We start from the raw sequence: 115,343 nt of genomic DNA, 5'->3' as shown, positions 1-115,343 counted from the left end.
TTGCCGTTGCCATTGCTACCGCCGGTGCCAGCGCCACCGTTGCCACCCCTCTGGTTGTTCTCGAAACCGACGTTGATTCCGCCGCCGACGTCGCCGCCCGCACCTCCGGTGCCGTTGCCGCCGGTGTTGTTGTTGCCGTTGCCATTGCTACCGCCGGTGCCATTGCCACCGTTGCCGCCCTGCTGGCTGTTTTCGAAACCGATGTTGATCGGAACATCGAACGGGAACGCCGCGGCAGCGGACGCGGCGCCCGCCCCGAGCATCAGCATCGGCACCGCGGCGGCACCGACGACGAGCGCCCGCAGGCGGGACTTGCCGGACGTGGCGGACTTGGTGGACTTGGTGGTGTTCGACATGGTGAGTTCCTTACCGGTGTGAGTGGGTGGGTGGAGCTTTCGATGCCGTCAACGATGCCCGGCCCCATAGGGGTCACTCATCCCCATCAGGGTGCGCATCACCCCACCCCGCCGACTCTCCGAAATTGCACTCCCCCAGCGTATTACCGCACCCAATAGTTCAGGGTGCGGTACACCCCACCCTGAAGGGGACGCGCCCGAACATCGGCGTGAACCAGTGTTCAAGGAGAACACACCCCCTCCACCGCACGATCTTCAGGAGAATCCCATGACCCAGGGCGAACCGACCACACCGCACACCCGCCTTCGAACGTCGGATGGGCCGTCGCCGCCGTGGTGTTCTTCTGGCCGCTGCATTCGCCGCGTTCGGCAACGCACTGAAAGTGTTCCCCCGCTGGTACAGCGGCGACCTCGACGGCGCGCGCGCCGCATCAAAGAGGGCCAGAACCCTCGGCATCGTCGCTCTGAGCATCGGCGTCCTCTCCACCGCCTGGTGCCTGTCCTCCGCCTTCACCTGACCGAACCGGAACCACACACAGACTCGCAGAGGCCCGGGGGTGGTCACAGTCACCCCCAGGGTGGCTAACGCCGACAGCCCCCACCCACCACGATAGAAGGAGGCCGGAAACAACCGACACCCGTCACCACCCCACCCCCGACCGCGATCGCGAGAAAGCACGCCCCATGACGACGAACACCTTTACCCACCCAACGCACCGCCCTGACCGCGCACCGTGACCAACTCTCCCGAGCTCAGCGGATCGCGGTGCCCGCCCCGCTCCTCGCCCTGGCCGTCCTGTGGTGGTTCTTCCCCGCAGTCCTCACCCCGTGGCTCCCCCTCGCCAGCGCGGTGTGTCTCTCCCTCGGTATCGCCGCAGCCATCGTCATCGAGCAGATGCTCGACACCACCGCGCAGATCCTGGCCCAGATGCCCACCACCGCGCCTGTCCCAACCACCCCGCACCACAAGGACGACTCCCAGTGACAGACCCGACGCTGACCTACACCGACCACGAACACACCCATCAGATGCCGCTGACCCCAGACCGCTCCCCCATCACCGTCGGCCGCTCCGCCGATGCCGACCTGTCACTACAGACCGACCCGGACATCTCCCGCCTCCACGCCACACTCGAACGCATCGGCATCTACTGGACCATCATCGACGAAAGCCTCTCCCGCAACGGAACCTTCGTCAACGGCACACGGATATGGGGACGCCACACCCTGCACCCCGGAGATGTCATTCAGATCGGTTCCAGCACCCTCAGCTACCACGGTGAGCCCCCGACGGACTGCGGCATCACCAACATCGGCAACACCGCCGACCGCCCCCTCGACCTCACCCCCGCCCAGCACGCCGTCCTCACCGAACTGTGCCGACCGTTCCACGACGGCACCGACCACCCCATCCCCGCATCGAACCAACACATCGCCGACGCCCTGCAAGTGAGCATCGAAACCGTCAAAACACACCTGCACGCCCTCTACACCAAATTCCACCTCGACGACCTCCCTCCACACCACAAACGCGCTCAACTCGCCGCCCGCGCCCTCACCCACAGAATCCCCACCCCACACACCTCCTGACACGTGTCACTGTCGTCATCCGGCCGGTCGTCGGCGCCACGATCACCACCGCCGAGTACCTCGCCATCGAACAGGGGTACTTCGTCAAACCGAAGGGCTTCCGGGAACTCGGTGCCTAAGGGCCTTGGATCATCGACGGTCTCGACCCGGAGGGGCGCGAGGTGATCCTGCACGTGATCCCGGCCGTCCCACGTTTCATACTTCTCCGCACCTTCGGCTGGGGCTATCGCCGCAAGACCGCCCGGCTGTGGCGTCACGGGCCCGCGACCGCCGTGCCGTTGCTGAGCCTGGCACGATGGAGGACAACCTGCCAGGACGGGGCAACGATCGCTCCCGCCACTCCCAGACAACAAGTTGAGTAAAGGTATGCCAAGGGCCGCAAAGGTTTTGAGCACGCGGCCGGGGACCTCACGAACGCCATCTTTATGGAAGATGCGTCCACCACCGCGGAACAAAGCGGCGCGGATCCATGCACGGCTGCTGTCTCCCGGCATTCCATGATGCGCTTGACCTCGCCGAACCTGTACCGCTGAATATCGAACCGGATCCCGGTGAATCCCGTCTATGCCAGGCTCCCAGCTCGGTGTCCGCCGAACAGCAGCGCCGCCTCTCCCACCTCCTCGACGGCAACCACCTCGACCGCGCCGCCTCACCTGGCTAGGTCGCGGATGGCCCACCCTCTTCGACCAACTCGCCGACACCCTCCCGAACATCCGACAACCGAGCTGAGCGGCTCCCACCGTCCCCGCGATGGATTGTGGCCCCGACAGAGAAGATGGTCAGGACATGTCGCCGTGGACTGTCGAGAACCCGCGCGCGGCTTCGTCCCCGGAGTGAATCGGCCAGAATAGGCCGTACCGTACGAAGGAGAACATGATGGCCAAGTACCTGCTGCTCAAGCACTACCGCGGCGCGCCGGCATCGCTCAACGACGTGCCCATGGACCAGTGGACGCCGGAGGAGATCTCGGCCCACGTGCAGTACATGAACGACTTCGCCGCCCGGCTCGAGGGCACCGGCGAGTTCGTCGACAGTCAGGCACTCTCCCCGGAGGGCACGTTCGTCCGCTACGACGGCGAGGGGCGACCACCGGTCACCGACGGCCCGTTCGCCGAGACCAAGGACCTGATCGCCGGCTGGATGGTGATCGACGTCGACAGCCACGAGCGGGCGCTCGAACTGGCCGGCGAACTGTCCGCGGCCCCGGGCGCGGATGGGAAACCGATCCACGAGTGGCTCGAGCTGCGCCCGTTCCTGGCCGCCTCTCCGACCGTGACGGAGTGTGGATTTCACCGCGGGTGATGACATGCCCCCCCCGATCGTCCGATCGCAGTGCCGGGGCCGCTCGAACAAGGCCGACTGCCTAGTTCGTGAGCAAGAGCGGGCGAGAGGCGGCGACACTGCGGATGCACAAGATGAGCCGGAGGCGTTCACCCCGGGGTTGGCGCCTCCGGTCTTTTGCACGGAGCTCCGCCGCCACGGGTAGTTTCAGCTCGCGGCGAGAGTGCACCGAATCGACATCGGTGCGGGGCGCTCGACTCAGAAGGGACGGCGGAGTCTGCTGTCGGTTATCCGGACAAGCGGTTCCACGACGCCGATTTCACCGCACCACCCACGCCCTGCTCAGCCATCCCTTGATCGTCCCGACTTGAGAGCCATGGCCTGATCAGAAGCCTGTCCGTGCCGAAGGGCACGTGACCCGTCACAGATATGCCGCTGGGTGGTTCCACCCGGGCCGGTGCCGCCCTGACCCTTGCACCCGAAGGAGCGCGAAGGCCCATGACCATGGTGGCAGACACCGTTGATGCCGTCATCGGCGGCGACACACCGCGACACACACGCACTGGAGATGACCACACCGAACGGCGCAACTTCTCCGACGCCCTCGTGTGGATCGCCGAGCACGCCCCCGGCCCCCGTGTCGTGGTCGGACTCGAAGGCACCCGCAGATACGGAATCGACCTGGCTCGCGTGTTGACCGGTGCCGGACTGACCATCGTCGAGGTCGAGTGTCCCCGTCGGCAGACACGGCGCCGCGGCAAGTCCGACCCGGAGATCCGACGCTCACTCGAGCGCTACACCGCCCGCGAGCTCTTCCGCACCCTGAACGCCGCTGTCGCCCATTGACAAACAGAGAACCGTCCTCCCAGGGAGCCACCAACTCGACTTGGGCGTTAGAGCACGCGATGACCGCTGCCTACGACATCGACCTGCGCCCGATCTTGACCGGTCGCCTCACCGACGCCAGCCCTGACCTGCTGCGGAGTTTGTTGTCCACGTTCATCGACGCACTGATGGGCGCGCGAGGCCGACACCCTGTGCGGCGCCCGCTACGGCGAACGCTCTTCAGCGATCGCACCAACAGCCGCAACGGGTGCCGACACCGCGACTTCGCTCCCCCAAGCTCTTCGTGCAGGGCGGTACCCCCACCCGCGCCGGCACTCTCGACGTCGCCGTCCCCAAGCCGCCTCCGGCTCGCACTTCCCGGACTTGTTGCTGCAGCGCAGCAAGCGTGCCGAGCGGGCGCTGACTCGGTGGTGGCCAAGGACCTCGACGCCCAGTAGAACTCGGTGCTATCGGGCGTCGAGGCCGCCGTCGGCAAGAATTGTCTGTCCGGTGATGAAGCTCGCTCCGTCGCTCGTCAAATAGCTCAGTAGTGCCGCGATCTCTTCGGGCTGTCCCGCGCGTCCGAGCAGATTGGATGCGACTTCTCCGCGAACGGTCTCCGACCACGTTTCGGCCATGTCCGTCATGACGAACCCCGGCGCCACCGCGTTGACGGTGACCGCTGGTGCCAGCGCTTTGGCGAACGACGCAGTGACGTTCTCGAGGGCTGCCTTGGCCGCCGAGTAGCCGGTCACTTCGGGGCTTGCCAAATTGTCGCGTCCGCGGATGGACGACACGGTGACGATTCGTCCGCGTCCGAGGGCTGTCATCCCCGGTGCGACGGCGCGGATGAAGTTCACCGGCGCCAAGACGTTGGACCGGTACTCGTCTATCCAACGCTCGGTGTCGCCGGTGAGTGCATTCGTCGGTAGCACGGCTCCGATGGTGCAGATCAGCGCATCGATCTCGTAGCCCTGTTCAGTGATCTGCTGGACGGTTCGGTTCACCGCAGTTTCATCCTGCCCGTCGCAGGTGAAGGCGAGCGTGCCGAGTTCGGCTGCGAGTTGTTTCAGTTTCTCCGTTTCTGTCCGGCCGTGGAGTACCACGCGTGAGCCTGCAGCAGCTTCCAGTCGTGCTGCTGCTTCACCGATTCCGCGGGAGGAGCCCGCTATCAGGACCGTTCGTGTCATCGTCTGCCCCTCCATGATGGGTTGTTCAGAAGGCTCGATGTTTCGCCGACGGAGTACCCCGCTGTCGTGCCCAGCGTCGTTTCCGGAAGTCCGATCTCGACGTGCGATGCGGCGATCCTGAAGTCGCAATGAAGAGCCAGTTCCAGCCCGCCGCCGTACGCGCTGCCGCTCAACACCGCAACGGTGGTCTGCGGTAACGCCGCGAGGGACGCGGACGCCCGCTGTCCGGCTCGGGTCCACGCGCCACGGACGACTTCGGGGCCCGTCTGCCGGAAGTGGATCAGATTCGCGACGGGCCCGTTGATCTCGAGACGTATCCCGCCTGAATGGTCGTTCACTGCCTGGTCCGCTGCAGGCTGGTCCACCGGCGTTCGGTCAACAGGTGGATGTTGGCCCGGCCGCCGAGGTCGTCACCAAGTCCGGACGCCGCCCTACCACCGAACGGTACGTGCGACTCGTGCATGGCGGACACATCGTTGACGTGCACCATTCCGGTGCGAATCCGGTCGGCCACCGACCAGGCGTGGTCGAGGTCGCGGCCGAACACCGATGCGGTCAATCCGAATCGGGTGCCGTTGACGATGTCGAGTGCTTCCTCGACCGACTCGACGACGGTGATCGGCGCGACCGGCGCGAATACCTCTTCGTCGTGTAGCGGCATCCCCGGACGCACCGCGCGCACGACCGTCGGGCGCATCAGTGTGCCGGTCGCGGTGCCTCCCTCGACGACGTGCGCGCCCATCTCGACGCTGCGGGCGATCATGTCCTGCGCCTTGCCTACCTGCCGTGTCGACACCATGGGCCCGAGATCGACCTGTCCTGCATTCGGATCACCGACGGTCAGTGCCGCGGCGTGCGCGGCCAGTCTCGTCGTGTACTCGTCCGCGACAGCCGACAGCACGATGTGCCGGCCGGTCGCGATGCACACCTGGCCTTGGTGCCCGAACGAGGCTTCGGCGCCGCATCGTGCGGCCAATTCGACATCGGCATCTGCCAGTATGACGGTGGCATTGTTGCCACCGAGTTCGAGTGCCACCCGTTTGAGGCTCGGCGCGGCCGCGACGTTGATACGGCGCCCGGTCTCCCCGGAGCCGGTGAAGTGAATCATGTCGACCGCGGGGTGGGTCACCAGCGCCTGCCCGGCCGGTCCGCCGGTCAGTATCTCCACGACCCCGGCAGGGAGCCCCGCCTCGTCGAGTAGTTCACCGATCATCAGCCCGCCGCTGAACGGAGTTTCCGGAGCGGGTTTGAGTGCCACGGTGTTACCCAAGGCGATGGCGGGGGCGAGGACGCGCAGCGCGATGTGCAGTGGTGCATTCCAGGCCGTGATCAGCCCGACGACACCGACCGGCCGCCGTTCGACGATGTTCATGCGGCCGCGTTGCCCGGATGGGATCACCTCACCGAGCGCTGTGGTCGCGAGCTCCGCCGCTTGGTAGAACTCGAGGATGCTGGCACCGATCTCGCCCTCGGCCTTGGCCGTGGTGGCTCCGCCTTCACGCACCAGCATGCGCGCGAATCGATCTGTGTCGCGCTGGAGAAGCGTGGCGGCGCGGCGCAGGATCGCTGCTCGTTCGGTTGCCGGCACGGCGACCCAGTCCGGTTGGGTTCGGCCCAGTTCGGCGACGGCGCGATCGACGTCGACGGCGGACGAGACTGGTGCGGATCCGATGATCTCGCCGGTTGCCTTGTCCCGGACGTCGATTTCGGCGGTGGTGGTGGTCATGCGTTCACCTCGGTCTTCGTCCAGTCCGCTCGTGCTGCGGCACGGCCGAGCATGAGGGCGTGGATTTCGCTGGTTCCGTCGATGATCTGGATGATCTTTGCGTCGCGCATCAGGCGTTGGACCGGATAGTGCAGGTGCACTCCGTAGCCGCCGTGCAACTGAACTGCCTCGATGGTGTGGCGCATCGCGGCGTCGCTAGCGAACATCTTCGCGGCCGAGATCAGGTGCGCGTTCCCGCCCCCTCCGCGGGCGAACGAGTCGACACCGTCCCGGAGTAGCCCGCGTGCGGCGAGGTAGTCCGCGTGCATGTGTCCGAGTTTTTCCTGCACGATCTGCTGGTCGGCCAATGTGCGCCCAAATGCTTCCCGGTTGCGGACGTATTCGCTCGTTTCGCGCAGGGCGGCGCGCATGAATCCGACGCCGTAGCATCCCGCGTCGAGACGGGCGAGGTTGAGGCCTTCGAGCATGCCACGGAAGCCGTCGACGTTCAGTCGCCACGCGGCGGGGACGAGGCAGTTGTCGAAATACACGTTGGCCATGGGCATTCCGCGGAATCCGGACATCGGCTCGTCCTGTCCGACGGTCACGCCGGGTGTGTCGAGCGGCACGACGAATGCGGCTGTGGCCGCGTCGCGATCCTTCGAATCCAGCTTGGTCAGGACGATGCAGAAGTCGGCCTGCGGCGATTGGGTGATCCAGGCCTTCTCGCCGGTGATCGAGAACGTGTCGGCGTCGATCGTCGTCGCGACGGTCTTGCCTGCGCGGATGTCGGTGCCAGCGTGCGGTTCGCTGAGCGCGAAGCTGCCGCGAGCGGATCCGTCAATCAGGCCCGGAAGCCATCTGCGTCGCACGTCGTCCGGTGCGTAGGTCGCCAGGAGGTATCCGTGCAGCCGTGCAATGGAGATCCCCAGCGCGACGGCACCCGAGTACGACGCCACCAGTTCGGTGGTCTCGTGGGCCAGCGACAACATCGCGGTATCGACTTTCCCGTCGTCGTCGAAGATCAGGCCCTGCAGACCGATGTCTGCGGCCTGGGTCAGCAGGTCGGGAAAGAACTCCGCGGTTTCGTCGATGCTCTGTGCCCGGGGTGCGATCTTGGTGCGGCAGAAGTCGGCGACCACCTCGAGGAGTTCCTGGGAGGTGTCGTCGAGTCGCGGGTTCGGTGTCATGCGTCCACCCCGTTGTCTGCCCATTCGTAACGGATGACGCCGCGCAGGTTCTTCCCCGCCAGCAGGTCGTCATAGGCCTCGTTGATCTCCTCAAGCCGGTATTCCTTGGTGACGAGCCCGTCCAGGTCGATTTGCCCGGAATCCCACAACCGCAGCATGGCGGGGATGTCGTTGCGAGGGTTGCAGCCACCGTTCAGGGATCCGGTGAGCGTCTTCTGCCACAGCACGAACTCGGACGGGTTGATCGGGATGTCCGGCTGGTCGTGGCGGGTCAGTCCCACAACGGTCGCCACTCCGCCCTTGCGGACCGAGCGCACCGCCGCGCCGATAGTCTCGGGGGTGGCGATCGCCTCGAACGACCGGTCGACACCGACGCCCCAGGTGAGTTCGGTCGCGAACTCCACCGGATCGGTGACGGTCGGGTTGACGGTGTGTGTTGCACCGAAAAGCTTGGACTGTTCCAACTTCCAGTCGTTGATGTCGCACGCGATGATGCGTTTCGCGCCCGCAATCTTGGCGCCCTGCACGATGTTCATCCCGATGCCGCCGACGCCATAGACCATGACGTCGTCACCAGGCCGGACGCCGCCGCGATAGATCGCGGTCCCGACTCCAGTGGTGACGCCGCACGCCACCAGACATGCTCGTTCCAGCCGGTAGTGCGGCTCGACCTTCACGACGGACTGTCCCGGTACGACGGTCCATTCACTGAAGGTGGAGACGAGGCAGAACTGGCCGAGGCCGGTGCCTTCGTCGTCGTGGAAACGGTGGGTTCCGTCGATCTGCGGACCCTGCACGGTGTACGCGCCGAGGTCGCAGAGGTTGGTTTGTCCGTCGGTGCACCACCGGCACGTGCCGCAGGACGGAAGGTATGACATGACGACGTGATCACCCGGTTTGACGTGGCTCACAGCAGAGCCGACCTTCTCGACGACACCGGCGCCCTCGTGCCCGAAAATCATGGGCAGCTGGGCGATCTGGTCGCCGGTCACGTGGTGCATGTCCGAATGGCAGATTCCCGAGGCGACCAGGTGCACGAGTACCTCGGTGGCGGAGGGGTCGTCGAGTTCGACTTCTTTCACGTCGAATTTCGTGTTCAGGCCGTAGGTCACGGCGGCGCGTGTACGCATGTCAGTTCTCCTCGCTGGTGGTGCCGGCATCGGCCGGCGCTGGGTGTGCGCTTGCTCGTGCCTCCCGAAACAGGGAGGGATCCATGTGTCCGACGGATTCGGAGATCTTGGGCCGGAAATCCATCAGTGCCACGATCTGCTCGGTCGTCCAGCCCGGTGCCACCTCGATCAGGACGGGGCCGTCGTCGCCGAGTGCGAAGACCGCACGTTCGGTGACGTAGAGGACCTCTTGACCGCGTTCGCGGGCCAGCCGGGCGTTGAACGTGATCTGCCTTACTTGCTGGACGAACTTGTGGTGTGTGCCTTCGCTGGTGACCTGCAGGGCCGATCCGGTCAGGTCCGTGCGCAGACCGCCGGCGGTGAGGGAACCGCAGAAGACCACCTTCTTGGCGGCCTGCGAAATGTTGATGAAGCCGCCGGCACCGAAGATCCGGCCGTCCACGAGTGAACTGTTGACGTTGCCTTCCATATCGACTTCGGCGAATCCGAGGCAGGTGACGTCAAGGCCGCCGCCGTCGTAGAAATCGAACTGGGAGGCATGCTCGATGACCGCCTCGGGATTCATCGTCACTCCGAAGATGACCCCGCGTTCGGGCACTCCACCGACCATGCCCTGTTCGACGGTCAGGGTCATCTCGGCCAGTCGGCCCTCTTCCAGGGCCGCGTTGGCGACCCCGTCGGCCATCCCGACACCGAGATTCACCACTGCCCCGTAGGGGATTTCGTCGAGCGCGCGGCGGGCGACCACCTTGCGTTCGCTGAGCGGCATCGCCGGGGAGCGCCCGAACGGCACGTACACCTCGCCTGAAAACGCGGGGTCGTAGTGGTTGATCGCGGTCTGCCATTGGTCTTCGTCGACGACGACCATGTCGATGAGATGGCCGGGGACGACCACACTTTTCGGATTCAGCGTGTGCGCGGCGGCCACCCGCTTGACCTGGGCGATAACGATGCCTCCGCTGTTGCGGACCGCCATCGCCGCGGCGAGCACTCCGAGCTTGGCGGTCTCGTGTTCGAGTGTGAGGTTGCCGTGCTCGTCCGCCGTGGTGCCGCGAATCAGGGCGACGTCGAACGACGGGCTGGGATAGTAGAGGTATTCCTCGTCCTCGAGTTCGAGGACCTTCACCAGATCCGCGGTCGTCGCGTCGTTCAGTTTTCCGCCGCCGTGCCGCGGATCGATGAAGGTCCCCAGCCCGACCTTGGTGACCAGGCCCGGCCTGTGCGCTGCGCTCTCCCGAAGCAGCTGTGCCAGTACACCTTGCGGCAGATTGTAGGCCTCGATCTCGCCGTCGTGCGCCATGGTCGACAGAGTGGGCGTCATCGCCCAGTGTCCGGCGACCGCAGTCTTGACCAGACCGGGGATCGCCATCATGTCCATCCCGGCGCCGTTGCGATCACCGATACCACTGCAGAAGTACACGGACAGTTCCGACGGTGCCGCGGTGTGCCGGTATCGCTCGGCGACGGCCGCGATCAGCGCCGACGGCTCGATGACCCCGCCTCCGGACGCTTCGACCAGCACACGCGCGCGGTCGGGGACTCGGTCGACCGCCTCGCGTGCGGTGAGAAATTCGGGTGCGATCTTTCCGCTGGTTCTCATGGCATTACTCCTCCCCCGTTGACGTGAATGGTTTGGCCGGTCACGAAGCTGGCGTCCGTGCCCGCGACCCAGGAGACCGCCGTGGCCACCTCGTCGGCGGTGCCGAAGCGCTTCATCACCTGCTGCTGTGTCTTCTGCTCGACCCATTCGGGGGTCGCGTGCGCTGCGGTCATCGGTGTCTCGATCGGTCCCGGGGCCACGCAATTGACCCGGACTTCGGGGCCGAGTTGTCGTGCGAGGGCCCGGGTCAGCCCGGACACTCCGGCCTTCGAGGCTGCGTACGCGGCGCAGTTGATGCCTCCGGTGTAGCCGAGTTGGCTTCCGATGGTGACGATGGCCCCACCGGTTCTGCGGAGCTCGTCCATGGCCGCGATCGCGCACAGAGGAAAGTCCCGGTCAGGTTCACCGACAGTGTGTGGTTCCACGTTGCGAGGTCCAGGTCGTCGATCGCCCGTTGGCGGCATGTCACGGCACCGCCCAACCCGCCCTCCGCGCCGGTCACGACGGCGACCGGCGCGCTCATGTGATCGCACCTTGAAAGGCGAGTCGCATAACCGACTCCTCGGTGGCATCCGCCCGCGAGAGCTCGCCTACTGTTCGTCTGCCGCGCATGACCACAATGCGGTCCGAGGCGCCGAGAAGTTCGGGAAGCACGGAAGACACCATGATGATCGCGATGCCGTTGTCTGCCAGTTCGCGGATGAGTCTGTGCACTTCGGCTTTCGCACCGACATCGATGCCGCGGGTCGGTTCGTCGAGCAGCAGGACGCGTGGGTTGGTGGCCAGTACCTTCGCGAGCGCGACCTTCTGCTGGTTGCCGCCGGACAGGGCGCCGACCGGCAGCGAGGTGCTCGCCGCCTTGATGCGGAGTTCTCGGAAGAACTTGTCGACGATCTTGGTGCCGCGTCTGCGCCGCAGCCACGGTCCGCTGCTCATCTGCGCGAGACTGGCCAGCTCGATGTTGGAGCTGATCGGCAGGCCGAGGTGGAGGCCCTGGTCCTTGCGGTCCTCGGGGACGAGTCCGATCCCGCACTCGATCGCTTCGTGCGGATGGGAGGCGGTGTATTCGGTGCCGTCGAGCATCATCGTGCCCGCCGTGATTCGTGTTGCACCGAAGATCGCTTGCAGCACCTCGGTGCGTCCGCTGCCGACCAGTCCGCCGATGCCGAGGATTTCTCCCGGCGCGACGTGCAGGGATGCCGCTCGCACTCCGGGTGCTTCGATCCCGGTGACGGTCAGGATCGGATCGGCGGACGACGGAGGTGCGCTGGTGTGCCCGTGATACAGTGCGCCGAGATCGCGGCCGATCATGTGCTTGATCAGGGAGTCTTCGGTGAACTCGGCGGTCGGTGCGGTGATGATGTGCCGGCCGTCTCGCAGCACGGTGATGGTGTCGGAGTATTCGAGTACTTCCGGCAGGTCGTGACTGATCAGGACCACGGCGGTGCCGGCATCTCGTAGCTCGCGGAGCAGTCCGAGGAGCCGACGAGAGTCGTCGTGCGGAAGCGACGAGGTCGGCTCGTCGAAGAATACGACCCGTGCGTCGAGAGCGATGGTGCGGGCTATCTCGACGAGCTGTTGTTCGGCGATAGACAACCGGCCGGCGTCCTGACGGGGATCGATCGAGAGACCGACCCGGGCGAGGTAGCGCGAGGCGTCGATCGACAGGGCCTTTCGATCCACGAATCCCCAGCGCGACGGTTCGGCACCGACCAGAACGTTCTCGGCCACCGACACCGAACCGATCACCGACAGTTCTTGGTGCACGATCGCGATTCCGTGTTCGGCGGCGTGCGCCGGGCTCTTGATCGACACCGGATTGCCGTCGAGGAGGATGTCGCCGTCGTCCGGTGTCGCGAAACCGGACAGGATCTTCGACAGCGTCGATTTGCCAGCGCCGTTCTCCCCGATCAGGGCGTGGATCTTTCCGGGCTCGAGTGCGATCGATACATCCTCGAGCGCCGAGACACCCGCGTAACGCTTCGAAATTCCGCGTGCTTCGAGGAGTCCGGTCCGGACGGCGGTGTCGACGGTCATTCGCCCGGCTCCCCTCGGGTGACTCGGTCGAGCATCACGGCGGCAACGACGACGGCGCCGGTGACGATCTGCTGCCAGTAGAACGGGACGTTCATCAGGGTGAGACCGTTACCGAGAACCGCGATGACCAGCGCGCCGAGGAACGTGCCGGCCAGTCTGCCGCGCCCCCCGAATAGGCTTGTACCGCCGACGACGACCGCGGCGATGACATCAAGTTCGAAACCGACGCTTCCTGCCGGTTGCCCGGAGGACAGCTTCGCGCTGAGTATCAGGGATGCCACGCCGGCACAGAATCCTGCGAACACGAAGGCGAACAACAGAACTCGCGAGACCCGGATCCCGGACAGGCGTGCGGCTTCCTTGTTGCCGCCGACCGCGTAGATCCGCCTGCCGATCTTCAGCCGGTGAAGGATCACGTACCCGACGGCGAAGGTGACGCCCATGATGATGACCGGCACAGGAACCGGCCCGACCTTGCCGATGCCGATCTGCGTGAATGCGGAGTTGTTGATCGAGATGGGGTAACTGTCGGTGATCAGCAGGGCTATTCCGCGCAGAGCCGTCAGGGTCGCGAGCGTGGCGATGAATGCGGGGACCTTCGCTACCGTCACGAGAATCCCGTTGAGCAATCCGCAGCCGATCGCGGCGACCAGGGTGATCGCAACGGCCGCGCCCGCTGCCATGCCGGTCGACAACGTTGCGTGCTGGAGATACAGCGCGGCGACGCTGCCTGTCAGGGCAACGATCGATCCGACCGAAAGGTCGATTCCGGCAACGAGAATCACGACGGTGGCACCGACTGCCGCGATCGCGGTGATGGACACTTGCTGCAGAACGTTGGTCAGGTTGTTGGCTGTGATGAAGTTCGGCGCCTGGACCGAGAAGAAGGCAACGAGGAGGATCAGGGCAACGACGGGGCCGAGCTGGGCGAGTTGCTTGACCGCGTTGCCGTCGAGGATGCGTGCCCGCGGGGTGTCGACGGGTGCCGACGGTGGCTTCGACGGGCTTGGCACGGATGTTGTGGTTGTCATGAGGACTCCCGAGTTCAGAAAGCGGGTTGCGTGGTTGCGGTGTCGTCCTTGGTCACCAGATCCTCATCCAAGACCTTGAACTGCGGAACTTCCTCGCCGCGAAGGTACTTGACGATCTCCTCGACGAGGATGCCGGCGGTGGGCTTGTGAATGACGGTGGCGAGCGTCTGTCCGCTGTCGATCGCGGTGAACATGTCGGTCTCGCCGTCGGCGCCGACGACGTCGACTCCAGTTCGTCCGCTGGACTGCAGTGCGGCGACTGCGCCGAGTGCCGCCTCGTCGTTCGCGCCGAACACCAGGTCGACGTCGGGGTTCGCGGCGAGCATGTTCTGGGCGGCCTTCTCGGAATCAGCGCGGCGGTAGTTGCCGGGCTGCTCGGCGACGATGTCGAACGTGCATGCCCGCAGCAGGGGAAGCATGAACGCTCCGACCCGGGCATCGCTCGACGCATCCCCGGGGATTCCGGAGACAACGGCTACCTTGATGTCTTGTTGTCCCGCATAGTGTTCGACGACCCATTCGCCGAGTTGGCGACCTTCAGTGGCGTAGGGTGCCAGCACCTGGGACGCCGGCTTCACTCCCAGCATGCCCTTCTGTGTGAAGAAGTACGGCACCCCGGCCGTGGAGGCCTGCGACAGGACGGCGTTGAGTCCTTCGGTGTTCGCGGGCATCATCATCAGCGCATCCGTGCCCTGCGCGACGGCGGTCTGGATGTCGTTGAACTGCTGGTTGACGTCGTCATTGGCGCTGATGACGTTGATCTCGACGCCGAGGTCGCGGGCAGTCTCCTCGGCGAGTTGCTTCTGCTTGACGAGGAAGGGGTGGCTGAGTCCTTCGATCGAGAACGTGATCTTGATCGGGTCGTCGGCGCGCTTCGGCTCGGGGTTGGTGTTGGTTCCCTTGTCCGAGTTCGCGGCAGCGATTCCGTACAGGTTGCCGGCGAGCTTCTTCTGGATGTCTGCGATCTGGTCGTGGTTCTTGGCGCATCCGCCGTCGTCGATGACGACGTCGGCAACCGAAGCCTCGACAGCGGTGGCGTTGTTGTCGACGCTCGAGCTGCACGCGGTTCCGGCAACGAGTATCGCGGCGCAGGCAAGCGCGGGAATCAGAGCACGGGATTGCTTCATGGGGTTCCTTCTGGCGGAGGTGCCTACTCGGGGCATGTTTGTTCGACCGCTGTGTTTGCAGCGGTGGAGGTGGCAAGTACGTTGTGCGGTAGAGCTACTCGGTGCTAGTCGATGGGGAGGAGCGTGTCGGCGCCAATGGAGGGGCGTCTGATTCGGGAGAGTTCGGCGGTAAGTTTCGAGGCGGTGTCCAGCACGAGATCGGCGAATCGCGAGCGAAGGTCGGATTCGGTGACACGGAAGATCGGGCCACCCACACAGATCGCCGCGGCCACGGCGCCGGTCGCATCGAACACGGGAGCCGCGATGGAGCGCACTCCGAGCTCACGCTCTTCGAGGCTGAGTGCGAATCCGTCGCGTCGAACGTCCTGCATCACTCGATGCAGTTCTTCCGTGTCGGTGATAGTCGAGTCGGTGTATCGGGTCAGGTCCAGTTGGTCGATGATCCGATCGCCGACTCCCGACGGCAGAAACGCGAGGATCACCTTGCCCTGACTGGTGGCGTGCAGCGGAATCTGTTGCCCCGGTTCGCCGTACATTTGCACGGAATGCGACGAAGCCATACAGACGAGGTAGGTCAACCGCAGGCCGCGTCGAACCGACATGAACACCGTCTCCGTCGTGGCGTCACGCAGCTGCGCAAGCAATGGCCTACCCAGTTCCTCGAGCGCGTAGCGATCTACGCCCTCACCCGCAAGAACCTGAATCTGCGGACCCGGCGAGTACTTACCCGACGCACCGTCTTGGACAGCGAACCCGCGCTCGCGAAGAACACGCAGCAGTCGGTGCGCGGTAGGGACCGTCAGATCGGTTGCCTTTGCGATGTCTCCTGCCGTGATTCCTTCGGGGTGGAGGGATACTCGAGTCAGGACGTCGAGAAGTCGATACGCACTCTGCGCTCCGGGCGTTTCCATATTGTGGACCTCAATCCATAGTGTGGAGTGGGGTAAATGTAATCCACATCACTAACGCCAGTCAAGGGTTGAACCCCACAACAATGCCCAGTGCAGAAGGATGCGTCCGAATAGGTACGAGCGTTGGATGTGTTCGGAGGCAGGACATTTGAGGCTCAAAGTACGACGAGGAGCCCCAGCGGGCGCACACGCCCGCTCGGGCTCCTCGTCCTGGAAGCTCGCAGCAATCGCTGCGACACGATCAGTCGACCGACGCCGACTTCTTGAACGCAACGACGGCCTGACCAGAAATGACGGCCGTACCCGTGTCGACGTCGGTGATCTCCAGGTCGAAATGCGCTCGGCCTGTCCGCCGATCAGTCTCAACGCAGGTCACGGTGGCGTCGACCACCGAGTTGACGAACGTCGGCGCGTGGAGTTCGAACGTATAGCTCTTCGAGACTCCGCCGGGAGCGACGAGCGATGTCAGCGCCGACTGGACATAGCCGGCGACCAACATCCCATGCGCGACCCGTTTTCCGAACGGCGTCGATGCGGCATACTGCGCGTCGACGTGGATCGGATTGCGGTCGTCCGACAGGTCGGCGTAGGCATCCACCGCACCCGCATCGACCACGAACCGTCGAGTCGCAGTATCCCCCACCGTCAATGATGCAATCGTGACGATCTCTGCAGTCACGACGCCCGGCCCGTCTCGGTGATGACGAGAACCTCGGCATCGGCGCAGACCTGAACACTTCTCATTGTTTGCATAGTGGCTCCCGTGAATCCTGCGGGGTGTCGACATTGCGCCACGCTGAGCGGAACGCCGAACCGCCGCGCCAACGAGCGGGACAGATTGCTCCCGGCCTGGGCCCACTCTTGTCGCGGGCGCCCGAACTCACCGTAGAGGGCAGTGGGGACAACGTCAAGAAATCGCTTACCGCACGTGGCCAACCGCGCCACGTAGCCACCACCGGGCGACGGCCGTGGATCCGCGCCCTCACGGCCGAGCTGCAGCCCGACCCGCACGGAAGCCGGAAGTAGGTGTTTTGGATCGATCCAGTCCTGTTTCCGCAGATGACCGGCCAGATGACCGATCGACATCCGGAAGGTACTGCGAACTGCGAGAACTAGCGCTTGGATCGATCCAGGTTCTCGTGTATGTTCTGTATCGCAGGTCACACTGGACGAGAGAAAGGGTCGAGGTCATGGGGCGAGTCACACTCTCCGACGTCAGCCGCCACGCCGGCGTGTCCCGATCGACGGCGTCTCTTGTCCTCAACGACAGCCCGAGCGTCGCGCCGGAGACCACACGCCGTGTACGTGAGGCGATGAAGGCACTCGGATACGTCTACAACCGGCACGCCGCGATGCTTCGCAATCCTCGGTCGATGACCCTCGGCCTCGTAGTCACCGAGGTGCAGAACCCCTACTTCGCCGAACTCGCCATGACCCTCGAAGACGTCGCCGACCGCGCCAACTACGCCGTCTTCATCGGCTACAGCCGCGACGACCCCACCCGCCAGCGGCGTCTACTCGACCGGCTCGTCGAACGCAGCATCGATGGATTGATCCTGCTCCCCGCGGGCGACACCCAGGCCTCGGACATCGACGACCTGCTCGCGGCGAGCGGCATCCCGCTTGTACTCCTGGCCCGACACTTCGACCTCCGCCACGACTACGTCGGCGCCGACAACGTCGAAGCCGGACGACTGCTCGGCCACCACCTGCGTTCGATGGGTGCACGGACCGTGGCCATGGTCGGCGGCCCCCAGCACACCTCGGCACGCCGCGAGCGCGAGCAGGGCTTTCTGGCCGCCATCGCCGGATCCGACATGACCATGTACCCCACCGACGGACTGTTCGGGGAGGCGACCCCGGACGGCGGCGCCGACGCCACCCGCCGCCTGCTCGACCGCGGCGAGATCCCGGACGCGATCGTGGCCTACAGCGACATCGTTGCCGTCGGCGTCTACGCCGAACTGACCCGACGCGGCCTCGAGCCCGGCCGCGACATCGCTGTCGGCGGCTTCGACGACATCGCCGGTTCCGCTCACCGCACGCCGCCGCTGACCACCGTCGCCACCTTCCCCACCAAGATCGGGGAGAAGTGCGGCGAACTGATCCTCGAACGCCTCGGCCAACCTCAGACGCCGGACGGCGCTACTGCCGCCACTCCGTACAGTCACCAGCTTGTCGAGCCTGCGCTTCGAGTGCGCGCCTCCACCGCCGCCTGGCGTCCTCGCCGCGGGTAGGCACACCTCACTCCGGATACCGCCCTACCAACCGCCTCGACATGACCAAAAAGTAAGCGCTTTCACAGCTAGGAGCCAGATGATGCACACCCCCCGCGTACTCACCGCCCGCCAGGCTGCCGACCTCGTCGAGGACGGCGACATCGTCACCGTCAGTTCCTCATCGGGACTGGGCTGCCCAGACGCGGTGCTCGCCGGCCTCGGACAGCGGTACGTAGAGACGCAGTCACCGACGAACCTGACCAGCGTGCACCCGATCGCGGCCGGTGACATGTGGGGTATCAAGGGCATCGACCACCTGACGCACAATGGGATGCTCGCACGCGTGATCGCCGGCTCCTACCCATCCGGACCCTCGTCGGCGGAGCCGCCCCGAATCTGGCAGATGATCGAGAACAACGAGGTCGAGGCATACAACTTCCCCTCTGGTGTGCTGTTCCAATTGCACCGCGCGGCCGCCGCCAAGCAGCCCGGCGTGCTGACCAAGGTCGGCCTCGACACCTTCGTCGACCCCCGGATCAGCGCCGGCCGGATGAACACCATCACCCCGGACGCCTTCGTCCGCGTCCACGAACTCGACGGTCAGGAGTGGCTGTTCTACGACGCACTCGTCCCGAATGTCGCGATCATCCGCGCCACCACCGCCGACACCCACGGCAACCTCACCTTCGAGGAGGAGCCGTCCCCGCTCGGCGCCCTCGACCTCGCCTACGCAGCCCACAACAACGGCGGCATCGTCATCGCCCAGGTCAAGTACCTGGCCGAGGGCGGAAGCCTGAGCCCGCAGGCGGTGCAGGTGCCGGGCATCCTCGTCGACACCCTCGTGCTCGCGCCGGATCAGCTGCAGACCACCCAAACCCCGTACGACCCAGCCATCTCCGGTGAGCTGCGCCGCCCGCTGAGCACTCTCGAACCGGTGCCGTTCACCCTCGAGAAGATCATGGCCCGCCGCGCCGCAACCGAGCTGCAGTCCGGCGAGATCGCCAATCTCGGCTTCGGCGTCTCGGCCCTGGTTCCCCACGTCCTGGTCGAGGAGGGGCTCGCCGACGCGGTGTCCTGGGTGATCGAGCAGGGTCCGGTCGGCGGTGTTCCACTGTTGGACTTCGTCTTCGGGGTTGCACAGAACCCGGACGCGATCATGCAGAGCTCGGACCAGTTCACTCTGCTGCAGGGCGGCGGCTTCGAGCACACCCTGCTCTCCTTCCTCGAAATCGATCGACACGGCAACGTCAACGTGCACAGCCTCCCCAAGCGCCGGCACGTCACCGCCGGCGTCGGCGGGTTCGCCGACATCACCTCCGCTGCACCGTCGATCGTGTTCGTCGGCTCCTTCACCGCCGGCCGCCGCGACATCGCCATCGAGGACGGCGCCCTGCATATCCGGGCCGACGGACCACACACCAAGTTCGTCGAGGAGGTCGACTCCCCCACGTTCTCCGGCACACGCGCACTCGCCAACGGCCAGAAGGTCCTCTACGTCACCGAACGGGCCGTCCTCGAACTGCGGCCCGAGGGACTGACCGTCATCGAGATCGCGCCCGGCGTGGACCTGCAGCGCGACATTCTCGACAAGTCCGAGTTCGATCTGCTCGTCGACCCGAACCTGAAGACCATGGCGCCGGAGCTGTTCTCCCCGCGCGCGCAGGGCCTGACCCTCGCCCCACTGCCCGCGCACCCGCGCGTGCAGGCACTGCAGAGCTGACCACACTTACCGAGGAACTTTCCATGAACACCACTGAGATCCACCAGAACGTCGGCCGCATCAACGTGAGCTGGAACCGTGCCGGCCGGGTCGCGACCATCTTGATCGACCGACCGCGCAAACTCAACGCCCTCACCCTCGAGCTGCTCGACAACCTCTACACTGAACTGCGGGCCATCGAGAACTCCGACGCCCAGGTGGTGTTGTTGAAAACCGCCGGAGACAAGGCGTTCTGTGTCGGCGCCGACATCACCCAGTTCGCGCAGTTCACCCCCGCCCAGATGTGGAAACGCTGGATCACCGAAGGCCACCGGGTGTTCAACTTTCTCGCCCAGTTGCGCCAACCGACGATCGCGGTCGTCGACGGGATCGCCGTCGGCGGCGGACTCGAACTCGCCCTCGCCTGCGACCTGCGAGTCGGCGCCACCACCGCCCGCCTCGGACTCCCCGAAACCAGCCTCGGAACCATTCCCGGGTGGGGTGGCACCGAGCGTCTCACGCACGTAGTCGGGGCCGCGCGGGCCAAGGAAATGATCTTTACCCGCCGCCAACTCGACGCCGAGACGGCGCTGACATGGGGGCTGTTGACCGCGGTCTCCGACCGTGACAGTCTCGCCACCGACGTCGGGGTGATCGTCGACCGGATCCTCGAAGGTGCCCCCGCCGCTGTGCAGGTGAGCAAGCAGCTCGTCGACGCGGCCGCCGTCGGCGCCCCGTCCGTGATCCTCGAGGCCCTTGGCAGTGGGTTCACCGCGTCGACCGATGATTTCGCAGTCGGGGTCGCCGCCTTCCAGAACAAGACCACCCCCGTCTTCACCAACTCGTAAGCCCCTCAGTCCTTCTCGCTACTCAGCAGATCCCTCGACCGGATTGGCACACTATGACCCTCAATCCACACTCACCGTCCACGGCTGGTCCCGAAGCCCACACGGATATCCCGGTGGTCACCACGAAAGACCTACGCAAGGCAGCGTGGGGCGCATCCGTGGGAAGCGCCCTCGAGTATTACGACTTCGCCCTGTACAGCCTGGCGTCCGCGCTGGTGTTCGGGCCGCTGTTCTTCCCGAGTGAGAACGCCTCGACCGGGCTGGTCCTGAGTTTCGCGACGTACTTCATCGGCTTCGCCGTTCGCCCCCTCGGCGGGGTGTTCTTCGGACGGCTCGGTGACCGGCTGGGCCGCAAGTTCGTGCTGATGGCCACCATCATCATGATGGGCGTCGCCAGCACCTGTATCGGTCTGCTGCCGACCTACCACGGTAGCGAAGGCGACTGGTACTCCGGCGGCGTGGGCATGCTCGCCCCGATCCTGCTGATCCTTCTACGCATCGTCCAGGGTCTCGGCGCCGGCGCGGAGATGGCCGGCGCTTCGATCCTGATGACCGAGTACTCCCCGCCGAACAAGCGCGGCTTCTACGCGTCGCTGCCGTTCCTCGGTGTGCAGGTCGGCACCGTTACCGCGGCCCTGGTCTACTTCCTCGTCTACCGCGGCCACAGCGAGATCACCGACACCTGGCTGTGGCGGGTGCCGTTCCTGGCGAGCGTCGTCATCCTCGGCGTCGCGATGTACCTGCGGGTCAACCTGAAGGAGTCGCCGACCTTCGAGAAACTCGAGGTCCGCGATCAGATCGACGAGCGGCCGCTGCACAACCTGCTCGCCCACTCCCGCCCGTCTCTGTTGCGGGGCATCGGCCTTCGCCTCGCCGAGAACGGCTCGTCCTCGATGTACCAGGCTCTGGCGGTCGCCTACGTCACCAGCGCCGCGGTCGGCATCAAGGGACCGATCGGTGCCCTCTCGCTGGTGTTCGCCGCGTCCCTCGGCGCGATCGTGATCCCGATCGCCGGCAAGCTCTCCGACCGGTTCGGCCGGGTCAGGACCTACCGCGCCTTCGCCTACTTCCAGTTGGTGTCCGCGTTCCCGATCTGGTGGGCACTGAGCCAGGGCAGCGTGGTGCTGACCATCGTCGTCATCTCATTGGCGCTCGGGATCGGGACTTGGGGAATGTTCGGCTCGCAGAGCGCATTCATGTGCGAGCTGTTCGGCTCCCGACAGCGCTACCTCGGCGTGTCGGTGGCCCGTGAAATTTCCGCGGTGCTCTCCGGCGGTATCGCACCGCTGATCGGCGCCTGGATCATCGCGATGGTCGTCGCCACTGACGGCGGCCCGGACGTCCCCGGCGCCGGACTGGGGTCATGGGTGTTCATCGCCGGATACCTGTGCATCCTGACGCTCATCACCATCGGCACCACGTACATCACCCCCGACCCGATCAACCGCGACCTGGACGACCCACGCGACGCCATTGCCGCCGACCGCAGCTGAATCAGCGAGAAGCGACCTCAATCGCGGAGGACCGATACCCACCGAACCGAGGGGCTTCTCCCTGCCCGACGTGTCGGCCGTGACGCCGGAGCTGTCCGACATCCCGTAACCGTCTATATGCGTCGCGCGCATGAGTTATAGGCAAATCGTTCACTGGACCGCAATGGTTGCGGGTGCTTAACGTGACCTGACCCACATAAGCGCTTATGAACGATTCCTCATCGCACGCGTACGTATGACGTCGCGATGCCGTCCAGCGGAGGCCCAGATGACAGTGCCGACTCGAGTACCGAACACAACGGGAAACAAGGTTCCTCCCACCGTGGACAAGGAGCGTTTACCCAGCCGCACAAGGACACAAGCCATCGGCCTCCTCGTCGGCGGCATCGGGTTCGTCGCCCTACTCGTGATCCCGACGGGGTTGAGTGGACCCCAGCAACGGCTGGCAGCGATCTTGATTCTGGCCGTGGCGTTTTGGATCACCGAGGCGCTCCCGCTGGCGGTGACGTCGCTCCTCGCGATCGGACTCGCTGCAACACTCGGTATCGCGGACAGTCCCGATGGCGGCAACGGGAGTGATCTCGTTTTCTCCTCGTTCTCCTCCTCGGTCATCTTTCTGCTGATCGGAGGTTTCCTTTTCGCCAAGGCGATCAACGTGCACGGCCTCGATGCCCGGTTCGCGCTGCGTGTGCTTACCCTGCCGGGGGTCGCGAAGTCTTCCTATCGCGTGATCGTGGCCTTCGGGTTCATCGCCTTGGTGATCTCCGCATTCGTATCGAACTCGGCGACGGCGACGATGCTGTTGCCGATCGGGTTGGGTCTGATCCGCACGCTCAACCCCATCATGTCCCCAGGGGATACTGATTCATCCGCGCCCAGGCAGACCCGATTTGCGACCGCTCTCATGCTGATGATCGCGTATGCAGCGGCGGTTGGCGGCATGTTGACGCCCATCGGAAGCCCAGCCAATCTCGTCGGCATCGGTTACATCGAAAAGCTCACGGGCAGCTCCATCGGCTTCCTGCAGTGGACAGCGGCAACAGCCCCCATCGTCGCAATCATGTTCGTCATCTTGTGCGTCGTCATCATCTCGATGAATCGCCCGGAATGCCGCGCTCTGCCCGACCTCGACTACCTGCGTCACGAGCGTGCGCAACTCGGCCGACTCTCGACAGGTGAGCGCAGCACGCTGTTCGCCTTCTGCCTGGTGTGTGCGGGATGGTTGACCCCGAGCGTTGTCTCGCTGACGTTCGGCGTCGACTCCTCGATCGCGACCTTCGTTGCCGGCCACCTCGACGACGGCGCGGTAGCAGTGATTGCGGCGACCCTGCTGTTCGTTCTGCCCGGGAGCAAAACCGGCGCGAGGGTTTTGAACTGGGAACAGGCGGTGCGAATCGACTGGGGAGTGATTGTCCTGGTCGGCGCAGGCATCGTACTCGGCGGTCTGTTGTCCTCGACCGGTCTCGCGGATCTCGTCGGTGAGACACTCAGCCAGAATCTAGGCTTTCCGAGCCTGTTCGTGATCACTCTCTTCGCTGTCGCAATGGCGATCCTGCTGTCCGAGACCACGAGCAATACTGCGGCTGTGGCAATAGTCGTGCCCATCGTCGTGCCCATCGCGATGGCGGCCGGCATCAATCCGGTAATTCCTGCTGTTGCCAGCGTCTTCGGCGGATCGTTCGGATTCATGCTTCCGATCGCCCAGATTCCCAACGCAATTGTGTACGGCTCCGGTTTCGTTCCGATCAAACGGATGCTTCGTACCGGCTCGGTGTTCGACCTGGTCGGTTGCATCCTGATCGCTATCGGTGTCGTCCTCTGGCTTCCGCATCTCGGCCTGGGCTGACTGCCGGACACCGGCCCCGTGGAGCTTCAACTCCGCGGGGTCTCCGCCATGGAAATGACATGCTCGAGGAAAGCGTGCGCAGCGGCAGGCATATAGCGGCTGGTAACTCGTGCAACCCCGACGACGCGGCTGGCGTCGACATCGCTGATCGGTACCTCTATGGGCAACCCGACCTGATGTGTGTCGGGAGAGGGAGGGAGAACGGCGACACCGAGGCCGGCTGCCACCAGGCCGCGGACGGTGGGCACGTCGGCAGCTTCGAACACGATTGTCGGGGTGACACCGACTTCCTCGAAGAGCTCATCGGTGATCTGCCGAATTCCGAAGCCGCGCTTCAGCGTAACTACCGGAACCTCTGCGAGGTCGGCCAGTTGCACAGTGTCCGCAGTGGCCAGTCGATGGTCTTCGGGAACAGCCAAGATCATCGGCTCCTTCCACAGTGGTACCCATTCCACACCAGGCACTTGCGGGTCGGGAGCTGTCAGACAGAGGTCCACCGAGCCGTCCTGAAGCATCCCGACAACGGACCCTGCCCCGCCCTGTGACAGCTGGAAGCGCACATTCGCATGAGTCCGCCGGAACTCTCGAAGCAGGCGAGGGACCAGGATCGGTCCGACAGAGGGTATGAACGCCATCGTCACGATCCCGCGATTCGGATCCACGGCGTCGGTGATCTCCGACCATCCTGTATCGAGCGCTTTGAAGGCTTCCTCCACGCGGGCCCGGAAGATCTCGCCGTACCGGTTCAGTCGTACCGTTCGTCCGACACGATCGAACAGCGGAACTCCCAGTTCGTCTTCCAAACGTCCGATGGCACGGCTCAGCGCCGATTGCGACATGAATCTATTCTCGGCGGCTTGCCCGAAGTGCCCGAACCGCGCTGCAGCGGAAAATGCCTCCAGATCACGCAGTTCCATACAGGCAACGCCCACAATCAATGTGTGTCATGCATCGAGTTTACGGGCATTGATCACCTCGGCGCACCTATCCGTGACAACTTCGGGTCACGCTTCTGGTCGGAGCTGAGGGTGTCGCAGCGTCAGATCGTGCAGATATTGCGGTCCCGTGCGGCGAGCGACGTCGACGAAGCCTGCGACGAGAGGCGACTGTTGGCCGGCGCGCCAGGCAAGCGATAGCGGGCGGTGCGGGAGCGGGTCGTGGAGTGGAACGAACCGGACTCCCTGGCGGCTGAGATTGATGAACGATGTAGGCAGCAACGCCACCCCCGCACCGGAGGCAACGAGCGCCAGAATGGTTTGAATGCGCGGAGATTCCTCGACGACGGGTGGCTGGATCCTGTGTTGCCGGAACAGCTCGACCACATCGGCGAAGGTGGTCGGCGCTGCGGCCCGCGTCCACAGGATGATGGGTTCATCGGCCAGTATCCCGGGGTCTATTCTCCCGCGGTCAGCGAGAGGGTCGTCATCGCACACGACGGCCGCGAGCGGGTCGTCGATCAGCGTCTCCACAGTCAGCGTCGGTTCGTCCACGGGCCCACGTAGGAAACCGACGTCGAGTCGATGTTCGGTGAGCTGAACGATCTGATCCGCTGTACCCAGTTCCGCGAGTTCGAGTTTGACGTCCGGGTACGCACGACGGTGGGCACGCATCACATACGACAACACCCCATCGACGGCAGCTTGCAGGGCGCCGATATGCAGATGCCCCAGGTGCCCGGTGGCGGCCCGCCGTGCTGCGGCGAAGGCTCGTTCCCCGTGCACGAGCGAGAGGCGAGCCTCCTCGAACAGGGCATGACCGGCATCGGTGAGTTCGATCGGCCGCCGTGAACGATCGATGAGCTCGACCCCCAGCTGGTGCTCGAGCTTACGGATCTGCTGACTCAGCGGCGGTTGCGCCATATGCAGCCGTTCGGCTGCGCGTCCGAAGTGACGTTCCTCGGCGACCGTGACGAAATAGCGGAGTAATCGCATCTCCGGATCATTCATATACACAGAATATAATAGGTGACCAAACATGTCTTGGACTGTGATGGTGTAGCGGACTTACGGTTGGCCTAGGTAATTCAGATCTACCCAGGAGGACAACCGAAATGACTGCCGTACAACCCCGCATCGACCACAACGACCTGGTCGAGCATTACTTCAACCAGCCGTGGAGCGACGGACTGCCAGTCGTTCCCCCAACACCAGAGCGAGTCGCGGCCGTGGTCGAGGCACTCGGCGGCAATCCCCAAACCCTCGAGGCACGAATCCCGCCGCGATGGGGCAGCCTGACCCGCGAACTCCTCGCAGTCAACATGGTGATGGCCGGCTGCAAGCCGGAATATGCACCCGTCGTGCGCGCCGCAGTACTCTCCCTGGCGGACACCCGCTTCAACCTCAACGGAATCCAGGCCACCACCCATGTCGTCTCGCCGCTGATCGTCGTCAACGGTCCGATCGCTCGCGAGATCGGCATGAACTCCGGGGGGAATCTTTTCGGCTCCGGCAACCGAGCGAACGCGACCATAGGCCGGGCAGTGCGACTGATCATGCTCAGCGTCGGCGGGGGCATCCCCGGTGAACTCGACAAGAGCACCCTCGGCCATCCGGGCAAGTACACCTTCTGCATCGCCGAGAACGAAGAAGCCAGCCCCTGGGCTCCCTACCACGTCGAACACGGCTACGCCCCGGAGGACAGCACGGTGCTCGTCATCGGCGCCGAAGCCCCCCACAGCGTGACCAACCACATCTCCGATGACCCGCAGGGCATCTTGGACTCCATCGCCTCGGCCATGAGCACGATCGGTCACAACAACGCCGTGCTCGGCGGCTCCTGCACCGTCGTCCTCGGCATCGAACACGCACGCACGATCGCATCCTTCGGATGGACCCGCGACGACATCCGCCGGTACCTCTGGCTCAACGGAACCAATGACTGGGACAAGGTCAGCTACGGCAACCGCTACGCCCCTCCCGGCGGAACCACCTACAACCGCAACCTGCCGAAGTGGTATCCGCGCCAGTCCGGCCGACAGGTGCCGATCGTGTTTACGCCCGACGACATCCATCTGTTCATCGCGGGCGGCGCGGCCGGTCGATTCTCGGCCTTCCTGCCCGGATGGAGCACGGCGACAACGCCGGTGCTACGAGCCGTCCACGACGACACCGTGCCGACAGGCGACCCCGGCGGCCTCGAATGCTCGGACGGCTCCTGCCGCCTGTAGCTCCCCCGACCGCTCACAACACAAGATCTGACAGCGAGGAAAGAACGATGAACGATGGTATTTACGACCCCCGAGGTGTTGTCGAGGTGGAGGCCTCTCCCCTGGCAACCCGGCCGAACAGCGCAGATGGCCTTCGTCTGGCAGTGCTGAGCAACACGAAGTGGAATGCTGCCAAACTCCTGCGTGCCACCGTGCGGGCACTCGAGCAACGGGGCGTGACGTTCGCTTCCGTCGAGTATTACGACAAGGAGCACTTCTCCTCAGACGCAAGTGCTGAAGTAATCAACCGGATTGCCGCCGAAAACGACATTGCGCTGACTGCAATCGGCGACTGCGGTTCCTGCTGCTCCGCGTGTGTCACCGACGGTGTTCGCCTCGAACAGGCCGGACTGCCCACGGCGGTCATCGTGACCACCGAGTTCGAGCACGAAGCCCGCCTACAGCGCGACGCACGTGGAATGGCGGACCTCGAGCCCGTCGTGATCACCCACCCGATCAGCAGCCTGACTCTCGAGCAGCTCGAAGGCCGCGCCGCCGAAGTCGCTCCTCAGGCCCTCGATATCTGGTTGACAGGAACGCCCACCCGGGCCACGCGGACCGCGACGACGTCCTCCGTCTAGCAAGGCCGCGGTGGGGTGCCCAGCAGCCAGGCACCCCACCGCATCTCGAAATCCCACGGCGCTGCACCCGCCCCGGGACCGGCGGACCTCGGTCTGTCAGCCCGAAGGCATGGGTGGCGCTGTCACTACCGGCAGCGAGCACGTACGCACCGATCCAAGGAGACGACATGACCAACCCTCCGCTCTCTCGCCTACTGGTAGCGGACTTCTCGCGAGTCCTCGCGGGCCCGTTCTGCACGATGACACTGGGCGACCTGGGCGCCGAAATCATCAAGGTCGAACGCCCCGAAGGGGACGACACCCGGGCCTGGGGTCCCCCGTTCGTCGACGATCAGAGCACCTACTACCTCGGCGTCAACCGGAACAAACGCAGCATCGTGCTCGATCTCCGCGACCCGGACGATCTCGAGGTCGCCAGGACCCTCGCCGAGCACGCAGATGTTCTCGTGGAGAACTTCCGACCCGGCACCATGGCGGGGTTCGGATTGGACGAAACCACTATTCGCCAGGCCAACCCCGAATTGGTGTACTGCAGCATCTCAGCGTTCGGTGCCGGAGCCGGCCGCGAACTCGCCGGCTACGACCTCCTCGTGCAAGCACTCGGCGGGCTGATGAGCATCACAGGACCCGATCAGAACTCACCGACGAAAGCCGGCGTCGCTCTCGTCGACGTGCTGGCCGGCCTCTTCGCCACGGTCGGAATATTATCCGCGCTCCACGAACGCGAAAGGTCCGGAGTGGGCCAGCGCGTGGAAGTGAACCTCATGTCGGCACTGCTGAGCGCATTGGCGAATCAGTCTTCGGGATACGTTCTGGCGGAAAAGATTCCCCACGCCCTCGGCAACGGGCATCCCAGCATCGCCCCCTACGACACATATGCCACCGGCGGAGGCGCTCTCGTACTCGCTGTGGGCACGGACCGACAGTTCAGCGACCTCTGCTCCACTCTGGATTTCCCTCAATTGGCTCGAGACGATCGCTTCACCACCAACGAACTTCGAGTCCGGAATCGACAAGCTCTACGCGAAAGCCTAGAACGAGCGTTGGCACCGCACCCAGCGCACCATTGGACTAAAGCATTGACAGCACGCGGGGTGCCCGCCGGCGCGGTCAACGACATCGCGGATGCCTTCCATCTCGCCACCGAACTCGGCCTCGAACCCGTCACAAACACCGCCGACGGCGACACCCGACTCGGACGCCAAGTAGCCAACCCCATCAGCCTGTCGGCCACACCGGTCACGTACCGAACCCGGGCACCGCACCTGGGCGAACACAGCACCGACATCCGAAGCTGGCTCGAAGAACTCGAATCCCGCCGCGAAACCGCATGACGAAGGACCACTCATGACCACCACCGAAGACCTGATGCAGACCACTCCCCCGCCGCTGAACGCCCACGACTTCCTGAACATCGACGCCTCGCTGTCCGATGAAGAACGACTCATCCGCGACACCGTCCGCGGATTCGTCCGCCGCGACCTGCTCCACCGACTTCCCGACGCCTACGACAACGCATACCTGCCCGACGACTTCCCCCGAGCTGCAGGAGAACTGGGTCTGCTAGGCATGCACCTGCGGGGCTACGGCTGCCCCGGAACCAGCGCGGTCGCCTACGGGCTCGCCTGCCTGGAACTCGAAGCCGGCGACAGCGGCCTGCGTAGCTTCGTCTCCGTCCAGGGATCACTCGCGATGTTCGCGATCTGGCGCTACGGCAGCGAGGAACAGAAGCAGACGTGGCTACCGGCGATGTCGGAAGGCAAAGCAATCGGATGCTTCGGACTCACCGAACCCGATGCCGGCAGCGACCCGTCCGGGATGCGCACCACCGCCCGCTTCGAAGACGGACAATGGGTACTCAACGGCAGCAAGATGTGGATCACCAACGGCGGCAAAGCCCACGTCGCCGTCGTGTGGGCGAAGACCCCCGACGGTATCCGCGGCTTCGTGGTCCCTCGCCACACCCCCGGCTTCTCCACCCGCGACATCAAACACAAAATGTCGCTGCGCGCATCCACCACCTCGGAACTCGTCTTCGAGGACTGCAGGCTCCCCACCAGCGCCGCACTCCCCCAGGCCACCAGCCTGCGTGCCCCCCTCTCGTGCCTGACCGAAGCCCGATACGGGATCATCTGGGGAGCAGTCGGCGCAGCGAGGGCCTGCTACGAAGCGGCGCTCGACTACTCCACCACGCGCACCCAATTCGGCCGGCCCATCGCCGGTTTCCAGCTCACCCAGCGCAAACTCGTCGAGATGCTCACCGAGGTCAACACCTCACTCATGCTGGCACTCCACCTCGGCCGACTCAAGGACGCCGGACAACTCCACCCCCAGCAGGTCAGCTTCGGCAAACTGCACAACGTGCAGAGCGCCCTCGACGTGGCCCGCAGCGCCCGCACCATCCTGGCAGCCAACGGCATCACCCTCGAATACCCGGTGATGCGGCACATGGCCAACCTCGAATCCGTCCTGACCTACGAAGGAACCGGCGAAATCCACACCCTCATCGTCGGCCACGCCATCACCGGCGTTGCCGCCTTTCACTGACTCGGAGCAACCATGAACTCCCCACGCGACGTCATCATCATCGGCGGCGGGCCCGCCGGTTACACCGCCGCCATCTACACCGCCCGCGCAAACCTGCACCCGCTGGTCTTCGAGGGCACCCAATACGGCGGCGCACTCATGCAAACGACCGAGGTCGAGAACTTTCCCGGCTTCGTGGAAGGAATTCAGGGACCGGAGCTGATGGACACCTTGCGCAAGCAAGCCGAACGCTATGGTGCGGAGCTGATCGCCAGGGACGTCTCCACCGTCGACCTGGGTGACGAGATCAAGCGCGTCTCCACCGATGATCGTCAGTACACGGCCAAAACCGTTGTCCTGGCGATGGGATCGGCCTACCGCGCCCTCGGGATGCCCAACGAGAAACGTCTGTCCGGGCACGGAGTGTCCTGGTGCGCCACCTGTGACGGCTTCTTCTTCCGCGATCAGCACATCGCAGTGATCGGCGGCGGAGACTCCGCGCTGGAAGAAGCGATGTTCCTGACCCGGTTTGCGGCCAGCGTGACCGTGATTCACCGCCGGGACACACTGAAGGCCTCGAAGATCATGCAGGAACGCGCGTTCGCAAACTCCAAGATCCGGTTCCTGTGGAACAGCGTCGCCGAGGACGTGATCGGCGTCGAGCAGGTTGCCGGACTCGTGGTGCGTGACACGGCCACCGATCAACTTTCGACGTTGCGCGTGACCGGGGTGTTCATCGCGATCGGGCACGATCCGCGCAACGAGCTCGTGCATGGACAAGTCGCACTCGACGATGCCGGATACGTCCTGACCGAAGGACGAACCTCGCGGACGCCGGTGTCCGGTGTGTTCGCGTGCGGCGACCTCGTCGATCACACCTACCGGCAGGCGATCACTGCGGCCGGCAGTGGCTGCAGTGCAGCACTAGACGTCGAACGGTATCTGGCAGCTGCCGGATCTCACTAGGGGGAATTTCGTATGAAGATCTTCGAGGCGTGTGCAGATTCCCTTCTCGGGCACGGCGTCGATGTGATGTTCGGGCTCATGGGTGACGCGAACATGCTGTATGTCGCGAACTACCGTGAGCGTGGAGGCCAGTTTGTCGCCGTCGTGCATGAGAGCAGCGCGGTCGCTATGGCGGACAGCTGGTCTCGGAGCACCGGACGGGTCGGCGTCGCCACGGTCACTCATGGCCCCGGACTGTCCAACACCATGACGTCATTGATGGAAGCAGTCCGCAGCCGCAGCCAAGTCCTACTCCTGACCGGGGACACACCGGCGGAACCGACCCACTTTCAACGGATGGACATCAGTTCCTTCGCACAGGCAGCGGGAGCGGGATACGAGAAGGTGCATCGGCGGGAAACCCTCGGTCGTGACCTCAATCGAGCGTTCCAACGGGTGGTCGCCGAACGCAGACCGGTCGTACTGAACATTCCGGTCGACTTGATGCTCGAAGACGCGGGCTACCAATCTCCGGTCTCCCCCGCGATACACTCCTCGCCCTCGGTTCCGGCAATCGACGACCTCGATGCCGCGCTCGGCCTTGTCGCGAGCGCCAAACGCCCGATCGTCCTCGCCGGCTACGGCGCCGTGTTGTCGCGGGCCGACGAAGCACTGCGCGCTCTCGCCGAGACACTGGCCGCCCCGGTCGCGACGTCTGTGCTGGCCAAGGACATGTTCCGTGGGCACCCCAGCAACCTCGGAATCTGCGGCAGCCTCTCCCACAGCGTGGCCGCCGCAGCCATCGCCGAATCGGATCTGATCATCGCGTTCGGCGCGAGCTTGAACGTCTACACCACCTTCCACGGCGAACTTCTGGCCGACAAACATGTCGTCCAGGTCGACATCGATCCAGGCCGCTTCGGCTGGTACCTACCCGCCAGCGAATACATCGCCGGCGACGCCGCCGTGGTCGCCGACGCGATCCGGGAAGCTCTCGACGCGATAGACCACACACCCTCACACCCGGGATGGCTGCAGTCGGTGCAGCAGAACCTGGTCGACTATTGCGCTGAGGCCGAGTACAAGGACCACACAGCGGTCGACACGGTCGATGTGCGAACTGCCTGCCTCAGACTCGACGACGTGCTGCCGTCCGACCGAACGATGGTCAGCGATATCGGCCGCTTCACGAACGCTGTCTGGCCACGCATCGAGGTGCCCGACGCGCGGCGTTTCACCACCATGGGAGGCTTCGGCGCAATCGGACTCGGTCTCGCCGGCGCAATCGGTGCCGCGATCGCGCGTCCCGACGAGTTGACCATCGCCGTCGTCGGCGACGGAGGATTCATGATGCACCTGGCCGAACTCACAACCGCGGTCCGACTCCGGTTGCCCGTCCTGGTCCTCGTCTTCAACGACAACGCCTACGGTGCCGAGCACACCAAACTTCAACGCTACGGTGCCGATCCGGACCATTCCCTCAATATGTGGCCAGAATTCGGGCCCATCGCCGAAGCGATCGGCGCTGGATCGATGTCCGTTCGGAAGATCGAGGAGCTCGACGAACTCCGGCACATCACCCACGATCTCCGAGGACCATACGTGGTCGACATCAAGCTCGACCCCGAGGTCGACATCCTCGCCTGACCAACCGGATTCGACGTGATCCGTACAGTCTTTCAACCCAAGGAGCCACCCATGTCCGACGCCCACACGGTCACCGTGACCGACGACACCTTCACCAGGATTGTCCTGAACAGCACGATGCCAGTACTGGTCGATTTCTGGGCGCCGTGGTGCGGGCCGTGCAAGAAGATCGCCCCAGTACTCGACGAGATCGCTTCCGAGCACTCCGACAGACTCACCGTCGCGAAACTCGATGTCGACGCAAACCCCGACTCGACCAAGCACTTCCGCATCATGTCGATTCCGACCATGGTCCTCTTCCACGACGGCGAGGTCGTCAAACAGATAGTGGGCACCAAGGACAAAGCCGCGATCCTCGAAGACCTTGCCGACGTCCTCTCGTAGCATCACCGGCATCGGCACACCATGGCCGTCGCCGCCGCTAGTCGACGCCAGTGTCGTACTTCTCTCGGTTGGCGAGCACCTCGTCCATGTGCGCCTCCGCCCACCCCTTGATGCCGCGCATGACGGCGTGGAGCGAGATCCCGAGGTCGGTCAGCTCGTAGGTGACCGTGACAGGCACGGTCGGCGTCACCGTGCGGGTGAGCAGGCCGTCGCGTTCGAGGGAGCGCAGCGTCTGGGTGAGCATCTTCTGGCTGACTCCGGCCAGCCGCCGGGACAGCTCCGAGTAGCGCATCCGCCGCGGCTCGCCGACGCAGTCCTGGCCTGAGTGTGGTCCGTCGCCGCCCAGCGCGGCGAGAACCAGCGTCACCCACTTGTCGGAGATCCGGTCGAGGAGCCGGCGGCTGGGACAGGTCGCCAGGAACGCCTCGTACTCCACCTTCGCCTGCGCCCGCTCCTGGGCTGCCGTGGTTGTCGACATCGACCGCTCCTTCCTGCGCGGTGACATACGCACCTTGAAGTGCCTACTTCCCATTGGAGAGTAACCCCTCCATCGTGGTGGGTACAGCACAAACACCGGCCCACAGGAGGCGAACATGTCCACCACCTTCCGCACCGCGATCGTCCGCACCCCAGGCGGTCCCGACTCCATCGAGATCATCGACGTCCCCGTCCTCGAGCCCGGCCCGGGCGAGGTCCGGGTCGAGATCGCAGCGGCCGCGGTCAACCCCGTCGACCTGGCGCTTGCCGCCGGGGTGTTCCACCGGCTCGGGCTGATCGACCAGCCCGACCACACCGGCCTGGGCTGGGACTTCGCCGGCACCGTCACGGCGGCCGGTCCGGACGTCGACCTCCCGGTCGGCAGCCGCGTCGCGGGGCTGGTCGCCGGGTTCGACCGCGACTTCGGGACGTACGCCGAGCAGCTGATTGTCCCGGCGGGCGACACCGCACCCGTGCCGGAGGGACTCGACCTGGCCACCGCAGCCACGGTTCCGCTCAACGGCCTGGCCGCAGACCAGCTGGTCGACCTACTCGGCGACGGCGGAGGCCGGAGCCTGCTGGTGACCGGCGCCGCCGGAGCGGTCGGGGCCAACGTCGTCACGCTCGCCCAGGACCGCGGCTGGCGGGTCACCGGACTCGCCCGGGCCGAAGACGAGAAATTCGTGCGCGGCCTCGGCGCCGACTTCACCACAGAGGCGGCGCGCGCCTGGGACGCGGTAGCCGACGGTGCCGCACTCCAGGAGCAGGGCCTCACGCTGGTCCGCGACGGCGGCCTCTTCGTCGGCGTGCAGCCGGGCGCGGCGCCGGCAAGCGAACGCGGCGTCACCGTCCGGGAGCTGGTGGCGCAGCCCGACGGTGCCCGGCTCGCCCAGCTCCTCGACTCCACTGCGAGCGGCTACCTGCCGGCACGCGTGCACGCCGTCGTACCGCTCGACCAGGTCGCCGCCGCCCACCGCGCGGTCGCACAGGGCGGCGTTCGCGGAAAGTACGTCCTTCGGCCGGTCCTCGACTCGGGCACGCATCGGCAGTGACCGTGAAATCGACTGAGGCATCCCGGTCGTTCCGAATTCGATGCGAACGGAAAGGACACCGGCAGATCTGACCCCGCGGCTCGACGATCCAGCCGTCTACTCCGCTGCGAGATCGACCTTGAATGCTCCCTCGTCGACGTCTGAGGCAACGCAGGTCACGATGCCGTCCCGAGGGAATCGAGCCGTCGCAGCTCGACATCGGACAGGATCAGGTCGGCCGCGGCGACGTTGAGGCGTAGGTGTTCGACGCTGGTCGTCCCGGGGAGCGGGACCACCGGTACACCGTGCGCCTGCTGCCGATGATGCACCCAGGCCAGTGCGACCTGTCCGGCCGTGGCGCCGTGGGTGCCGCCGATCTCGTCCACGGCGGCATGCAGGCCGCTCGCTCGCTGCTCGTCGGCTGCGCTCGGAGTCTGGTGCAGGAGTCCATGACTGGTCGGTGAGTGTGCCACCACCACTGTGCCGAGGTCCGCGATGACGGGTAGCAGTTGATGCTCGATGGCGCGGTGGTCCAGCGACCACTGCTCTTGGAGCGCGGCGATCGGGTGGACGGCGTGTGCGCGGCGCAGGTCGTCCGCCCTCACATTGGACAGGCCGAGGTAGCGCACCTTTCCCTGGCCGACCAGTTCTGCCATGGCGCCGACGGTCTCCTCGATCGAGGTCGTCTCACTGCGATGGTGCAGGTAGTACAGGTCGATCATGTCGACGCCGAGCCGTTGCAGGCTCGCCTCGCACGCCTGCCGCACGTATGACGGATCGGCGCGCACGTCGAATCCGCCGGCGACCTGATCCCGCCACACGAGGCCGAATTTGCTGGCCAGCAGCACCTCATCCCGCCGGCCCCGGATCGTCCGGCCGATCAGCTCCTCATTCTGGTACGCGTCGGCGGTGTCCACCATCGTGATGCCCGCATCAAGCGCGGCATGAACCACGGCCACCGGGTCGCGATCCGGGCCACCGGCGCTGTCGTCGCGCAACCTCATCGCTCCGAATCCCTGGCGTCCGAAGGCATCCCGATCCACGGCTGCACGCGCTGTTCTGTCATCTGGTGTCATGACCGATACGCTAGATCCTCAACCAGCGTTCAGATCAACCCATGGGTAATACGCAGCCCTGATGATCGTGGGCAAACGAGCGTCACGCCGCGCGAGTCGGTTCGAGGTCGATAGCGCGGGGGACGTGGGGCGACTCACGAGACCGAGCCCACGCCGTGGCTACCGACCGCGTAGTCCGATCGGGTTGCCGTCGGCGTCGGCGAGCACGCAAATCCGCGTCTCGGATGCGACTTGGCGCGGGGCGCTGCGCTCGGTCGCACCAGCGGCGAGCAGGGTTTCGCGGGTCGCGTCGAGATCCTCGACGTCGGCGAAAGCAACAGGTCCGGCGTTCTCGCCACTCGGATTCAAGGCGACTTCGAAGCCGTCCACGTTGTACCCGACGTAGTACGACTCGTCGGTGTGCGGTGCGCCGAGCAGCGCGGTGTAGACCGCCTTGGCGGCGTCCAGGTCGGATACCGGGACCACCAGGCTGCGGATTGTGGGACTCATCTTCGTCTCCCTCGGGGTACGCGGTCATCGACGACCGCTTCGTCGGCGATACGGACCACGTTATCCGCACCGCAGGGGCCGGCGCTTCTCGAATCCTGACCGAGCTGTATGGGTTTGGTCCGTCGTAGCGGATCGACGCACACAGGTTCCAGACCCGGACTCCCGGTGGGTTCGTCGTCCTCAGACTTCCTTGTTTGTACCCTGTGTGCCTTCACTTGGGTGGAGCACCTCGTCCTTCGGCGGCACCGAGCCGGCTCGCACCTGCATTCGGCGGCCGTGCTTTACGGACGCCGTGTCACCAATGGGCACACTGACGACGCCGGGCGGCCCTGGCCCCCGTCGCAGTGGAGTGCGCCCGTCACGGGCTGATCCGATTCACGGCCGATGGTGGACCCGCGAACCCCGCCTTTCAAGGTGCTCACTGAGGTTCTGAGCTCCGAGGCGAAGAGGTGGGGCCGACCCGGTCTGGTTACACGCGCGCGGCACGGCTGACCCTCGAACTCGGGGACTATCCTGGAGCAACACCCACGTCGAGCAGTCGAGCAGTGTCTGCGAGGGATCGACGTCTGGTATCGATGTCCGGGAGTGAGGCGGCCGCCGATGGCCGAGTTCGATCCACCGACCACTCAGCGTGCCCCCGGTCGCGCGATCACCACGGAGCTGGCCGCGGCCGGATTCGAGGACGCCCGGGAAATCGGGCGGGGCGGGTTCGGCGTCGTCTACCGGTGCCGTCAACCTGCCCTGGACCGCACCGTCGCGGTGAAAGTGCTCACCGAGGACTTCGACACCGACAACCTCGAACGGTTTCTGCGTGAGCAACGCGCGATGGGGCAGCTGTCCGGGCACCCGCACATCGTCAACATCCACCAGGTCGGCGCCACCTCTTCGGGTCGCCCCTACATCGTGATGCGATATCACGCGTGCGATTCGCTCGACGCCCGCATTCGCAGACTGGGGCCGATCGAGTGGCCCGAGGCGTTGCGACTCGGGATCAAACTGGCAGGTGCCCTCGAGACTGCACACCGTCTCGGCATCATCCATCGCGACGTCAAGCCGGCGAACATCCTGCTCACCGAGTACAGAGAACCCCAGCTCACCGACTTCGGCATCGCCCGCATCGCCGGCGGCTTCGAGACCTCCACCAGGTCCGTTCTCGGGTCGCCGGCCTTCACCGCCCCCGAGGTCCTCTCGGGTGGGCCGCCAACTCCGAGCTCGGACGTCTACGGCCTCGCGGCTACTCTGTTCTGCGCGATCACCGGCCACGCCGCGTTCGAGCGACGCAGCGGTGAGCGGGTTTTTGCCCAATTCCTGCGGGTCACCACCGAACCCATCCCTGATTTCGGAGCGGAGGGTATCCCGCAGGACGTGTGCGACGTCGTCGACCGCGCCATGTCCGGAGACCCGCGGATGCGCCCGACGACCGCCGCCGAGTTCGGGTACGAGCTGCAGGAGTGCCAGCGTCGAATGGGCCTGTCCGTCGATCACATGGCGCTTCCGGTCGAACTGAGCGAGGACGGACAGAATCCACTGGGCGGGACGCTTGGCGTCGTGTCGGGGAGCTCCCGCCCGTTGAAGAGTCCCGTCCGTCGGCGCACGCCGACAACGATCCCGCCGCCCACTGCCGCGGCCAAGTTCCGTCCACCGACGCCCACCCGTCTGCTGGTTGCCCGGGCTCGGCTCATCGACGTCCTACGCGCGGGCCGGTCGCGACGACTGACCGTGATTCATGCACCGGCGGGATTCGGTAAGAGCACGCTCGCCGCCCAGTGGCGGGATGTCCTCACCGAGGACGGCGTGGCGGTGGCATGGCTCGGTGTCGATCATGATGACGACAACGTCGTGTGGTTTCTCGCGCACCTGGTCGAGGCGATCCGGAAGATCAGCCCGGCCCTCGGGGATGGTCTCGGTGAGGCGCTCGAGCAACGCGGCGATGCGGCCGCACAGTACGTCATGGTCAGCCTGATCAACGAGGTCCACGACAGCGGGCAGCGTGTGGCCGTGGTCCTCGACGACTGGCACCGGGTCACCAGTGCCGAGACGATCACAGCGATGGAGTTTCTTCTCGACCACGGCTGCCACCACCTGCCGATCATCGTCACCAGCCGCACCCGCACCGGCCTGCCCCTGAGCCGGATGAGAGTGTGTGACGAGCTCGTCGAAATCGATTCGGCTGCCCTGCGTTTCGATGCCGCGGAGTCGAATTCGTTTCTCGTCGATCTCGGAGGGCTGACGCTCGACCGCGGCGATGTCGACGCATTGACGCGCTCGACAGACGGATGGGTGGCCGCCCTGCAACTCGCTTCCTTGTCGCTGCGCGGATGCGACGACCCAACGCAGCTGATCAGTCATCTGTCGGGGCGCCATCACGCCATCGGTGAGTTCCTGGCCGAGAACGTGCTCGAGACCCTCGAACCGAGACTGCTCGAATTCCTCATGGCCACCTCGATCACCGGACGCATCTGCGGCAGCCTCGCGTCGTCACTCGCGCGCGTCGAGCGTGGGCAGGCGATGCTCGAAGACGTCGAGAGCCGAGATCTGTTTCTGCGCCGCCTCGACGACGACGGCGACTGGTTCCGGTACCACCACCTCTTCGCCGAATACCTGCGCAGAAGACTCGAGCGTGATCAACCCGAGCGGATCGGCGAGCTCCACGCCGCGGCATCGCGGTGGTTCGCCGATCGTCAATTGCTCAGTGAGGCCGTCAATCATGCCCTCGCTGCAGGAGACGAGAAAGGGGCAGTCGATATGGTCGAGCATGACGGAACGGTTCTGCTCGAGCACGCGAAAATGTCCACCCTGCTCGGTCTGGTGGCGAAACTTCCCCCGAGGCTCGTCGTCTCCAGCGCCCGTCTCCAGCTCACGTTGGCGTGGGCCCACTGTGAACTCCAGCGTGTCCGGCCCGCACAGGCGGCACTGGACCGCGTCTATTCCCTCCTCGAACGTGACGCGACGGCCGGGGCCGAAGTCGCCGATCTGCGGGTCGAGGCCGACGTCGTTCAGGGTGACATCACAATATTCTCGGACCGGATCGACGGCGTCGACGAGCTGATGGCGGAATGCCTGTCGCGACCGGAGACCCTGCCCCCATCGGTCGTCTCCGCCGCGGCCGACATCGCAACCTTCGCCGAGGTCTACCGATTCGACTTCGACGCGGCACGCCGTATGCAGGACTGGGCATCGACGTACCACGAGCGAACCAGTGGACCGTACAGCGGGGCGTGGGGCTATTGCTACTACGGCATCGCCGCCAATGAACAGCTCGATGTCGTTGCGGCCGAACACCACTTCCGGAAGGCGATGCGGCTCGCGGTCAAGTCCGGGGGACGTCACTCACACGCTGCACGTCTCGCCAGCGCCCTGCTCGGCGAACTGCTCTACGAACGTGGCGACCTCGCCACCGCCGAACGGCTATTGAACGAGAGCCGAGAACTCGGATACGACGTCTGCGTGGATTTCATGCTCGCCCCCTGTGTCGTCGGAGCGCACATCATGGCGCTGCGAGGAGACCGCGACGGGGCGGCAAACCGGCTGGACGAAGGCGCCGAGGCCGCCGAATCCCGGTCGCTGCCGCGATTTCGGGCCAGGATCGACAACGAACGGGTCATGCTGGGCCTCCCTCTCGAACCAGGTCGCGCCGCCGAGTTCGCCGAGCGGCGTCACCCGGTCGACGGATTGGACGAGATCACCGCGCAGCTCGAGGATGCCACCGCCATCACCCTTCTCCTCGGTCGACGATCGGCGGAGACGACCGCGGCCGCCTGCACCTGGGCCGGGGAATGGGTGCACAGGATCGAAGGCCGGGGACGGCACCGAGCACTACTGCAAGCGAATCGACTGCTCGTCGGCTGCCTCGCGGCCGCAGGCCGAAACGACGAGGCGAAGCAGGTGCTGGCATCGATCGCGGCGCAGTGCGCGGAACGCGACATGATCCGGTACCTCCTCGACGGAGGACCGTATGTCATGTCGACCCTGCGCGCCCTCCGCGACGATCAACTGCACGGGCTGTGGCGGCCGGAGTGGACGACGGTCCCGACCGCCTTTCTCGAAGCGCTGTCAGCAACCACGGGCGCCACCCCCATCTGAGGGCGTCGATCCGCGACCAGACGGTGTCGAATCGACGGCCGCGGGGTTCCTAGGGCGTCGATCGTCTCAGATGGAGGCGGGAGCCGATGACTGTGTACGCAGCCAGCGGGCGGCGTGGTGGCGGTAACTGTCGATGCCCTTGTAGGTGGCGATTTCGGCGGGAAGTTCGGTGATGATGTCGGCGAGTTGCTCGGCCCACGCGGGAATGGTGGCGATGTCCGACAGGGGCGCCAGGTAGGTGTGGATGTTGAAGACGAGCGCTCCGGTGAGGGGCAGTCGGATGAGGTGTTCGAGTTCGATCCGCAGTTGCACGCGTCCGTAGTCTCCGTCGGCGACGAGCTTCGGAATGTCGTCTTCCCATTCGGGCCGGGTTTCGAGGCTGGTGTCGCGGTGCGGTGAACCAACGGCGGAGAAAGTCCAGTTGGCGCGGCGGAAGATGCGGTCCGTGGTGAGATGGCGCATGAACTGCTGCGCACGGCTGGTGATGCCGCCGCTCGTCAGCCCAGGTACGGGGCGGTGAATTTCGTTGAAGTTCATACCGACATCGAACTTGATCGACCAGTCGGCAGCGAAGGTGACGATGGCCGCGTCGAACCAAAGTTGGTCGTGGCGCTCGGTGAGCAGGAGAATGTCGTCAGGCACCTGGCAGCCGATGAAGGTCAGCGGGTCCTCCGGCAGCGTGACCAGATCACCCATTTCGAAGTGTTGGTCGATGTCAAGCAACGTGTTGCGCCAGTGGTAGCGGTTGCCCTGCCCGGTCAGCTGCATGGTTTCCGGGTGGGAGTCGGCCATCTGCCGCATGAGGTAGAGCATGACGTCCCAGCAGGCGGGCATCATGTGCGGCAAAATCTGCACTCGCCCTGGGTCTTTCGCCAGGATCTCCCGTTTGAGCTGCATCATCGGCACGTATTCGAGTCCGAGGTCGACGACGTGTCGGCCCCAGCCCCCGGCGAGGGTGGGGGTATACCGGGGTGCAGGCTCGACATTGACCGCGTAGCGGAAGGTTTCGTCCCCTGCCGGGAAAGGCCAGGGCAGACAGGTCAGGTCGCTTGTGAGCAGTTCGGTCATGGTATTTCGCTCCAGAGTCGGGCCGGAATGGCGGTGCAGGGTGATTCCCAGTCGGTCGTCAGGCAACCGATGCCAGATACATCGCACGATGCGAGGAGGTGTGCGGGCGCACGAGGAGGTCGCGGGCGCAGCCCGAGCACTCAATGGTGTGGTCTGGGCGCGCGGTGGCCCGGGTGGCGGTGTCGCAGTGCGGGCAGAAGACGTTGATCACGTCCACGTGTGAGATGTGGATGAACAACTCGCACGGCAGAATTCCCGCCTCGCGCGCTACCGCAACAGCCTGCATCACCTCGTACTCCGCCCCGGCGATCATGATGCGGACCCCGACTGTGCTGGTGTCGATCAGGTGGGCGACACCCGCACCGTCGGGGAGGCTGTGCAACGCCACTGCCCGGTGCGCGGAGTCGAGATCCCGCGCCCACTTTTCGACCTTGGCGGTGGCACTGGGGGCATCACCGATCGCGATCAGGAGGTACTGGCGGCCGGATAGGTCCATGCTGGCCGCGGTAATGCCGACCTGCGCGGTGGCGATGTCGGAGTCGTCGATGCTTGTCATGACATTTCCCTCTGAGAGTCGTTGAGGAACAGGCCCGGTGGTTTGGTGTTCGAGGTGGTCAGCCGGTGACGCCGCCGTGTACACGAAGCCATGCCATTCCCGGGCGGCATTGCCGGTACTGTTCGCGGGGAAGCGCGGATGGGGAGTGCATGAGGTCTTCGGTTGCGGTGTCTGATGCCGTGGAGGTCACAGGTCCAGCTCCAGATCCGCGCCAGCGGCCCGGGACACACACGGCATCATCACGTCACCCGTGGACTTCTCCTCATCGGTGAGATAGAGGTCGCGGTGCTCGATCCGTCCGCCGCGCACCGGGAGCTTGCATTCCCCGCACACGCCCTGCCGGCACAGGTTCGGCACGTCGAAGCCGTTGTCCAGCAGCGCGTCGAGCAAGCTGGTGTCGGGTCCGACAGTCACGGCGGTACCGGTGCGGCCCAGGGTCGCGGTGAAGGGTTCACCCCCAGCGGAGATGCCGGAGGAGAACGGCTCTGAGTGCACACGCTGGAGTGGCCAGCCCTCGGCGAGCGCAGCTTCGGTGACGGCGTCGATCATTTGCGCCGGTCCGCAGGTGTAGAGGTGGGTGCCGATCGGCTGCCGGGTCAAAGTCGGTGTCACGTGGTCCCAGAACTGTTCCGGGGTTTCCACCATCGTCAACCGGTCCCCGCATAGTTCGATCAGGTCCTCGACGTGTGCGCCGAAGCCGGAGCGGAAGGAATAGATCACCTCGAACGAGCGACGCCACTGCACTCCCGCACGCACGTGCGACAGGATCGGGGTGACCCCGATGCCGCCGGCGACGAGGACGTGGTGGCGTGCGTTCGGAATGGGAGCGAACGCACTGCGCGGGCGGGACGTGGTCACCTGGTCGCCGACGGCGAGGTTGTGCACCCACCGCGACCCGCCGGCGCCGGCCCGGTCCAGTCGAACAGAGATCGAGTAGTGGTCCGGTTCGATCGCCGGGCCTGTCAGGGAGTAGGAATTGCGTGTTCCCGGCTTCCAGGTGACCGCGATGTGACTGCCCGGGGTGAACGACGGCAACGTTCCGCCCCCGACTGGCGCCAGGACGACCTGACGGATGTCCTCGCAGAGCATCGAAGTGTCGGCAACTTCGACGGAAAGGTCGCTCTCTACTACGGCGCTGGTTGTCGCGGTCTCGACTGCTTCGGTCACGTCAGGTCCTCCGAATCTGCTCGATAGCCATGATTGGCATGGTGACGGCGGGAGTGGTGGTAGACGATAAGGGTGCTCGGGAACCGCCACAACGGAATTCGCCTTCGAACGCGGCGGCGGTAGTGACAGTGTGACAGTGCGCGCTGAACATCCGACGTCACGGCAGCACCCACCGCCACCACCGGGTAGAGGACGCCGTGGTCACTGCCATCGCCGATTACGGCGCGAAGGAGCGGTGACCGACGTAGTAGGCCAACGCACCGTCAGGGGTGGTGAATCGGATCCGCGATCCCTTCGGGAAGAAGATCGCGTCCTTCGCCTTGGCGACCTCCGTCTGTCCGGTGTCGAGATTCTCGAGAACGAACTCGCCCTCGAGCACAACCTTCATTTCGTCGTACTCGTAGAGGTAATCGAGGGGATTGTCCGTGCGCCGGAGTTCGAAGTAGCCTGCCGACATCTCGGACCCGTCCGGGTTTGCGTACACGTCGTCGATGAAGCCTTCGGTGCCCGGGTACTCCGCAACCGGCATCTGCGGCAGAGACTTCCAGAAATCTGCGGTGACGCGGAACGGTGCGACGGTCCGTCCGATCGCACTGGAATCGACAACGGTCATTGGGGTCCTCCTGGGGATGGGTTTGTGCAATCGCTACGTCGATCACCATGCGATGAAACTGAAGATAATGGCAGGAAACCATGCCGTGGGTTACGTGCTCGTAAACGCGCGTGACAAGGAGGTTTATTTGCAAGAAGCACGCATGCCCGCTCTCATCGTGCGCGCCGCCCGCGCGGCCGGACTGCCGCCGCCGATCGACAGCGTGGTCGCACAACTCGACGACGACGGCCTCCTCACGGCCGAAGCCGAACATTCGTGGGGCCTCGGATTCGTCGGGATGTCGGAGATCCACCCCGCCCAGCTGCAGGCGATCCACCGGGTTTTCACCCCCTCTCCCGACCAACTCGACTGGGCGCGGCGTGTCTTACTCGTTCGAAGCAGCAGGGCACGCCGCACTGCGCATGCCGGATGAGACTTCGTCGACGCCCCGGTCGCAGCCCGGGCCACGGACCTGTTGCGCCGCAACCAGCGGATAGCCGATTCAAGCGGGCATGCGGGAGCGGCGGTGATTAGGCCGATTTCCCCGATACCTGAAGGCATCACCGATCGTCCCGGCGCCCTTCACCGCACGCGATCCTGACCAGCACTTTTCCTGCGAGAAGAACGAGACGGGTGCTGCATGATGCCCCGATTGAGCCATCATGGCTTGCGCTGGTGCCATCTTGGTGCCATATTGGTGCCATGGACTTGACCTCGTACGTGAGCAACCATGGACGCGAGTTCGCCACACACGCCGAAGCCGGCGGCGACGACGCGCCCTGCACGTTGGTCGAGCACCTGACCGGGTCACTCGAGTCGGGGATCCGGACGACCCAGCGCGTCAAACAGACGACGCGGCGCCTCACCCGCCGGGTGCGGTAGCCGCACCGCCTCCCACCACACCGCGTCCCCGACCTGCGGGGATGTCTCGCCCACCCATCAGAAGGGGACAGTCATGCCCAATTTCGATACACCCGAACCGATTTCCGTCACGCTCGAGCTCGGCGTCGGCAATGTGCGGGTCACCGCGAGCGACCGCACCGACACCACCGTCGATGTCCGCCCGAGCGACGAATCCGATGAGTCGGACGTGTACGCCGCCCAGCGGGTCCGCGTCGACTACGCGAACGGCGTGCTCCAGGTCTCGGGGCCCAAAGCGCGCGTTTTCGACTTCTCCCACAAGACCAGGTCGGTGGAGGTGTCCATCAACCTACCCAGCGGTTCGCAGGTGTCCGGCGAGGTACAGGTGGGAGACCTCAGCGGCACCGGCCGACTCGGGGAGTGCAGGTTCAAGACCTCCGCCGGGAACGTCCGGCTCGAGCGGAGCGGTCCCCTGCGTGTGGACACCGCGGCCGGTCACGTCACCGCGGACGGCGTCGCGGGCAACGCCGAGATCCACACCGGCTCCGGGAGGGTCCGCATCGGAGCGACCGAGGGCTCCGTGGCCGTCAAGAACTCCAACGGCGACACCATGATCGACGCGGCCACCGGCAACGTCCGGGTGCGCTCGACGAACGGCGACATCTCCGTCGACCGGGCCGGCGCGGGGGTCGAGGCGAAGACGTCCAACGGCAGCATCCGCCTCGGCGAGGTGGCCCGTGGCTCGGTCGAGCTCGGGACTGCGATGGGCGACCTGGAGATCGGCATCGCCGAGGGCGCCGCCGCACGGCTGCAGGTGAACAGCAAGTTCGGGCAGGTGCACAACCTGCTGGACGACACCGCCCGGCCCGAGGCGTCCGACGAGACCGTCGAGGTGCGCGCACACACCTCGTTCGGCGGCATCACGATCCGCCGTTCCTGATCCCCTTCTGGCCCTGGAGAAAGGGAAACCATGACCACCGAGCAATCTCAGCCGGCGACTGCAGTGACCAGGTTGCGCAAGTCTTTCGGCGACCCCGGGTTCGAGACCCAACCGATGCATCTCGACGTGAACCAGGACCGCTGCATCGGCGCCGGCATGTGCGTACTGACCGCTCCCGAGGTATTCGACCAGAACACCGAGGACGGCCGGGTGCTTCTGCTCGATCCCACACCACCACCCCCGCAACACACGTCAGTCCGCCAAGCCGCCCACACCTGCCCCGCCGCGGCAATCACGATCCTCGACCGGTAACCGCCATCAGACACCACTCACGCTGACACCACCGGCCGTCCGGTATCCCGCACGACACCCGGGGAACCCGATTACCGCCACGAAAGGAATTCCGATGAGTCGAACGATTCCCACCCAGCACGGCCTCCCCATGGATCGCGATGCGGGCCCCTTCGACCCGCCCCGACAGATCACCCGGCTGCGCGAAGCTCGCCCCGTCAGTCCCATGATCTTCCCCGACGGTCACGAGGGCTGGCTCGTCACTGGTTACGACGCGGTCCGCCGGCTCATGGCCGACACCCGACTCAGCTCCCGCCAGGACATCGGCATTCTCCACGTGCCCTACGAGACCCCGGGCATGCCCGCAGCCACCGAACCGTCCCCGCAAATCCCGGGCCTGTTCATCGCCATGGACCCGCCGGACCACACCCGGCTGCGGCGCAAACTCACCGGCGCCTTCACCGTCAAACGCATGAAGCAGCTCGAAGACCACATCACCGACATCGCCGAGCGGCAACTGGACGAGATGGCGCGCCTGACCCCGCCGGTCGACCTGGTCAAGGAGTTCGCGCTGCCGGTGCCCTCGCTGGTGATCTGCGAACTGCTCGGTGTCCCCTACGCAGACCGCGAGAACTTCCAGGTCAACTCCGCCAAGTTCCTGGTCAAGGACCAGCCGCTCGACGAGAAGATGGCCGCGTACATTGCACTGACCACGTACCTTTCCGACCTCGTCACCAGCAAACGCGCCGCCCCCGGCGAAGACATACTCTCCGACCTGGCCCGCCATGACGACCTCACCATCGAGGAGCTGACCGGTGCCGCCTTCCTGCTGCTACTCGCGGGCCACGAGACCACCGCCAACATGCTGGCACTGGGCACCTTCGCGCTTCTGGAGCACCCGGAGCAACTAGCCGAACTGCGCGCCGACCCGGACCTGCTACCCGATGCCGTCGAAGAACTCCTGCGCTACCTGGCCGTTGCCGACATCTTCTATCGCTACGCCACGGAAGACATCGAACTCGGCGGCGAAACAATCCGCAAGGGATCGACCGTCGTCGTCTCACTGCTGGCCGCCAACCGCGACCCCCAGCGCTTCGACGACCCCGACACACTCGACATCCGTCGCAAGGCCCGCGGTCACCTGTCCTTCGGTCACGGCGTCCACCAATGCCTCGGCCAGCAACTGGCCCGCATCGAGATGCGCGCCGGTTTCGCCGGACTGCTACGCCGCTTCCCCACTCTCGAACTCGCCATCCCCGCCGACGATGTGAAACTAAGAACCGATATGAACATCTATGGCGTCCACGAACTACCGGTCACCTGGATGGAAACGGCCCGGTAACTCGCCAGGTCATCGTCGAGAGGTGGGCGAAGCCGGCATGCGGCGACCGCGCCAGATGGAGGCGGCCTGCCGGTGGACCGACACCACGCCGCGCTTGGCTACCGCCCGCCATACCTGGGCGACCGTCGGTAGTGTCGAAACATGGGCAAGCCCACGGTCCCGAGCGGCACGGTGCATGGAGTGCCAACAGATCTACGACAGGCATTGGTCGATAACGGCCCGGCACTGGCCGCGTGGAACGACATCACACCCCTGGCACGCAATGAGTGGATCTGCTGGGTCGAGGATGCCGAGCTCGATGAGACGAGACGGCGTCGGATCAAGAGGACGCATACCGAACTGGCTGAGGGCAAGCGCCGCCCATGCTGCTGGCCTGGTTGTCGTCACCGGGAAAAGACCGGCAAGTAGGCGTTCTTCGTGCTCGCGGTATGGGGGTCGATCTGTATTGCGGTACTCCTCAGGCTTCCGGGATTTCGAGGCCGAATGTCTCGCGGGTGATGTCGTCAGGTTCCGGTCCGCCGCGCACCCCGGTGTCGAGAGCGTCGATCGCAGTGAGCTGATCGGCGGTGAGCTCGAAGTCGAAGACGTCGAAGTTCTCGGTGATACGCGACGGGGTGACCGATTTCGGAATCACCTGGCGGCCCTGCTGCAGGTGCCACCTCAGCATCGTCTGGGCCGGCGTCTTCCCGTGTGCCGCTGCGATGTTCTTGATGGTGGGATCGTCGAGTGTGGAGCCGTGGGAGCCGTGGCGGTAGAAGGTGATGCCACCGATCGGAGACCACGCTTGGGACACGGTCCCTCGTGCGGCGTTGGCCGCGAGCACGTCGGATTGACGGAAGTACGGATGTACCTCGATTTGGTTGACCGCCGGCACCACCGATGTTTCGTCCCGCAGTCGCGCGAGGTGGCCGGACATGAAGTTGCTGACACCGATGGCGCGCACGCGGCCGTCCGCGAGCAGCGTCTCGAGCGCCTTGTAGGCCTCGACGGTGAGGGTGAACTCGCCGGGCAGAGCCTGGTGCAGTATCAGCAGGTCGATCTGATCGATTCCGAGTTTGCGTGCGCTCTTGTCGAAGGCATGCAGCGTCGCGTCGTAGCCGTAGTCGGTGATCCAGATCTTGGTCTCGATGAAGATGTCCGAGCGATCGATGCCCGAACGGCGTATGGCTTCACCGACCTCGCGTTCGTTCTGATAGGCAGCGGCGGTGTCGATGTGCCGGTATCCGGTCTCCAGTGCCGCCTCGACCGCAGCAACAGTGTCATCGGGCGGGGTCTGGTACACCCCGAAACCCAGTGCCGGCATCGTGATTTCGTTGTTCAAAGTCAATTCGGGGATGGTCATGCTTCAACCTTAGGATCGGTCAGCACGCGCGGGGAGTGACGCACTGAGCAGTTGTCATGCCGCGGATCTCGTGCGGCGGGTGTATGCGGAGCCAACCCGCAATGCGGCGCGCACCAGGATCATCGGCGCGGTCGTGGCCCGACCGGAAACAGCGGTTGTCACGGCCGGACCGCGACCTTGAGCGCGTCGCGGGCATCCATCGCGGCATAGCCCTGCGGCGTCTGAGCAAGTCCGACGGTCCGGTCGAACACCTTCCCCGGCTGCACGATGCCGTCCAGGACTGCCGGAAGCAGCTGCTCGATATACGCGCGCACCGGCGCCGGACCACCGGTCAGGGTGACGTTCGGCCCGAACAGGCTCCCGAACCCGACCGGCGCGTCCTCGTACTGGGGCACCCCCACACGACTGATCGTTCCGCCCGCGCGGACGACGCCCACAGCCTGATCGTAGGCGGGCCGGTGACCGACCGCCTCGAGGACGATCGCGCTGCCCAGGCCGCCGGTCAGCTCACGAACCTTCGCGATTCCCTCCTCACCACGCTCGGCAACCACATCGGTCGCACCGAACTCGCGACCGAGATCGGTGCGCACCTGGTGCCGCCCCATCAACACGATCTGCTCGGCACCGAGCTGGCGAGCCGACAGCACCGCCATCAACCCGACCGCCCCGTCACCGATCACGGTCACCACACTGCCCTCGCCGACGCCGCCGCGGATCGCGGCATGCCAGCCGGTGCCGTACACATCCGACAACGTCAACAAGGAGTCGAGCAGCGCATCGTCGGCGTCCTCGCCCACCGGCACCTTTACCAACGTGCCGTCGGCCAGCGGCACCCGGACCGCCTCGGCCTGACCACCCGCCGTACCCAGCGAGACGTCATTCCAGAACCCGCCACGCACACACGAGGTCTGCAGACCCGCAGCGCAGAACGCGCACGTGCCACACGACACCGCGAACGGCGCAATGACGAAGTCACCGACACGCAACGTCCTCACATCCGAACCGGTTGCTTCGACGACACCGATGAACTCGTGCCCCATCGATCTGCCCGCAGGATCGACCTCCATGGAGTGATAGGGATGCAGGTCGCTGCCACACACGCAGGCCCGCACGATCCGAACCAGAGCGTCGGTGGACGACTGGATGGTGTGATCAGGAACATCGATGACACGGACATCGCCCGCGCCGAACATGTACGTCGCTTTCATGCCACCCAGTTGACCTCCATTCCGGCCGCCCGGGGAGTCACGGACGTTCCGGGTACTGCCAGTACCTCCCACATCCGGCGATCCCTGCCTACCGTGGACTCATGAGCTCGACCGGCCTGCGCACCGAAATCCGCGAGTTCCTCAGCACGCGGCGCGCACGCATCACCCCTGAGCAGAGCGGACTACCCGTGTACGGCGGTAACCGCCGCGTCAAAGGCCTGCGCCGCGAAGAGGTCGCCATGCTCGCCGGTGTCTCGGTCGACTACTACGTCCGCATGGAACGCGGCAACCTCGCCGGCGCCTCCGACAGCGTCCTCGACGGCCTCGTCGTCGCCCTGCAACTCGACGACGCCGAACGCGACCACCTCTTCGCCCTCGCCCGGCAAGCACAGGCAAGCACCACCCGCCGCCCCCGCACTCCACCGGTGACCGTGCGTCCGGCAATCCAGCAAGTACTCGATGCCATCACGGACGCACCGGCCTGGGTCCGCAACGGCCGCCACGACATCATCGCGATGAACGACCTCGCGCGCGCCCTCTACTCCCCCGTGCTCGCCGACCCCCGCCGCCCCGCCAACACCACCCGATTCGTCTACCTCCACCCCCAGGCAGCCGCAGACTTCTTCGTCGACTACGACACCATCGCCAGGGACGCAGCCGCCATGCTCCGACTCGAAGCAGGCCGCAACCCCCACGACAAAGCACTCATCGCACTGGTCGGGGAACTGTCCACCCAAAGCGAACTATTTCGCCAACGCTGGGCATCACAAGACGTCCGCTTCCACCGCAGCGGCCGAAAGCGCCTGCACCACCCCGCCGTCGGCCAACTCGACCTCGACTTCGAAGCACTCGAACTGCCTTCCGAACCCGGCCTGCAACTCAACATCTATACCGCAGCCGCCGGCACACCCACCGCCGACGCCCTCACGCTCCTCGCTTCCTGGGCCGCTAGTCAGGAACGACTCGGCACCGAACACGACGCTCCCAGCAGACCGCACTGAACCCTGTGCACAGGCGATCGGTGGGCCGCCACCCGTGCGCCAACGGCAGCAGCCACCGGATCATGACCCGATTCAGGAGAGTCAGAGTTGGAGGCCGGCGTGCCGGTTGGTGTCTTTGTAGAGCAGATAGCGGAAGCGACTCGGCCCGCCCGCGTAGCACGCCTGGGGACAGAAGGCACGCAACCACAGGAAGTCGCCCGCCTGCACTTCGACCCAATCCTTGTTGAGCAGATACACCGCCTTGCCCTCGAGGATGTACAGGCCGTGTTCCATGACATGCGTCTCGGGGAACGGGATCGCACCTCCCGGTTCGAAGGACACGATGTTGACGTGCATGTCGTGGCGGATGTCGTTCGGATCGACGAACCGCTGGGTCTTCCACGCCCCGTTCGTGTCGGGCATCTCGACGCCCACGACATCGCGCTCCCGGGTCACGAAGGACTCGGGCACCTCGATGCCGTCGACCTGCTGATAGGTCTTGCGGATCCAATGGAACGTCGCGGTGGCCGGACCGTGGTTGTGCAGGGTCCACCGGGCGCCGGGAGCGAGAAATGCGTAGCCGCCCGCATCCAGCGCATGCTCGACCCCGTCGAGTGTGAGAGTCAGCGCACCGTCGACAACGAACACCACCGCCTCGGCGCCCGGATCAGCATCGGGACGGTCACTACCGCCACCAGACGAGACCTCGACGATGTACTGCGAGAAGGTCTCCGCGAATCCGGACAACGGCCGCGCCAGCACCCACGCCCTGGTTCCGTTCCAGTGTGGCAGCAGACTGGCGGTGATATCGCTCATCGTGCGACGCGGCAGGACCGCGTAGGACTCCGTGAAGACCGCGCGGTCGGTGGTCAGGTCGGTTTGCGGCGGCAGGCCGCCTCGCGGAACGAAGTAGTTCATGCTGTCCTTGTCGGGTTGTCGGGATAGGGGCGGCGGCATGCCGGCGTGGTGTCGATTTTCCGCCTGTGGTCCAGTGTCCTATGGGTACATAGCTGATCACATGTGGGTGACAGGACCGCCCCGGGCGTCCCCTGCTCGATTACTGGAACTTCGCCTCGGAGATTGATCCCGTCGAGAGTGCCGATCCCACCCGGCAAGCCGGCGAACCCGAAGCACCTCGATCCGGCATTGTCGACCAGATGGCCGGCCCGCGTCTGGCGTACCGTAGAGCGGTGCGCTACGAGGTAGGTGAGTCCGATACCGCGACCGCATTGGGCAGTGGTGACGTTCCGGTACTGGCGACCCCACGGCTGATTGCGTGGATGGAGGCGGCCACCATCGCCTGCGCCGCACCGTTCATCGGGGCGGGCCAGACGACGGTCGGGACCGCTGTCCGAATCGAGCACCTCGGCCCCACGCCGGTCGGCGCCGGCGTCGAGATCGCTGCCGAGCCCCCAGCCGCCGCTGTCGGCCATCGGCTCACCTTCACCGTGCGAGCGATCGACAGCTCGGGGAAGGTTGTCGCGTCGGGTGAGATCGACCGGGCGATCGTCGACCGCGACCGGTTCCTCGATGCGTCGTCCCCCGGGGACGACAACCGCTGATCGAACAACCAATCGCGCCGCGCTGAAGACCGTCGATTCACTATGGTGACGATCTGGCCATGCTGTGTCCGGTCAGCTCGGGCCCTTTCGTCCCACGAGATGAAAGACACGACTGAGTTGACGGTAGGGGTCTCGTCGGCTGGCCTCGAGTTCGACTGCGGCCGCCGCCGCCACCTGCTTCGAATCGCTGGGATCCAACTCGGCTCCACTGAAATCGAGCCAATCGACAAACAGCCACACCCCGTACCAGCGTAGGGGTTCCACGCCGCGGCTCCGCAGGAGCTCGCTGAGTTCCTCCACCGTGTCGGCTCGAGTAGGCACTCCCAGCACCCCGACCTCTCCCCTGGTGTCGAACGATGCCAGAGCGTCGTCCCATCGCCTTTCCAAGGCCGGGCGCACAGCCATCGCCTTCGCGTTGCCCGCCTTGATCGAGACGACGCCGCCGGCAGCAGTACACCGGCACAGCTGTTCGACCAATGGCTCCGGCCGCTCCAGGTATCCGAGCACGCCATGACACAAGACGGCGGCGAAGCGTTGACCGTTCACCGCCTCGTCGGCGTTCTCACCGTCGGCCTCCACGAGCGTCACCCGTCGCTGCGCCTCATCAGGCAACTGCTGGAGTCGCTGTCGAGCTTTGTCGAGCATCGCCGACGACGGGTCGAGCAGCGTCACGTCGTAACCGGCGTGGGCCAGCGGGAACGATTGATGACCTGCGCCGCCGCCGACGTCGAGCACAGACGCTGGAGGCGCCGGCAAATGCTCCAGCAGCTGCTGGTGCAGCACATAGGTGCGCACGCGTCCCTTCACCGAGGCATACGCCTCATCGGCAAATTGGTCAGCCAAACCGGCCCAAGAGTCATCGCCCACCACACCAAGATAATGCCGCGTCTTGTGCCCCAATCCGTAACCGGCCGTGCCCGGTCGACTTCTGCACCGGATCCCGCCGCACACCTGTCGACGGCACGGAGGCTGCCGGGGTGGACGGTTCGTCGATCCGCTCGAGACCTTCCACTGAATCTGCGCGATCCGAACGATTCCCATTCCGTCACCGTTCGGTGACAGTGTTCGCATGGATCCACGTCGGCGTGTAGCTGCACCTCGATAGTGGTGAGCGCCGCAGAGAGAGCCGCGTCGGCCCGCGCCACGGCCACCGACCAGAACGGAAGACGACACCCATGACCGCTAGCCCCTTCGATCTCACCTACACCGCTGCCGAGGACCGCTACGAGAAGGTCCCGTACCACCGCACCGGAAACTCCGGTCTCGATCTGCCTGCCTTCTCGTTCGGCCTGTGGCAGAAGTTCGGTAGCGACTACGCTTTTGCGACGCAGCGGGAAATCATCCTCCATGCGTTCGACCTGGGCATTACCCACTTCGACAACGCCGACCGCTACGGTCCACCGCATCGCGCAGCCCAGAAGAACTTCGGCGCCGTGCTCGCCAAAGACCTCGCGGCTTACCGGGACGAGCTCATCCTGTCGACCAAGGCAGGCAACCCGATCGGTCCGAGCCCGTATCTCAGGGGCGGCTCGCGCAAATCGATTCTCGCCTCGCTCGACCACAGTCTGCGCGACCTCGGCACCGACTACGTCGATATCTTCTACCATCACAGCCCCGACCTCAGCACGCCGCTGGAAGAGTCCGTCGGTGCGCTGGTCAGCGCGGTGGAGCAGGGCAAAGCGCTCTACGTCGGCATCTCCAACTACCTGCCCGATCGCACCCACGAAGCCGCCGAACTACTGCGCCAGGCCGGCGTTCCGCTGCTCATTCACCAGGCGCGCTACTCGATCTACGACCGTCGCCTCGAACAAAACGGATTGCTGGACACCGCCCGCCAGGACGGATTCGGGCTGATCGTGTATTCACCCCTGGCGCAGGGTCTGCTGACCGACAAGTACCTCGAAACGATTCCCGAGCGCGCACGAGCACAGAACAGCACGTTCCTGACGCCGGATGTAATCGACGAGACCTACCGGCAGCGCACCGCCGAGCTCAACAAGATCGCCGAGGCACGCGGCCAATCCCTCGCACAACTCGCGCTGCAGTGGGTACTGCGGCGGCCGGAGGTCACCTCGGCGCTGATCGGAGCGAGTTCGACCGAGCAACTCGACCACAACATCGCGGCCCTGAACTTTCCGGCGCTCACCGACGAAGAACTCGCGCTCATCGAGGAACACGGAGTGCACGGGACCGGACTCGGACTCTGACCGCCGAGAACATTCCGGCGTGCTTCGTCCGCCGGGATTCGTTGTGCAACAGAGCCACCAGCCGATGACAACCAGTCACCCGCTCGCGCGGCAGCGCGGGCGGGTGACTGTCACCGTTTGTTCAAAGCTGTTGCGGGAAGCACAAGTAGCGGTCCCCCGGCTCATTCGCGCAGCAACGGCAGAAGCTGATTGCCCTGACGCTCGATCTCCGGCAGATACGGGGTGTCGGAGAGCACGAAGTGGGTGATGCCCAGATCCTGGTACTTGCGCAGCGACTTCGCGACGTCCTCCGGGGAGCCGACGAGCCAGGTGGTGCCGGCGCCGCCGCCACCGACCTTTCCGGGTGCGGTGTACAGGTTGTCGTCGAGCACGTCGCCACGGGTAGCGAGGTCGAGGAGTCGCTGCTGTCCCACGACTGTCGGGCGATGCGGGTTCTGCGGCGGCGCACCCTGGTTCTTCGCCATCTCCACTACCTTCGCCTCTGCCTCGGCCCATGCCTGCTCGGGCGTGTCCCGGACGAAGGTGGTGATCCGCAGGCCGAACTCGAGCGGCGCATGCTCTCGGCCGAGTTCCTCACTCAGTGACCGCAACCGCTCGATGCGCTCCTGCACACCCACGAGCGGCTCTCCCCAGAAGAGCTGCACATCGGCCTCGGTCGCCGCAACATGCTCGGCAGCTTCGGACGCGCCACCGAAGTAGAGCTTCGGGTGGAGCCGACCTCCGTGTGGCGAGATCCGGGGCAGCACTGTGGAATCGGTGACCTGGAAATGCTCACCCCGGTAGGTGACATTCTCCTCCGTCCACAGCTTGCGGACGAGCTGGAGGAACTCCTTGGTGCGGGCGTAACGGTGAGCCTGGTCGCTCTCGTGTTCGCCGTACGCTCCGAGGTTGTCCTTTCCCGACACGATGTTGATCCGGACCCGGCCACCGGTCAGGTGGTCGAGAGTAGCGACGGCGGAGGCGAAGTGAGCCGGTCGCCAGTAGCCGGGTCGGATCGCGATGAGCGGCTCGAACGTCGCCGTCCTGGCCGCAAGGGCGGCGGCGACGGTGAGTGTGTCGGGCCTACCCCAACCGGTGCCGATCAATGCCCCTTTCCAGCCGTGTTCCTCGAGGGCCTTCGCCTGCGCCGTGAGGGTGTCCAGGCTGTTGTGGTCGACCGTGACGGCGTCGCCGCGGTGTCCCGGGGTGACCTGATTCGGGATGTACCAGAGGAATTCGAGACTCATGGGGTGGTGATTCCTGTTCGATGGTGGTGATGACCAGGACGAAGAGCGCCGACCGCGCAGGGAGCTGCGCCGCGTCGCCACCGCTCGGTCCCCTCTGTCAGCGGTGCGCGGGTCACGTGCCCAGGCCTCGCCACTGGCGACCTTCGTCACGAAGCCATTGCGCCACTTCCCTACTTTCGCCCGAGGGATGCACCCGACTGGACGACGTGACCAGCATCCGGACATCGCGAGACTAACCCCGGTTTCCACCGTTGCACGTCCCCGCGTTCCGTCCTCCATGGAGAGAAACAGGACCTGACGTGCCACAGTTCGACGCAACGGGACATAAATTCCTCCCGATCGGAAATACCCAGTGCACCTTGCACCTTCATCGATGCCCCTTCCCCGGACACCATTGGCGTCAAGATGATTTCAACCCTCGAAGCATGGATGAAGACGGTGAATCATCAACCGAAATTGCGTTTTCATCGACGGAGAATGTGAATGCCCTCTGAACTAGCACTCTCGACACTTCACGTCCGCGAGGTGTCGTGGTTCGATCCCGACGCGGAGGCATTGCGAGCGGCCATGGCCGACGAAGTGGGGCCGCGATACTCCGACCGAGTATCGACTGCAGACCGGGCCGCCACCAATGCGGTTGACCCGACATCCGTTTTCGTCACAGTGGTGGTGTACACCGCCGAGGTGACGACCGGCAAACGAGAAGCGGTCGGTCACGCCGCACTCCGGTGGAACGGCGACGACCTGGAGTTGAAACGGATGTTCGTCACAGTGGAGCATCGCGGAACCGGCGTGTCGACAGCGTTGTTGAGCGCAGTCGAGGATGCCGCCAGGAAGGCGGGGCGCCCCCGCCTGATTCTCCAGACCGGCGACCGGCAACCCGACGCGGTCAGGTTGTACGAGAAGAGTGGCTACTCGCGGATTCCGATCTTCTCCCCGTACGAGATCTTGCCCTTCTCGAATTGCTTCGAGAAGGTATTCGATCAGGGGTGACGGATCGCCGCACTCCACGTAACAGACGAGGTGCGGACGACGTCGGCGTCGACCAACGCCACGGCTCGCCCGTTCTCGGACACGACGACCGGCCCCCGGTGCCCCCGGATTCGTCGCACGGCCACCGTCAGCTCTTCGGTGACTCCCACGACGGGCAACGGCTGATCGACGTGCACGCCGACCGGGTCGTCGTCCGGAGCGTCTGACAGCGCCGCCGCACCGACGGACCCCAGGATCTCCGCGACCACGACCGGACCGGTGACCGGGCGCGCCAGCGCGACGGGTAGCACCGGGGTGTCGGCGAGCACGTCACGCGCCTCCGCGACGGTTGCGGTGGACGGCACTGCCCGGGGTGCGCTCCCCCGGCCGCCCAGTGCGTCACCCACAACGGGTCCGGTCGCTGCGTGGTAGAGCGGGAAGCCCAGCCGTCCCAGCCACTCGTTGTCGAAGTACTTCGACAGGTAGGCCCGGCCCGAGTCCGGGACGATCACGACCACGACGTCGTCCGGACCGAGGGTCCGCGCGACCCGCAGGGCGGCGGCGACCGCTGTACCGGCGGAACCTCCGACGAGGAGGCCTTCCTCCCGGGCGAGGCGGTGCAGCACCGTGAGCGCCTCGATGTCCGGGATCCGCTCGAGTCGATCGACGACGTCCGGGTGATAGGAATCCGGCCACTCGTCGTGCGCGGTCTGCGGGTGCAAGAAATGCCCCACGGATTCGATGTACCAGGCCCGTCCGTCTCCCCCGCCGTATACGGAGGTCTCGGGATCCGCACCGATGATCTGCACGGCCCCGCCGGAGATCTTCGTCAGGAACTCCCCCGTCCCCGTGATGGTCCCACCGGTTCCGACACCGGCGACGAAATGAGTGACTCGGCCCTGGGTCTGACGCCAGATCTCCGGTCCGGTCGTGGTGCGGTGCGCGTCGGGATTGGCCGGGTTGTCGTACTGGCCGGCGAGCCAGCCGCCGGGAATCTCCGCCGCGAGTCGAGTGGCCACGTTGCGTACGAACTCGGGATGATGGCTGGGCCGGCCGCCCGGTGTCACATGCACCTGCGCCCCGTGTGCCCGCAGCAACGCGATCTTCTCGACGCTCGTCTTGTCCGGTACCACGACTACGGAACGGTATCCCCGAGCGGCGGCGACCAACGTCAGCCCGACTCCGGTATTGCCCGACGTGCCTTCCACGACGGTGCCTCCGGGCAGGAGTTCCCCGGATTCCTCAGCCGCGTGGATCATGGCGAGGGCGGCGCGATCCTTCACACTTCCGCCGGGGTTGAGGAACTCGAGCTTGGCATACACCGTCGCGGAGATGCTTCCGGTTACCCGGTTCAACCGGACGAGGGGTGTGTTGCCGATGGCGTCGGTGATCGAGTCGAAGACTCCGAGGCTCTCAGCATCGACTGCGGGGGGATCGAGGATGGTCATGCGTCTGCCTTTCGAGGCCGCCCGGGTGTCACTCGGTCAGCATCGCAAGAGCGGTCGTCAAGCAACAGGATTCGCGTCACGCCGATCAGATCTTCAGTGGCTCGCCACCCAACAGCGCATCGAGTTCACCCCGAAATCCTGGAGATTCGAATTCTTCTCGTGTGCTGGCGAATGGGCTGTAATTCGGGGCGACCGAGAGCGAAGGGGGTAGTCGAAAGATGTCGACACCGGTGACGACACTGCAGCCTCACGACACCGAGTTGTGGCAGTGGCGATTGTCTGCGCGTTGCCATGAAGAGGACGCGGAGATCTTCTTCCCGGCGGACGCCGAACGCAGGAACGCTCGCTCCGAGCGGGAAGATCTCGCCAAGGAGTTCTGCCGCGGCTGCGCGGTGGTGGAGGAATGTCTCGAGTATGCCCTCCACACCGGCCAACAGCACGGCGTCTGGGGTGCGACGACACCGGGCGAACGGCTGGCACGTCTCGGCCGGTGAGCGAATACCCGCGTTCGGCGTTCTCAGAGGGGCGAGAACACCAACGTGGTGGATGGCCCCGTCAACGACGTCTTCTCGAGACGAGTCGGCGGGGTCTCCGTCCGTTCGACCGCGGCACCGGAACAGTCCGTCGAACTTGACCTGCGGGCCGTCCGTGATCCGGATCGGACACCGGTGACATCGAGGATGCCCTGCCGGTACTTCCCGCGACCGGGGAGCAATCCTCAGGTCGTCCCGGTCTCGGCGGCCAGGGAGCGGAGGGCCTCGACCCGGGTACCCACGACGTGTCGGCGGGCCAGTTCTTCCGCTCCGTCCGCGTCTCGAGCACGGAGCGCCTGGTAGAGCTGCTCGTGCTCGCCGCACATGGTGTCGCCGTCGTCGCGGGTCGAGGTGAGGTGGAACAGACGTCGCAGTCGCGCATCGAGTGGCGCCATCAGATCTTGCAGCAGGGGGTTGTGGGATGCCTCGACGATCGTCCGATGGAAGTCCGCGTTGAGCGCGACGACCTGGCGGGTCTTCCCGGTCTCGGCGGCGGCGCGGGAACGGGCCACGATTGCACGGAGGGCCTCGAGTTCGCCGGCGGTGGCGTGCAGAGCTGCCAGCCGCGCCGCCAGCCCCTCGAGGCTTTCCCGCACATCGAACAGATTCTCGGCCGCCGCCGCGTCGAATTTCGCGACCACCGCGCCGCGTCGTGGTGCCACCGTCACGAATCCCTCGGATTCCAATCGCTGCAGCGCCTCGCGCAGTGGGATCCGTGACAAACCGAACTCCTCGGACAGTTCCCGCTCGACCAGCCGGAACCCGGCCGGATATCGGCCTTCGATGATTCGCTCGCGCAATTCGATGTAGGCGCGATCCCGCAGTGACTGATGGGTGCCGCCGATCGAGCCGGAGCGCTGCGCGGTACGGCGGGTGGTCATTGCGCGACTCCAGGTTCGAGGGACGGGGCCTGCTCGGTCGCAGACTCTCCCTCGCATCATTGCAGGCTTCGGCGATCTCTTCCGCACCCGGGTCATTTGGTATACCGTAGACCAAACTTCGTCCCGGACGCTCAATCCGAACCATCCCTGACCTGCATGTTGTACCTCTATACCTACCCCCGGAGAGAAACTGATGCACCAATCGGTCGGCACCGCGCCCGATCCCACCGCCCCCGGCACTGCGACACCCACGGCTCTGGAAGACGTCACGCTTCCCTGCGGGCGCCGCGCCGACGTCGTACTCCGCGGCGATCGGATCGAATCCGTCGACGATCACCGGCCCGGTCACCACCGGCCCGGCGCCTATCGCCTCGGCGGCGCCCTGCTCCTGCCCGCGCTCGTCGACGGACACTGCCATCTGGACAAAACCCTGCTCGGCTCGGCGTGGCAACCTCACCGAACCTCACGGACGCTGCGCGAGCAAATCACCACCGAGCGACTATCGCGCCGCGACACGCAGGCGCCGGCCACCGAACGCGCCGCGGCCCTCGCCCGGCGCATGGTGTCGCTCGGCACCGGGCACGTACGCTCCCACGTCGACATCGACCCGGACGTGCAACTCACAGGCCTGCACGCGCTCCTCGAGGTGCGCGAACAGTTCCACACGCGACTCGGTATCCAACTCGTCGCCTTTCCACAGAGTGGGGTCGTCACCGCCCCGGGAGTGGCCGACCTCCTCGATGCCGCACTCGCCGACGGCGCCGACGTCATCGGAGGACTCGACCCCGCCGGATTCGACGGCGATGTCGACGGTCAGCTGAACGTCGTCTTCGGGCTCGCGGAACGGCACGGCGCCGGTGTGGACATCCACCTACACGACGGCGGTGAGGCAGGCGCCCACCAGCTGCGTGAAATTGCCACGCGAACAAAAGCATTGGGTCTGGTCGGGAAGGTCACCGTCAGCCACGCCTATGCGCTCGGGCAACTCGACGATCACGAGCTGGACCAGGTGGCCGAGGCGCTCGCCCGAGCCGGAGTCGCGATCATGACCAACGGCCCGAGCCGGTCGATGCCCCCGGTGCTCCGCCTGCGCGAACACGGAGTCCGGGTCTTCGCCGGGTCCGACAATATCCGCGACACCTGGTGGCCGTACGGCACCGCCGACATGCTCGAACGCGCAACCATCATCGGCCTGCAGGGCGAGCTGATGACCGACGACGACCTCCGGTATGCCGCCGCCCTCGCCACCGACGAGGCCGCAGCCGCCCTCGGCCTGACCGACTACGGGCTGGCTCCCGGCAAACGCGCCGACCTGGTGGCCGTCGCCGCGGGCAGTGTCCCCGAAGCCGTTGCCTCCCATCCCGAGCGACTTCTCGTCCTTCATGGGGGCCGGATCGTCGGCCCGACCCCCCTCACCACTATCCGCATTCAGCCACCGACCTTCGAGGATTCCCGTGATCACTGACCGAAACGTCTCCCAAGCCAAGGCCCCCGCGCAGAAGACCACCGACGGCAGGCTCGCCGCCGGTCGAATCGGTACGTTCGACCTCGTCTTCTTCGTGGTCGCCGCCGCTGCCCCGCTGACCGTCCTGGCGGGCGTCGCGCCGTTCGCGATCGGGATCGGAGGTGCCGGTGCCCCACTCGCCTACCTGATCGCGGGTGCGTTGCTCACGTTGTTCGCGGCCGGCTTCACCGCGATGAGTCTCTATGTGCGCAACGCCGGTGCCTTCTACGCCTACGTCGCGAGGGGACTCGGCCGGAGCCTCGGCGTCGGGATCGCGTACATCGCCGTGATGTCCTACAACCTGATCACACCGGGGGTCGCCGCCGCCTTCGGTTACTTCGCTTCCGGGACGATCCGCAGTGCGACGGGCGCCGACGTCCCGTGGTGGGTGTTGTCGGGCGTCTGTGTTGTCGCCGTCGGCGTGCTCGGCTGGCTGAAGGTCACACTCAGCGCCAAGGTTCTCGGCGTCGCCTTGATACTGGAAGTGGCATCGCTGCTCGTGATGAATGCGGGAATCCTCGGCGAACGCGGGTTGGCCGCACTGGATGTGAAGTCCTTCGATCCGGCCACGCTCGCGACCGGAGGGGTAGCCGGGATGTTCGTTCTGGTGATCGGCGCGTTCACCGGTTTCGAGGCGACCGCAATCTACGCGGAAGAGGCACGTGATCCGAAGCGGACGGTGCCGCGGGCCACGTACATTGCCGTCGGATTCCTCGCACTGTTCTACGCCGGCGGGGTGTGGCTGATCATGGGCGCCTTCGGCACCGACACCGCGGTCGCGATGGCCGGTTCCGCCGCAGGGCCCGATCTCACCTTCGAGGCGGGTGAACTGTACGTCGGCGCGTGGCTGGCCGACACGATGCACGCACTCATCATCGTCAGCGCGTTCGCCGCCGCCCTGGCCTTCCACAATGCCGCCGCCCGCTACCAATTCGCCCTCGGCCGGGAAGGACTGCTGCCGCGGTTCCTCGGGAAGGTGTCCGCCCGCCACGGCTCACCGAGCGGCGCCGTGATCGCGCAGACCGTGTTCAGCGCGGTGATCATCCTCGCGGGCGCCGCGTGCGCGGTGGATCCGTACTCGGTGGTGTTCTTGTGGACCAACAGCATCGGTGTCCTCGGCATCATGGCGATGCAGGCATTCGCCGCGCTCGCGGTGTACGCCTTCTTCCGCCGCGACCGGCGGGGCCTCTCGGCGGCGAGAGTGATGTGGGCGCCGCTGATCTCCTGCGCCGGACTCACTGTTCTCACCGTGCTCGCGATCGTGCACTTCGACCTGCTGACGGGACGCTCCGGGCTCGTCAACGTTCTCCTGCTCGCACCGTTGCCGATTGTCGCGGCGGCGGGCCTCTATGTCGCCCTGCACATCCGCCGCTGCGATCCGGCACGCTACGCATCACTCACGAGCGTCGACGTGGAACGGGACTGAGAAACACGATGACCGCCGAAAACACCACCGTCACCGTCTTCCGCGACGTCCGCCCCTTCGGCGGCGCGGTGACCGACTTGATCGCCGTGAACGGCGCACTGGCACAAAACATTCCCGACGGAGTCGCCGTCGACTACGTCGACGGCCACGGGAAGGCCGCCGTGCCGACCCTGGTCGACGCCCACATCCATCCGGACAAAACCGCATGGGGCGAGCCGTGGTACAGCAGGCGGACTGCGCACGCGATCGGGGAACTCGTCGCCGGCGACGTCGAACTCCACCACGCCCAACCCACACCCGTCGCGGACCGAGCGCTCCGGCTGATGGCGCACGCCGTCACCCTCGGGACACGAGCGATGCGGGCGCACGTGGACGTGGCGCCGGCGTACGGGCTCGCCGGGGTGGAAGCGGTGGCCACCGCCCGAGATGCCCTGCGCCACGCGATGGACGCCCAGATCGTCGCGTTCCCACAGCACGGTGTCGAACGGACGCCGGGCACCGCGGCACTGCTCGAGATGGCCGCCGACAGCGGGCTGATCGACGTGATCGGAGGGATCGACCCGGCAGGCTTCGACCACACCCCCGGTGGAACCGGAGGAGGCGCCCGCCAACTCGACACGGTCTTCGGGATCGCCGAAAGACACGGTTTGCCGATCGACATCCACCTCCACGACACCGGCGAGACGGGTACCGCGACTCTCACCGACATCGCCGAGCGAACCAGAGCGGCCGGTCTACAGGGCCGGGTCACGGTCAGCCACGCCTTCGCCGTAGCCGAATTGTCCGGCCACACCCTGGATTCGACGGCGAATCTGCTGGCGATGGCGGATATCGCGCTGACGACGGCCGCGCTGTCCACGGCGACGGTATTACCGTTCCGTCTTCTGGCGCAGCACGGTGTGCGGGTCGGGCTCGGGTCGGATGGCGTTCGCGACAACTGGAGCCCATTCGGTGACGCGGACATGCTCCACCGCGCGTGGCTGCTCGGCTGGGCACTCGACGCACGCCTCGACGAGGATCTCGAGGCGTGCTACGAACTCGCCGCCGACGGCGGTGCTGCCGTCATGGGGCTACCGCGGGCCGACCTGCAACCGGGTTCACCCGCCGACTTCATGTTGCTGGACGGAGAATGCGTGCCGCAGATCGTCGTCGACGTCCCCCGTCGGGACATGGTGGTGCGGGCCGGACGGGTCGTCGCTCGCGACGGCATACTCCTCTGAGTCGTCCCGAGGGCGTCGGTCAGGACCGCAGGGGCGCTTGCAGCAGGGTCCGGTCGTCTCCCGGGGCGCTCACCCCGAGCATCGTCGCATCCGACATCGGTAGCCCCACCGCCAACTGCATCGACATCGTCTTGTCGCCGCCGGCGATGAAACTGCCGGCATTCATGCGACTTCCGTCGGAGCGTTGGAGCCAGACGTTGTACGTGCGGCCCTGTGGGAGTCCGGCGACGTCGAGGCTGATTCCGGTTCCCCACGCCCGGTTCTCCACCCGCGCGGAGGCATCCACACCTGCGGCGAGCACCGTGAATGCCACCGGCTGCCCGGGCGGGGCCGTCGAGGTGCCCCCGCGCAGGAAGAACCCGCCGGTCACCAGGCCGACGGCGATCACGACGGCCGCGGCGGCGACTGCGATCCGGTGGTACCGCTTCCGTCCGCGTTCGCGGTCGACCGCCCCGAAGATCGCGTCGGGCAGCGTCGACGACGGCCGGGGCGCAGGTTCGGTGAGCCGGTCCGGGTCCGCCGCCGACAGGGCAGCCGCCACCGGAGTCAGCAGACGCAACTCGGTGCGGCACTCCGGGCAACCGTCCAGGTGGGCGCGAAGTGTGATCGTCTCGCTGTCGTCGAGGCGACCGAGCGCGTACATCCCCAGCATGGTGCGCATCTGCTGGCAGCGGTCAGTGGTCACCATGCCACCCCATTTCTTCGAGTACGAGTCGGAGAGCCTTCAGCGCGTAGTACACGCGACTGCGGACGGTGCCCACGGGAATGCCGAGGTGTGCGGCCACCTCGGTGGCGGGCCGGTCACGCAGGTGAATCTCGACCAGGACGAAGCGGTGCTGATCGGACAGCCGCCGCAGCGCCTCCTCCATCTCGAGCCCCACCAGCAGTTGTTCGAGGGGACGCTCGGGTGCGGGCAGCTCGGGTGGTGCAGCGTCGGCCAGCTCCGGTCGGGCGGCACGAGCCCGGATCGCGTCGATCACCACGTTGCGGCAGATCGCATACAGCCAGGTCCGGAGCGTAGAGCGCCGTGGGTCGTACCGGTCCGCGCCCCGCCACGCACGCAGGAACGTCTCCTGCACCGCCTCCTCCGCGCGACCCCGGTCTCCGAGGGAGCGGTAGGCGAGGGCGAACAGTTCCCTGCCGTGGTCGTCGTAGGCGGCCCGCAACACCGTCTCGTCATCCAAACTTCCCTCGGACTGGTCCCCGCGTGTGCGCACGATACGAAGCCGCACCACTCACCTCCCGAACACCGGATACGGCGTCGGCTCGCCCGACACCCACCGAGGAGTACGGGCGCGGGCGGCGCGGCGTTCACTTCGAATTCTGCCACTCGGGTGCGCGGAGGCGGCCCCGGCAGGTGAACGCGGACCGCCGACCATCCGTACTCCCCAGCGCCGAACGACAGGCACAAGGGAACGAACGAATGGAGATCTACGAAGATGCTGAAGAAGTCGATTCTTGCGGCGGCCGGCGCCGGCACCGCGATCGCGCTGATCTCGGCGTGCGGCACCGCCACCGACGACGCCCCGCCCCAGGTGCCGACATCTGCGTCCGCCGCGGCGAACCCCGAACCGGCAACCCCGGCGGCCGCCGGGCAGGTGGAGCTCGGCACCCGGGACACCGCACTCGGCGCGGTGCTCACCGACGGAGACGGCTTCACGCTCTACCGATTCGATGAGGACACACCCGGCTCCATCCGGTGCACCGGCCCCTGCGCCGAGATCTGGCCGCCCTCACTCGGAGCACCCCGGCCCGACGCCACCCTCGCCGCCCGCACGGGTGCCACGACGCGGCCGGACGGAACCGAGCAAATCACCTACGACGGCCACCCGCTCTACCGGTTCGCGAAAGACACCGCCCCCGGGCAGACGGGCGGCGACGGCGTCAAAGGAACCTGGCACGTGGTGACGGTCGACTCCGCCCATGGATGACGCCACCGCACCCCCGGTCAGGGCGCCACGCCCGGCGGTCAGTCGGCGCACTGCGCTGCTCGGCCTGGCCGCGGTCGGCGCGATCGCAGCAGTGGACGTCGGCGGGTTCCTCTGCGCGGCGGGGACACTGGACGCCGACGCTTTGACCCCGGCACGGCTGACCGACCGATTCGAGGAGGTCGCCGGGCACCACGACGGGTTCCGGCGCAATCACGCCAAAGGAGTCAGCGCGACCGGATATTTCACCGCCACCGGCGCCGGGTCCGCGGTCTCCACGGCCAGTGTTTTCCGGATCGGCCGGATCCCGGTGACCGGCCGGTTCTCACTCTCGGGTGGGAATCCGTCCACTCCGGACGCCGACGCCACGGTCCGCGGGCTGGGGTTGGCGTTCGACCTCCCCGATGGCGAGCAGTGGCGCACCGCGATGATCAACACCCCGGTGTTCCCCGACCGGACGCCAGACGGCTTCTACGAGCGGTTACTCGCATCGAAAGCGGACCCGGCCACCGGCAAGCCCGATCCGGATCGCATGGCGGCGTTTCTTTCCCGCCGCCCCGAGACCGCGGCGGCGATGAACCTCATCCGACAGCATCCACCGACCTCCGGGTTCGACAACAGCACCTACTACGGTCTCAACGCCTTCCTTTGCACCAACGACACCGGAGTCACGGTTCCGGTGCGATGGACACTGGTCCCTGAGGAACCGGCCCGCTCCCCCGGCCTGCCGGGGCGCGATTACCTCTTCGACACACTCACCGCGACAGTCTCGCGTCGACCGTTGCGGTGGCGGATGTTGCTCACGATCGGTCAACCCGGCGATAGGACCGACGACGCCACCCGGCCGTGGCCGCCGACCCGGCAGGTCCTCGACGTCGGCACCGTGATCATCGACGCGGTCCGGACCGAAGCGCCGCACAACGCGCGGGACCTCAACTTCGACCCGCTCATCCTCCCCACGGGCATTGCGCCCTCGGACGATCCCCTGCTCAGCGCCCGGTCCGCGGTCTACACCGAATCGTTCACCCGACGGTCCGGGGAGCCCAAAACACCGGCCCTCGTCGATGTGGATGGGGTGCGCGATGACCGCTGACCCGACCGACCGCCCGCTCCGGTTCGCGCCGACCGTCCGGTTGCTGCATTGGGCGATGGCGGTCATGGTGATCGCACAACTGCTCGTCGGCGCCGTCATGGTGACGACCCTCGACCACTACCATCTGCTGCGCTCGGTGCACGTCCCGTTGGGCGCCGCGATCCTCGCCCTGGTGATCGTCCGCATCGGCAATCGGCTGGTGCGCCGCGCGCCCGCACCACCCTCCACCATGAGACCGGCCGAGCGCCGGGTCGCAACCGCGTCGGAGTACCTGCTCTACGCGCTACTTGTGATCCAGCCACTCACCGGGTGGGCCATGCTCTCGGCCGGCGGCTACCCGATCATCCTCTACCAGCATCTGCACTTGCCCACGCTGATTGCACCCGATCCCAGCGTCTACGCGTTGTTGAGACAAGCTCACACCGCATTCGCCTACCTGCTGTTCTTCACCTTCACCGCACACATGTCCGCCGTCCTCTTCCATGTGCTGGTCCTGAACGACAGGCTCCTCGACCGGATGGCACCGTGGCGTACTCGCCGAAAGTCTTCGCCTACCTCGTCCCGGCCGGCACCTGCGCGGATCGTCGATGATATTGCTGCAGAGCAGGATTGAGGATGGTGATGCTCGCAGCACCGATGCCGAGACCGGCATGCGACTCGTGCCGGCCGCGTGATGGAGCACCAGTTCGGCCAGGTCGGTGAGCGGGAACATGCCCCAGACAGGGGTTCGGCCGGGAATGCTCTCACATTCTCGGCCGGATCTCTGCTTCTCGAGTGTTTCACCGTTGCCGATTACTCTCTCGATCCGCAACTACCAATGTACGCGCGGATGGCGGTCCACCGCAATGGCTCGCCTCTGTGGTTCATCGCTGCGAGCGAGAGCGTGGGCTACTTGACCGCGGTCAGGTACGTCGATCGTTTCGACAGATCGACAAGTTCTTCGGGGAGCTCCGGAACCGGCCGCCCGTAGGCAGCCGCCAGCTCGAGCGAAGTGGACCGCCGCACCGACCAGCCGTGCCCGGTCAACCACTGCACCGGATCGGCCCGCTCGTCACCGTAGAACAGCTCGGAGATGTCGATGTCGCCGAACGGATTATTCGCGAAATACTTCGCTCTGATGGCCTCGAAGCGTTGCATATCGGTTCCCGCCGCGAAGTTGTCCACGGCAAGGTGGCTGCCGGGACCGGACAGTTGGTCGATCCGCTCGAACAGCGCGTCGTGCGCCACGCCCGGGAGGTACGCCAGCAGCCCCTCCACCGACCAGGCGGTCGCCTTACCGGGGTCGAATCCGGCAGCTTGGAGGGCGGCAGGCCAGTCGTCTCGCAGATCGACGGCCACCGGGCGACGATCAGCCTTCGCCCTGGCGCCATGATCAGCGAGGACCCCCTCCTTGAATTCCAGCACCTGCGGTTGGTCGACCTCGAAGACCGTCGTGCCGGTCGGCCAGTCGAGGCGATACGCCCGTGCGTCCAACCCGGCCGCGAGGATCACCGCCTGTGAAACCCCTGAACTCGTGGCTGACGAGAAGAACTCGTCGAAGAATTTGGTCCGAGAACCCATGAATCCGGAGACCGGCATGTCCCCGAGTGTCGACGGGTCGGCCAACAGCCCGGTGAAATGCGGTTCACCCGCCGCTTCGACGAACCACCGCGCGTAGTCGTCCTGAATCAGCGCGTCGGGGCGCACTGTCTCCAACGCCCGAAATGTCGCCACTCCCAACGCGGTCAGGCCCACGCTACTGACGATGTCCCAACTGTCTCCATCGGTTCGCATCGCTGAAATACCCTCCCGATCTCGTCCCAATTCGGAGCCGACGACCGAGCAGCGCAGAGCGGCGACGAGGCCAGAGAAGTTCGGTAAGGCCTCACCGAAATCCGGGCCCAGCGTGATCGACCGAACCCGCGCAATTCTACGCTCGGGCCACCGCAATCAGCCGGAGCCGATTCGCCGACCTCGCACCCGCTCGGTCACATTCCCAGCCACCGCCGAGGTGACCAGGCCGAGTGGCACGGGACCGAACATGTGGTGTACAACATAGTCGGCCACGATGTGAATCAGATCACAACCGTGACCGTGAGGCACACATATCGGTATCCGACGAAAGCAGGACACATGGCGACAACCTCGATTGCCCCGACGACTCCCACCGGACGGCAGACGCCCCGGCGCAGCGGCACCATGAGCACCGCGGAGATCAAGTCGAGGATCGAGGCCATGTTCGCCGACGACCGCAGGCCCACCCGCCCCGCGGTCACGAACTGACGAATTCCCCGACGAGGGGATCGGATGAACACCGAGTGACCTGTCCATCCGATCCCCCGCCGCGCGTCGCACTCGAAAACGTTGCAGCACAAGCAGAGACATCGGGGCCCCGCAACCCGGGATGACGACCGGCAGGTTTACGGATGAACGACGTCCAGCAGTACGCGGACAGTCTCGCGGATCAGTTGAACCGCTCGATCGAAATCGACGACTGCGGTCTCAAGCCGCTCGCTTTGACCGAGCAGCACGGTGATCTCGACGATGTCCGCGTCCGGTCGATCCTCCAGCGACACTCGTCCCCGGAAGTATTCGAGTACGCATTCTCGCTCGATATCGCGCACGCCACCGGGCCGGTTCGGTTCCCCGCGAATCCGGCGTTGCAGACGTTGCCTCGGGTGTGCATTCCGATGCGGGCACACGGGGAACTCCAGGGATATCTGTGGCTGATCGACAGCCCGCCGCTCACAGATTCCGACATCACAGCAGCGGCCGGGACCGCCTCCGCGATCGCAGACCTGCTCCACCAGCAGTCTCAGTCGATGGCCACCGTGCTGGACCGCGAGTCTCAACTCGTGAGCGCACTGCTCGCCCCACCGCACAAGTCTTCACCGCCGGCCGACCTTCTCAGCGGCGAACCTCTCCTTCGATTTACCGAGCCCGCATGTGTGCTCACCATGAAGTTGGCACCGATCGATGCCGGCGGCGAGCCGCTGGACGTCCGAGCGATGCGGGGCGCCGCCCAGGAAGTCGCGTACGCCCGACCGGTGGGCCGTTCCCTCCTGGGGCACGGCGACGACACACTCCACCTGATTGTCAGTGCCGAGGTACACGCCGACCGCCTTCGCCCGTTCCGCCACGCTCTGGCACAGGCGGCCCGGCGGCGTGGATGGAAGTTGCACGGAACCGGCACCGGGGGCGCTGCCTCCGATCTCGATGGGCTGCGACGATCCGGAATGGAATCCAGCTATGCGGCAACCGTTGCACACGCGCGGAACGTCGAGCAGTTGGGCTGGAACGAGCTCGGAGCTGACCTCGTGTTCTATGGACTGCCGTGGACGACGGAAACCCTGGAGATTCTGTTCCCCGGCGCATCCCGTCTGTTCGATGCGGACAACACGCTGATTCGCGAGAGTTTGGACGCCTACTTCGATTGCGGCGGTGACACACGCCGCGCTGCCGCCCAACTGGCGGTGCACCGCACCACCCTCTACTACAGGCTCGACCGTGCGCAACAGCTTCTCGGAGAGGATTGGGCACAGGGCGAACGCAGAGCCGGACTCCAGCTCGCCCTCAGATTGGCGATGCTGATCCGCAACACCTGATGCGTGTTCAACCGTCAGTTTCCACGGACCACCTGGAGCTTTCGACAATGTCAGGAACACACGTCGCCGTTACTCGAACACAGACGGAAGACGCTCCCGCACGTCGGCCGTAGTGTTCGGAATCACAGTCGAGAACGTCGCATCGGTGCAGATGGACGCGCCGACAGACCCTCGCCGGCCACGTCGACGTGCCGGTTCCCTCGAACACTCGAACGAGGATTCCGGCGGGTGCACGGGCCGGAATCGGCGAGCTCGACCGTCGCGACTGATGAATACCCATCCTCTTTCCTGAAGGAGCCCCCGTGGCCACACACGCTCTCGATGACGCGAGACTCTCGCGGTTTCATCTGAAAACGACGCTCTACGGAAATGGCGGACATCTCTGCGACGGGTACATCCTCGGCGCCATTGTTCCCGCACTCCCCCTCTTCGCACAGTCTCATCCGATCGGTTCATTGATGAGCGGCTTTATCGGCGCCTCCGCACTGATCGGCGTGTTCCTGGGGAGCCTGTTGTTCGGCTGGGTCACCGACAAGATCGGCCGCCGGCGGATGTTCGTCATCGACCTCGCATTGTTCGTCGTCCTCTCCCTCGCTCAAATCGCCGTCACCGACGCCGTCATGTTGCTCGTTCTCCGGGTTCTGCTGGGGATTGCGGTCGGAGCCGACTACACGATCGCCACGACCCTCGTGGCCGAGTTCTCACCGCGGAAACACCGGGCCACCCTGCTCGCAGTGGGGCCGGCGATGTGGACAGTCGGGTACGTCCTCGCGATTGTCGTCGGAACGGCACTAGCCGAGGTCGGGGGCGCCGACGCCTGGCGCTGGATCCTGGCGACCAGCGCGGTCCCCGCGCTCATTCTGCTCATCCTCCGCCGGAATACACCCGAGTCACCGCGCTGGCTCGCTCAGAACGGACGAGCAGAGGAAGGCCTCGCGATTCTGCGGAAGCATGTCTCCCCGACCGCAACCCTCGCCGACCTCGCCGAGGAGGAGGCGGCGGAATCGTCTGGTTCACTGCGCGACGTGTTCGCCGCACAGCACCGCAAGCGTCTGGCATTCGCGTGCCTGTTCTGGTTCTGCCAGGTCGTTCCCTATTTCGCTGTCTTCACCTTCCTCCCCACCATCCTCGAATCACTCGACATCGAATCCGGCTTCTGGCAGACCACCAGTGTCAACCTCTTCCTTCTGATCGGCGGCGGCGTCGGCATCGTCACGATCGGCAAGATCGGTCGACGCCCCTACACCCTGATCTCCTTCGCACTTCTGACCGCATCGACACTGGCAATCGGCCTCTGGCAGAGCGCCCCCGCGGGCTATGTCATCGCCCTCTTCGCACTGTTCGCACTCATCTCGTCGGCGATGGCCGCACTCGACACCGTCTATCCCAGCGAACTGTTCCCGACCAGCATCCGCGCATCCGCGACCGGAATCTGCGTGTCCTTCAGCCGGATCGGGGCAGCGATCGGGACGCTTCTGCTGCCGGTAGGAATCGATAAGTTCGGAGCACACGGGGTCACGCTGATCACCGGTGTGGTGGCTGGTGTCGGTTTTCTCATCAGCATCGCCTGGGCACCGGAAACCGCGGGCCTGACCCTCGCGCAGGCCGCAGCCGACACCGAGGAAGCGCCGCAGAAATCCGACAGCGGCAGTCCTGACAGCAACTCGTCGTTCGTGTCTCAGGCGTAACCCGAACAGACGCCGTCAGTCAGCCGACCGACCGGCGCCATCAGCCCAACTCTCACTCGGAGGAACCTTCATGACTGTTCTCATCGACAGCAGCGACGACCTCACCCTCGACAACATCGCTCGGGTGGCCTGGATGGGCGAACAGTGCAGCATCAGTGATCGCGCACTGAGTGTCATCCGGTCCCGTCGACAAGAATTCGTCGACTTCGTCGAACAGAACGCGGATCGTCATCTCTACGGAATCACTACCAAACACCATGTCGGCGCGAAATCCGTTCTCGGCGACGAGGGCCGCGCAGAGTTCGCCACCCGACTGCCGTCGACACCCGCCACCGTCGGCCCGCGGCTGCCTGAACGCCTCCTCCGCGCCGCCGTCCTAGCCCGGCTCGCAGACGTGCTGAACGGGACGGCGTGCCTGCGCGTGGAAACAGTGCACCGGCTTCTCGACCTGCTCGAAACCGATCTTCCACCGGTTCCAGCCCGCGGAAACGGCGAGCCAGGCGACATAATTCCCCTGGGACACCTGCTCCGGACCCACTTCGACGGGTCCCTCGAGATCGGCGAGGGGATGGCACTCATCAATGGTTCCCCAGTGGCGGCGGCGGCCCTGGGTGACGCCGCACTGGCCGGACGGCATCGGATCACCGTCATGGAGCAGATGATGGCGCTGGGCGCGGTGGCGATCCATGCCCCGGCAGCTCACTACGCCCCCGAACTCGAGGCCGCCTGGCGCGACGAACACCAGGCCGAAGCCATACACAACATCCGCCGACTGATCGAGACCGACGACCACTCGTCCGAACTCCCCTATCAAGCGCCGGTGTCCTTCCGCAGTGGGCCACGCGTCATCGGATGGGCGCGGCGGGCGCAGGCCGCCGCCGAAGAATGCGCCGAGATCGCGCTCTCGGCGTCATCGAACAACCCGATCTTCGTCGGCCCGGCAATCCATCCGCCCCTCGGCGCGGTCCTGTCGAACGGCGGCTACCACAACCCCCTCGTCGCTCCGAGTCTCGATTCCCTCGCTCGCACGTGGGCCGATGTGTGCCAGTTGGTTACGGCCCAGGTCAATCGAATCGTCGAAGATCCCCGAGGGCTCGTCGCCACCGAACCCGAATCCCAGGTCAGCCTGCTCTACATGACGTCGGCAGGATGGGCGGAAGAGGCGCGCGCCGCCGCAACGACGTCACTGATCGGCCTGGGCGGAGCAGGTCAGACCGACACGGGAACACCCGACCTGCTTGCGTGGCGAAAAGCGCACGATGCCGGTGCAGCACTCGACAACAATCTCGCCGTCCTCGGCGTCGTGGCCAGCCACACACTCGCCCGCACGGGACAGCCGGTGCCACGACGGCTCGCGGCGCTCAGCCGGCAGATCCTTCGGCGCTTCCCCGTCGGAAGCGCACCTGTCGACTTCGGCGCACAACTCGAGTCGGTCGTCGACTTGCTCAGCCGACCCCGAGACGACGCGGCGGCACCCGTTTCCGAGTTGGCCACCACCTGAATCTCTTTCACCGAATCAACAGAAAGGAGACCGAGGTGACTGTTGCAGTGATCGGCGGCGGGGTTGTGGGGATGAGTACAGCGTGGAGCCTTCGCCGTCGCGGCGAGGACGTCACGGTCATCGAACGCGGTTCGATCGGCCGGTCGGCTTCCGGCGTCAATGCCGGTTGGATCACCCCGTCCCTGTCGACGCCCCTCGCCTCACCCGGTGTCGTCGGACTCGGACTCAAACACGCCTTCGACCCCAATGGCGCCTTGTCCATCCGGCCGCGGCTGGACACCGACTGGATCCGTTGGCTGTGGAAGTTCGCCCGCGCGTCCCGACCCTCGGCGTACGAGAGCGGAGTCCGGGCACTGCTGCAACTGAACACCCACACACTCGATCTGTTCGACGAGATGCGCGATGACGGTGTCGATTTCGAGATGCACTCGGCCGGGTTGCTCGCACTGGCACAATACGCCGACGGCCTGGAATGGTTCACCCAGCTGTTCGACCACCTGCTCCCGATGGGCTTCCCCGGCAGCGTCGAATATCTGTCCGGTGACGAAGCACGTCGACGCGACACTGCCGTGGGACCCGGGGTACAGGTTGCCGCCCACACCTCGATCGACCGGCACGTCAACCCGGAATCCCTGCTCCAAGGTCTGCACAAGCGGGTCAGTGAAATGGGCGTCACCGTACTCCAGGACACAGCCGTGCAGGCCGTCACTCCCGTAGGTGCGAGGTGGTCGATACGAATGCCGGACCACTCATTGGACGTCGACGACGTGGTCGTAACGCTCGGTGCCGCGACGAACGCGCTTCTCACGTCCCTGGGTTTCCGGTTGCCGATCATCGGAGCCAAGGGGTACTCGATCGACGTCCGAGGTGCCGGTAGCTCCCCACGCCACGCGCTGTACCTGATGGAGCCCAAGCTGGGACTGAGCCCCTACCACGACGCGGTACGCATCGCCGGCGCATTCGAACTACCTGCCCGCGACGAACGCGTCCCCGAGCGACGGATCCGACTCCTCCTGAACCAGGTGCATCCCTACTTGGCAGGATGGTCCCCGGACGCAGATGTCGACATTCGCTCCGGCAGAGCCGGACTACGGCCCGCGACACCGGACAGCCTGCCGTTCATCGGCCCAGCGCCCGGTCACCGCGGTCTCTACATTGCCGCCGGCCACGGCATGTTGGGTGTCACCCTGGCACCTGCCACAGCTGAGGGGATCGCCGAAATGGTCACCACCCGTCACATCCCGGAATCGATGCTTCCCTTCCAGTTCGCAGGACGCATCTGACGACAGACGCGGACGCTGTCGCTCGGCAATCAGAAACCCGGCGAGATCAATAGCGGGAGAATTGTGTGACTACGCGCGCCGGATGCAGAGGGGCACGAACCCTGCTCTTCGCTGCCGCCTGCCCGCCGATCCGCAGACAGTCGCCAATTGAAAGGTTTCACATCATGACCGACAATCCGATCGTCGAACTCGCAGTGGACGAGTCGTTCGCCACGCCCGCCGCCCCCGATCGGGTGGAGAGGGCCGCGGAAAGTCTGCGCCGCAATGGGTTCACCGCGCACATCGTCGACACCGTCGAAGAGGCGCACACCCTCGTCACCGACCTGCTCCCGACCGACAAGACAATCTTCACCTCGACCAGCGAGACGCTCCGACTCTCCGGCCTGGCGGAAACCATCAACTCCTCCGGCACGTTTCACAGCCTGCGCGCCGAGCAGTCCGACTGGGACCTGAGCGCACGACATGACGACGTACGCGTCACCCGCTCGGCACCCGAAGTGGTGGTCGGGAGCGTCCACGCCGTCACCGAAGACGGAAAGCTCGTGACCGCATCGGCGAGCGGCAGCCAACTCGCCCCCTACGCATCCGGCGCCACACAGGCCGTATGGGTGGTCGGAGCCCAAAAGGTGGTGCCCGATCTGGCCACCGCACTGCACCGCATCGAAACCTATTCCTATCCCAAAGAAGATGTCCGCGCCCAGCATGCCTACGGCGTCCGCAGCACGATCTCGAAAATCCTGATCAACGGACGCGAACTGGTCCCCGGCCGCGGAACCGTCGTTCTCATCCGCGAAGCCATCGGATTCTGAGCGCATTCGACCCCGGCGACGGCCGGCCAACCAACCGTCGATACGCAGCACCCTGCGCCGGCCGAACATATTAGGTCGCGAGGAAGTCCTCGATGATCGGGCCGAGTGTGGACGCGTTGGTGAGCAGGTCGACGTGGCCGCCGGGGTGTGTGTGTGGAGGGTGGCGTGCGGCAGCAGCCGGGCCATGATGTGGGCGTTGATGATCGGAATGATCGGGTCGTCGGTGCCGGCGACGATGAGGGTGGGTTGGCGGATCGCGGGGAGGGCGAACAGGCTCGACCACACCGACCCGGCCAGCAGCTGGTACAGATAGCCGCGGCGGGATCCGGCCGCCAGTTGATGGCCGACGATCTGGGCGATGTCAGCGTTGCCGAAATCGGCGCTGCCGCCGTAGATGGTCGCGGCGATCGAGGCCAGACAGTCGCGGTCGACGAACCGGCGGGGGTGAGCATCTTCGTCAGGACCGACGGCCGGGCGGGCACCATGAGGGCGCCGGTTGCGGTGGCGGCGAGGACCAGTCGCCGGCACCGGCGCGGATTCTGGAAGGCGACGATCACGTAGGTGTCCACGGTGATTTTGGTCAGGTCGACGGGGGTGCCCAGCATGCGCACTGCGCCCGGGGTGGTCAGCGCGTTGCTCAGTCCCATCTGCACCATGTCCTTGTGGAGTGTGGCGGCCATCCGGGTGGTGTCGACGTTCCAGAAGAGCACCGGATGTAGTTGTTGACCCAGTACCACCAGATCAGGTCGGTCGGGCGTAGCCAGGCGAACACCTCGGCCAGTGAGCGGCCCTCGAGGTACCCGCGAGCAGCCGAGACGCGGACAGCGGCCTTGGCGGTGGTCGGGTCGAGGGCGGCGGCGGAGAAGCCGGCTCGGCTCTGGTCCAACACGGCACGAGACACTCGGACCTCTCGCCGCGGACACCGAGAACGATGCGCGGCTCCGCGAAACGCTGCGCACCTTCCTGGGACACGGTTCCATCTACAAATCCGCCGCCGAGGAACTCCACCTGCACTTCAACTCGGTGAAGTACCGGGTCCAGCGCGGGATCGAACGCCGCGGCCACCCCCTCCCGAGGACCGCCTGGATGCCGAGATCGCCTTGCTGACCTGCCACTGCTTCGGTGCCGCAGTGCTCGCACCGAGCGAACAAGACTCGGGCACAATATAAATGGTGCCGTCGGCTTCCTCCGCGGCAGCATCCCCTCTCGCCACATCCGAACGTCGGTCACGTCTACATCGCGATGTCGATCTCGATCAGTCCGCCCTGTCCACCAGCGCCTTGCCGGTTACCGCACGTCCACGATCGTTCCCAGGTCATGAACGTGGTCTTCTGCCGGGACACTCGTCGCCGCGATGTCGCCGCGCGCCCCGCGCACTAACACCCTCCCTCGGCCTATTGCCAATGCGACCGGCACTGCAACAACGATGGAGACCAGGGCGACGCCCGCATCGAACGCAAGCCGCATGACGCCGACCGCACTGGCCGCCGTTTGAGATATGCGCATGCTTCCTCCAAGGGTCTTAGCGAGTTGTATAAGCACCCTTACCGCAATCTTTCCACTAACCGTAGCCAAGGCGTGGATGAAACGTCGACACGCATCTCCCGAACGGCGAAATGCAGCCAAAGGGCGGCTCGAGTGCGGCACTCACCAGACGCAGCAGACTGTCCGGTATCGTTTGCGGCGCCGCCTCTCCCCTTCTCGGGCGACGTACGCATCAGCCGAGTTCCGTCCGGTGCGGTATCCAGTTCCGGCATTCGGCGCTGGCGGGCAAACCCGTCGCCGCCGGTGGCGGCACGATCGCCTCGCAACCCCGATCTGATGCCGAAGGACTCACACGTTGCCCGGCCGCGAACCGAGGCGAGGACTCCCGGAACATCGGAGGCCGACCGGCACGCACCGCCGTCGCTTGCCGAACTCCGCACGCCGGTCAGCGATCTGCCGCAAAGTGAACATCAGTCGTATAGGCGGTAACCGGATGTCGATAGTCGACATCCTGGTGACCGCCGGCGATAAAGTAACGAAGCGATGCCGCCTCAATCTGGAGGCATACGGGTGGACGGGCGACGTCGCTAATGGCTGGCGCGCCTTGTTCTGGACGTGACGGCAAGACCTCGGTTGCGGTTCACCCCGTGGCCGGGGTCGACCATGGGGTGCGACAAGGGCAATGACCGCAGTCCGGTCGGGGCAGCGTCGGCCAATCCGATCCGTGTTGAATGCATCTGCCGACACCATGAGCCTACCGACCTTGCGGTTCGCCTCCGCACGCGATCTGTTCGCATGCGGTGAACCAGCCCTGCAGCTCTCCGTCAATCCTTGTCGAAAATGGTCGCGAGCTCGGCGATCCGCGAGACCCCCGGTCCGCCGGGTCGCATAGCAGAACGTACTCCCCCGCGAGATACGACTTCCGAAACGGCCGGCGAGTCGCCGGGTCACCATTATGTATCACCACACACGGTAGGGCCCTACTCAGCTGACGGAGAACGCACTGCCTTTCGGTGTGGCGTGGTGGACTGCCCGCGTTCCCGAGGTCCTCGATCTGCTCGTCAAACATGTGAAGGATGAGAATCCGGCCGGGAGGTCGACGATGTTGTCGGCTGCTCCGGTGGAACGGAGCGCCGCGGGTCGCGATCCTGGTAACGACCCGGCGGCACCCCAACCGAAACCTGTTCGGGTTCTTGCTCAGTTGAGCTTCTGCGGCACACCGTAGGTCATGACGGTGTCACCGTTGGCCGTCACGGCCATCGCGTACGGCCGGATGGTGACCGGTCCGATCGCGCCGGAAATGGACCCGTGAACGCCCTGCATCCGCACCAGCGCCTCGGGTCCGTCGAACTCCTGGCCCTCGAGCAGCGGGACCGTGGTGATACCGCCCGGCTCCAGGTCGATGTCCAGCTCTTGCGACGGGATGATGTCACCCGCCAACTCCGCGTTGGTCCCCGCGCTCAGATCCAGCGTGAAGTCGGGGACGAGCCCCAGGTCGATTCCGGTGTCCGACCCGATCGCGAACCCGAGGCCGGGCGAATTGAGGACGATGGTCGCACCTGCCAGCGCAACCGGGTAGCCGATCTGATATCCGACGGTGAGCTGCGTCCCCTCGAACTCCGCCGCATCGGGACCGCTGATGTTCACACCGGCGTATCCATTGTGGAAGAACTCGACGCTGGTCGGTACGCCGTCGAGCGGCGGAACGACCTGATACTGCGTGTCGCCCTGCAAGACCTCGATGCGATTGCCGTCCGCGTCGATGACGGAACTGGAGTTGTCGACACCGGCCGAGGCGGTGCCATTACCAATGACCACGGCGAGCACGGCAATGCCCGCTACCGCCGCCATGCGGGTGAAGGATTTGCGTCCGGGTCGAGCTGTGCTGATGTTCGTCATGCCGATCCCCATTCAGTACGTACTGCAACCGATACGAAAAAGCATGCAGAGCCTAACCATTCGGGCCCCTCGACGTCCTCGTGTTGTTCAGAAGTTCACAAGCGTTTCGTGTGGTCCGCCCCCGCTGACCTGGCAGTTCGTGGCACGATCTGGCGGGCGAGAGCGGTCGACAGTGGCGGGGCGTGCGGAGCAGGTCAGACCAGCGTGGACCGGGAGTTCGCCACCGAGGCCCCCGAGAACGTTCACCCAGACTTCCCGGTCACTTTCTCTCCGACGATTGTGGGCGACCCCTACGCTGAGAAAGTGTCGCGGCAACCGATGTCGACCCATCACGATGCGACACCTCGACCCCGCCTCGCTGACGTCAGTACCGAACTGACACCAGCAGCCCGGCGGGGTCCCGTATGTCGAGACCCTGCGGTACGCACCTGGTCTCGACCGGTAGCCGGCTGAGGAGCGCCGCTCCAACGGGAAGATGTCGACCACTGCCGTGGCCCCAAAAGGTCAGCGTGGATGACACGCGCCTCCGTTCAGATCCCCTGAGCGGGCGCATCCACGGATGCAGTGTGTGCGTGGTCTACCGGATTCGCCGGTTTGCGCACGAAGGCGCATGCCGCGATCAGCACGAACGAGAGGATCCCGGCAACAAGAAAGACCATTCGCACTCCCTCGGCAATGGCCTCCGGTGAATCGTGAGGGTGACCGGATCGTGAGGCGACAACCGTCATCACGGTGACGAACAGTGCCGTACCGGCAGCACCGGCCACCTGCTGGAACGTGCCCACCACTGCGGAGCCGTGCGCATACAGGTGAGCGGCCACCGATCCCAATCCCGATGTCATCAACGGCGTAAAGGTCGCCGACAGGCCGAGGCACAGCGCCATATTCGACAACAGGAGCCACCACAATGAGGTGGACGTGTTCACCGTCGTCAGCATCCACACTCCGGCGCTGACGAGGATCGAGCCGGGGATGACCAGCACGAGAGGACCGCGCCGGTCGTAGACGCGGCCCACGATCGGTCCCGCCAGACCCATCAGAAGGCCGCCAGGCAGCGTGATGAGACCGGTCTCGAACGGATCGAGGTAAATCACCGACTGCGCGAAGTAGGGAACGATGATGAAGGTGCCCATCATCGTTGCCATGCCGACCAGCATCGCGACCACAGAGATGCTGAACTGGCGGTATCCGAACACGCGCAGGTCCAGCAGGGCGCGGTCCTCGCGTTGCAGCCGGAACTGTCGGCCGAGGAACCCGGACAACGCCACCGCACCGATGAGGAACGGCACCACCACCGGGATCGTCGGGGAGTCCTGGGCCGATTCACCGATGCTCACCAGGCCGTACACCAGGCCACCGAACCCGAGTACCGCCAGGGGGATCGACAGAATGTCAACGCCGGCCTTCGTCGTCTCGGACACCGAAACAACGAATCGTGCGCCGAGGACCAATGTGACCAGCGCGATGGGGGCAACGAATCCGAAGATCCAACGCCACCCGAAGTGGTCGAGGATGAAACCGGACAGGGTGGGGCCGAGAGCAGGCGCAACCGCGATCACAATGGAGATGTTGCCCATCATCGCACCGCGACGGGCGGGCGGCACCAGCGTCATGATCGTCGTCATCAGCAGCGGCAGCATCAGGGCTGTCCCGGATGCCTGCACGATTCGGGCGAACAGCAGCACACCGAAGCCTGGTGCCGCGAAAGCGATCAGCGTTCCCGCCGTGAACAGCGACATGGCGAGCACGAACAGAGTGCGCGTCGGGATGCGCTGGATGAGATAGCCGGTGAGCGGGATGATCACCGCCATCGTGAGCATGAACGCTGTCGTCAGCCACTGCCCCACGCTGGGATGAACGCCCAATTCGACCTGGAGGACCGGGATGGCGATGCTCATCACCGTCTCGTTGAGGATCACCACAAAGCTGGCAACCAACAGGACACCGATCACCTGCAGGTGTCGGCGTTCGATTCGATCGTCGGCTCTTTCCTCGTCGTTCACGAGGCCAGCGGGTTCGGTCACGGTGAACCTTTCGGATGGTGGGAACTGCGGACATCCCGGCGAATGACGGGGCAGGGCAGCCACCGAATCTACCTACCACCGGGGTTCTGCCGCCAATTGTTTTCCGTGCTCAATTCGGGCGACGCGGGGCACCGGCCACCCAGCTCAGCGACAGGTGAGACCGGTGGGTTCCTCAGCGCCCCTGATCACGACTCCGAGCGGCCACACGCGAAACCGATTTGCGGGTTGCTCCGGTCGCACGTCGGACTCAGCACGACCTCGAACGACTATCCGCGGAAAGGGTCTACCGTCGAGGTGAGACTCCAGAGATGAGGCCACGGTGAGTACATCCGATAACAAGCGACGAGACGTCCTCGACGAGCACACGCTCCACATGGGCGCGGGCTTCAAAGAGCAGGACCGGTCGCACGTGCTGGAAGTGTTGTCGGCGCTCGCGCCGCACCTGGGGCGTTGGGACCCCAGCGATGTGGATGTGGAAATCTCGGTGAAAGACCGAGGCGGCAAGGAACAGCGAGTCACGTTACGCACGACGCTCCCCGGCCTTCCGCCATTAGTGGCAGCCGCCACCGATCCGCACCTGGTTCAGGCTCTCGGCGCAGCGAAGCATGAGTTGATCCGGCAGATCGAAGACCAGAAGTCGGCGCGGGAACCTAAGAACAACCGACAGCTCAGGAACAAGACGATCCGACATCTGAGATAGTCACGCAGATCGACGGTATCGCGATAGGGCTTGCTGCCGATTACGACCACGTACAGGTGGTGGTACGGCAACTAGTGGGATCGATCAGGGATCGCAATGTGGTGAACAGCGTAGGCCAGTCGGGGCCGTAGGGCATCACCACGTCGACACGATTCTCATTCAAGAGAGTGTCAAACACGTTCAGTCAGAACGACAATCACGCATTCACGGTGTCCCACCGATTGGTGTTGCACAAACGGCCGAATGCCAGTCACCGCGACTTCTTGTCAAGATCCCACAAAGCAGCCCTCGCGAAGTATCCGAGCCGTGGGCCCCCGCAGCCACCTGTGGTCCGACAAGCGTCCCAAGGCCAGATCCGGCAATCCGTTCTGCTCAGCAGCGGCTTCCGCGAGGCGATCCTCGGCGAGCCCGTCGATTTCGAGTGGGAGCGCTTGACCGACAAAGACAGCTACGTCTTCGGGGCCACGAACATGTGCCCCCGCCGTGGAGGCCACACAACTACAACCCCGCACAGTTGCCCGGCTCCACGCTCGACCTCAACGTCCCGCCGCCTATCCCCACGGGCAGAGTCGAATAACGTCCCGAGCGCACCTTCACCGACCGCACCCATAGCGTCCAAGGACATCGACGCCGTGGTGGACGCCGCCGTCAGCGCTGGGCTGCGCCACAAGGTCGCCCGGCTGGCCCCGCTCCGCGTGATCAAGGGACAACAGCGAACACCGGCTATTCGGGAGTCCAACGGCTGCTCACCGTCCACCCGACGCGATCGAAGCCGGATCTGCCCCGCATTGAAGGTCAGTCGCCCCTGTTGGCGGCCATCGGGGCGGACGATCATGGAGACAGGCACGACATTGTAGGAGGACCTCATGACACACCACAACGACCCTCTCGCGCACGCCCAGCACACCGCACATGAGTGGCTGAAGGTTGTCGCCGAGCGGCTCGGGACCGAAGACCGCAACTACACCTACCGGGTGCTGCGGGCATGGCTACATCTGGTTCGCGACCGGCTCACCGTGGACAGCGCAGTGCATCTCGCCGCCCAGCTGCCCGAGTTCCTGCGAGGAGTCTATTTCGAGGGCTGGGTACCGAGCAAGGTGCCCATCCGATACGACACCACCGGGTTCACCACCCTGTTCGCATACGAAGGCGGCATCAGCCCCGCCGACGTCCCCGCCACCGCCAGTGCAATCTCCGCCGGGCTGAGTGCGCTGTTCTCGCCCGGGCAACTCGACCATGTGTTCGCACAGATGCCGAGCGGGCTCCGCGGCGAACTCGCGAGCGAAACCCCCACCCCTGCCGCCGCGCCGCGAGCCTCCGCCGAGCATCGCCGACTGAACGCCATGGAGGACAGGGTGCAGGCGCTGACCGACGCGGTTTCGGCACTGGCCCACGGCCTCGAAGAACTCCCGACAGAGGAACCGCCACGTAGCCGGGCGGCAAAGGCAGCTCAGGAAGCGCACCGAATCCTGATGGTGGCGGGCACGGCCAAGCGATAGCCCGGCCTGTTTCCGGCTGACCCCAAGAACCGGACACCGCGCCGCCGAGCCCCGTGAGCAGGACCCGAGCGTGACCCGTGGACCTATTCGTGCCGTGTGGGCTACCCGGCCCAACCGGGCGTCACACCCGCGAGCGCAGGTCTGCGGCGAGTTCCGTCACGGTTCCCGTGGCGCAGCTACGGTTGTCGCCGACGCCGCCGGAGGCGCCTCGTTTCGCCCAGCCGACCACATACAGTCCGTCGAGCGACTCGCCCGTCTCGAGCGAGATCACTCGTCCTCGGCGGTTGGGCACGACCCCCCGCTCGTCCACGGGGATGCCGTCTATCTGCTTCGTCGTGAATCCGGTGGCGCATATCGCGGAGTCCGCGAGGAAGGTCCGACCGGCCGTCGTGGTGACGGCGACACCGCCGGCCACTGCCTTCCCGAGATCGGTCACCTCCTGTCCGAAGGACAAAACAATGCGCAGCCTGCCCTCGTCAGTGGCGGTCGGGCCGTCTGCCGCCCAGATATCGGCAGCGGGCAGGGCGGAAAGGTCACGTAGCAGCGGGGCGTCTGCACCGGCGCTCGGCGGACGGCCGTAGCGGTCGATCAGCACCTCGGCGTTCTCGAGGTCCAGAAGCTCATAGAACGCCGACGGCGTGAAGGAGGCGCGATCCGGGGTCGATCGCGACAACACCACCACCTCCGTCACCGCTTGGGCCGCGGCACCTCGGTCGCGTGTCTTGGCCATCCATCGGATGACATCGAAGGCGACGTTTCCCGCCCCGATCACGAGGGATCTCGGTCCCAGTGGCCCGCGCGGGCGAAAGCCGTTCGCCCCACAGTTCTCGGCCACCAGAATGTCGATGGCCTCATAGATACCCTCGCCGCGGTCCACAGTCGTGGGCCCGAGTCCCCGGGGCTGTGAAGCGCCACACGCGAGCACTATGGCGTCGAATCTGTTTCGGAGGTCTTCGACCGAGACATCCACCCCGACTTCTGTGTTGTGCACGATCGTGACGCGATCGTCGTTGAAGGGCACGTCGAAGAGCCGGATCATATCGCGAACGCCGACGTGGTCCCGGGAGACGCCTCGGTGCAGTAGGCCCCCGATCTCGCCGTGCTGTTCGAAGACGGTGATGCGTACCGAGGTCGATCGCCGAAGGAGTTCGCGAATGGTGTACATCGCCGCCGGCCCGGATCCAACGACGGCGATCCTCAGCCTGTCGCTCGGCCTCCCCAGCGGTTGCTCGAAGCGAATCCGTCGCGACCGGGGCCGGGACTTGGCGGGAGCTTGCTCGAAGAACTCTGCGTTGCGGGCCGCGTAGGGCCGTTCGGTGACGGTCAACGTCCACTCGGGTTTGATGGCAGACGCCGGGCAGGCCTCGACACAGGCGGTGCAATCGATACACGAGCGCGGGTCGATGAAAAGCGACTCGGCCGACTCGAAACCCGCTTCGCCGGGAGCGGGATGAATGCAATTCTGCGGGCACACCCGCACGCACGAAGCATCCTTACAGCAATGCCCCAGGACAACGTGGGTCATAACGACTCCTGCTTGCTCAGAGAAGATTCGATTTTCGGTAGATCCATCGCGCGCCGAAATTCAGCAGCCCTTCTCTGCTCAGGAATTCGATAAACGGTTCTGCGGCCCTGCGGAACATTATCCGGTGGTGTTCATTTGCGGCGATTTCCGGCCCCACGACTTTCCAATCCAGGCCGAGGTCCTCGTACATTCGACGATTGATCAGGCTCTTCGCGACGAGATGCGTTCCAATCGCGATGACCAGGGTGCTGATAAACCGTCGGACGCGCGAAATCTTGATCAGCCGGGTGCGGATTTTCTGACGCGCGTACGCCATGTGCCGGGATTCCTCGATAACATGGATATAGCATGCCCTGCGGATGGGCGCAGCGACGTCTTCGCTCGCCATCCAGTCACGTTGCATGACGTCGAAGATCTCTTCTCCGGCCAGTACGATTCCGTACGCCACCTCGTCCCACGCGATGGTCCTGAACAGCCATCCGAAAAAGTCCAGTGAGCGGTCGCGTCGATAGAAGTGCGATCCGATGCTGTCGATGACGTTGACGAACATCAACGAATGCAGGTTCTCGTCGGCGCATTCGTTGAACAGGAACTTGACGTCCGAGCGGGCGGGGTCCGCACTGTGACTGGCCCGCAGCAATGCCACCTGCAATCCCACCTCCAGCCAGATTCCGACGCCCAAGAACTGCGCGACCTCGCTTCTGGTGAGGCGGACGCGTTCCGACTCTGCCATGGAGTCCCACGTAGCGGTGCCGAAGAGAGGTGACCACTCGGGCGTCATCCCGTGAAATTCGTCGCCGTCTGAATCAGGTTGGCAAACTAGCGGGTCCCGCGGATCGAATGAGAGGCGCTTGGCCGATTCCAAGAGAGTCTCGAATATCGCATCCCTTCCGGAAGTCGTCATCCTTCCTTACTCCTATTTCCTATTCCAATCGAATCGCGAATCGCGAATCGATCAGAGATCTAATGTGTTTATCCGGGGTGCATAAACTCACCCTTGTGCTCCGTCTCGACTGTGTTCCGCCCGGCACGTTAGTCGGTTACGGCAGCAATCGCAGAACTTGCAGCGTACCTCGCCACCGATTCGGCGATCGAGTTGCAGCATCCATTGAATTGATCTTGAACGCCTCGGCGTTTTCGTGAGAATTCAAGTAACATGCAGTTGTTCCGGGGAAACCGTGGCCGATATCGACACGGATCGACGTGCGCTGCAGCTCTTGAACGAGTCGACGCCGGCCACGTGCTCGCCTCAATCGCAATCGTGCTCGACGTCCAGATCCTGGTCGGCCGAATGGCCATGGGCCGGGAGTTCGGAGCGACCGAGCCACCGCGGGTCGCGCCCGCGTGATGGGCGGCCTCTCTCCGCGTGATGGGAACCGCGTTCGCCACCGGACAAGCCTCCGGAATCGCCGCCGCCCAGCAAGCCCTGACCGGTGAGGTCACCACCGCCACGGCCCGCCACGAGTTGCAGCGCCAAGGCGCGCGGCTGCCCGAATCCGTCCACGCCTGACCCCGAACCGCCGTTCTCGGCCGTCATTTCCACATGTCACCAGGAGTTCACACGGTCCACAAGATCGCCCTCGAAGAACACTTCGGGGCCACCGACCCCAACATCGTCGAACAGTCCGCCGCCCACTTCCGCGCCGACGCCTGGCCTACCGGGACATGCTGCTCGACATCCACGACACCCGTCTGCACCTGATGGACGAGTGCGACATCGACAAGGCCGTCCTCTCCCTCCTGTCCCCGGCATCCAGTCCCTGCACGACGCCGCCCAGGCCGTCGACTGGGCACAACAACTCAACGACTACGCCGCCAAACACGTCGCCCACCGCCCGGACCGATTCGTCTCATTCGCCGCACTACCCATGCAGGACCCCGCCGCAGCCACCACCGAAATACGCCGCGCCGTCACCGAACTCGGCCTCGTCGGCGCCCTCGTCAACGGATTCTCCCAATTCGGCGACGAAAACACCGTCGTCTACCTCGACGACCCCCGATACGCCGAATTCTGGTCCACCGTCGCCGAACTCGACGTCCCCGTCTACCTGCACCCGCGTGACCCCCTCGAATCCACCACCCCGCAATACCACGGCCACCCCTGGCTCTACGGTTCCGCATGGGCGTTCTCCGTCGAAACCGGAACCCACGCACTCCGCCTGATGGGCAGCGGACTGTTCGACCGGCACCCCAACCTGAACATCATCCTCGGCCACCTCGGAGAACTGCTGCCGTTCAACATCTGGCGAACCGACCACCGCATCGCGGTGGCACCGCGCGGCATCGACAGCCAGCACTCGTTCGGCCACTACCTCCGCAACAACTTCTACCTCACCACCAGTGGAAACTTCCGCACCCCGGCGCTACTGAACACCATCCAGGAAGTCGGCGCCGACCGCCTGCTGTTCGCCGCCGACGACCGTTCGAGGACGTGCGCGAAGCGGCCGATTGGTTCGACCGACTCGAAATCAACAACAACGACCACATCAAGATCGCACGCACCAACGCACTGGCCTTACTGAAACTCTGAGCAATACCAGCCCACGCAGCGACCGTCGCCGGCGCTCCACGCGTGAGACAGCTGGGTGGTCGCTCCCAGTGGGCGGCCATCCAGCTTCTGCCCGTCATCGATCGACAACGATGTGGAGATCGGACTGCGCCCGTACTTGGCGGTAGACAGCATTTCAACACCCCCCTCGAGAAGACTTTCGAATAACCACACCGCCGGACTGCACGGACAGGTCCGGCAGCCGGACTTGGTGACACGCTCCCCAGCACTGGGTGCGTCGTCGCATCCGGGGCACTGCCAGCCGGATTGAGAACCCTGCGAGAAACGCAACTCGAGAAACTCTGCGCCCCCAGAACGATCTGCAACGATGACCACCCGTTCGCAGGTTGTGCGCGAACGTGCCGCAGCAAGGGGTCAGGTATGGCTGCGCACCTATCGACGCCTCGATCACGATCTCATGTCGGTGATCGAAAAGCGCAGCTGCAGATCCAAGCCGGCGACGGCCACCGCCCATTGCCTCCGGCGGATAGGGGGAGCAGTGTGAAACACGGGGAAATGACCGGCGACGCCGCGTCGGCGCCGCCCTGAGGAGAAGGGTGCCGATCGTGTTCGCACGCTCAACAACAATTCATGCGCATCCGTCGTACATCGACGCCGGAATCAAGCATGTACGCGACACTGTAATGCCCGCGCTGGCGGACACCGAGGGCTGCCTCGGAATGTCCCTGCTGGTCGATCGCGGCTCGGGCCGGTGCATCGCGACCAGTTCATGGCGAGACGAGGAATCTCTGCGCGCCAGCGAGGGACCGGTCCTGAAGCTGCGTGACGACGCAGCCGAGGTCTTCCACGGCACCACGGAGGTCTCGCGGTGGGACATCGCTGTCATGCATCGCGACCACCATTCGGATCGCGGGGCCTGTTGCCGGGTCACCTGGATCAAGACCGAGCCGGCCCACATGGACCGCGCCGTCGACGTGTGGAAGATGGCCGCACTGCCCAAGATGGAGGAACTCGACGGCTTCTGCAGCGCCAGCCTGATGCTCGACCACGCCGCGGGTCGCGGGGTGTCGTCGCTGACATTCGACAGCGCCGAGGCGATGGAACGCAACAGAGAACGCATCGACAGCATCCGGGACGAAGGAGTTCGCGAGGCGAACGCCGAGGTTCTCGATACTTGCGAGTTCGAGCTGGCCATCGCGCATCTACACGTCCCCGAGATGGCGTGAGTTGTCGAACCGCCCAGAAGGATAATCTGCCAACCGCTTTCGGCGACTGCCGCAAGCGGGTGGCCGTCATTCGAGACGGACAGTGGCGACGACAAGCTGTCTGTGGATCAATCCCAACAACATGATGAAGTGAATTCGAGGGCAGCGGCGGCCGGGATGGACATTGCCCACGGATCATCCACAGGGGGCCGCAATCCCCCGACGGGGTCGACGGTGGCGGAAGCTTGGGGCCAACTGTTCCCGGCTCGAGAAAGATCACCCTGCGCCCGGCTCGGACAGCCTGATCGCCGACTACGAAACGTGGCGCCGGCCGCGCCCTCGATCCCCGTCCGGCGGACCGGCGAATTGCCCGACTTGTCCTATCCGGGACTTTCGGCCTCGCGCGGTCGTCCGCGCGTCCTGTACAACTGAACAGGGATGCCGGTTTGTGACATGAACCACACCTAACCGTTATCTTACGACCCGATTACCTAGAGCTGAACCCCACGCCCGGAAGCACCCGCAGTGGCAGTGCGGGTACCGATCCGGACGAACGGAAAGGACACCTCACATGCTGCTGCCGATGTCACCGACCGATTCGCTGTTCCTCCTCGGCGAGTCGCGGGAGCATCCCATGCACGTCGGCGGCCTGGCGACCTTCACCCCACCGGATGGCACCGACACGGACGAGATGGGGGCCTTGTTCGAGGTGGCGCTGGACTCCGACGAGGTGGCACCGCTGCTGCGCCGACGCGCCCGCCGATCGGTGACCACCCTCGGGCAGTGGGGTTGGGAGACCGTGACCGACGTCGACGTCGACTATCACGTGCACCGCAACGCCCTCCCCCGCCCGGGTGGCATGCCGGAACTGATGACATTGGTGTCGCGACTGCACGGCACGCCACTCGATCGCAGCCGCCCGCTGTGGGAGATGCACCTGATCGAAGGCCTCGCCGATGGCCGCTACGCCGTGTACACCAAGATTCACCACGCCCTCGCCGACGGCGCGTCCGCGATGAACCTGTTGCGCCGCAGCATGAGTGCGGACCCTTCCCGAAGGGGCATGCCCGCCCCCTGGCAACCCACCGCACCCCTGACGGCGACCGACGTGGCCGGTCCGGTGCCAGTGTCATCGTCGCCAACGAATCTGCGGGGTATGTCGGGCCGAGTCCTGCGCGGAGTCCGCGGCGCGGCCGGGGAAGTCGCCGGCCTGGCACCGGCGCTGGCCGGCACCGTGGACCGCGCCCTACGCGCCGAGGGCGGGCCGCTGTCGACGCGGGCGCCGCACACGATGTTCAACGTCTCGATCGGGGGTGCCCGGCACTTCGCCGCTCGCACCTGGCCGCTCGAACGGATACGGCTGCTCGCCAAACACGCCGACGCCACCGTCAACGACATCATCCTGGCGATGTCCGCCGGAGCTCTGCGCGGCTACCTTCACGATCTCGGCGCGCTGCCCGCCGAGCCGCTGATCGCGATGGTCCCGGTCTCCCTGCGCCCCACCAACTGCGGCATCGATGCGGAATCCGCAAGCGGGAACCGGATCGGGGTGCTGATGTGCAACCTCGCCACCCACCTGCCCGACCCCGCCCACCGCCTCGACACCGTGCGCACCTGCATGCGCGAAGGCAAACACGCCCTCGGCGCGATGAGCCCCGCCCAAGTGCTGGCGATGAGCGCCCTCGGTGCCGCCCCCCTCGGCATCGAAATGCTCCTCGGCCGGCGGGGACCTCAGCGGCCGCCCTTCAACCTGGTGATCTCCAACGTCGCCGGACCCGACACCCCGCTGTACTGGAACGGCGCCCGCCTCGACTCCCTGTACCCCTTGTCGATCCCGGTCACCGGACAAGCCCTGAACATCACCTGCACCAGTAGCGACGACCAACTCGTCTTCGGGCTGACCGGCTGCCGGCGCACCGTCCCGAACCTGCACCCGACGCTCGACCACCTCGACGGCGAACTCCACGCCCTCGAACAGGTTGTCGGCCTGTAACACCACCCCGGGGCCGGGATCAAGACCCCGGATTGCGGCCCTCTCCGCCGACCGCCACACCATCGGCACCCGATAGGAAGGAAACCCATTAACATCCACAAGGCTCTGCTCATGATGCTGCTCGGCGGCACCACCGGCCTCCAGGTCCTCCTCCGCCGCCGCACCCCACGGAGCCGCGGACGGGGCGCGCCGTTCCACGCCAACGGCTGACACGCCTCGAGGTCGTGGCCCGAATACGCTGCGAGACCATGTCAGGGCGATGGACAGCGGGCACGCGGCTCGTGCTGCCCGGCCGGTGCTGCGGATCGGCGGCAGCTCGTACCGCCGCCCGTCCCCGACTGGTCACCCGGCTAGAAGTCGACCCCGTAGCCCTCGAGCCACCGTGCGGGGGTGAACCACGGTGTATCGAGGTGGTACTCCTTGTCGAGGGCGTCCAGGATCGCATGCGCATCCGCCCCGCGGTAGCTCTCGTACATCCGAACATGAAGTCCTGAACGCTTTTTCACTGCATCGAATAGAATGCCGTGACGGAACAGAACCGTCTCGGAGGGGCGTACCACGATGTTGCCGCCGGGGTGGGCCGCACCTCCGGCCACCACCTCGACACACAACACCATGCGGGGATCTGTCGAGAGCACAACCAGCAGCAAATCCCGATCATGGGGGTCCGGCGCCCCGTGCCACGGCCTTCTACCCTCCGTGCCGCCAACCGCAACGCACTCGAGCGCCCGCCGCCAGGGCCGACCTTCGACGATGTGCAACCGGCCACCGGACCTCAGCGGCGGAAGGAGACAATCCCCCGCAGACCCGGATGCGGAGACATGCGTAGTTCCGTGTTCGGTCGTCATACTCCCGGCGTGCCCGTAGCCATCCGTCCCGAAACATCGGACTGCCCGCACCGGCCGGATCCGCAAACGCCTCCATTGAGTCCCCCGTCCGTCGCCCTCGCCGCGGACTTCTTCGCGTCGCCCCAAGGCCCCGGCCACTTCCAACACCCGCCATGCATTCGAGAGCTGACCCGCTCGGTGGATAATGTCCGTTTCGCTAAGAATTTCCGTCCGATTTTCCATTTTCGGTGCATACAGTGGGGTACAGCATTTTGGCTGAGGCGAGCATTGCGTAATGGACGTAGAGTGGGTGCGTAAAAGGGACAAAGGAGCTGGAATGGCGCGCCAAATTGTTGTCGAACACGTCGACGATATCGACGGAACTCCCATTGCGGAGGGAAAGGGCGAGACGATCGTCTTCTCCGTGAATGGAATCGACTACGAGATCGACTTGTCGGCGAGGAACGCGAAGGAGTTCCACAAGAAACTCGATCACTACATCGATCATGCCACGAAGGTAGGTGGCCGCAAGAATCGATCCGCGGGCGCACTCACGTCGGGCGGTGAGGTCAAGCGGAAGCCTGTGCGGCGCGACCGTGACCATGTGAGGGCAGTGCGGGAATGGGCTCAGGAACAGGGCTATGAAGTCGGTGTCCGCGGGCGCATTCCCACCGAGATCACGGAAGCGTACAACGCTGCTCACTGACGACCGAGCATGGTTTTATTTGATGTCCGTGGCAGTAGGGATGGAATGGGAAGCTGAAGGGCGAGCGGCATTCGCAGGAAGCGTGCGGCAAGAGTCCCTGGACGAAATTCTGCTCCAAGATCTGTCATTCGACGCGGAGGCCAGGCCTTGGAGCAATCGCAAATTCGCCGCCTTTCGCGGACCGATTTGTCCAATAAGGAACCCACGCTTTCTCGAAGACTGGGTGCGCCACCGCTACGCCGCGGCCGGCCGGAATTCTTCGAAAATTGCCCATCCCCGGATCCGCTTCTTCTGACGCCCGCGCCTGGGGCTCTAGGCCGGAGCAGTTCCGCCCGATGTCAGTGCTCCGGGGTGGGCGGCGGCGTAGGCCTCCCATACCTCGACGCGTAGTCGTCCGCGGTCAGACAGACACGGGGATGCCGTGGGCGCGGCCCAGGCCCGGACCTCGGCGGTGGGCGGTGTGGCTGCTGCTGCGGCGTTGTCGGTGGGTGTCTCGTCGGACAGTGCTGCCGTCGTGTCCTTCTCGGCGTCCACATCGTTGCCGGAGTCCGCCAGGTCGGCATGTTCGGACGTATCGGCTGCCGGCGCTCTCGCTCTCGTCGCACGCCTTCGGCGCGTCAGCGCACCCGTGACGCCAAGCGCACCTGTGCCGACTTCGGTAGCGGTGGTCTCGGTGCCGTCGACGACGGGTCCGACGGTGTCGACGGCGACGCCATCTCCGGTCAAGCACGCGGTGTCCTCGACAGTCTCGTGGGCAATCTGGACGGCCTCGTCAGCGCCGCCGGCCACCCGGCGGTCCTTGTCGATGTCAATCCCGGCGGTTTCGGTGCTCAGGGCCGCCACCCTCACCGCGTCCAGGAGTTGACCGCGCACAGATTCGTCGAGGGCAGCGAACTCAGGTGATGATTGGAGCAGCATCGTGGCGTGGTCGACCATCTCTTGCGGGCTGCCGGCGAGGCGTCCTGCGCTCGCCGCGGCGAGCATCATGCCCGGCTTCGTGTGGCGGGAGCGGCCCAGCCAATAGCCCACGATCACCGCGATCGCGACCTGCAGTCTTGTCATCATCGTCGACTCCCGCGAATGGGATTTGCCGGTGCGGGCTACGTCGGATCGACTACCCAGCATCGCCCACGCTCAAGAAAGCAGTGGCGAGAGGGCATTCGGCGGAGGAAGCCGAATAGGCTCTGGGAAACCTGGATGACGTCCTCTCACACACAGCATCTCAGGCCGAGCCACAACCAATCCATTGACCGATGCCATGACTCCCACGAGCGAACCGTGGGCGGTGCGCTCCCCCTCTTCAGCTCTCCTTGGCATGGCAGCAAGACCGCTGGCTCAGCGATCGTCGCCCCTCCAGCCCTCAGTCCGCCCACGCAGGGGCGGGTCGCGGAAACCCTCGTTAACGCTCTCCCTCACCCGGATACCGATCGGACGATATAGATGGGGACCGCACCCACTGGATGCGGTCCCCAAGTTGCACTGGTCAGACAGTGCGTACGTTCGTGGCCTGCGGGCCCTTCTGTCCCTGGCCGACCTCGAACTCCACACGCTGGTTCTCATCGAGCGACTTGAAACCGCTGCCCGAGATTTCCGAGTAATGCACGAAAACGTCCGGAGTTCCGTCGTCGGGTGCGATGAAACCGAAGCCCTTCTCACCGTTGAACCACTTCACAATGCCCTGAGCCATGCCGATACTCCCTAGATCTCGATCCGGACCTCACATCGAGGTTCCGATCTCGATGACTTGATCCTGCCATCCTCGATGTAGACGCGAAGACGCGCACTGTGTCCGCGTCGACCTATTGCCGGTCATCGATGCACTATCGGTGACCTTGTGGTGGAAGTGATGGTGTCATGCGCCTGGCGTGCTTTGTGCTTCGCTCAGCAGTATGTACGACCCCATCAGACACGCGTCAATGCCTCCCCCATCGTGCGGTTGAGGGTGCTGAGCGAGCGGACGGCACTGCGAACCGGCCCGGGCGTGGTGGTCGACTGCAGCATGACGTCGGGTGCCGAGGTTTCGGTGAGTTTCTCCGGAGGCTCTACGTGCTCGCCGGCGAGTGCGCGTTTGACGTCGGCGATGGTTGCCTTGGTGACGTCCGCTGCTTGGCCCAATGCCTTCGCGGTCTCCTGCGACGGTCCGCTGTCCGGTTCGCCGCGAGAGGCGCTCACTCCTGCTCGGGCGAGTGCATGAGACGACCGATTGCTGACCGTCATGATCCGCAACAACCGTTTCGCTCCCCGACGAGTCCGCGTCGTCGGTCCCATTTCCAAGGGTTTGCCCGCCGTGACAAGGTCCTTCAGCGTGTTGTCCAGCTTCCGGATGTCGGCAACGAGGTCAGTCTCGTGGCCTGGTTGGACGACGGCTCCGATACCGGTGTCGATGATGGCAGTCATCTGATCGAGGTAGTCGTCGATCTTCGAGATCAGCGTCGATCTCGTTCCGGTGGAGAAGATGAAGTACGCCGCCGCTATTCCGACGATTCCGCCGGCCGCCGTTTCGTAGATGCGCAGTTCAAGTACCTCGATGCTGAATGTGCCGAGCAGTCCGTACAGCATCGCAAGCATGACGGTGACGAAGAAGGAGAGCAATGCGTAGGCAACCGTGACGAGGTAGAACGCGAAGAATACGCAGACGACGAGCAGGAGCAGCTGCAACGGCTGGTTGTTTCCGACCAACGCGGACAGCACCACTCCTGCAAGAACTCCCGCGATGGTGCCGACGACGCGGTGCCCTGCGCGAGAGAGAATCTCACCGCGGGTAGACGCTCCGGTGAAGACGAGGAAGGCCGTCAGGACCGCCCAGTACCAGCGGTCGGGCGAGATGAGCTCACCGAGAATCGTTGCAGCGCTGGTCGCGACGGCTACCTGGATCGCGGCTTTGGTGCTCGGATTCCATCCGGTATCCGTTTCTTCGCCCTCGTCCGGCTTCTTCCTCGGTTCGGATTCTGTTCGCAGGGCATTGCTGGTGATGTGATGGATCGCGATGTGTGCCTGCACTGCCCGCATCGCGACGGCGGTCGCGATACCCGCCGGAGTCGATGGATCGGACTTGTCTGCAGCCGCTGCGGCGAGGCGTCGGGCAGCGCGGAGTTGGTCTTCCGACGGATTGTTCTGCAGGCACGATCCCAGTGCAGTGGTCGCCTGCCCCAGCGAATTCGGCCACGACTTGTTCGGGTCGAGCGCCCACAGCGCGCTGACGAGTTGTTCGGTAGCGATTTGCGCGTCGAAGATGCGAACGGACAGATCATCGTTCGTGACGCTCAGGAGCTGAGCTGCATCGTTGCGGTCGAGCCAGTCGTCGATCATCAGCGCGGTGCTTCCGAGCCGGTCGAGTTTCTTGCGGAGTAGATCGAGGTTCCGATCACCCCTGTTCGACGCCACCTCCAGCACGTCGATCGACGCGGCCCGCAGCGCCCGAACCAACCGTTTGAGTTCGAGCCCGGGCCGGTCCGGCAGGATCACCGTACGGACGAGGAGCGAGATACCGACGCCGACGACGATGGACACGGTGAGGATGGGAATCTGCCCAAGCTGGGCCCGAAGAAAGAGCGCGAAGAAGTAGCAGATGAACGCGACCATCCCGAGAGCCGTACCTCGCGGGCCGTAGCGCCGCACCCAGACGGCCGCGAAGAGCACCGCGATGAAGCCCACATCGGCGACCTTCCCGAACTGGGACAGCACCGCGGACATCGACACCGCTGCGATTGCAGGGAACACGAGCAGCAGTGTCGTGACCACCCTGCTGTGCTGATCCCTGTCCTTGACCGCCGCCGAGGACTGCATCGCGACGACCGTCCCGAGCAGCGCTACGGTGAGTGGCTGGCCGATCGCGTTGGAACCCGGTAACAACACCACCATCGCGAGCACGACGGTGATCGTCGTGGCGGTAGCGGCACGAAGCCGCAGCCGGCCGGGATCGGAGACCGCGAGAAAACGGGCTGTCTCCTGCATGAACCGAAAAGCCATTCACCGATTGTGCGCCTACGGAACCCGCGCGTGCGTCATTGACACCTCGACGCAGCGTGGCGCTCTGCGATATCTCCCAATCCCGAAACTCTTCCTGTCGATCGTTAATCCTCTGCACCGTAAGTTGATTCGGGACGTATTCGCGTCTACCTTTCGCGGTCAGTCTCGGACGACGTCGCTACCGATCTCTTCGAGATCAACCGCGCCTTCGAGGAGGAGCAAACCGGCCAGCGAACGACGCTTGGACGAGCAATGAACCGCCCTACACTGCGCCATGTCGCCTCGTCCACGCGAGTCAGCCATTCAGGCCGATGACCAACACCAGTAGCGCAGCGTAGGTTCCGAGCTCAAACCACTGCGTCCGTTCATGATGCCGATCACGAGGGCGATCGCCATGAGAACCACGCTGAGGAGTGCAGCCGGTTGTCGGCGGTGTTGACTCGAAGTTCACTGTGCTGTCCAGATTGGGCGAATTCACCTGCACCAGTCGCGTCCTGGTCCATCACCACGGTCGCCTCGCCGTCAATGTACAGCGGATCTGCCGGGGCTGCGTCTGAGAACTTCGATACATCTGGGGACTCGGCCCCGAGACAGAGGTAGGTGCAACCATCGGGGGCCACCGTCGATTGATGCGCCCCGCTTGCCCAGTTACGTGACGGGATCCCACGATTTCTTCGGCGTGCTCGGGACTAGTCGTAGATCACGGCAAAGTCCCCGGCGCTCGAGGTCCGCCAATCCGTCCCGCATGGTGTGAACCTGTTCAGGTGAATGCCCCGCCCAGTCCGTGATCTTGCCGACTACACTCACCGGCTCCCCGCCATGAGGTCGATCCAGTGCTCGACCGCAGCGCCACAGATGGGGCTGTGCCTGTTGGCGATGATTTTACGACCGTGGCGGGGTCAGTATCTGATATGAGGAAACTCGCGATCACCCAGAACATCACCCTCGACGGCTCCATCGAGATGCTCGGCGACTGGTTCGACCCCACGGACCAGGATCCGCAGCTACTGGAGGCGACCCGCCGGCAGTCCGAGCGCGCGGACGCGATGCTGCTGGGTCGGCAGACGTTCGAGGACTTCCGCGGCTACTGGCCCCGACAGACCGACGACCAGACGGGCATCACCGACGAGCTGAACCAAATTCAGAAGTACGTCGTCTCCTCGACCATGACCGACCCGCAGTGGCGGAACTCGACCCTGCTCACGGGCGACTGGATCGCCCAGGTGCGGGCCCTGAAGGGACAGGAGGGCCGCGACATCGTGGTCACCGGCAGTATCACGCTGACCCACGCCCTGATCGTCTCTGGCCTGGTCGACGAGTACCGGCTGTTCGTGTACCCCGCCGTCCAGGGTCGGGGACGACGGCTGTTTCCCGACGGATACGAGATGCCGAGGCTGCAGCTGGTGGAGGCACGAGGCTTCCAGAACGGCGTCTGTCTACTGCGCTACACCAACTGAGGACACCACCCAGGACCACCTGCTGTTCATATTCGGGAGTGTGGTTGCCGCTGTGATCGAAGTGCGACTGTTGTCGACCGTTCCAGTGAGACGGTAATCCCCGCGACGCGGCAACGACGCCCAATAGGACCCGCAACGATGCCGCCCCGTCGTCGCCCACCGCGGACCGCGATGTGGCGACGGCCCCGCAGACCACCGCGGCCACTGGCAGACTCCCGGAGCATTGCCGGATACCCGCCTTCGAGACCTCGGATGACGGTGGACGGGTCACGTAGTGCAACTATGCTTGCAGATGCTCTTTCGGAAGCAATTCACCATCCTGCGATCGGGTTGGCTTGGACTCGACATATATGGATCGTCACGGACGAGGAGGCCGCATGGGCACGAAGGCTGAAAACACCACCACGGGGCCCCAGTCCTTCGACGAGCTTCTTGTCGAAATCCGTGCACGTTCGGGGTCGCTGTCTCCCTCGCATCGCAAGATCGCCGAGCGGGTGATGTCCGACCCGGAGGCGGTGGCGTTCATGACCATCTCGGAGCTCGCGGCCGCTGTAAGTGTCAACGAGGCGACCGTGGTGCGGTTCGCGACCGGCCTCGGCCTGAAGGGCTATCCCGGACTGACCAGACTGTGCCGTGAGCGACTTCAGGAGCAGGCGCAGCTGTTGCGCCGGTTCGACAATCTCGAGCATGTCGCCTCCGAGGGGGCGGGCCTGCTCGAGCAGACGGTGGCGCTCGATCAGGCCAACATCGCCCGCACCTTTGCGCGGATCGAGGAGGCGACGTGGAAGTCCGCGGTCGAGCACCTGGCGCAGGCACCTCGGGTACACGTCATGGGACTGCGCAAATGCCACGCACCGGCATACCTGCTCGGGTATCTGTTGCGGATGCTGCGCGAGGACGTCGAGACGGTCACAGCGAGTGTCGGTTCGTTGACCGATGATCTGCGTCGCATCCGGGAGGGCGACAGCTTCGTGGCGATGTCGATCCACCGCTACAGCGCCGACACCATCCGTGCGGCGGAGTGGGCGCGACAGAGCGGTGCGCACGTCATCGCGTTCACCGACAACGCCAGCTCACCCCTCGCCGGCTCGGCACACGACACCTTCTACATCGATGCTTCGAGCGCGTCGGTGCTCAGGTCCATGACAGCCTTCACTTCCCTTGCCCAGGCGATGTCCGGCGGAGTCGCCCACCTGCTCGGACACCAGGTCCGCGAAACCCTCCTCGAAGAGGAGAAACTCCTCAGCAGCTTTCGCGTCTACGCCACCGAACGATCCGACATCTGACTGAGATGGCCCCGCATGCATCGCGGGGAATTCGCGGCGGGAAGCGGACCACTTCGTGCCGTGCGGAGATTCGTACAGCTCGCTGTTGCCGTGTACTCGCGGGCTGATCGTCTGCGGAGGCACCGCGGCTCACACGGTTCGATGCAGTGGTGGGGTGCACCCCGACTTCGGGTGCACCCCACTTGTGCGGCGAAGGAATGTTGCTACTGCGGGGACTTCGACAGGGTTGCGTCGACGTCGCCGGCCTGCTCGGCTGCGGAGGCCGTCTTGCGACGCTGGTGGATGAGTCCGGCCGCCACCGCGAGGGTGGTGACGATCATGGTCAGCGCGAGGGGGGTACGGGTGGCGGGTGTGAAGACCATGCCGCCGACGATGGCGAGCAGGATGAGGCCGACGAGGTAGGACAGGTACGGAAAGCCCCACATCTTGACCGGCAGGGCTGCCTTCTCCTCGGCGGTCTTCTTGCGACGTCCGGCGATCTGTGTTCCGCAGATGCACAGGTAGACCACCACGGCGACGGCCCCGGAGGAGCTGAGCAGGAAGGTGAACACTGCACCGGTGGGCAGGAAGTAGTTCGCGATCACCGCCAGGAACCCGGCGCTCGATGCGGCGAGGACGGCCTTGACGGGTACCCCGGACTTGCCGGTGGTCCCGAGTGCACCGGGGGCTTCGCCGCGGCGTGAGAGGGAGAACAGCATTCGGGACGAGGAGTAGATGCCGGAGTTCAGGCACGACAGCACGGCGGTGAGTACGACCAGATTCATAATGGTCTGTGCGCCGGGCAGGCCGAGCAGGTTGAGCACGGCGGTATAGGGACTCTTGGTGACTTCGGCGGTGTCCCACGGCAGCAGCGTGACGACCACGAGGATGGAGCCGACGTAGAAGAGCAGGATGCGCCAGGCGACGCTGCGCATGCTCTTGCGGACCGCTACGACCGGGTCCTTGGCCTCGCCGGCTGCGATGGTGACCAGCTCGGTGCCGAAGTAGGAGAAGAAGACCGTCAGGACGGCGATCAGTAGAGGAGTGACGCCGTTGGGAAACAGTCCGCCGTGGCCGAGCAGATTCGAGGTTCCGGGCGAGTCGAAATGCGGGAGCACGCCGAAGATCGCGGCGATGCCGACGCCGATGAACAACACGATCGCGGTGACCTTGATCATCGCGAACCAGAACTCGAATCGCGCAAACGATGTCACGGCAGCGAGGTTCACCCCGGTGAGCACTGTCATGAAGATCAGCGCGTAGAGCCAGGTGGGCACTACGGGTATCAGCTGGTTCGCGATCGCGGCACCGGCGATCGCCTCGAACGCGACCGTCACACACCAATGATATGCGTAGAGCCATCCGACGGAAAATCCTGCCCACGAACCTAATTCACGGGATGCGTAGGTTGAGAACGATCCCGTCTCCGGACTCGCGGTCGCCAGTTCGGCGAGCATCCGCATCACCAGAATGATAACCAGACCGGTGAACAGGTAGACCAGGACGATGCCGGGTCCGGCCGAGGAGATCGCCTTGCCGCTGCCGACGAACAGGCCGGCACCGATGACACCGCCGATGCCGATCATCGTCAGTTGGCGGGTGTTGATGGAGTGCTTCAGATTCTCTGAGCTGGAGAGCGATGTTGGCACGACGCCTTCTTCCATAGAACTCGGGATGTGACCCAGGTAACTGCCAGGAGTCATGAAACACGCCCGAGCCGCGTCATGCAAGTGCATTTGCATACATTCTTCACTGTGCAAACTTCACATGACAATCGTGAAAGCGGGTGGACCTGCACAAATGACACCCCGCGCGGAGTGACGGACGAAAGGACGCAAGCCGGGGCGTCGGCGAGGACATCTCGACCCCGCCCCTCGGCGAACCCGGCGGGACATATCGGCACACGCGCCACAGACACCGTGCGAGTCGGTTTGCATTGAAGTGATTTTGTGCAAGTTTGCTTGCATTCTGGATTGCGATGCTGTTGTATGGATCACATGAGGCCCCGCTCCTCGCGTCGGGACGAACAGCGTCCGAGCGCGAGCACCGAGTGGGACTGCTGACGGCTCCCGGAAGCAGACGTGAACCCTGCAGTCAAACCGTCAGTCGGACAGAGCTTTACAAGATGATCGACAAGAAGGAGACGTGAGACGATGACGACCGTCCTGGCAACCCGATCGGGTTCGACCGCGACCCTGGCCCTGAACCGACCCCACCGCCTCAACGCGGTGAGCGAGGAGCTGTACCAGACGCTGATCGACGAATTGGTCGCCTCGGACACGGACCCGGACGTGCGCGCGGTCGTCCTCACCGGCACGGGCCGCGCTTTCTGCGTCGGCGCCGACCTCAAGGCCCACAACTCCGGTACCCGCAGCCGCGAGGAGCAGGCGCACTACCTCGACCTCGCCCAGCGGGTATGCGAACAGATCCAGCGGATGGACATTCCGGTCGTTGCCGCGGTCAACGGCTACGCACTCGGCGCCGGCGCAGAAATGGCGGTCAGCGCCGACTTCCTCGTCATCGCCGAGGACGCCCAAATGGGCTTCCCCGAAGTCAGCATCGGCACCTTCGTCGGCGGCGGCGTCACCAACCGCCTGCCCCGCCTGGTCGGATTGCGCCGGGCCACCGACATGCTGATCCTCGGCGAACGCTTCACCGGCAGCCAGGCCCTCGAGTGGGGGCTCGCGCACTCCGCGGTTCCCGCCGACACGGTGTTCGAGGCAGCGCACGCCCTCGCCAGCACCCTGGCTGCGAAAGCGCCACTGTCCCTGGCTCGGATGAAGGCGGCGCTGCGCCGCAACGACCCGCTCGAGGTGGTGCTCGACACCGAACCGCAGGAACTGCTCGCGCTGATGGGCACGCAGGACTGGGCCGAAGGTGTGGCCGCCTTCGCCGAACGCCGCACCCCGATCTTCCAGGGAAAGTAGAGATGCCCACCATGGCACAGCCCTCCGCCGTCGCGGTCGCCACTCCCCCGTCCCCGGTGACCCGCACGGCGCTCGAACGGCTCTTCGACCCCCGCTCGATCGCGATCGTCGGCGCCTCGACGAGCCCGACCAAGCGGGGCTTCCAGGCCGTGCGGGCCCTGCAGCAGTCCGGGTTTCAGCACCCGGTGTACCCGGTCAACCCGAAGGCCACCGCGATCCTCGGGCTCGAGGTCGTCCCCTCGATCGATGCGCTGCCGAATGGAATCGACGTCGCCCTGATCGCGCTACCCGGCGCGGCAATCCCGGACGCACTGCGCCGGTGTGCCGCCGTCGGCATCGCCGGGGCGGTCGTGCTGGCCAATGGGTTCAAGGAAACCGGGGATGCGGGCGCCGACCTCGATGCGGCCCTCGCCGAGGCCATCGCCGAAACGGGTATTCGGGTGATCGGCCCGAACACCTCCGGGATGCTCAACGTGTCCACCGGGGCCAATCTGGTTGGGCTACAGGACGTACCCGTGGGGCCGATCAGCGTGATCACCCAGAGCGGCAACATGCTGCTGTCCCTGGTCAACGACAACCGCGCGCTGAAGGGACCGGGTTTCCATGCCTATGTCGGTCTCGGTAACCAGGCGGATGTCCGCTACGACGAATGCGTTACCGAACTGTCCCGGCACGAGGGCACCGGTGCCGTCGCCATCCATTCGGAGGGCTTCGCGGACGGCCGGTCATTCCTACAGGCCGCCGCGAGCGCAGTGCAGGACAAGCCAGTGGTGGTGCTGCGAGGCGGCCGCTCGGAGATCGGGCAACGCACCGCGCTCTCGCATACCGGGTCTATCGCCGGATCCGATGCCGTCGCCACCGCGGTGCTCCGCCAGGCCGGTGTCGAATTGGTCGACCGCTCCGACGAACTCGCCATCGTGGCCGGTGCCATGGCGACGACAGCGCCCATTGCTCCCGGCCGTAAGGTCGCCATTCTTTCCGACGGCGGCGGGCACGCCACACTCGCCGCCGATGCGCTGACCGCGCGCGGAATCGAACTCGCGCAGATCGGCGATCAGACCCAGCAGATCCTGCGGGAGCTGCTCGGTGGACCGGCGTCGGTGGTCAACCCCGTCGACGTGGCCGGAGCCACCGACGCCGATCCCACGGTCTTCGCCGCCGCCGTCGACGCGTTGATGAGCGACCCGGCGGTCGGCCTGGTGCTCATCGTCGGTCTCTTCGGCGGCTATCACCTGCGCTTCGACGCGAGCCTGCGCGAGGCGGAGGACGCCACCGCGGACTCGCTGCTCGCGCTGACCGCCTCCCATGGTGTGCCGCTCCTGGTCCAGAGTTGCTACGCGGGTGACGCCGTCGCCAACCACGACCGTCTGCGCGCCGGTGGGGTCGCGGTGATCAATTCCATCGACCACGCCGTCCGCGTCGTTGCCGCTCTCGACCGGCGCGGGCACCGGCTGTCCACCGCAGCCGAGCGCTCCGCACTCGCCCTGCCGGAACCTGCCCCGCGGGCGGCCAGCGGAGCGGGCATCCTCGACGAGCCCACCGCCCGCGCTCTCATCGAGGACGCCGGCGTCGAGATCGGTGGTTGGACCCTCGCCCGTACCGTCGACGACGTCGTCACCGCAGTGACCGGATACGCGCGTCCGTGTGCACTGAAGATTGTGTCCCCGCAGGTCATCCACAAGTCCGATGTCGGCGGAGTCCGATTGAACGTGGTCGCCGCCACCGCCGCGGACAGCGCCCAGGCGATCATCGATTCGGTCACCGGCAACGTGCCCGGCGCGGTGATCGACGGCATCGTGGTCACCCCGATGGCCGACACCGGTGTCGAATTGCTCGTCGGTGCCACCCGCGACCCGATCTTCGGGCCGGTGGTGGCCTTCGGTTCCGGTGGCGTCATGGTCGAAGCCCTCGAGGACGTCACCTTCCGCGCCGCCCCGTTCACCGACCTCGAGGCCCACGAGATGATCGACGAGACCATCGCCTCCCGCATGCTCGACGGCTACCGGCACCTCCCGATCGTCGACCGGGAAGCGCTGGCCCGCTTCCTCGTCCGGGTCGGCGACATCGTCGCTGCCCGCCCCGAGATCAGCGAACTCGACCTCAACCCCGTGATCGCATCGGACACCGGCATCGTGCCCGTGGACGTGCGAATCGTCCTGTCCGAGAACCACCCTGGAGACCACATATGAGAGACCCCCTGTTGATCGACCGCGTCGGCGACACCATCGTCTGGACCCTCAACAACCCGGAAGCCCGCAACCCCATCTCCGACGCCGGCACCATCGCCGCGCTCGAGGACGCCGTCACCGCGGTCAACCGTGACCCGAGCGTGCGGGTAGCCATCCTCACCGGCGCCGGGTCCGCGTTCTCCTCCGGCGGCAATGTCAAGCACATGCTCGACAGAGCGGGCATGTTCGGTGGGACACCCGCCGAACTGCGCCAGGGCTACCGGCACGGCATCCAGCGCATCCCCCGGGCGCTGCATCACTGCGAGGTTCCCACCATCGCCGCAGTCAACGGCCCGGCCATCGGCGCCGGCTGCGACCTGGCGGCGATGTGTGACCTGCGGATCGCCTCCAGCACAGCAAAGTTCGCGGAAAGCTTCGTCAAGGTCGGGATCATTCCCGGCGACGGAGGGGCGTGGCTGCTGCCACGGGCCGTCGGAATGGCCCGGGCCAGCGAGATGGCGTTCACCGGGGAGGCGATCGACGCCGCAACCGCCCTGAACTGGGGATTGGTGTCACAGGTCGTCGAACCCGACCAGCTCCTCCCGGCCGCGCACCAGCTGGCCGCACGGGTGGCGGCCAATCCGCCGCACGTGCTGCGGATGACCAAGCGGCTGCTGCGTGAAGCCCAGCACCAGAGCCTCGAGAGCATCCTCGAGTTGTCCGCGGCGATGCAGTCCATCGCCCACCACACCGAAGACCACCTCGAGGCGGTCGGGGCCATGCTCGAGCGGCGCACCCCGCAGTTCAGCGGCCGATGAGCGCCGTTCAGCCCGGCGTCGGGATCATCGGTGGCGGCATCATGGGCGCGGGCATCGCCGAGGCCGCCGCCCGCGCCGCGTTCTCTCGGATCAAGCCGCACCCGAACTGTCGGTTGGGTGAGCAATCGGTCATCATCGAGGCCGTCCCGGAGTTCGAGGAGCTCGAGCTCGACCTGTTCGCCCGTGTCGACGAGATCGCCCGCCCTGATGCACTACTGGCGACCAACACGTCCTCGATTCCGGTGGTCAAGACCCTACTTCTGCACGTCCCCCGACCCTGACCGATTTGACACGAGCAGTCTCGATCCACCCCGATCGGACCGGCTCGAGACGCACGGACCAGATGCCTGGCCTGCCGCCCCGGGCCAGGCATCGTCGTTGCCCACCGATCACCGGCACCATCCCGGCCGCCACCGAGACCGCTACCATTTTCCGCCGAGGAGACCCACCATGAACGCCCACATCGACGAGACCACGATCGCCGGCCTGCGCTGGCTGGTGGTAACCGGTGAGCGCAACGCCGCCTTCACGCTCCTCGGTGAGTACGCGCGAGAGTCCATCACCGCCGTGCAGAGCAAGATGCCCGAACGTGAAGGCCTGCAATCTTTCACCCGCAGCGATCGCGGCCGCCGCATCCTGGCCGACGTGGTAGCGGCCACCACTCACGCCTATCCGCGATACACCGAGGAGCTGCGCGCGCTCGCGACCGGCGCGACCGTGCCCTACGAGGATCTGTTGTTGGCCAATCTCCGCGGCGACATCGGCATCGACGACGGCACCGGATGCACCGACCTCGCCTGGCGCGGAACGCAGTCCTTCGTCGCCCACAACGAGGACGGCGCCCCCGCCCTCGACGGCCACTTCATGCTGCTCACCCTGCGCATCGAGGGCGACCTCCCGGTCACCGTGCAGTGGTACCCGGGATTTCTGCCCGCCAACACCCTGACCGTCAACGGTGCCGGACTGGTGTGGGGCATCAACCACATCCAGGTCACCACCCCTATCGCCGCACCAGGCCGACACTTCGTCGCCCGCGGCCTGCAACAGTGCACCACCCTCACCGACGCCATCGACTACCTCCGCAGCAACCCCAGCGCCGGCGGCTTCGCCTACACCCTCGGCGACACCAGAAGCGGCCGGGTCGCCGTGGTGGAAGCCGCTGCCGGACAGGTCGCGGTCCGAGAACTCCCGCCCGATAACGGATTCGAGTGGCACACCAACCACATCCGCTTCATGCCGAACCCGCCCGACCAGGCAGCCGCAGGCACCGCGACGGCGAACCTCGGCCAACGCGAGGAAAGCCTCGCCCGCGGCCAAGTCCTCGACAGCCTTGTTCCCGTCCTCGAACCCGACGTCGACTGGTTCACCCAGGTGCTGACAGGATCACCCGTCCCGACCGGAGTGCACCGCACCGCCGCCGGCACAGACCCCCTCACCACGCTGTGCACCACCGTCACCAACCTGACCGACCGGACCATCCTCATCCGCAACCACCACGGAACGACCGCGACGCTCACTTTGACCGAACTCACAGCCGAACCGCACTGAGCACCAATCACTTCTCGAGTGTCCAGAGCGATCGATTACGGCTCGTCGGGACAACCGGCGGATCGCTACGCAGAAATTGGGTCGCAGGGCCGGGGCACCTGGTCGCCGACTGCCGGGGACGGGCGGTGGGCCAAGTGGGGTATCCGCGGTAATCCGTCACCGAACGGAGGACTGCGGTGGGACTTCCCAATCCTGCCTTCACGACGGGGGTGGGGCGGGTGAAAGGCGAAGCGACAAGTTCCCTGCTCGACCAACAGATTCAGCATGCCGCGGCTCCGCTGCCTCGGCCACCAGATCTGGGATAGCCGCGGTAAGGAGTGCGCCGCGAAAGGTGCCGGCGTCGCCTGCAGCAACGATTGGCAGCAGGAGGCCGTCTCACACGGTTGCTGCGAGACGATGCGCCATTCGAGTAGTCACGCAGTGCTGACGCATGATTCGGCTACCAATATGGCTATAGCGCTCTGGAGATCAGTTCCTTCATGACCTCGTTGGATCCGGCGTAGATGCGCTGGATACGGGCGTCGGCGTACATCTGGGCGATGGGATATTCGAGGATGTAGCCGTACCCTCCGAACAGTTGTAGACAGCGGTCGATCACGGCGCACTGTTGGTCGGTCAACCAGTACTTCGCCATTGCGGCGGTGGTGACATCGAGTTCGCCGCGCAGGTGCTTGTCGATGCAGTCGTCGAGGAAGGTGCGTGATACTCGCGCGAGGGTTGCGCATTCCGCAAGTTCGAAGCGTGTGTTCTGGAGGTCGAACAGTGTCTTCCCGAACATTGTCCGCGATTTGGTGTACTCGATTGTGAGAGCTACTGCGCGTTCGATCGCGGCGACGGCGGCGACGCCGCAGATCAGTCTTTCCTGTGGTAGTTGCTGCATCAGCTGGACGAATCCGGCACCCTCGCGTTCTCCGAGGAGGTTGTCCACCGGGACGCGGAGACGGTCGAAGAACAGTTCAGTGGTGTCCTGTCCCTTCTGGCCCAGCTTGTCGAAGATCTGTCCGCGCGAGAACCCAGGAGTGTCGTCGGTCACCTCGGCGACAACGAGAGACACTCCCTTCGCGCTGAGCGTGGCATCGGTCTTGGCGGCGATGATGACGAGGTCACAGTTGCGACCGTTGGAGATGAAAGTCTTGGCGCCGGTGATGACATAGTCGCCCCCGTCGCGCACGGCCTTGGTAGTGATGTTCTGCAGATCTGAGCCGGTTCCTGGCTCGGTCATGGCGATGGCACCGACCCATTCACCGCTTGTGAGTTTGGGAAGCCATCGCGATTTCTGCTCGTGGCTTCCGTATGCGTTCAGGTAGTGCGGAACGATTCCCGAGTGCACGCCGAGCTGGAGCGAGTGGTCACCCGCCATCACCTGTTCGTGAAACAGCACGGCATCGTGGGCGAAAGTTCCTCCCCCACCGCCGAATTCCGTGGGAATCGACATTCCCGACAAGCCCAGCTCGCCCAGAGTGCCGTAGACCTCCTTGTCCGGAAAGCCCTGTTCGGCGAACCGGTGTTGGTGGGGGGTGACCTCCTTGGCGAAGAAGTTACGTGCGAGTTCGGCAACTGCGCCGAGTTCGTCGTCCATCCATGGGGATGCGCTTTCCGTGGTGACAGTGTGAGCAGTCAAGGGTTCGTCTCCAAAGTTGTTGCGAATTAGTCACGATGGGTTAGCGGTCTCAGCTCCCCACCGGAACCTCCCACGTCCGGTCGGCGGTGGGCTCGTACACACCCTGGGCGAGGGGGTCGCGGTAGAGCAGCTCGATCTCGAGTGCATACTTCTCGGCGATCGGTTTGCGGCGCAGCTTCATCGTCAAGGTGAGTTCGTCGCCGCCCGGCTCCCAGAAGGTTGGGAGGATCAGGAAGCGTTTGATCTGCTCCACGCGAGATAGGTCTGCGTTGGCCGTCGCGATCGCGGCGGCGATCGTCGCGATCATGTCGCGGTCCGTCGCGAGTGACGCGGAATCGACCCGGATCTCCTTCGTTGCAGCGAAACTCGCTGCGGCCTCGGGGTCGAGTGAGATGAGGGCGGTGTTGTAGGGGCGCGCATCTCCGATGGTGGCCACGCCGCCGATGAGCGAGGAGGCGGCTTTGATCGCGTTCTCGATCGTAGCGGGGGACATATTCTTCCCCGAGGAGTTGATGATCAGTTCCTTCTTCCGGTCGATGACGGTGAGGTACCCGTCCGGGTCGACGGACACCACGTCACCGGTGGCCAGCCATCCGTCGGCGTCGACGGCGTCGGCGGTCTTGGCAGGCTCTCCCCGGTAACCCTTCATGACGAGGGGCCCACGAACGAAAAGCTCACCGTCGTTCGCGACCCGCATGTCCATGCCGGGCACGATCTTGCCGACCGTTCCGAGTTTGGCGGGATCGGCCGGGGCCGCGCTGGCGATGCAGGTCAGTTCCGACATCCCCCAGATCTCGGAGATCTGCAGCCCGAGTCCTGCGAAGAACGCCAACGTGTCAGCGGGTATCGGTGCCGCCCCTGACACGGCCCATCTGAGCTTGTCGAATCCGAGTTCGGCGCGCATCGGCGCCAACACCGTAAATTCTGCCTTGACGAAGTCGTGTTCCAGTTCTTCCGGTACGGCGAGACCTGCCCGGAGCATCTCGATCCGGCGTGCGCCGACATCGAGGCCCCACTCCAAGGCGTTCCGTCGTGCGTCGTCCGGTTCGTTCGACACCGCCCGTTCGACCGCGATTTTCAGCTTCTCCCAGACACGCGGCACCGCGCCCCAGATGGTCGGCCGGCAGTCGGGCAGTGCGGCAGCGATCTGCCGCACGTCCGCGACCACGGTGACTTGCGTTCCGAACACCATGTGGAAGTACAGTGCCGTCATCCGATCGGCGATGTGTGCCGACGGCATGAAGGAGGTGATGCGATCTCCGAACTCGATCGGGAGGATCCAGCACACCGCGCTGGCCTCGAACAACAATGCAGCATGAGTCGACTCCACCCCTTTCGGGTTGCCGGTAGTGCCCGAGGTGTAGATCAGGGTTGCAACATCGTCAGGCCGCACAGAGCGCCACGCGGCGTCGAAGTCGAAGTCCGGTGAGCCGAGAGCCTTCATCTGGTCCAAGGTGAGCGTCCCGGCCGGCGCCATTCCCGCATCGATGACGACGATCTGCTCCAGCAGTGCGCCGGATTCCCTGATTCGCCCCACATACTCGGCCTCGCACACCACGACCTTGGCTTTGGCGTTGCCGAGAACGTATGCGATGGCAGATGGGGGAAGCGTGTTGTAGATCGAGAACGACGTCGCCCCAACATGCTGCGCTCCGACATCGATGGGATAGAAGTCCACACGATTGGCCATCATCAAGGCGACGGTGTCCCCGCGGCGGACCCCGAGTGCGGCGAATCCGGCCGCCACCTCGCGGACCTGGCTCGAGTATTGCCGCCAGGTCAGCGTTTGTGAATCGCCGACCGTTCGCAGCGCGATTGCGTCCGGGTCGACGGCGGCGGTGCGTTGAAATGCTGCGCACAGCGTGTGGGGCGCTTCCTCGATGGTCATGGCGTACTCCTCGGTTCAGAACTTGCAGCTGCAGATCCACTCGGATGTGTTGTGATGGAGCGTTCTTCGAGTTCCCGGATCAGTTGATGGCATTCGGCGTCGGCCGCCAGGTAGCCGTCGGCGAGCACGTTCACCAGTCCGCGCCCCAGTGCCCACGGTTGCCATGCCGCTGGAGCGAGGGTGCGACCGGCGCGACGAGCAACAGCATCGGCGATCACAGTCGCGGCCTCCTCCGGACTGATACGGCGACGCAGCGAACGAGGAAGACGCGCATCGAGCCGTCTGCCGATCTCGTCGTCGTCGAGCGTCGCCCGAGCCAGTTGGGTGTCGACCATCCCGAAGTACGCCACACCGGCGGAGGCGCCGTAGCCGGCGAGTTCGAGACGGAGTGCCCGGCCGAGTTGTTCGACGGCGGCCTTGCTGATCATGTAGGACGCACCACCGAGACCGGGTGCGAAGGCCGCCGCGGACGACACCACCACGATGTGACCGCGTCGCGTAATCACCTCGTCGATCGCAGGATGGACGGTGTTGAAGACACCGGTGAGGTTGATGTCGATCACGCGGTCGAAGCCCGCCGGATCGATCTGGCGGAGGGTGGAGGGGGGCGGGGTCACTCCGGCGTTCGCGATCACCACATCGATCCGCCCATACCGCTCGATCACCCCGTGCACGGCCGCATCCATGCCGAGACGGTCGCGGACATCGGCGACCACGGTGAGAACCCGCCGTCGGCCGAGCGCGAATTCGGCTGCCGTCAGCGCGGATTGATTGACATCGATCAGCGCGACGGTCGCGCCGCGGGCATGCAGCGCTCGCGCCGATGCCAGTCCGATACCGTCGCCTCCGCCGGTAATCAGGACCACCTTGCCGGCAACGTTGTACTCGGCGCCTCGACCGGGAAGTGGGAGTCCCAGGTCTCTCAGGGTGCGAGCGACAGTCGATCGGGTTCTGTACGTGGCCATCATCAATGCCTTCCATGGAGCAGTCTGACGAGAACGCGGACCAGGGCGTCGATCCGTGGTGTGCGCCGAAACGTGGTGAGCGGCAGAATCGACGGGAATCGCTGCCTCGTCATCGCACGGGGAAAGGTGAATTCCCTCAACCCGTCAGCACCGTGGACCCGGCCGAATCCGGAATCTCCGACACCACCCAGCGGCAGGCTCGGGACGGCGGCGTACATAACGTACGAATTGACCGACACTGCGCCGGTGCGGATTCTTGTCGAGATCTCGTCGCCGCGTCGGCGGGAAAAGACGCTGAGCCCCAACCCGTATCGGCTCGCATTGGCCCGTTCGACCGCGTCGTCCATATCCCGCACCCTGGTTACGGTCAGTGTCGGCCCGAATGTCTCCTCGGTGACCGCAACACTGTCCTCCGGCACGTCCACCAGAATGGTCGGCTGCACGAGGTTGCCCTCGATGGCGTCCGGCCCTCCGAGTACGGCGCGGCCGCCCTTTCCGATCGCGTCGTCGATGTGGCGGCGGATGACGCCGATTTGCGTGGGCATGGTGATCGGGCCGATCTGGGCGTTCCCACCGGACCCGGCCCGGATCGTGCGTGCACGAGTGACCACCCGATCGACGAACGCGTCGAATACTTCTTCGTGCACGTACACCCGCTCCACCCCGAGGCAGGTCTGACCGGCGTTGGAGAGCCCACCCCACACTGCCGCATCGGCAGCCGCTTCGAGGTCGCCGTCAGCATCCACGATCAAGGCGTCCTTTCCGCCGCACTCCATCAGGACCGGGGTGAGTGTCTCCGCGCACGCGGTCATCACCTTCTTTCCCGTGGCGGTGGAACCGGTGAACCCGATCTTGTTCACGCCCGATCGGCACAGTGCAGCTCCTGTTGAGCCGTCACCTGTGACCACCTGCAGAACCGGGTGTTCCGGCACGACCTCGGACAATGTCTGGGCCAACCACACACCGACACCCGGGGTGTACTCGCTGGGCTTGTAGACCACGGTGTTCCCGGCCGCGAGCGCGAAGGATAGAGAACCGAGCGGAGTGAAGATGGGGTAGTTCCACGGTCCGATCACCCCCACGACTCCGAGGGGAAGATATTCGACGCTGGCCGACTGGTTGGCGGTGAAGAGGCTGGAGCGGACCGTGCGCCGACCCGGTACGCGGGCGGCGTTCTTCGCCGACCACGCGAGGTGTTCCAAGGCCATCGCAATCTCGAGCATTGCGTCCGCGCGCGGCTTACCCATTTCGATATGGGTGAGCTCAGCGAGTTCCGGTGCGCGACGGGCGATGATGCCCCGCCACGCATCGAGTCGCCGGGCCCGTGCATCGAATCCCAGTGCCCCCCACCACCCGGCGACCTCGTGCGCGCGGCGAACTGCGTCGTCGATGTCGTCGGCCGACCCGCGTGGGTGGGTGCCGACCACCCGTCCGGTCGCCGGACTGATCACATCGAACATGTCGGCCGCAGGCGAGGTGGTGATCATCGGGTAGTGCCCTTCGGTTCGTCGAGCGCCTTGTCGGCGAGCGCGTTCGCCCATCCACGTGTCACCCGACGGAGGATTGGCAGGGACAGTTCGAGGAATGGGGCGAACCCGGGCGTGGTGTCTATGGCAAAGGTCCAGGTGAGCCGGGTTCCGTCGGGCGTCGGTTCCAGGGTGATGTCCTCGGCGAACCGGCGGAATCCCGGTCTGCTGGCGGACTCGGCGGTGAAGGTCATCCTTCTGCCCTCGTCCCAGCGGTAGAAGCATTCCCTCAGAGCTGCGGCCCCCTGTCCGATCGTCACGGTTCTGGTGGTACCGACGCCGAAGGGGCGTGGCGATGTCCACTCGCTTGCCGTGATGAGTCGCGCCCACGACACCAGTGCGTCGTGGGCGGTCAACACACTCCACACGTGGTCGGTGTCCGTCGACGAATACACGACGTGCACGAGCCGGAATCGGGCGGTCTGGAGGAACTCGTCGTCGGTGGCGGCGAGTGGGTACCAGCGCGTCACAGGTCGATCACCAGCGATCCACCGGCCGAGCGGGACAGACAGATCAGCATCGAATTCTCCCGCTCGTTGTGCGTCAGGATCCTGTCGCGGTGATCGACCTCGCCGGCCAGGACGCGCACGCGACAGGTGCCGCAAAAGCCTTGCCGGCATGAGTAGGCGACGCCGGGGACCTCCCGGCGGATCGCGGCCAGCGCCGTCTCGTCCGGCCCGACTGACACGGTTGTCCCTCGGCGGGCGAGGTGTATCTCGAACTCGCGGCCGTCGACCACAGGCAGTGGTGAGAAGCGTTCGGTGTGCAACGATCCGGTCGGGTCGATCTCGCGCATCACCAGACGTGCGGTCGTCATCAGTGGTGTCGGGCCACACATGTAGACGGCCGCACCAGGCGAAGCGGTGGCGACGATTCCGGCGATGCCGGGGGGCCCGAATTCGTCGTCTGGCCGGATCTCGACCTGGCCACGCGAGTACCGGGCGAGTTCGCCGAGGAATGGCATGGTCGCTCGGGAGCGTCCGAGATAGACCAGCCTCCAGGGCAGCTCTCTGTCGTGGCATCTCTTCACCATCGGCAGGATCGGAGTGATTCCGATTCCGCCCGCGACGAACAGATACGAGTCCGCCGCCACCAGCGGGAAGGCGTTGCGTGGCCCGCGCACAGTGATCGGGGTCCCGGTTCGTAGGGAGTCGTGAACCTCCCGCGAACCACCCAGGCCGGTGTCGATCCGGCGCACCGCGATGCGGTAGGACGAGAGATCATCGGGGTCGCCACACAGAGAGTACTGCCGCTGTTTTCCCGACGGCAGGATCAGGTCGAGGTGAGCGCCTGGGATCCAGGACGGAAGATCACCTCCGTCCGGCGACACCACTTTCACGCTCACAACATCAGCCGCCTCGGTCCGTACTTCCGCAACAATCAGATTCATATCGAACCCCCAGTTGCGCACCGGCTTTGGCCTGGACAGCCACGGAGCTGCACGACTGGCGGCGAACACGTGCCGGTACGCGACCGTCGCCCGCGCGGCCAGCCGGAGAACCCTGGAGGGTTCGAAGTCGGGCGTATCGGAGTCCGAGCCTGCGGAACTGTCCGACGTCGTCATTGTCATGAGTGGCTTTCTCAGTAGGAGCGGTTGGCGGCAGGCGACTGTGCGAGGTAGCGCATCGCCACATCCATGTCACCGATCTGCGAGGGATGGAAGCTGGGACGGAGATACGGCGGGATCTCCGTGATCAGGAATTTGATGTTGGGCACCAGCCCCCGCCTGGTTGCACGGATCAATTGCAGGGGCCAGAAGCGACCCTTGTCCGTCGACGGGTCGGTGCGGAAGAGATAGTTCATCGATGTCAGGAACAGCAGGATGAGCGTGAGGCTGGCGATCAGTGCCGTTCGTACCCGCCGGGCATAACTGCCGTCGACGTACATGTAGGCGTCGAAGGCGACGTTGCGGTGCTCGACCTCCTCGGCGCCGTGCCACCGGACCATGTCGAGCATGACCGGATGCATGCCCGCCTTCTCCAGCGCGGGGTCCGTCAGCAACCACTCTCCCACCACGGCGGTGTAGTGCTCCATGGCGGCAAACAAGCCCAGCCGCTCACACAGCCACGCCCGTTTCGCACGGCCGGACAACCCTCGGTCTCCCAGAATCCGGTCTACGAGCCAGTCCATCTTCTTCGCCATCGGTTCGATGTCCATGCCCAGTTCCGCGAGGTGTTCACGGGCCCCCTTGTGCGAAGTGGCGTGGGTCGCCTCCTGGCCGACGAACCCGACCACTTCCTCGTGGAGCCTTTCGTCCTCGATCAGCGGCAGTGCCTCGGCCAACGTCGCGGACATCGCGCGCTCGCCTTCCGGAAGTACCAGGTGCATGAAGTTGATGACATGCGTGGCCATCGGCTCGTCGGGAACATAGTGCAACGGCACTCCATCCCAAGAGAACTCGACGTCACGAGCATTGATCGCGTGCGCTTCGTCCGTGTACCGTCGCGCACCTACAGGATCGACCACAGGGTTTCGGCCGATTCGGGGAAACGGAATCATCCTGCTGTCCTCACTGTCGACTTCGCCGAGGCTCCGGCCCTGCTGACGATGTATTGGTTGAGGTCCACCCGCCGCGTCCGCGCGCGGAAGCGGCGGTTGAATCCCGGATAGAAGGTGAAGTTGCGTCCCTCTCCGCTGAGGTAATAGCTGTTGCACCCGCCGGTGTTCCAGACCGAGGTCTGTAGCCTCTTGTCGACCTCGTCGACGAACGCCTGCTGGACCCCGGGGCGGACGTCGATACTCGTCGCCCCCTGCGAGTTCATTTCCCTCAGGCAACTGAGGATGTACGCAACCTGAGCTTCGATGGTCACAACCTGCGAGGTGTAGACCACGGAATTGGGGCCGAGCAACATGAAGAAGTTGGGGAATCCACTGATAGTGGTGCCGAGATAGGCTCGGGCGTTGCCGTTCCACGCCTCCGCCAACGTGCGACCGTCTCGACCTCGCACCACGTCGAACGCGGGATTGTCGGTCAACCTGAAGCCCGTTCCCATCACGATCGTGTCGACCTCGTGCAGAACGCCGTCGTCGGTGACGATCCCATTCGATCGCACTTCACGAATTCCGTCGGTGACTACTTCCACGT

At 65.4% G+C, this 115,343-nt stretch carries 105 protein-coding genes and 5 pseudogenes (1 of these 110 running past the window's edge); 59 read left to right on the top strand and 51 right to left on the bottom strand.

The features are described 5' to 3' along the window. Positions 1 to 356, bottom strand: partial view of a hypothetical protein gene (locus DTA22_RS34010; RefSeq protein WP_112302336.1) — the 5' portion only. The gene continues 52 nt to the left of window position 1, outside the view; 356 of the gene's 408 nt are visible here — the first part of the coding sequence; the start codon lies at positions 354 to 356; the stop codon falls past the left edge of the window. A 317-nt stretch (positions 357 to 673) separates the two neighbouring features. Here DTA22_RS34010 and DTA22_RS34005 point away from each other — a divergent pair, with 317 nt between their 5' ends. From DTA22_RS34005 to DTA22_RS36945, 6 genes and pseudogenes are all read left to right on the top strand, one after another. Beyond that, on the top strand, positions 674 to 874 hold the full coding sequence (locus DTA22_RS34005) for a CD225/dispanin family protein (protein ID WP_409372745.1): 201 nt from the start codon (positions 674 to 676) through the stop codon (positions 872 to 874). Between the two features lie 248 nt (positions 875 to 1,122). After that, on the top strand, positions 1,123 to 1,341 hold the full coding sequence (locus tag DTA22_RS34000) for a hypothetical protein (RefSeq protein WP_176582591.1): 219 nt from the start codon (positions 1,123 to 1,125) through the stop codon (positions 1,339 to 1,341). Next, positions 1,338 to 1,946, top strand: coding sequence for an FHA domain-containing protein (locus tag DTA22_RS33995; RefSeq protein ID WP_112302335.1), 609 nt, complete (start codon positions 1,338 to 1,340; stop codon positions 1,944 to 1,946). The genes DTA22_RS34000 and DTA22_RS33995 overlap by 4 nt, the downstream gene beginning before the upstream one ends. An 876-nt stretch (positions 1,947 to 2,822) precedes the next feature. Further along, on the top strand, positions 2,823 to 3,248 hold the full coding sequence (locus DTA22_RS33985) for a YciI family protein (protein ID WP_112302334.1): 426 nt from the start codon (positions 2,823 to 2,825) through the stop codon (positions 3,246 to 3,248). A 477-nt stretch (positions 3,249 to 3,725) separates the two neighbouring features. Beyond that, the gene (locus tag DTA22_RS33980; RefSeq protein WP_112302333.1) at positions 3,726 to 4,073 is read left to right on the top strand and encodes a hypothetical protein; all 348 of its coding nucleotides are present in this window, start codon (positions 3,726 to 3,728) and stop codon (positions 4,071 to 4,073) included. Positions 4,074 to 4,132: 59 nt separating this feature from the next. After that, a pseudogene (locus DTA22_RS36945) lies at positions 4,133 to 4,478 on the top strand (transposase); the annotation flags it as partial. A gap of 41 nt (positions 4,479 to 4,519) precedes the next feature. Here DTA22_RS36945 and DTA22_RS33970 read toward each other — a convergent pair. The 12 genes from DTA22_RS33970 to DTA22_RS33915 form a co-directional block, all read right to left on the bottom strand. Continuing rightward, positions 4,520 to 5,242 carry an SDR family NAD(P)-dependent oxidoreductase gene (locus tag DTA22_RS33970; protein WP_112302416.1) on the bottom strand — a complete coding sequence of 241 codons (723 nt, stop codon included), beginning with the start codon at positions 5,240 to 5,242 and terminating at the stop codon, positions 4,520 to 4,522. After that, positions 5,239 to 5,580 (bottom strand): enoyl-CoA hydratase-related protein, encoded by a 342-nt coding sequence (locus DTA22_RS33965; protein WP_245973285.1) that lies wholly within the window; start codon positions 5,578 to 5,580, stop codon positions 5,239 to 5,241. The genes DTA22_RS33970 and DTA22_RS33965 overlap by 4 nt, the downstream gene beginning before the upstream one ends. Continuing rightward, on the bottom strand, positions 5,577 to 6,968 hold the full coding sequence (locus tag DTA22_RS33960) for an aldehyde dehydrogenase family protein (RefSeq protein WP_112302331.1): 1,392 nt from the start codon (positions 6,966 to 6,968) through the stop codon (positions 5,577 to 5,579). Before DTA22_RS33960 ends, DTA22_RS33965 begins: the two co-directional genes overlap by 4 nt. Next, complete coding sequence (locus tag DTA22_RS33955) at positions 6,965 to 8,137, bottom strand: acyl-CoA dehydrogenase family protein (RefSeq protein ID WP_112302330.1); 1,173 nt, start codon at positions 8,135 to 8,137, stop codon at positions 6,965 to 6,967. The genes DTA22_RS33960 and DTA22_RS33955 overlap by 4 nt, the downstream gene beginning before the upstream one ends. After that, positions 8,134 to 9,267: a Zn-dependent alcohol dehydrogenase gene (locus DTA22_RS33950; protein ID WP_112302329.1), complete on the bottom strand. Its 1,134-nt coding sequence runs from the start codon at positions 9,265 to 9,267 to the stop codon at positions 8,134 to 8,136. Before DTA22_RS33950 ends, DTA22_RS33955 begins: the two co-directional genes overlap by 4 nt. A gap of 1 nt (position 9,268) precedes the next feature. After that, positions 9,269 to 10,867: an acyl CoA:acetate/3-ketoacid CoA transferase gene (locus DTA22_RS33945; protein WP_112302328.1), complete on the bottom strand. Its 1,599-nt coding sequence runs from the start codon at positions 10,865 to 10,867 to the stop codon at positions 9,269 to 9,271. After that, a complete protein-coding gene (locus DTA22_RS33940; RefSeq protein WP_245973286.1) occupies positions 10,864 to 11,292 on the bottom strand; it encodes an SDR family NAD(P)-dependent oxidoreductase in 429 nt (142 codons plus the stop codon). The genes DTA22_RS33945 and DTA22_RS33940 overlap by 4 nt, the downstream gene beginning before the upstream one ends. A 94-nt stretch (positions 11,293 to 11,386) precedes the next feature. Next, on the bottom strand, positions 11,387 to 12,904 hold the full coding sequence (locus DTA22_RS33935; protein ID WP_112302327.1) for a sugar ABC transporter ATP-binding protein: 1,518 nt from the start codon (positions 12,902 to 12,904) through the stop codon (positions 11,387 to 11,389). Next, positions 12,901 to 13,935 carry an ABC transporter permease gene (locus tag DTA22_RS33930; RefSeq protein WP_112302326.1) on the bottom strand — a complete coding sequence of 345 codons (1,035 nt, stop codon included), beginning with the start codon at positions 13,933 to 13,935 and terminating at the stop codon, positions 12,901 to 12,903. The genes DTA22_RS33935 and DTA22_RS33930 overlap by 4 nt, the downstream gene beginning before the upstream one ends. A gap of 14 nt (positions 13,936 to 13,949) precedes the next feature. Then, on the bottom strand, positions 13,950 to 15,062 hold the full coding sequence (locus DTA22_RS33925) for a substrate-binding domain-containing protein (RefSeq protein ID WP_037227704.1): 1,113 nt from the start codon (positions 15,060 to 15,062) through the stop codon (positions 13,950 to 13,952). Positions 15,063 to 15,166: 104 nt separating this feature from the next. Further along, positions 15,167 to 15,973 carry an IclR family transcriptional regulator gene (locus tag DTA22_RS33920; protein ID WP_052032901.1) on the bottom strand — a complete coding sequence of 269 codons (807 nt, stop codon included), beginning with the start codon at positions 15,971 to 15,973 and terminating at the stop codon, positions 15,167 to 15,169. Between the two features lie 241 nt (positions 15,974 to 16,214). Next, entirely contained in the window at positions 16,215 to 16,760 is a 546-nt protein-coding gene (locus tag DTA22_RS33915; RefSeq protein WP_112302325.1) for a MaoC/PaaZ C-terminal domain-containing protein, read from the bottom strand. A 403-nt stretch (positions 16,761 to 17,163) separates the two neighbouring features. On the opposite strand from DTA22_RS33915, the gene DTA22_RS33910 reads away from it, so the two are divergent. The 5 genes from DTA22_RS33910 to DTA22_RS33890 all read left to right on the top strand — a co-directional run bounded on the left by DTA22_RS33910 (position 17,164) and on the right by DTA22_RS33890 (position 24,078). After that, positions 17,164 to 18,210: a LacI family DNA-binding transcriptional regulator gene (locus DTA22_RS33910; protein ID WP_037227706.1), complete on the top strand. Its 1,047-nt coding sequence runs from the start codon at positions 17,164 to 17,166 to the stop codon at positions 18,208 to 18,210. 79 nt (positions 18,211 to 18,289) lie between these two features. After that, positions 18,290 to 19,912 carry an acyl CoA:acetate/3-ketoacid CoA transferase gene (locus DTA22_RS33905; protein ID WP_245973287.1) on the top strand — a complete coding sequence of 541 codons (1,623 nt, stop codon included), beginning with the start codon at positions 18,290 to 18,292 and terminating at the stop codon, positions 19,910 to 19,912. A gap of 23 nt (positions 19,913 to 19,935) precedes the next feature. Beyond that, complete coding sequence (locus DTA22_RS33900; protein ID WP_037227709.1) at positions 19,936 to 20,739, top strand: enoyl-CoA hydratase/isomerase family protein; 804 nt, start codon at positions 19,936 to 19,938, stop codon at positions 20,737 to 20,739. A 53-nt stretch (positions 20,740 to 20,792) separates the two neighbouring features. After that, positions 20,793 to 22,232 carry an MFS transporter gene (locus tag DTA22_RS33895; RefSeq protein WP_112302324.1) on the top strand — a complete coding sequence of 480 codons (1,440 nt, stop codon included), beginning with the start codon at positions 20,793 to 20,795 and terminating at the stop codon, positions 22,230 to 22,232. A 322-nt stretch (positions 22,233 to 22,554) separates the two neighbouring features. Continuing rightward, complete coding sequence (locus DTA22_RS33890; protein WP_160118542.1) at positions 22,555 to 24,078, top strand: SLC13 family permease; 1,524 nt, start codon at positions 22,555 to 22,557, stop codon at positions 24,076 to 24,078. 26 nt (positions 24,079 to 24,104) lie between these two features. On the opposite strand, the gene DTA22_RS33885 is transcribed toward DTA22_RS33890, so the two are convergent. After that, positions 24,105 to 24,995, bottom strand: a complete 891-nt coding sequence (locus DTA22_RS33885; protein WP_037227715.1) for a LysR family transcriptional regulator — start codon at positions 24,993 to 24,995, stop codon at positions 24,105 to 24,107. Between the two features lie 87 nt (positions 24,996 to 25,082). Then, positions 25,083 to 26,054, bottom strand: a complete 972-nt coding sequence (locus DTA22_RS33880; protein ID WP_112302322.1) for a LysR family transcriptional regulator — start codon at positions 26,052 to 26,054, stop codon at positions 25,083 to 25,085. Positions 26,055 to 26,128: 74 nt separating this feature from the next. Between DTA22_RS33880 and DTA22_RS33875 the strand changes: the two genes are divergently transcribed. The 7 genes from DTA22_RS33875 to trxA all read left to right on the top strand — a co-directional run bounded on the left by DTA22_RS33875 (position 26,129) and on the right by trxA (position 33,366). Next, positions 26,129 to 27,244, top strand: coding sequence for a hypothetical protein (locus tag DTA22_RS33875; RefSeq protein WP_112302321.1), 1,116 nt, complete (start codon positions 26,129 to 26,131; stop codon positions 27,242 to 27,244). Positions 27,245 to 27,291: 47 nt separating this feature from the next. After that, positions 27,292 to 27,864 carry a UGSC family (seleno)protein gene (locus DTA22_RS33870; protein WP_052032905.1) on the top strand — a complete coding sequence of 191 codons (573 nt, stop codon included), beginning with the start codon at positions 27,292 to 27,294 and terminating at the stop codon, positions 27,862 to 27,864. Between the two features lie 167 nt (positions 27,865 to 28,031). Then, entirely contained in the window at positions 28,032 to 29,198 is a 1,167-nt protein-coding gene (locus DTA22_RS33865; protein WP_112302320.1) for a CaiB/BaiF CoA transferase family protein, read from the top strand. A gap of 13 nt (positions 29,199 to 29,211) precedes the next feature. Continuing rightward, a complete protein-coding gene (locus tag DTA22_RS33860; protein WP_245973289.1) occupies positions 29,212 to 30,411 on the top strand; it encodes an acyl-CoA dehydrogenase family protein in 1,200 nt (399 codons plus the stop codon). A gap of 12 nt (positions 30,412 to 30,423) precedes the next feature. Then, positions 30,424 to 31,356, top strand: a complete 933-nt coding sequence (gene trxB, locus DTA22_RS33855; protein ID WP_037227720.1) for a thioredoxin-disulfide reductase — start codon at positions 30,424 to 30,426, stop codon at positions 31,354 to 31,356. A gap of 12 nt (positions 31,357 to 31,368) precedes the next feature. Next, the gene (locus tag DTA22_RS33850; RefSeq protein WP_112302319.1) at positions 31,369 to 32,982 is read left to right on the top strand and encodes a thiamine pyrophosphate-binding protein; all 1,614 of its coding nucleotides are present in this window, start codon (positions 31,369 to 31,371) and stop codon (positions 32,980 to 32,982) included. Between the two features lie 51 nt (positions 32,983 to 33,033). Beyond that, complete coding sequence (trxA, locus tag DTA22_RS33845) at positions 33,034 to 33,366, top strand: thioredoxin (protein WP_037227725.1); 333 nt, start codon at positions 33,034 to 33,036, stop codon at positions 33,364 to 33,366. 37 nt (positions 33,367 to 33,403) lie between these two features. Here trxA and DTA22_RS33840 read toward each other — a convergent pair whose 3' ends face one another. Beyond that, positions 33,404 to 33,844: a winged helix-turn-helix transcriptional regulator gene (locus tag DTA22_RS33840; protein ID WP_112302318.1), complete on the bottom strand. Its 441-nt coding sequence runs from the start codon at positions 33,842 to 33,844 to the stop codon at positions 33,404 to 33,406. A 115-nt stretch (positions 33,845 to 33,959) separates the two neighbouring features. Here DTA22_RS33840 and DTA22_RS33835 point away from each other — a divergent pair, with 115 nt between their 5' ends. Next, on the top strand, positions 33,960 to 34,895 hold the full coding sequence (locus tag DTA22_RS33835; protein ID WP_112302317.1) for an NADP-dependent oxidoreductase: 936 nt from the start codon (positions 33,960 to 33,962) through the stop codon (positions 34,893 to 34,895). A gap of 155 nt (positions 34,896 to 35,050) precedes the next feature. Here the strand turns inward: DTA22_RS33835 and DTA22_RS33830 are convergent, their stop codons facing one another. Both DTA22_RS33830 and DTA22_RS33825 read right to left on the bottom strand, forming a co-directional pair. Beyond that, positions 35,051 to 35,878, bottom strand: coding sequence for an aldo/keto reductase (locus tag DTA22_RS33830; protein ID WP_112302316.1), 828 nt, complete (start codon positions 35,876 to 35,878; stop codon positions 35,051 to 35,053). 231 nt (positions 35,879 to 36,109) lie between these two features. Continuing rightward, the gene (locus DTA22_RS33825; protein WP_112302315.1) at positions 36,110 to 36,439 is read right to left on the bottom strand and encodes a VOC family protein; all 330 of its coding nucleotides are present in this window, start codon (positions 36,437 to 36,439) and stop codon (positions 36,110 to 36,112) included. 600 nt (positions 36,440 to 37,039) lie between these two features. On the opposite strand from DTA22_RS33825, the gene DTA22_RS33820 reads away from it, so the two are divergent. After that, positions 37,040 to 40,522, top strand: a complete 3,483-nt coding sequence (locus DTA22_RS33820) for a serine/threonine-protein kinase (RefSeq protein ID WP_112302314.1) — start codon at positions 37,040 to 37,042, stop codon at positions 40,520 to 40,522. A 66-nt stretch (positions 40,523 to 40,588) separates the two neighbouring features. Here the strand turns inward: DTA22_RS33820 and DTA22_RS33815 are convergent, their stop codons facing one another. From DTA22_RS33815 to DTA22_RS33800, 4 genes are all read right to left on the bottom strand, one after another. After that, positions 40,589 to 41,590, bottom strand: coding sequence for a heme-dependent oxidative N-demethylase family protein (locus tag DTA22_RS33815; RefSeq protein ID WP_112302313.1), 1,002 nt, complete (start codon positions 41,588 to 41,590; stop codon positions 40,589 to 40,591). Between the two features lie 58 nt (positions 41,591 to 41,648). Beyond that, the gene (locus DTA22_RS33810) at positions 41,649 to 42,146 is read right to left on the bottom strand and encodes a dimethylamine monooxygenase subunit DmmA family protein (protein ID WP_112302312.1); all 498 of its coding nucleotides are present in this window, start codon (positions 42,144 to 42,146) and stop codon (positions 41,649 to 41,651) included. 186 nt (positions 42,147 to 42,332) lie between these two features. After that, the gene (locus DTA22_RS33805) at positions 42,333 to 43,313 is read right to left on the bottom strand and encodes a PDR/VanB family oxidoreductase (protein ID WP_112302311.1); all 981 of its coding nucleotides are present in this window, start codon (positions 43,311 to 43,313) and stop codon (positions 42,333 to 42,335) included. A 217-nt stretch (positions 43,314 to 43,530) separates the two neighbouring features. Then, positions 43,531 to 43,926 carry a cupin domain-containing protein gene (locus DTA22_RS33800; RefSeq protein WP_112302310.1) on the bottom strand — a complete coding sequence of 132 codons (396 nt, stop codon included), beginning with the start codon at positions 43,924 to 43,926 and terminating at the stop codon, positions 43,531 to 43,533. A 142-nt stretch (positions 43,927 to 44,068) separates the two neighbouring features. Between DTA22_RS33800 and DTA22_RS33795 the strand changes: the two genes are divergently transcribed. The 6 genes from DTA22_RS33795 (at position 44,069) to DTA22_RS33770 (ending at position 47,747) form a co-directional block, all read left to right on the top strand. Beyond that, positions 44,069 to 44,338, top strand: coding sequence for a hypothetical protein (locus tag DTA22_RS33795; protein WP_235214442.1), 270 nt, complete (start codon positions 44,069 to 44,071; stop codon positions 44,336 to 44,338). 269 nt (positions 44,339 to 44,607) lie between these two features. Further along, a complete protein-coding gene (locus tag DTA22_RS33790) occupies positions 44,608 to 44,787 on the top strand; it encodes a hypothetical protein (protein ID WP_112302309.1) in 180 nt (59 codons plus the stop codon). A 73-nt stretch (positions 44,788 to 44,860) separates the two neighbouring features. Further along, positions 44,861 to 45,706 (top strand): DUF4097 family beta strand repeat-containing protein, encoded by an 846-nt coding sequence (locus tag DTA22_RS33785; protein ID WP_112302308.1) that lies wholly within the window; start codon positions 44,861 to 44,863, stop codon positions 45,704 to 45,706. 30 nt (positions 45,707 to 45,736) lie between these two features. After that, positions 45,737 to 46,018 carry a ferredoxin gene (locus DTA22_RS33780; protein ID WP_322789951.1) on the top strand — a complete coding sequence of 94 codons (282 nt, stop codon included), beginning with the start codon at positions 45,737 to 45,739 and terminating at the stop codon, positions 46,016 to 46,018. Positions 46,019 to 46,112: 94 nt separating this feature from the next. Next, complete coding sequence (locus tag DTA22_RS33775; protein ID WP_037227743.1) at positions 46,113 to 47,339, top strand: cytochrome P450; 1,227 nt, start codon at positions 46,113 to 46,115, stop codon at positions 47,337 to 47,339. A gap of 141 nt (positions 47,340 to 47,480) precedes the next feature. Continuing rightward, on the top strand, positions 47,481 to 47,747 hold the full coding sequence (locus tag DTA22_RS33770; RefSeq protein ID WP_112302307.1) for a YdeI/OmpD-associated family protein: 267 nt from the start codon (positions 47,481 to 47,483) through the stop codon (positions 47,745 to 47,747). Positions 47,748 to 47,796: 49 nt separating this feature from the next. Here DTA22_RS33770 and DTA22_RS33765 read toward each other — a convergent pair whose 3' ends face one another. Next, positions 47,797 to 48,681 (bottom strand): aldo/keto reductase, encoded by an 885-nt coding sequence (locus DTA22_RS33765; protein WP_112302306.1) that lies wholly within the window; start codon positions 48,679 to 48,681, stop codon positions 47,797 to 47,799. A 158-nt stretch (positions 48,682 to 48,839) separates the two neighbouring features. Continuing rightward, entirely contained in the window at positions 48,840 to 49,889 is a 1,050-nt protein-coding gene (locus DTA22_RS33760) for an alcohol dehydrogenase catalytic domain-containing protein (protein WP_112302305.1), read from the bottom strand. 101 nt (positions 49,890 to 49,990) lie between these two features. Between DTA22_RS33760 and DTA22_RS33755 the strand changes: the two genes are divergently transcribed. Beyond that, entirely contained in the window at positions 49,991 to 50,890 is a 900-nt protein-coding gene (locus DTA22_RS33755) for a helix-turn-helix transcriptional regulator (RefSeq protein WP_112302304.1), read from the top strand. An 81-nt stretch (positions 50,891 to 50,971) separates the two neighbouring features. Here DTA22_RS33755 and DTA22_RS33750 read toward each other — a convergent pair whose 3' ends face one another. Next, positions 50,972 to 51,787, bottom strand: coding sequence for a bifunctional allantoicase/(S)-ureidoglycine aminohydrolase (locus DTA22_RS33750; RefSeq protein WP_112302303.1), 816 nt, complete (start codon positions 51,785 to 51,787; stop codon positions 50,972 to 50,974). Between the two features lie 272 nt (positions 51,788 to 52,059). Between DTA22_RS33750 and DTA22_RS33745 the strand changes: the two genes are divergently transcribed. Continuing rightward, complete coding sequence (locus tag DTA22_RS33745; protein WP_037227960.1) at positions 52,060 to 52,431, top strand: thioesterase family protein; 372 nt, start codon at positions 52,060 to 52,062, stop codon at positions 52,429 to 52,431. A 72-nt stretch (positions 52,432 to 52,503) separates the two neighbouring features. Here the strand turns inward: DTA22_RS33745 and DTA22_RS33740 are convergent, their stop codons facing one another. Next, the gene (locus DTA22_RS33740) at positions 52,504 to 53,301 is read right to left on the bottom strand and encodes a class I SAM-dependent methyltransferase (protein ID WP_174233901.1); all 798 of its coding nucleotides are present in this window, start codon (positions 53,299 to 53,301) and stop codon (positions 52,504 to 52,506) included. Positions 53,302 to 53,606: 305 nt separating this feature from the next. Between DTA22_RS33740 and DTA22_RS33735 the strand changes: the two genes are divergently transcribed. After that, a complete protein-coding gene (locus tag DTA22_RS33735; RefSeq protein WP_112302302.1) occupies positions 53,607 to 54,638 on the top strand; it encodes an aldo/keto reductase in 1,032 nt (343 codons plus the stop codon). 161 nt (positions 54,639 to 54,799) lie between these two features. Here DTA22_RS33735 and DTA22_RS33730 read toward each other — a convergent pair whose 3' ends face one another. Next, positions 54,800 to 55,864 (bottom strand): LLM class flavin-dependent oxidoreductase, encoded by a 1,065-nt coding sequence (locus DTA22_RS33730; RefSeq protein WP_112302301.1) that lies wholly within the window; start codon positions 55,862 to 55,864, stop codon positions 54,800 to 54,802. Positions 55,865 to 56,347: 483 nt separating this feature from the next. Here DTA22_RS33730 and DTA22_RS33725 point away from each other — a divergent pair, with 483 nt between their 5' ends. Further along, positions 56,348 to 56,857: a GNAT family N-acetyltransferase gene (locus DTA22_RS33725; protein ID WP_037227753.1), complete on the top strand. Its 510-nt coding sequence runs from the start codon at positions 56,348 to 56,350 to the stop codon at positions 56,855 to 56,857. Here DTA22_RS33725 and DTA22_RS33720 read toward each other — a convergent pair. Next, on the bottom strand, positions 56,848 to 58,284 hold the full coding sequence (locus DTA22_RS33720; RefSeq protein WP_037227756.1) for a PLP-dependent cysteine synthase family protein: 1,437 nt from the start codon (positions 58,282 to 58,284) through the stop codon (positions 56,848 to 56,850). The two genes, DTA22_RS33725 and DTA22_RS33720, sit on opposite strands and share 10 nt — an antisense overlap. 230 nt (positions 58,285 to 58,514) lie before the next feature. Between DTA22_RS33720 and DTA22_RS33715 the strand changes: the two genes are divergently transcribed. Then, positions 58,515 to 58,778 (top strand): WhiB family transcriptional regulator, encoded by a 264-nt coding sequence (locus DTA22_RS33715; protein ID WP_304363923.1) that lies wholly within the window; start codon positions 58,515 to 58,517, stop codon positions 58,776 to 58,778. A gap of 224 nt (positions 58,779 to 59,002) precedes the next feature. Here the strand turns inward: DTA22_RS33715 and DTA22_RS33710 are convergent, their stop codons facing one another. After that, positions 59,003 to 59,698, bottom strand: coding sequence for a GntR family transcriptional regulator (locus DTA22_RS33710; protein ID WP_112302299.1), 696 nt, complete (start codon positions 59,696 to 59,698; stop codon positions 59,003 to 59,005). Between the two features lie 193 nt (positions 59,699 to 59,891). Here DTA22_RS33710 and DTA22_RS33705 point away from each other — a divergent pair, with 193 nt between their 5' ends. The 3 genes from DTA22_RS33705 to DTA22_RS33695 are packed head-to-tail and all read left to right on the top strand — an operon-like array spanning position 59,892 to position 63,848. Continuing rightward, a complete protein-coding gene (locus DTA22_RS33705; RefSeq protein ID WP_112302298.1) occupies positions 59,892 to 61,163 on the top strand; it encodes an amidohydrolase family protein in 1,272 nt (423 codons plus the stop codon). Continuing rightward, positions 61,153 to 62,628: an APC family permease gene (locus DTA22_RS33700; RefSeq protein WP_112302297.1), complete on the top strand. Its 1,476-nt coding sequence runs from the start codon at positions 61,153 to 61,155 to the stop codon at positions 62,626 to 62,628. The genes DTA22_RS33705 and DTA22_RS33700 overlap by 11 nt, the downstream gene beginning before the upstream one ends. 8 nt (positions 62,629 to 62,636) lie before the next feature. Then, complete coding sequence (locus tag DTA22_RS33695) at positions 62,637 to 63,848, top strand: amidohydrolase family protein (protein WP_112302296.1); 1,212 nt, start codon at positions 62,637 to 62,639, stop codon at positions 63,846 to 63,848. Positions 63,849 to 63,867: 19 nt separating this feature from the next. Here the strand turns inward: DTA22_RS33695 and DTA22_RS33690 are convergent, their stop codons facing one another. Together DTA22_RS33690 and DTA22_RS33685 are read right to left on the bottom strand one after the other, a co-directional pair. Continuing rightward, entirely contained in the window at positions 63,868 to 64,536 is a 669-nt protein-coding gene (locus tag DTA22_RS33690; protein ID WP_112302295.1) for an anti-sigma factor family protein, read from the bottom strand. Further along, on the bottom strand, positions 64,523 to 65,080 hold the full coding sequence (locus DTA22_RS33685; protein ID WP_174233900.1) for a sigma-70 family RNA polymerase sigma factor: 558 nt from the start codon (positions 65,078 to 65,080) through the stop codon (positions 64,523 to 64,525). The genes DTA22_RS33690 and DTA22_RS33685 overlap by 14 nt, the downstream gene beginning before the upstream one ends. Before the next feature lie 207 nt (positions 65,081 to 65,287). Here DTA22_RS33685 and DTA22_RS33680 point away from each other — a divergent pair, with 207 nt between their 5' ends. Genes DTA22_RS33680 through DTA22_RS33670 form a run of 3 tightly spaced genes read left to right on the top strand, consistent with a single transcriptional unit; the run spans position 65,288 to position 67,482 of the window. Continuing rightward, complete coding sequence (locus DTA22_RS33680; RefSeq protein ID WP_112302294.1) at positions 65,288 to 65,779, top strand: COG4315 family predicted lipoprotein; 492 nt, start codon at positions 65,288 to 65,290, stop codon at positions 65,777 to 65,779. Next, positions 65,772 to 66,869 (top strand): catalase family peroxidase, encoded by a 1,098-nt coding sequence (locus DTA22_RS33675; protein WP_112302293.1) that lies wholly within the window; start codon positions 65,772 to 65,774, stop codon positions 66,867 to 66,869. The genes DTA22_RS33680 and DTA22_RS33675 overlap by 8 nt, the downstream gene beginning before the upstream one ends. Further along, on the top strand, positions 66,859 to 67,482 hold the full coding sequence (locus tag DTA22_RS33670; RefSeq protein WP_112302292.1) for a cytochrome b: 624 nt from the start codon (positions 66,859 to 66,861) through the stop codon (positions 67,480 to 67,482). The genes DTA22_RS33675 and DTA22_RS33670 overlap by 11 nt, the downstream gene beginning before the upstream one ends. 275 nt (positions 67,483 to 67,757) lie before the next feature. Here DTA22_RS33670 and DTA22_RS33665 read toward each other — a convergent pair whose 3' ends face one another. Beyond that, a complete protein-coding gene (locus tag DTA22_RS33665; RefSeq protein ID WP_112302291.1) occupies positions 67,758 to 68,642 on the bottom strand; it encodes a class I SAM-dependent methyltransferase in 885 nt (294 codons plus the stop codon). Positions 68,643 to 68,981: 339 nt separating this feature from the next. Between DTA22_RS33665 and DTA22_RS36390 the strand changes: the two genes are divergently transcribed. From DTA22_RS36390 to DTA22_RS33640, 6 genes are all read left to right on the top strand, one after another. After that, the gene (locus DTA22_RS36390; protein WP_009473232.1) at positions 68,982 to 69,131 is read left to right on the top strand and encodes a hypothetical protein; all 150 of its coding nucleotides are present in this window, start codon (positions 68,982 to 68,984) and stop codon (positions 69,129 to 69,131) included. A 143-nt stretch (positions 69,132 to 69,274) separates the two neighbouring features. Then, complete coding sequence (locus DTA22_RS33660) at positions 69,275 to 70,453, top strand: PucR family transcriptional regulator (RefSeq protein WP_112302290.1); 1,179 nt, start codon at positions 69,275 to 69,277, stop codon at positions 70,451 to 70,453. A gap of 302 nt (positions 70,454 to 70,755) precedes the next feature. Next, positions 70,756 to 72,141, top strand: coding sequence for an MFS transporter (locus DTA22_RS33655; protein ID WP_146777813.1), 1,386 nt, complete (start codon positions 70,756 to 70,758; stop codon positions 72,139 to 72,141). 70 nt (positions 72,142 to 72,211) lie between these two features. Then, entirely contained in the window at positions 72,212 to 73,642 is a 1,431-nt protein-coding gene (locus DTA22_RS33650; RefSeq protein ID WP_112302289.1) for an aromatic amino acid lyase, read from the top strand. A gap of 35 nt (positions 73,643 to 73,677) precedes the next feature. Beyond that, on the top strand, positions 73,678 to 74,925 hold the full coding sequence (locus tag DTA22_RS33645) for an NAD(P)/FAD-dependent oxidoreductase (RefSeq protein ID WP_146777812.1): 1,248 nt from the start codon (positions 73,678 to 73,680) through the stop codon (positions 74,923 to 74,925). Between the two features lie 164 nt (positions 74,926 to 75,089). Further along, positions 75,090 to 75,734: an LUD domain-containing protein gene (locus tag DTA22_RS33640; RefSeq protein ID WP_037227787.1), complete on the top strand. Its 645-nt coding sequence runs from the start codon at positions 75,090 to 75,092 to the stop codon at positions 75,732 to 75,734. Between the two features lie 70 nt (positions 75,735 to 75,804). Here DTA22_RS33640 and DTA22_RS36940 read toward each other — a convergent pair. Next, a pseudogene (locus DTA22_RS36940) lies at positions 75,805 to 76,282 on the bottom strand (alpha/beta fold hydrolase); the annotation flags it as partial. Positions 76,283 to 76,285: 3 nt separating this feature from the next. Next, positions 76,286 to 76,623 (bottom strand): annotated as a pseudogene (locus DTA22_RS33630) (PHA/PHB synthase family protein); the annotation flags it as partial. A gap of 5 nt (positions 76,624 to 76,628) precedes the next feature. Between DTA22_RS33630 and DTA22_RS33625 the strand changes: the two are divergent. Further along, positions 76,629 to 76,903, top strand: a pseudogene (locus DTA22_RS33625) (helix-turn-helix domain-containing protein); the annotation flags it as partial. A 1,513-nt stretch (positions 76,904 to 78,416) separates the two neighbouring features. On the opposite strand, the gene DTA22_RS33615 reads toward DTA22_RS33625, so the two are convergent. Further along, a complete protein-coding gene (locus tag DTA22_RS33615; RefSeq protein ID WP_112302410.1) occupies positions 78,417 to 79,118 on the bottom strand; it encodes an MspA family porin in 702 nt (233 codons plus the stop codon). A gap of 530 nt (positions 79,119 to 79,648) precedes the next feature. After that, positions 79,649 to 81,142: an MDR family MFS transporter gene (locus DTA22_RS33610; RefSeq protein ID WP_112302286.1), complete on the bottom strand. Its 1,494-nt coding sequence runs from the start codon at positions 81,140 to 81,142 to the stop codon at positions 79,649 to 79,651. A gap of 319 nt (positions 81,143 to 81,461) precedes the next feature. On the opposite strand from DTA22_RS33610, the gene DTA22_RS33605 reads away from it, so the two are divergent. Next, complete coding sequence (locus DTA22_RS33605; protein WP_235214446.1) at positions 81,462 to 81,842, top strand: hypothetical protein; 381 nt, start codon at positions 81,462 to 81,464, stop codon at positions 81,840 to 81,842. Positions 81,843 to 82,708: 866 nt separating this feature from the next. After that, the gene (locus tag DTA22_RS33595; protein ID WP_037227792.1) at positions 82,709 to 83,341 is read left to right on the top strand and encodes a DUF2267 domain-containing protein; all 633 of its coding nucleotides are present in this window, start codon (positions 82,709 to 82,711) and stop codon (positions 83,339 to 83,341) included. 121 nt (positions 83,342 to 83,462) lie between these two features. Here DTA22_RS33595 and DTA22_RS33590 read toward each other — a convergent pair whose 3' ends face one another. After that, entirely contained in the window at positions 83,463 to 84,866 is a 1,404-nt protein-coding gene (locus DTA22_RS33590) for an FAD/NAD(P)-binding protein (protein ID WP_112302284.1), read from the bottom strand. A gap of 16 nt (positions 84,867 to 84,882) precedes the next feature. Further along, a complete protein-coding gene (locus tag DTA22_RS33585; protein WP_037227795.1) occupies positions 84,883 to 85,770 on the bottom strand; it encodes an AurF N-oxygenase family protein in 888 nt (295 codons plus the stop codon). A 465-nt stretch (positions 85,771 to 86,235) separates the two neighbouring features. On the opposite strand from DTA22_RS33585, the gene DTA22_RS33580 reads away from it, so the two are divergent. The 5 genes from DTA22_RS33580 to DTA22_RS33565 all read left to right on the top strand — a co-directional run bounded on the left by DTA22_RS33580 (position 86,236) and on the right by DTA22_RS33565 (position 90,573). Further along, positions 86,236 to 86,376 carry a hypothetical protein gene (locus DTA22_RS33580; RefSeq protein ID WP_245973290.1) on the top strand — a complete coding sequence of 47 codons (141 nt, stop codon included), beginning with the start codon at positions 86,236 to 86,238 and terminating at the stop codon, positions 86,374 to 86,376. A 33-nt stretch (positions 86,377 to 86,409) separates the two neighbouring features. Further along, a complete protein-coding gene (locus tag DTA22_RS36935) occupies positions 86,410 to 86,568 on the top strand; it encodes a hypothetical protein (RefSeq protein ID WP_160118541.1) in 159 nt (52 codons plus the stop codon). Positions 86,569 to 86,575: 7 nt separating this feature from the next. Then, a complete protein-coding gene (locus DTA22_RS33575) occupies positions 86,576 to 87,388 on the top strand; it encodes an amidohydrolase family protein (RefSeq protein ID WP_245973291.1) in 813 nt (270 codons plus the stop codon). A gap of 583 nt (positions 87,389 to 87,971) precedes the next feature. After that, positions 87,972 to 88,601, top strand: a complete 630-nt coding sequence (locus tag DTA22_RS33570; RefSeq protein WP_112302283.1) for an antibiotic biosynthesis monooxygenase — start codon at positions 87,972 to 87,974, stop codon at positions 88,599 to 88,601. A gap of 550 nt (positions 88,602 to 89,151) precedes the next feature. After that, entirely contained in the window at positions 89,152 to 90,573 is a 1,422-nt protein-coding gene (locus tag DTA22_RS33565) for a WS/DGAT/MGAT family O-acyltransferase (RefSeq protein WP_112302282.1), read from the top strand. Positions 90,574 to 90,923: 350 nt separating this feature from the next. On the opposite strand, the gene DTA22_RS36930 is transcribed toward DTA22_RS33565, so the two are convergent. After that, positions 90,924 to 91,049, bottom strand: coding sequence for a hypothetical protein (locus tag DTA22_RS36930; protein ID WP_255309565.1), 126 nt, complete (start codon positions 91,047 to 91,049; stop codon positions 90,924 to 90,926). Between the two features lie 688 nt (positions 91,050 to 91,737). Here DTA22_RS36930 and DTA22_RS33555 point away from each other — a divergent pair. Next, complete coding sequence (locus DTA22_RS33555; protein WP_112302280.1) at positions 91,738 to 92,106, top strand: histone-like nucleoid-structuring protein Lsr2; 369 nt, start codon at positions 91,738 to 91,740, stop codon at positions 92,104 to 92,106. Positions 92,107 to 92,418: 312 nt separating this feature from the next. Here DTA22_RS33555 and DTA22_RS33550 read toward each other — a convergent pair whose 3' ends face one another. The 3 genes from DTA22_RS33550 to DTA22_RS33540 all read right to left on the bottom strand — a co-directional run bounded on the left by DTA22_RS33550 (position 92,419) and on the right by DTA22_RS33540 (position 96,075). Further along, positions 92,419 to 93,171 carry a hypothetical protein gene (locus DTA22_RS33550; protein ID WP_146777811.1) on the bottom strand — a complete coding sequence of 251 codons (753 nt, stop codon included), beginning with the start codon at positions 93,169 to 93,171 and terminating at the stop codon, positions 92,419 to 92,421. Between the two features lie 418 nt (positions 93,172 to 93,589). Then, on the bottom strand, positions 93,590 to 93,793 hold the full coding sequence (locus DTA22_RS33545) for a cold-shock protein (protein WP_037227806.1): 204 nt from the start codon (positions 93,791 to 93,793) through the stop codon (positions 93,590 to 93,592). A gap of 215 nt (positions 93,794 to 94,008) precedes the next feature. Next, the gene (locus tag DTA22_RS33540; RefSeq protein ID WP_112302278.1) at positions 94,009 to 96,075 is read right to left on the bottom strand and encodes an FUSC family protein; all 2,067 of its coding nucleotides are present in this window, start codon (positions 96,073 to 96,075) and stop codon (positions 94,009 to 94,011) included. A gap of 911 nt (positions 96,076 to 96,986) precedes the next feature. Between DTA22_RS33540 and DTA22_RS33530 the strand changes: the two genes are divergently transcribed. Beyond that, complete coding sequence (locus DTA22_RS33530; RefSeq protein ID WP_112302276.1) at positions 96,987 to 97,532, top strand: dihydrofolate reductase family protein; 546 nt, start codon at positions 96,987 to 96,989, stop codon at positions 97,530 to 97,532. Positions 97,533 to 97,909: 377 nt separating this feature from the next. Then, positions 97,910 to 98,818 (top strand): MurR/RpiR family transcriptional regulator, encoded by a 909-nt coding sequence (locus DTA22_RS33520; protein ID WP_112302275.1) that lies wholly within the window; start codon positions 97,910 to 97,912, stop codon positions 98,816 to 98,818. A gap of 203 nt (positions 98,819 to 99,021) precedes the next feature. Here the strand turns inward: DTA22_RS33520 and DTA22_RS33515 are convergent, their stop codons facing one another. Continuing rightward, positions 99,022 to 100,446: an amino acid permease gene (locus DTA22_RS33515; protein WP_245973292.1), complete on the bottom strand. Its 1,425-nt coding sequence runs from the start codon at positions 100,444 to 100,446 to the stop codon at positions 99,022 to 99,024. Positions 100,447 to 100,950: 504 nt separating this feature from the next. Between DTA22_RS33515 and DTA22_RS33510 the strand changes: the two genes are divergently transcribed. The 5 genes from DTA22_RS33510 (at position 100,951) to DTA22_RS33490 (ending at position 106,258) form a co-directional block, all read left to right on the top strand. Then, on the top strand, positions 100,951 to 101,724 hold the full coding sequence (locus DTA22_RS33510) for an enoyl-CoA hydratase/isomerase family protein (protein WP_112302273.1): 774 nt from the start codon (positions 100,951 to 100,953) through the stop codon (positions 101,722 to 101,724). 2 nt (positions 101,725 to 101,726) lie between these two features. Further along, positions 101,727 to 103,913: an acetate--CoA ligase family protein gene (locus DTA22_RS33505; RefSeq protein WP_112302272.1), complete on the top strand. Its 2,187-nt coding sequence runs from the start codon at positions 101,727 to 101,729 to the stop codon at positions 103,911 to 103,913. Then, positions 103,910 to 104,710 carry a crotonase/enoyl-CoA hydratase family protein gene (locus DTA22_RS33500; protein WP_112302271.1) on the top strand — a complete coding sequence of 267 codons (801 nt, stop codon included), beginning with the start codon at positions 103,910 to 103,912 and terminating at the stop codon, positions 104,708 to 104,710. The genes DTA22_RS33505 and DTA22_RS33500 overlap by 4 nt, the downstream gene beginning before the upstream one ends. Further along, positions 104,707 to 104,991 carry a 3-hydroxyacyl-CoA dehydrogenase NAD-binding domain-containing protein gene (locus DTA22_RS33495; protein ID WP_112302270.1) on the top strand — a complete coding sequence of 95 codons (285 nt, stop codon included), beginning with the start codon at positions 104,707 to 104,709 and terminating at the stop codon, positions 104,989 to 104,991. Before DTA22_RS33500 ends, DTA22_RS33495 begins: the two co-directional genes overlap by 4 nt. 169 nt (positions 104,992 to 105,160) lie before the next feature. Continuing rightward, positions 105,161 to 106,258, top strand: coding sequence for a C45 family autoproteolytic acyltransferase/hydolase (locus DTA22_RS33490; protein WP_160118539.1), 1,098 nt, complete (start codon positions 105,161 to 105,163; stop codon positions 106,256 to 106,258). A gap of 451 nt (positions 106,259 to 106,709) precedes the next feature. On the opposite strand, the gene DTA22_RS33485 is transcribed toward DTA22_RS33490, so the two are convergent. The 8 genes and pseudogenes from DTA22_RS33485 to DTA22_RS33450 form a co-directional block, all read right to left on the bottom strand. Continuing rightward, a complete protein-coding gene (locus tag DTA22_RS33485; RefSeq protein WP_112302268.1) occupies positions 106,710 to 107,837 on the bottom strand; it encodes an acyl-CoA dehydrogenase family protein in 1,128 nt (375 codons plus the stop codon). 91 nt (positions 107,838 to 107,928) lie between these two features. Continuing rightward, positions 107,929 to 109,767, bottom strand: coding sequence for a fatty acid--CoA ligase FadD11 (fadD11, locus tag DTA22_RS33480; protein WP_112302267.1), 1,839 nt, complete (start codon positions 109,765 to 109,767; stop codon positions 107,929 to 107,931). Next, positions 109,764 to 110,735, bottom strand: coding sequence for an SDR family oxidoreductase (locus DTA22_RS33475; RefSeq protein WP_112302266.1), 972 nt, complete (start codon positions 110,733 to 110,735; stop codon positions 109,764 to 109,766). The genes fadD11 and DTA22_RS33475 overlap by 4 nt, the downstream gene beginning before the upstream one ends. Then, positions 110,735 to 112,219 carry an aldehyde dehydrogenase family protein gene (locus tag DTA22_RS33470; protein WP_112302265.1) on the bottom strand — a complete coding sequence of 495 codons (1,485 nt, stop codon included), beginning with the start codon at positions 112,217 to 112,219 and terminating at the stop codon, positions 110,735 to 110,737. Before DTA22_RS33470 ends, DTA22_RS33475 begins: the two co-directional genes overlap by 1 nt. Continuing rightward, positions 112,216 to 112,728, bottom strand: a complete 513-nt coding sequence (locus DTA22_RS33465; protein ID WP_112302264.1) for an SRPBCC family protein — start codon at positions 112,726 to 112,728, stop codon at positions 112,216 to 112,218. Before DTA22_RS33465 ends, DTA22_RS33470 begins: the two co-directional genes overlap by 4 nt. Continuing rightward, a complete protein-coding gene (locus DTA22_RS33460; protein WP_112302263.1) occupies positions 112,725 to 113,828 on the bottom strand; it encodes a PDR/VanB family oxidoreductase in 1,104 nt (367 codons plus the stop codon). The genes DTA22_RS33465 and DTA22_RS33460 overlap by 4 nt, the downstream gene beginning before the upstream one ends. Positions 113,829 to 113,839: 11 nt before the next feature. Continuing rightward, a complete protein-coding gene (locus DTA22_RS33455; protein ID WP_112302262.1) occupies positions 113,840 to 114,757 on the bottom strand; it encodes a metal-dependent hydrolase in 918 nt (305 codons plus the stop codon). Continuing rightward, positions 114,754 to 115,343: pseudogene (locus tag DTA22_RS33450) on the bottom strand (cyclohexanone monooxygenase); the annotation flags it as partial. The gene DTA22_RS33455 and the pseudogene DTA22_RS33450, both read right to left, overlap by 4 nt.

The sequence above is a fragment of the Rhodococcus wratislaviensis genome (assembly GCF_900455735.1).
GTDB classification, from domain to species: domain Bacteria; phylum Actinomycetota; class Actinomycetes; order Mycobacteriales; family Mycobacteriaceae; genus Rhodococcus_F; species Rhodococcus_F wratislaviensis.
This window is presented reverse-complemented; position numbering and strand designations above follow the sequence as displayed.

Coding starts and splice junctions, on each gene's coding strand:
- DTA22_RS34005 (WP_409372745.1), top strand. CDS start 674: ATGGGCCGTCGCCGCCGTGGTGTTCTTCTGGCCGCTGCATTCGCCGCG.
- DTA22_RS33985 (WP_112302334.1), top strand. CDS start 2,823: ATGGCCAAGTACCTGCTGCTCAAGCACTACCGCGGCGCGCCGGCATCG.
- DTA22_RS33980 (WP_112302333.1), top strand. CDS start 3,726: ATGACCATGGTGGCAGACACCGTTGATGCCGTCATCGGCGGCGACACA.
- DTA22_RS33970 (WP_112302416.1), bottom strand. CDS start 5,242: ATGACACGAACGGTCCTGATAGCGGGCTCCTCCCGCGGAATCGGTGAA.
- DTA22_RS33960 (WP_112302331.1), bottom strand. CDS start 6,968: ATGACCACCACCACCGCCGAAATCGACGTCCGGGACAAGGCAACCGGC.
- DTA22_RS33955 (WP_112302330.1), bottom strand. CDS start 8,137: ATGACACCGAACCCGCGACTCGACGACACCTCCCAGGAACTCCTCGAG.
- DTA22_RS33950 (WP_112302329.1), bottom strand. CDS start 9,267: ATGCGTACACGCGCCGCCGTGACCTACGGCCTGAACACGAAATTCGAC.
- DTA22_RS33945 (WP_112302328.1), bottom strand. CDS start 10,867: ATGAGAACCAGCGGAAAGATCGCACCCGAATTTCTCACCGCACGCGAG.
- DTA22_RS33935 (WP_112302327.1), bottom strand. CDS start 12,904: ATGACCGTCGACACCGCCGTCCGGACCGGACTCCTCGAAGCACGCGGA.
- DTA22_RS33930 (WP_112302326.1), bottom strand. CDS start 13,935: ATGACAACCACAACATCCGTGCCAAGCCCGTCGAAGCCACCGTCGGCA.
- DTA22_RS33925 (WP_037227704.1), bottom strand. CDS start 15,062: ATGAAGCAATCCCGTGCTCTGATTCCCGCGCTTGCCTGCGCCGCGATA.
- DTA22_RS33920 (WP_052032901.1), bottom strand. CDS start 15,973: ATGGAAACGCCCGGAGCGCAGAGTGCGTATCGACTTCTCGACGTCCTG.
- DTA22_RS33915 (WP_112302325.1), bottom strand. CDS start 16,760: ATGTCGACACCCCGCAGGATTCACGGGAGCCACTATGCAAACAATGAG.
- DTA22_RS33910 (WP_037227706.1), top strand. CDS start 17,164: ATGGGGCGAGTCACACTCTCCGACGTCAGCCGCCACGCCGGCGTGTCC.
- DTA22_RS33905 (WP_245973287.1), top strand. CDS start 18,290: ATGATGCACACCCCCCGCGTACTCACCGCCCGCCAGGCTGCCGACCTC.
- DTA22_RS33900 (WP_037227709.1), top strand. CDS start 19,936: ATGAACACCACTGAGATCCACCAGAACGTCGGCCGCATCAACGTGAGC.
- DTA22_RS33895 (WP_112302324.1), top strand. CDS start 20,793: ATGACCCTCAATCCACACTCACCGTCCACGGCTGGTCCCGAAGCCCAC.
- DTA22_RS33885 (WP_037227715.1), bottom strand. CDS start 24,995: ATGGAACTGCGTGATCTGGAGGCATTTTCCGCTGCAGCGCGGTTCGGG.
- DTA22_RS33880 (WP_112302322.1), bottom strand. CDS start 26,054: ATGTTTGGTCACCTATTATATTCTGTGTATATGAATGATCCGGAGATG.
- DTA22_RS33875 (WP_112302321.1), top strand. CDS start 26,129: ATGACTGCCGTACAACCCCGCATCGACCACAACGACCTGGTCGAGCAT.
- DTA22_RS33870 (WP_052032905.1), top strand. CDS start 27,292: ATGAACGATGGTATTTACGACCCCCGAGGTGTTGTCGAGGTGGAGGCC.
- DTA22_RS33865 (WP_112302320.1), top strand. CDS start 28,032: ATGACCAACCCTCCGCTCTCTCGCCTACTGGTAGCGGACTTCTCGCGA.
- DTA22_RS33860 (WP_245973289.1), top strand. CDS start 29,212: ATGACCACCACCGAAGACCTGATGCAGACCACTCCCCCGCCGCTGAAC.
- trxB (WP_037227720.1), top strand. CDS start 30,424: ATGAACTCCCCACGCGACGTCATCATCATCGGCGGCGGGCCCGCCGGT.
- DTA22_RS33850 (WP_112302319.1), top strand. CDS start 31,369: ATGAAGATCTTCGAGGCGTGTGCAGATTCCCTTCTCGGGCACGGCGTC.
- trxA (WP_037227725.1), top strand. CDS start 33,034: ATGTCCGACGCCCACACGGTCACCGTGACCGACGACACCTTCACCAGG.
- DTA22_RS33840 (WP_112302318.1), bottom strand. CDS start 33,844: ATGTCGACAACCACGGCAGCCCAGGAGCGGGCGCAGGCGAAGGTGGAG.
- DTA22_RS33835 (WP_112302317.1), top strand. CDS start 33,960: ATGTCCACCACCTTCCGCACCGCGATCGTCCGCACCCCAGGCGGTCCC.
- DTA22_RS33830 (WP_112302316.1), bottom strand. CDS start 35,878: ATGAGGTTGCGCGACGACAGCGCCGGTGGCCCGGATCGCGACCCGGTG.
- DTA22_RS33825 (WP_112302315.1), bottom strand. CDS start 36,439: ATGAGTCCCACAATCCGCAGCCTGGTGGTCCCGGTATCCGACCTGGAC.
- DTA22_RS33820 (WP_112302314.1), top strand. CDS start 37,040: ATGGCCGAGTTCGATCCACCGACCACTCAGCGTGCCCCCGGTCGCGCG.
- DTA22_RS33815 (WP_112302313.1), bottom strand. CDS start 41,590: ATGACCGAACTGCTCACAAGCGACCTGACCTGTCTGCCCTGGCCTTTC.
- DTA22_RS33810 (WP_112302312.1), bottom strand. CDS start 42,146: ATGACAAGCATCGACGACTCCGACATCGCCACCGCGCAGGTCGGCATT.
- DTA22_RS33800 (WP_112302310.1), bottom strand. CDS start 43,926: ATGACCGTTGTCGATTCCAGTGCGATCGGACGGACCGTCGCACCGTTC.
- DTA22_RS33795 (WP_235214442.1), top strand. CDS start 44,069: ATGCCCGCTCTCATCGTGCGCGCCGCCCGCGCGGCCGGACTGCCGCCG.
- DTA22_RS33790 (WP_112302309.1), top strand. CDS start 44,608: ATGGACTTGACCTCGTACGTGAGCAACCATGGACGCGAGTTCGCCACA.
- DTA22_RS33785 (WP_112302308.1), top strand. CDS start 44,861: ATGCCCAATTTCGATACACCCGAACCGATTTCCGTCACGCTCGAGCTC.
- DTA22_RS33780 (WP_322789951.1), top strand. CDS start 45,737: ATGACCACCGAGCAATCTCAGCCGGCGACTGCAGTGACCAGGTTGCGC.
- DTA22_RS33775 (WP_037227743.1), top strand. CDS start 46,113: ATGAGTCGAACGATTCCCACCCAGCACGGCCTCCCCATGGATCGCGAT.
- DTA22_RS33770 (WP_112302307.1), top strand. CDS start 47,481: ATGGGCAAGCCCACGGTCCCGAGCGGCACGGTGCATGGAGTGCCAACA.
- DTA22_RS33765 (WP_112302306.1), bottom strand. CDS start 48,681: ATGACCATCCCCGAATTGACTTTGAACAACGAAATCACGATGCCGGCA.
- DTA22_RS33760 (WP_112302305.1), bottom strand. CDS start 49,889: ATGAAAGCGACGTACATGTTCGGCGCGGGCGATGTCCGTGTCATCGAT.
- DTA22_RS33755 (WP_112302304.1), top strand. CDS start 49,991: ATGAGCTCGACCGGCCTGCGCACCGAAATCCGCGAGTTCCTCAGCACG.
- DTA22_RS33750 (WP_112302303.1), bottom strand. CDS start 51,787: ATGAACTACTTCGTTCCGCGAGGCGGCCTGCCGCCGCAAACCGACCTG.
- DTA22_RS33735 (WP_112302302.1), top strand. CDS start 53,607: ATGACCGCTAGCCCCTTCGATCTCACCTACACCGCTGCCGAGGACCGC.
- DTA22_RS33730 (WP_112302301.1), bottom strand. CDS start 55,864: ATGAGTCTCGAATTCCTCTGGTACATCCCGAATCAGGTCACCCCGGGA.
- DTA22_RS33725 (WP_037227753.1), top strand. CDS start 56,348: ATGCCCTCTGAACTAGCACTCTCGACACTTCACGTCCGCGAGGTGTCG.
- DTA22_RS33720 (WP_037227756.1), bottom strand. CDS start 58,284: ATGACCATCCTCGATCCCCCCGCAGTCGATGCTGAGAGCCTCGGAGTC.
- DTA22_RS33710 (WP_112302299.1), bottom strand. CDS start 59,698: ATGACCACCCGCCGTACCGCGCAGCGCTCCGGCTCGATCGGCGGCACC.
- DTA22_RS33705 (WP_112302298.1), top strand. CDS start 59,892: ATGCACCAATCGGTCGGCACCGCGCCCGATCCCACCGCCCCCGGCACT.
- DTA22_RS33695 (WP_112302296.1), top strand. CDS start 62,637: ATGACCGCCGAAAACACCACCGTCACCGTCTTCCGCGACGTCCGCCCC.
- DTA22_RS33690 (WP_112302295.1), bottom strand. CDS start 64,536: ATGGTGACCACTGACCGCTGCCAGCAGATGCGCACCATGCTGGGGATG.
- DTA22_RS33680 (WP_112302294.1), top strand. CDS start 65,288: ATGCTGAAGAAGTCGATTCTTGCGGCGGCCGGCGCCGGCACCGCGATC.
- DTA22_RS33675 (WP_112302293.1), top strand. CDS start 65,772: ATGGATGACGCCACCGCACCCCCGGTCAGGGCGCCACGCCCGGCGGTC.
- DTA22_RS33670 (WP_112302292.1), top strand. CDS start 66,859: ATGACCGCTGACCCGACCGACCGCCCGCTCCGGTTCGCGCCGACCGTC.
- DTA22_RS33665 (WP_112302291.1), bottom strand. CDS start 68,642: ATGCGAACCGATGGAGACAGTTGGGACATCGTCAGTAGCGTGGGCCTG.
- DTA22_RS36390 (WP_009473232.1), top strand. CDS start 68,982: ATGGCGACAACCTCGATTGCCCCGACGACTCCCACCGGACGGCAGACG.
- DTA22_RS33660 (WP_112302290.1), top strand. CDS start 69,275: ATGAACGACGTCCAGCAGTACGCGGACAGTCTCGCGGATCAGTTGAAC.
- DTA22_RS33650 (WP_112302289.1), top strand. CDS start 72,212: ATGACTGTTCTCATCGACAGCAGCGACGACCTCACCCTCGACAACATC.
- DTA22_RS33640 (WP_037227787.1), top strand. CDS start 75,090: ATGACCGACAATCCGATCGTCGAACTCGCAGTGGACGAGTCGTTCGCC.
- DTA22_RS33615 (WP_112302410.1), bottom strand. CDS start 79,118: ATGACGAACATCAGCACAGCTCGACCCGGACGCAAATCCTTCACCCGC.
- DTA22_RS33595 (WP_037227792.1), top strand. CDS start 82,709: ATGACACACCACAACGACCCTCTCGCGCACGCCCAGCACACCGCACAT.
- DTA22_RS33590 (WP_112302284.1), bottom strand. CDS start 84,866: ATGACCCACGTTGTCCTGGGGCATTGCTGTAAGGATGCTTCGTGCGTG.
- DTA22_RS33585 (WP_037227795.1), bottom strand. CDS start 85,770: ATGACGACTTCCGGAAGGGATGCGATATTCGAGACTCTCTTGGAATCG.
- DTA22_RS33580 (WP_245973290.1), top strand. CDS start 86,236: ATGGGAACCGCGTTCGCCACCGGACAAGCCTCCGGAATCGCCGCCGCC.
- DTA22_RS36935 (WP_160118541.1), top strand. CDS start 86,410: ATGTCACCAGGAGTTCACACGGTCCACAAGATCGCCCTCGAAGAACAC.
- DTA22_RS33565 (WP_112302282.1), top strand. CDS start 89,152: ATGCTGCTGCCGATGTCACCGACCGATTCGCTGTTCCTCCTCGGCGAG.
- DTA22_RS36930 (WP_255309565.1), bottom strand. CDS start 91,049: ATGTACGAGAGCTACCGCGGGGCGGATGCGCATGCGATCCTGGACGCC.
- DTA22_RS33555 (WP_112302280.1), top strand. CDS start 91,738: ATGGCGCGCCAAATTGTTGTCGAACACGTCGACGATATCGACGGAACT.
- DTA22_RS33550 (WP_146777811.1), bottom strand. CDS start 93,171: ATGATGACAAGACTGCAGGTCGCGATCGCGGTGATCGTGGGCTATTGG.
- DTA22_RS33545 (WP_037227806.1), bottom strand. CDS start 93,793: ATGGCTCAGGGCATTGTGAAGTGGTTCAACGGTGAGAAGGGCTTCGGT.
- DTA22_RS33540 (WP_112302278.1), bottom strand. CDS start 96,075: ATGGCTTTTCGGTTCATGCAGGAGACAGCCCGTTTTCTCGCGGTCTCC.
- DTA22_RS33530 (WP_112302276.1), top strand. CDS start 96,987: ATGAGGAAACTCGCGATCACCCAGAACATCACCCTCGACGGCTCCATC.
- DTA22_RS33520 (WP_112302275.1), top strand. CDS start 97,910: ATGGGCACGAAGGCTGAAAACACCACCACGGGGCCCCAGTCCTTCGAC.
- DTA22_RS33510 (WP_112302273.1), top strand. CDS start 100,951: ATGACGACCGTCCTGGCAACCCGATCGGGTTCGACCGCGACCCTGGCC.
- DTA22_RS33505 (WP_112302272.1), top strand. CDS start 101,727: ATGCCCACCATGGCACAGCCCTCCGCCGTCGCGGTCGCCACTCCCCCG.
- DTA22_RS33500 (WP_112302271.1), top strand. CDS start 103,910: ATGAGAGACCCCCTGTTGATCGACCGCGTCGGCGACACCATCGTCTGG.
- DTA22_RS33495 (WP_112302270.1), top strand. CDS start 104,707: ATGAGCGCCGTTCAGCCCGGCGTCGGGATCATCGGTGGCGGCATCATG.
- DTA22_RS33490 (WP_160118539.1), top strand. CDS start 105,161: ATGAACGCCCACATCGACGAGACCACGATCGCCGGCCTGCGCTGGCTG.
- DTA22_RS33485 (WP_112302268.1), bottom strand. CDS start 107,837: ATGGACGACGAACTCGGCGCAGTTGCCGAACTCGCACGTAACTTCTTC.
- fadD11 (WP_112302267.1), bottom strand. CDS start 109,767: ATGACCATCGAGGAAGCGCCCCACACGCTGTGCGCAGCATTTCAACGC.
- DTA22_RS33475 (WP_112302266.1), bottom strand. CDS start 110,735: ATGATGGCCACGTACAGAACCCGATCGACTGTCGCTCGCACCCTGAGA.
- DTA22_RS33470 (WP_112302265.1), bottom strand. CDS start 112,219: ATGATCACCACCTCGCCTGCGGCCGACATGTTCGATGTGATCAGTCCG.
- DTA22_RS33460 (WP_112302263.1), bottom strand. CDS start 113,828: ATGACAATGACGACGTCGGACAGTTCCGCAGGCTCGGACTCCGATACG.
- DTA22_RS33455 (WP_112302262.1), bottom strand. CDS start 114,757: ATGATTCCGTTTCCCCGAATCGGCCGAAACCCTGTGGTCGATCCTGTA.